The 88,720-nt window shown below is 54.5% G+C and carries 79 protein-coding genes and 1 other RNA gene (1 of these 80 only partly in view); 44 read left to right on the top strand and 36 right to left on the bottom strand.

Going from position 1 to position 88,720, the window contains the following annotated elements; translation table 11 throughout:
• The coding region (locus ABJT94_RS18045) for an IS3 family transposase (protein ID WP_348483176.1) at window positions 1-104 on the top strand (104 nt) is incomplete at its 5' end.
• A 702-nt stretch (window positions 105-806) separates the two neighbouring features.
• Here the strand turns inward: ABJT94_RS18045 and ABJT94_RS18040 are convergent.
• Window positions 807-1,289 carry a hypothetical protein gene (locus ABJT94_RS18040; protein ID WP_348483175.1) on the bottom strand — a complete coding sequence of 161 codons (483 nt, stop codon included), beginning with the start codon at window positions 1,287-1,289 and terminating at the stop codon, window positions 807-809.
• Between the two features lie 332 nt (window positions 1,290-1,621).
• On the opposite strand from ABJT94_RS18040, the gene ABJT94_RS18035 reads away from it, so the two are divergent.
• The 4 genes from ABJT94_RS18035 to ABJT94_RS18020 all read left to right on the top strand — a co-directional run bounded on the left by ABJT94_RS18035 (window position 1,622) and on the right by ABJT94_RS18020 (window position 4,218).
• Window positions 1,622-2,107, top strand: a complete 486-nt coding sequence (locus ABJT94_RS18035; RefSeq protein ID WP_348477823.1) for an Hcp family type VI secretion system effector — start codon at window positions 1,622-1,624, stop codon at window positions 2,105-2,107.
• A 51-nt stretch (window positions 2,108-2,158) separates the two neighbouring features.
• Complete coding sequence (locus ABJT94_RS18030) at window positions 2,159-2,590, top strand: hypothetical protein (protein ID WP_348477822.1); 432 nt, start codon at window positions 2,159-2,161, stop codon at window positions 2,588-2,590.
• A gap of 10 nt (window positions 2,591-2,600) precedes the next feature.
• On the top strand, window positions 2,601-3,053 hold the full coding sequence (locus ABJT94_RS18025) for a hypothetical protein (protein WP_348477821.1): 453 nt from the start codon (window positions 2,601-2,603) through the stop codon (window positions 3,051-3,053).
• A gap of 175 nt (window positions 3,054-3,228) precedes the next feature.
• Window positions 3,229-4,218, top strand: coding sequence for a transposase (locus ABJT94_RS18020; RefSeq protein WP_348477820.1), 990 nt, complete (start codon window positions 3,229-3,231; stop codon window positions 4,216-4,218).
• 743 nt (window positions 4,219-4,961) lie between these two features.
• On the opposite strand, the gene ltrA is transcribed toward ABJT94_RS18020, so the two are convergent.
• Window positions 4,962-6,299 (bottom strand): group II intron reverse transcriptase/maturase, encoded by a 1,338-nt coding sequence (ltrA, locus tag ABJT94_RS18015; RefSeq protein WP_348477819.1) that lies wholly within the window; start codon window positions 6,297-6,299, stop codon window positions 4,962-4,964.
• Window positions 6,300-7,293: 994 nt separating this feature from the next.
• Here ltrA and ABJT94_RS18010 point away from each other — a divergent pair.
• The 4 genes from ABJT94_RS18010 to ABJT94_RS17995 all read left to right on the top strand — a co-directional run bounded on the left by ABJT94_RS18010 (window position 7,294) and on the right by ABJT94_RS17995 (window position 13,328).
• Window positions 7,294-8,634 carry a hypothetical protein gene (locus ABJT94_RS18010; RefSeq protein WP_348477818.1) on the top strand — a complete coding sequence of 447 codons (1,341 nt, stop codon included), beginning with the start codon at window positions 7,294-7,296 and terminating at the stop codon, window positions 8,632-8,634.
• 713 nt (window positions 8,635-9,347) lie between these two features.
• Entirely contained in the window at window positions 9,348-10,367 is a 1,020-nt protein-coding gene (locus tag ABJT94_RS18005; RefSeq protein ID WP_348477817.1) for a CBASS cGAMP-activated phospholipase, read from the top strand.
• Between the two features lie 4 nt (window positions 10,368-10,371).
• The gene (locus ABJT94_RS18000) at window positions 10,372-11,577 is read left to right on the top strand and encodes a CBASS cGAMP synthase (protein ID WP_348483174.1); all 1,206 of its coding nucleotides are present in this window, start codon (window positions 10,372-10,374) and stop codon (window positions 11,575-11,577) included.
• On the top strand, window positions 11,577-13,328 hold the full coding sequence (locus ABJT94_RS17995; RefSeq protein WP_348483173.1) for a ThiF family adenylyltransferase: 1,752 nt from the start codon (window positions 11,577-11,579) through the stop codon (window positions 13,326-13,328). The genes ABJT94_RS18000 and ABJT94_RS17995 overlap by 1 nt, the downstream gene beginning before the upstream one ends.
• 810 nt (window positions 13,329-14,138) lie before the next feature.
• On the opposite strand, the gene ABJT94_RS17990 is transcribed toward ABJT94_RS17995, so the two are convergent.
• The 5 genes from ABJT94_RS17990 to fdhA form a co-directional block, all read right to left on the bottom strand.
• Entirely contained in the window at window positions 14,139-14,351 is a 213-nt protein-coding gene (locus tag ABJT94_RS17990; protein ID WP_348477333.1) for a formate dehydrogenase subunit delta, read from the bottom strand.
• A 10-nt stretch (window positions 14,352-14,361) separates the two neighbouring features.
• Window positions 14,362-17,241 carry a formate dehydrogenase subunit alpha gene (fdhF, locus tag ABJT94_RS17985; RefSeq protein ID WP_348477331.1) on the bottom strand — a complete coding sequence of 960 codons (2,880 nt, stop codon included), beginning with the start codon at window positions 17,239-17,241 and terminating at the stop codon, window positions 14,362-14,364.
• 1 nt (window position 17,242) lies between these two features.
• Window positions 17,243-18,829, bottom strand: coding sequence for an NADH-ubiquinone oxidoreductase-F iron-sulfur binding region domain-containing protein (locus tag ABJT94_RS17980; RefSeq protein WP_348477330.1), 1,587 nt, complete (start codon window positions 18,827-18,829; stop codon window positions 17,243-17,245).
• The gene (locus ABJT94_RS17975; protein ID WP_348477329.1) at window positions 18,826-19,341 is read right to left on the bottom strand and encodes a formate dehydrogenase subunit gamma; all 516 of its coding nucleotides are present in this window, start codon (window positions 19,339-19,341) and stop codon (window positions 18,826-18,828) included. The genes ABJT94_RS17980 and ABJT94_RS17975 overlap by 4 nt, the downstream gene beginning before the upstream one ends.
• A 144-nt stretch (window positions 19,342-19,485) precedes the next feature.
• The gene (gene fdhA / locus ABJT94_RS17970) at window positions 19,486-20,685 is read right to left on the bottom strand and encodes a formaldehyde dehydrogenase, glutathione-independent (RefSeq protein ID WP_348477328.1); all 1,200 of its coding nucleotides are present in this window, start codon (window positions 20,683-20,685) and stop codon (window positions 19,486-19,488) included.
• 277 nt (window positions 20,686-20,962) lie between these two features.
• On the opposite strand from fdhA, the gene ABJT94_RS17965 reads away from it, so the two are divergent.
• Together ABJT94_RS17965 and ABJT94_RS17960 are read left to right on the top strand one after the other, a co-directional pair.
• Complete coding sequence (locus ABJT94_RS17965) at window positions 20,963-21,337, top strand: hypothetical protein (RefSeq protein ID WP_348477326.1); 375 nt, start codon at window positions 20,963-20,965, stop codon at window positions 21,335-21,337.
• A 295-nt stretch (window positions 21,338-21,632) separates the two neighbouring features.
• The gene (locus ABJT94_RS17960; protein WP_348477324.1) at window positions 21,633-23,255 is read left to right on the top strand and encodes a methyl-accepting chemotaxis protein; all 1,623 of its coding nucleotides are present in this window, start codon (window positions 21,633-21,635) and stop codon (window positions 23,253-23,255) included.
• A gap of 180 nt (window positions 23,256-23,435) precedes the next feature.
• On the opposite strand, the gene ABJT94_RS17955 is transcribed toward ABJT94_RS17960, so the two are convergent.
• Both ABJT94_RS17955 and ABJT94_RS17950 read right to left on the bottom strand, forming a co-directional pair.
• The gene (locus ABJT94_RS17955) at window positions 23,436-26,516 is read right to left on the bottom strand and encodes an SMC family ATPase (RefSeq protein ID WP_348477323.1); all 3,081 of its coding nucleotides are present in this window, start codon (window positions 26,514-26,516) and stop codon (window positions 23,436-23,438) included.
• Window positions 26,513-27,658, bottom strand: coding sequence for an exonuclease SbcCD subunit D (locus ABJT94_RS17950; protein WP_348477322.1), 1,146 nt, complete (start codon window positions 27,656-27,658; stop codon window positions 26,513-26,515). The genes ABJT94_RS17955 and ABJT94_RS17950 overlap by 4 nt, the downstream gene beginning before the upstream one ends.
• Before the next feature lie 289 nt (window positions 27,659-27,947).
• Here ABJT94_RS17950 and ugpB point away from each other — a divergent pair, with 289 nt between their 5' ends.
• From ugpB to ABJT94_RS17905, 9 genes are all read left to right on the top strand, one after another.
• Window positions 27,948-29,249, top strand: a complete 1,302-nt coding sequence (ugpB, locus tag ABJT94_RS17945) for a sn-glycerol-3-phosphate ABC transporter substrate-binding protein UgpB (protein WP_348477320.1) — start codon at window positions 27,948-27,950, stop codon at window positions 29,247-29,249.
• Between the two features lie 295 nt (window positions 29,250-29,544).
• Complete coding sequence (ugpA, locus tag ABJT94_RS17940; protein WP_348477318.1) at window positions 29,545-30,426, top strand: sn-glycerol-3-phosphate ABC transporter permease UgpA; 882 nt, start codon at window positions 29,545-29,547, stop codon at window positions 30,424-30,426.
• Entirely contained in the window at window positions 30,426-31,277 is an 852-nt protein-coding gene (ugpE, locus tag ABJT94_RS17935) for a sn-glycerol-3-phosphate ABC transporter permease UgpE (RefSeq protein WP_348477317.1), read from the top strand. The genes ugpA and ugpE overlap by 1 nt, the downstream gene beginning before the upstream one ends.
• A gap of 12 nt (window positions 31,278-31,289) precedes the next feature.
• On the top strand, window positions 31,290-32,372 hold the full coding sequence (locus ABJT94_RS17930; protein ID WP_348477316.1) for a sn-glycerol-3-phosphate import ATP-binding protein UgpC: 1,083 nt from the start codon (window positions 31,290-31,292) through the stop codon (window positions 32,370-32,372).
• The gene (locus ABJT94_RS17925; RefSeq protein WP_348477315.1) at window positions 32,369-33,097 is read left to right on the top strand and encodes a glycerophosphodiester phosphodiesterase family protein; all 729 of its coding nucleotides are present in this window, start codon (window positions 32,369-32,371) and stop codon (window positions 33,095-33,097) included. The genes ABJT94_RS17930 and ABJT94_RS17925 overlap by 4 nt, the downstream gene beginning before the upstream one ends.
• A gap of 70 nt (window positions 33,098-33,167) precedes the next feature.
• A complete protein-coding gene (locus tag ABJT94_RS17920) occupies window positions 33,168-33,980 on the top strand; it encodes a DeoR/GlpR family DNA-binding transcription regulator (protein ID WP_348477314.1) in 813 nt (270 codons plus the stop codon).
• The gene (locus tag ABJT94_RS17915; protein ID WP_348477313.1) at window positions 33,977-34,768 is read left to right on the top strand and encodes an HAD-IIB family hydrolase; all 792 of its coding nucleotides are present in this window, start codon (window positions 33,977-33,979) and stop codon (window positions 34,766-34,768) included. The genes ABJT94_RS17920 and ABJT94_RS17915 overlap by 4 nt, the downstream gene beginning before the upstream one ends.
• 6 nt (window positions 34,769-34,774) lie before the next feature.
• A complete protein-coding gene (locus ABJT94_RS17910) occupies window positions 34,775-36,418 on the top strand; it encodes a Na/Pi cotransporter family protein (protein ID WP_348477312.1) in 1,644 nt (547 codons plus the stop codon).
• Window positions 36,419-36,562: 144 nt separating this feature from the next.
• Window positions 36,563-38,332, top strand: coding sequence for an SLC13 family permease (locus ABJT94_RS17905; RefSeq protein ID WP_348477311.1), 1,770 nt, complete (start codon window positions 36,563-36,565; stop codon window positions 38,330-38,332).
• Window positions 38,333-38,338: 6 nt separating this feature from the next.
• Here the strand turns inward: ABJT94_RS17905 and ABJT94_RS17900 are convergent, their stop codons facing one another.
• Window positions 38,339-39,253 (bottom strand): DMT family transporter, encoded by a 915-nt coding sequence (locus ABJT94_RS17900; RefSeq protein ID WP_348477309.1) that lies wholly within the window; start codon window positions 39,251-39,253, stop codon window positions 38,339-38,341.
• 221 nt (window positions 39,254-39,474) lie between these two features.
• Here ABJT94_RS17900 and ABJT94_RS17895 point away from each other — a divergent pair, with 221 nt between their 5' ends.
• The 3 genes from ABJT94_RS17895 to corA all read left to right on the top strand — a co-directional run bounded on the left by ABJT94_RS17895 (window position 39,475) and on the right by corA (window position 43,183).
• Window positions 39,475-40,617 carry a DUF917 family protein gene (locus ABJT94_RS17895; protein WP_348477308.1) on the top strand — a complete coding sequence of 381 codons (1,143 nt, stop codon included), beginning with the start codon at window positions 39,475-39,477 and terminating at the stop codon, window positions 40,615-40,617.
• A complete protein-coding gene (locus ABJT94_RS17890) occupies window positions 40,604-42,115 on the top strand; it encodes an ATP-binding protein (protein ID WP_348477307.1) in 1,512 nt (503 codons plus the stop codon). The genes ABJT94_RS17895 and ABJT94_RS17890 overlap by 14 nt, the downstream gene beginning before the upstream one ends.
• Before the next feature lie 117 nt (window positions 42,116-42,232).
• Window positions 42,233-43,183 (top strand): magnesium/cobalt transporter CorA, encoded by a 951-nt coding sequence (gene corA / locus ABJT94_RS17885; RefSeq protein ID WP_348477306.1) that lies wholly within the window; start codon window positions 42,233-42,235, stop codon window positions 43,181-43,183.
• 7 nt (window positions 43,184-43,190) lie between these two features.
• On the opposite strand, the gene ABJT94_RS17880 is transcribed toward corA, so the two are convergent.
• The 7 genes from ABJT94_RS17880 to ABJT94_RS17850 all read right to left on the bottom strand — a co-directional run bounded on the left by ABJT94_RS17880 (window position 43,191) and on the right by ABJT94_RS17850 (window position 49,963).
• Entirely contained in the window at window positions 43,191-44,159 is a 969-nt protein-coding gene (locus tag ABJT94_RS17880; protein WP_348477305.1) for a calcium/sodium antiporter, read from the bottom strand.
• Window positions 44,160-44,371: 212 nt separating this feature from the next.
• Window positions 44,372-45,781: an FAD-dependent oxidoreductase gene (locus tag ABJT94_RS17875; protein WP_348477304.1), complete on the bottom strand. Its 1,410-nt coding sequence runs from the start codon at window positions 45,779-45,781 to the stop codon at window positions 44,372-44,374.
• Complete coding sequence (locus ABJT94_RS17870) at window positions 45,778-46,725, bottom strand: polysaccharide deacetylase family protein (RefSeq protein WP_348477303.1); 948 nt, start codon at window positions 46,723-46,725, stop codon at window positions 45,778-45,780. Before ABJT94_RS17870 ends, ABJT94_RS17875 begins: the two co-directional genes overlap by 4 nt.
• A complete protein-coding gene (locus ABJT94_RS17865) occupies window positions 46,725-47,669 on the bottom strand; it encodes a polysaccharide deacetylase family protein (protein ID WP_348477302.1) in 945 nt (314 codons plus the stop codon). Before ABJT94_RS17865 ends, ABJT94_RS17870 begins: the two co-directional genes overlap by 1 nt.
• 12 nt (window positions 47,670-47,681) lie before the next feature.
• Complete coding sequence (locus tag ABJT94_RS17860; protein ID WP_127556687.1) at window positions 47,682-48,353, bottom strand: isochorismatase family protein; 672 nt, start codon at window positions 48,351-48,353, stop codon at window positions 47,682-47,684.
• Window positions 48,354-48,387: 34 nt separating this feature from the next.
• Complete coding sequence (locus ABJT94_RS17855; RefSeq protein WP_348477301.1) at window positions 48,388-49,284, bottom strand: oxaloacetate decarboxylase; 897 nt, start codon at window positions 49,282-49,284, stop codon at window positions 48,388-48,390.
• Between the two features lie 121 nt (window positions 49,285-49,405).
• A complete protein-coding gene (locus ABJT94_RS17850; RefSeq protein ID WP_348477300.1) occupies window positions 49,406-49,963 on the bottom strand; it encodes a tautomerase family protein in 558 nt (185 codons plus the stop codon).
• Between the two features lie 147 nt (window positions 49,964-50,110).
• Between ABJT94_RS17850 and ABJT94_RS17845 the strand changes: the two genes are divergently transcribed.
• The 11 genes from ABJT94_RS17845 (at window position 50,111) to ABJT94_RS17795 (ending at window position 62,908) form a co-directional block, all read left to right on the top strand.
• Window positions 50,111-50,902 carry a GntR family transcriptional regulator gene (locus ABJT94_RS17845; protein WP_348477299.1) on the top strand — a complete coding sequence of 264 codons (792 nt, stop codon included), beginning with the start codon at window positions 50,111-50,113 and terminating at the stop codon, window positions 50,900-50,902.
• 138 nt (window positions 50,903-51,040) lie between these two features.
• Window positions 51,041-52,453, top strand: coding sequence for a 3-isopropylmalate dehydratase large subunit (leuC, locus tag ABJT94_RS17840; RefSeq protein WP_348477298.1), 1,413 nt, complete (start codon window positions 51,041-51,043; stop codon window positions 52,451-52,453).
• Window positions 52,450-53,097 carry a 3-isopropylmalate dehydratase small subunit gene (gene leuD / locus ABJT94_RS17835; protein WP_348477297.1) on the top strand — a complete coding sequence of 216 codons (648 nt, stop codon included), beginning with the start codon at window positions 52,450-52,452 and terminating at the stop codon, window positions 53,095-53,097. Before leuC ends, leuD begins: the two co-directional genes overlap by 4 nt.
• Before the next feature lie 101 nt (window positions 53,098-53,198).
• Entirely contained in the window at window positions 53,199-54,215 is a 1,017-nt protein-coding gene (gene dctP, locus ABJT94_RS17830; RefSeq protein ID WP_348477296.1) for a TRAP transporter substrate-binding protein DctP, read from the top strand.
• A gap of 100 nt (window positions 54,216-54,315) precedes the next feature.
• Complete coding sequence (locus ABJT94_RS17825; protein ID WP_348477295.1) at window positions 54,316-54,822, top strand: TRAP transporter small permease subunit; 507 nt, start codon at window positions 54,316-54,318, stop codon at window positions 54,820-54,822.
• Complete coding sequence (locus tag ABJT94_RS17820; RefSeq protein WP_348477294.1) at window positions 54,819-56,135, top strand: TRAP transporter large permease subunit; 1,317 nt, start codon at window positions 54,819-54,821, stop codon at window positions 56,133-56,135. The genes ABJT94_RS17825 and ABJT94_RS17820 overlap by 4 nt, the downstream gene beginning before the upstream one ends.
• A gap of 206 nt (window positions 56,136-56,341) precedes the next feature.
• Complete coding sequence (locus tag ABJT94_RS17815) at window positions 56,342-57,445, top strand: LacI family DNA-binding transcriptional regulator (protein WP_348477293.1); 1,104 nt, start codon at window positions 56,342-56,344, stop codon at window positions 57,443-57,445.
• A 135-nt stretch (window positions 57,446-57,580) separates the two neighbouring features.
• Window positions 57,581-58,837 carry an extracellular solute-binding protein gene (locus ABJT94_RS17810; RefSeq protein WP_348477292.1) on the top strand — a complete coding sequence of 419 codons (1,257 nt, stop codon included), beginning with the start codon at window positions 57,581-57,583 and terminating at the stop codon, window positions 58,835-58,837.
• Between the two features lie 144 nt (window positions 58,838-58,981).
• Window positions 58,982-59,848 carry a sugar ABC transporter permease gene (locus ABJT94_RS17805; protein ID WP_348477291.1) on the top strand — a complete coding sequence of 289 codons (867 nt, stop codon included), beginning with the start codon at window positions 58,982-58,984 and terminating at the stop codon, window positions 59,846-59,848.
• Window positions 59,845-60,660, top strand: coding sequence for a carbohydrate ABC transporter permease (locus tag ABJT94_RS17800; RefSeq protein WP_348477290.1), 816 nt, complete (start codon window positions 59,845-59,847; stop codon window positions 60,658-60,660). Before ABJT94_RS17805 ends, ABJT94_RS17800 begins: the two co-directional genes overlap by 4 nt.
• A 7-nt stretch (window positions 60,661-60,667) precedes the next feature.
• Complete coding sequence (locus tag ABJT94_RS17795) at window positions 60,668-62,908, top strand: glycoside hydrolase family 2 TIM barrel-domain containing protein (RefSeq protein WP_348477289.1); 2,241 nt, start codon at window positions 60,668-60,670, stop codon at window positions 62,906-62,908.
• A gap of 157 nt (window positions 62,909-63,065) precedes the next feature.
• Here the strand turns inward: ABJT94_RS17795 and ABJT94_RS17790 are convergent, their stop codons facing one another.
• Both ABJT94_RS17790 and ABJT94_RS17785 read right to left on the bottom strand, forming a co-directional pair.
• Window positions 63,066-63,416 (bottom strand): DUF3703 domain-containing protein, encoded by a 351-nt coding sequence (locus ABJT94_RS17790; protein ID WP_348477288.1) that lies wholly within the window; start codon window positions 63,414-63,416, stop codon window positions 63,066-63,068.
• 213 nt (window positions 63,417-63,629) lie between these two features.
• Complete coding sequence (locus tag ABJT94_RS17785) at window positions 63,630-64,262, bottom strand: cation diffusion facilitator family transporter (protein WP_348477286.1); 633 nt, start codon at window positions 64,260-64,262, stop codon at window positions 63,630-63,632.
• Between the two features lie 69 nt (window positions 64,263-64,331).
• Between ABJT94_RS17785 and ABJT94_RS17780 the strand changes: the two genes are divergently transcribed.
• Window positions 64,332-64,739, top strand: a complete 408-nt coding sequence (locus ABJT94_RS17780; protein ID WP_348477284.1) for a helix-turn-helix domain-containing protein — start codon at window positions 64,332-64,334, stop codon at window positions 64,737-64,739.
• A 229-nt stretch (window positions 64,740-64,968) separates the two neighbouring features.
• Here the strand turns inward: ABJT94_RS17780 and ABJT94_RS17775 are convergent, their stop codons facing one another.
• A complete protein-coding gene (locus tag ABJT94_RS17775; protein WP_348477283.1) occupies window positions 64,969-66,342 on the bottom strand; it encodes an MFS transporter in 1,374 nt (457 codons plus the stop codon).
• Window positions 66,343-67,010: 668 nt separating this feature from the next.
• Here ABJT94_RS17775 and ABJT94_RS17770 point away from each other — a divergent pair.
• Both ABJT94_RS17770 and ABJT94_RS17765 read left to right on the top strand, forming a co-directional pair.
• Complete coding sequence (locus tag ABJT94_RS17770; RefSeq protein WP_348477282.1) at window positions 67,011-67,745, top strand: HupE/UreJ family protein; 735 nt, start codon at window positions 67,011-67,013, stop codon at window positions 67,743-67,745.
• A 15-nt stretch (window positions 67,746-67,760) separates the two neighbouring features.
• Window positions 67,761-68,438, top strand: coding sequence for a hypothetical protein (locus ABJT94_RS17765; RefSeq protein WP_348477281.1), 678 nt, complete (start codon window positions 67,761-67,763; stop codon window positions 68,436-68,438).
• Window positions 68,439-68,571: 133 nt separating this feature from the next.
• Here the strand turns inward: ABJT94_RS17765 and ABJT94_RS17760 are convergent, their stop codons facing one another.
• Window positions 68,572-69,321, bottom strand: coding sequence for a sterol desaturase family protein (locus ABJT94_RS17760; protein ID WP_348477279.1), 750 nt, complete (start codon window positions 69,319-69,321; stop codon window positions 68,572-68,574).
• Window positions 69,322-69,401: 80 nt separating this feature from the next.
• On the bottom strand, window positions 69,402-70,061 hold the full coding sequence (locus ABJT94_RS17755) for a metalloregulator ArsR/SmtB family transcription factor (RefSeq protein ID WP_348477278.1): 660 nt from the start codon (window positions 70,059-70,061) through the stop codon (window positions 69,402-69,404).
• Window positions 70,062-70,185: 124 nt separating this feature from the next.
• On the opposite strand from ABJT94_RS17755, the gene ABJT94_RS17750 reads away from it, so the two are divergent.
• On the top strand, window positions 70,186-71,499 hold the full coding sequence (locus ABJT94_RS17750) for an MFS transporter (RefSeq protein WP_348477277.1): 1,314 nt from the start codon (window positions 70,186-70,188) through the stop codon (window positions 71,497-71,499).
• Window positions 71,500-72,007: 508 nt separating this feature from the next.
• Here the strand turns inward: ABJT94_RS17750 and ABJT94_RS17745 are convergent.
• From ABJT94_RS17745 to ABJT94_RS17735, 3 genes are read right to left on the bottom strand one after another with little or no spacing between them, the layout of a single operon-like run.
• Window positions 72,008-72,835: a DUF2971 domain-containing protein gene (locus ABJT94_RS17745; RefSeq protein ID WP_348477276.1), complete on the bottom strand. Its 828-nt coding sequence runs from the start codon at window positions 72,833-72,835 to the stop codon at window positions 72,008-72,010.
• The gene (locus ABJT94_RS17740; RefSeq protein ID WP_348485150.1) at window positions 72,816-73,865 is read right to left on the bottom strand and encodes a tyrosine-type recombinase/integrase; all 1,050 of its coding nucleotides are present in this window, start codon (window positions 73,863-73,865) and stop codon (window positions 72,816-72,818) included. The genes ABJT94_RS17745 and ABJT94_RS17740 overlap by 20 nt, the downstream gene beginning before the upstream one ends.
• A gap of 2 nt (window positions 73,866-73,867) precedes the next feature.
• Window positions 73,868-74,053, bottom strand: a complete 186-nt coding sequence (locus tag ABJT94_RS17735) for a hypothetical protein (RefSeq protein WP_348477629.1) — start codon at window positions 74,051-74,053, stop codon at window positions 73,868-73,870.
• A gap of 120 nt (window positions 74,054-74,173) precedes the next feature.
• On the opposite strand from ABJT94_RS17735, the gene ABJT94_RS17730 reads away from it, so the two are divergent.
• Entirely contained in the window at window positions 74,174-75,157 is a 984-nt protein-coding gene (locus ABJT94_RS17730) for a hypothetical protein (RefSeq protein WP_348477335.1), read from the top strand.
• A 25-nt stretch (window positions 75,158-75,182) separates the two neighbouring features.
• Here the strand turns inward: ABJT94_RS17730 and ABJT94_RS17725 are convergent, their stop codons facing one another.
• From ABJT94_RS17725 to smpB, 5 genes are all read right to left on the bottom strand, one after another.
• Window positions 75,183-75,839: a hypothetical protein gene (locus ABJT94_RS17725; RefSeq protein WP_348477336.1), complete on the bottom strand. Its 657-nt coding sequence runs from the start codon at window positions 75,837-75,839 to the stop codon at window positions 75,183-75,185.
• A complete protein-coding gene (locus ABJT94_RS17720) occupies window positions 75,832-76,077 on the bottom strand; it encodes a hypothetical protein (RefSeq protein ID WP_348477338.1) in 246 nt (81 codons plus the stop codon). Before ABJT94_RS17720 ends, ABJT94_RS17725 begins: the two co-directional genes overlap by 8 nt.
• Before the next feature lie 18 nt (window positions 76,078-76,095).
• Window positions 76,096-77,514 carry a replication endonuclease gene (locus ABJT94_RS17715; protein ID WP_348477339.1) on the bottom strand — a complete coding sequence of 473 codons (1,419 nt, stop codon included), beginning with the start codon at window positions 77,512-77,514 and terminating at the stop codon, window positions 76,096-76,098.
• A gap of 125 nt (window positions 77,515-77,639) precedes the next feature.
• Window positions 77,640-78,025: a transfer-messenger RNA gene (gene ssrA, locus ABJT94_RS17710) on the bottom strand.
• 157 nt (window positions 78,026-78,182) lie between these two features.
• Window positions 78,183-78,668, bottom strand: coding sequence for an SsrA-binding protein SmpB (gene smpB / locus ABJT94_RS17705; protein ID WP_127557919.1), 486 nt, complete (start codon window positions 78,666-78,668; stop codon window positions 78,183-78,185).
• A gap of 151 nt (window positions 78,669-78,819) precedes the next feature.
• On the opposite strand from smpB, the gene ABJT94_RS17700 reads away from it, so the two are divergent.
• Both ABJT94_RS17700 and ABJT94_RS17695 read left to right on the top strand, forming a co-directional pair.
• The gene (locus ABJT94_RS17700; protein WP_348477340.1) at window positions 78,820-79,161 is read left to right on the top strand and encodes a CidA/LrgA family protein; all 342 of its coding nucleotides are present in this window, start codon (window positions 78,820-78,822) and stop codon (window positions 79,159-79,161) included.
• A complete protein-coding gene (locus ABJT94_RS17695) occupies window positions 79,158-79,859 on the top strand; it encodes an LrgB family protein (protein WP_348477341.1) in 702 nt (233 codons plus the stop codon). The genes ABJT94_RS17700 and ABJT94_RS17695 overlap by 4 nt, the downstream gene beginning before the upstream one ends.
• Here the strand turns inward: ABJT94_RS17695 and astE are convergent.
• The 6 genes from astE to ABJT94_RS17665 all read right to left on the bottom strand — a co-directional run bounded on the left by astE (window position 79,816) and on the right by ABJT94_RS17665 (window position 84,694).
• Window positions 79,816-80,847 (bottom strand): succinylglutamate desuccinylase, encoded by a 1,032-nt coding sequence (gene astE / locus ABJT94_RS17690; protein WP_348477342.1) that lies wholly within the window; start codon window positions 80,845-80,847, stop codon window positions 79,816-79,818. The genes ABJT94_RS17695 and astE overlap by 44 nt on opposite strands.
• A gap of 83 nt (window positions 80,848-80,930) precedes the next feature.
• Window positions 80,931-81,644 carry an ABC transporter permease gene (locus tag ABJT94_RS17685; RefSeq protein ID WP_348477343.1) on the bottom strand — a complete coding sequence of 238 codons (714 nt, stop codon included), beginning with the start codon at window positions 81,642-81,644 and terminating at the stop codon, window positions 80,931-80,933.
• A gap of 2 nt (window positions 81,645-81,646) precedes the next feature.
• Entirely contained in the window at window positions 81,647-82,357 is a 711-nt protein-coding gene (locus tag ABJT94_RS17680; protein WP_348477344.1) for an ABC transporter permease, read from the bottom strand.
• A 181-nt stretch (window positions 82,358-82,538) separates the two neighbouring features.
• Window positions 82,539-83,297, bottom strand: coding sequence for a transporter substrate-binding domain-containing protein (locus ABJT94_RS17675; protein WP_348477345.1), 759 nt, complete (start codon window positions 83,295-83,297; stop codon window positions 82,539-82,541).
• 256 nt (window positions 83,298-83,553) lie between these two features.
• Entirely contained in the window at window positions 83,554-84,327 is a 774-nt protein-coding gene (locus ABJT94_RS17670; RefSeq protein WP_348477346.1) for an ATP-binding cassette domain-containing protein, read from the bottom strand.
• A 241-nt stretch (window positions 84,328-84,568) separates the two neighbouring features.
• Window positions 84,569-84,694, bottom strand: a complete 126-nt coding sequence (locus ABJT94_RS17665; RefSeq protein WP_348477347.1) for a hypothetical protein — start codon at window positions 84,692-84,694, stop codon at window positions 84,569-84,571.
• 726 nt (window positions 84,695-85,420) lie between these two features.
• On the opposite strand from ABJT94_RS17665, the gene ABJT94_RS17660 reads away from it, so the two are divergent.
• The 3 genes from ABJT94_RS17660 to dppC form a co-directional block, all read left to right on the top strand.
• Window positions 85,421-87,016 carry an ABC transporter substrate-binding protein gene (locus tag ABJT94_RS17660; RefSeq protein WP_348477348.1) on the top strand — a complete coding sequence of 532 codons (1,596 nt, stop codon included), beginning with the start codon at window positions 85,421-85,423 and terminating at the stop codon, window positions 87,014-87,016.
• A gap of 245 nt (window positions 87,017-87,261) precedes the next feature.
• A complete protein-coding gene (locus tag ABJT94_RS17655; protein ID WP_348477349.1) occupies window positions 87,262-88,272 on the top strand; it encodes an ABC transporter permease subunit in 1,011 nt (336 codons plus the stop codon).
• A gap of 11 nt (window positions 88,273-88,283) precedes the next feature.
• Window positions 88,284-88,720, top strand: partial view of a dipeptide ABC transporter permease DppC gene (gene dppC, locus ABJT94_RS17650; protein ID WP_348477350.1) — the start only. It continues 463 nt past the right edge of the window; 437 of the gene's 900 nt are visible here — the first part of the coding sequence; the start codon lies at window positions 88,284-88,286; its stop codon lies off the right edge, out of view.

Genomic DNA, 88,720 nt, shown 5'->3' with positions numbered 1-88,720 from the left:
GTCGCGCTTTGGGACGGTATATAAACAAGTTCTACAATGCGGTGAGGTTACACTCCGGAATCGGGTATTGCTCACCAGTGGAATATGAGCGAATGGTCGCTTGAAATGACGAGGTGTCCATTTTATCGGGGGAAGATCACGGGCTGCCAAGACACCCAACCAAAACCAATTAATGGTAGCTATGAATGTCGTAATCTCGATAGTTTAGAGGCATGAGTATCTCAGCAGACCGATGATAGCCACTGAGGGTGTGTGTTTATTTTAACTATTTGTTCCTAGCCGTGTTTGCCAACCGGCCTGGCTCAGACCCCGTGAACCTATCATAAGTAGAATAATTGTTAAAAAAGGCATGACGAACGCCATTAAGAAACAAGGTGCAATAACAGAGAGGATGGGACGGTCTCTGCGCGACCTTAAGTAAATAAGATTGGCCAGCCCCGTTGCAGGTATTGCAAACATAGCAAGCAGCAATGCCGCTAAACCAGCCCAGGAACCATTTCCAGTGTTCATCGCTATCACAATCATCACGAATAGGGCTTGAGCTAAGACGGGAAGCAAAACTCCGATCACGTATCGCATTTCTTCACCAATAATAAGGGGTTATTACCGAATATACTCAACGTAAGCATTACGATAGAACTTCTGGGACCCCAAGCTAATTAACGTAAACTATCAAAATCCAGCTCCTGATAGTTGTATCCCGTAGGTGTCTCAGCAAGCTATTCAAGTGAGTAGCACGATCATGTCTGTGTTAAAAAATCGCCGATTCGATGACACACTCAAGTATTCGTTGTCCCTTATTTTATTTAGTGAACACCTGAACTTCTATACTCACCGGCCTCTGGACAGGTAGCCTCTCCATAGTACTCCTGAACACTCTCGTGAGCACTTGTCATAATGTAGTCAAACACCCAGACGCCCTTTTCTTGAACGTAATACAGCGACAGCGATTCAGGATCGCCTTCTTGGTTAAGACCATTGATGGTTAGGCACCCTTGGCTTCCGTCTATAGCTTCGAAATGGCTGTCCACCGTTTTAAACTGGTAGGCTAGATTCTCAAAGAAGGGGCTACGGAACTCTTCGGGCATTCTTGCATCGGCTTCTTCAATAACCTTCACATAGTCAGCGGCCACTTTGGTCTTCTTGGCAGTTGGCAGATCTGTCTCAACCAAATGCTGGAAGTCTCGAAATTCCTGATAAAGAGTACATGGCTGCTCCTCGTGTGAGGTATTAGCTGCGCAACCTCCCAATAACAGAGTTATTGAAGCGACTACGGATACTTCTTTCATACTTTCAATCCAAATCGGGTTAATGCTTCCTTTCTACTATAACATTACGCACACCTTACGCGGTGACCACTGCGAACCCTTAGAGAAGTGAAGGAATATGTGATCAAGTTTGCATATACTCACAATATTCATGGCAACTCAACGTTATTTCAGAACATGTAGCATAGTTATGCCCAAAAAAGAAACGGACACATGCGATTTTTCGTTGAAACACTATATGTGAAGTCACTCATAAATAATCCAACGTCATAATGGTCATCATTGCAACTGGCAATCAACCTCAATAGTCTCTCTTTTCGTACGAATTCAAACCATTGAAAGGGAATAGGGATATGGCGATACCAGCATATTTATGGTTGCAAGACGAACAAGGAAATGACATCAGAGGCTCTGTAAACGTCACGGGACGAGAGGGTTCTATCGAACTGATAGAGTTTGACCATTCCATTTATATTCCTACCGACAATGATACTGGCGAACTCACGGGCACACGAAAGCATGGTGCGATTCGGCTGGTAAAGGCATTCGATGAATCATCTCCATACCTGTTTAAAGCATGCTGTAACGGCCAGAAACTAAAGAATGCCGTTATCCGCTGGTATAAGATTGACGACTCAGGGCAGGAAGTTGAGTATTATCAGCATGAACTTGAAGGTGTGAAGATCAACTCATACTCACCAGGAATGGCCAATACCAAAGATGTAGCCCTGGAAAGAATACCGCACATCGAAAATATATCATTGCGGTATGAGAAAATCACACATACTTATCTTGATGGTAATATCAGTCACTTCGACTCATGGAATGAAGGACGATAAACTGAAAGGGCCGAATTGGTCCTTTCAGCCACATCAAAAGGAAATGTACTCATGGCTGCTACTGAGCTACAGGTAAAGATTACAATTGCAAAGATAATTCAGCTTGCCTACGACACCGATGGAGATGTGACTGCTGCGATCGTCTATTCAGGAAGCAATTATTCAATTATTGTAGATCAAACCGGTCAAGTTAGGCTCGTAGGAACTGTGGGTGATAGTCTTGTATTCACTGGCAGTCCGGCTTTGGAAGGGCTGGGCCTAAAGCTGAGACGAGCAACCGTCAGTTTTAGCGGCGGAAGTGATGGTGCATTCGACTACACAGGTTCATTCGACTTTGCTATCGGTACAAGGGTTTCTGTTAGCGGTAGCATCGATGTATTTGAACTAATCCAGAGCTGCAGCGGCTTAGTATGTAAAGCTGCCAGGTTCTTATCAGGAAGAAACGCACAAATTGAACATGAACTTCAACAATACATTCGATAAAGGAATGACAATGAGATTATGGCTTCTGATTTATGTGTTCTTCCTTTCCGCTTGCACGACTTCTTCTGAAGCCGAAACACACCGAGATAGTCTATATGAGACGTTCCAAGAGTTCAGATCGCTGGTAGTTGAAGACTATACTTTGGCTACTGAAGCGATGATTTCAGACGAGTATGTAGCACGGACTCGTCAGGCTCAGGAAAACATGCCACAAGAGTTGCGAAGTCCCTATTTTGAGAACCTGGCAAAAAAAATACAGACAGAGCACAGTCACTTTGAAAAAATGGGCACTTCTGAAGGGTGTCTGACGATTAATGGTTTGGATGATCAGAAGCGACCAAAGTCACTTTCACTGTATTATATTAAAGAGAATGGGAAATGGGTTTTCGACTCGATCATGGTTGCGGGTCACCAGACAGTGAACGATTATTATAACCAAGCGATGTGCCCTGATCTTGAGTGATAATAGACAAGCAACCAGAACATCCTTCTCAATGTTCTGGACGGGTGGCTTATCCTTACCTTCTTAGTGAACACCTACTTTCTTAACGAAGACACCCACACAAAGACTTGACCCTCAGAAATCAATACAGTACTTTATACAGCATTGATATACTGGGCCGTCAGGGTAAGACACAATGCCACGTGCAAGGAAAAGCCAGATCGCCCTGGAGGGGACACCCTACTATCATTGCACCTCCCGTTGCGTGCGCCGCGCCTTTCTGTGCGGCCGTGATGAACACTCCGGTAACGACTACGAACACCGCCGAGGCTGGATTGAACAGCGCATGCTGGCCTTGGCCGAGGTGTATGCGCTCGATATCTGCGCCTATGCCATCATGTCCAACCATTACCATGTCGTTCTTCACATTAACGCTGAGAAAGCCAACACCTGGTCGGATACCGAGGTCATTCAACGCTGGCACACCCTGTCTGCTGGCAATTTTCTAAGCCATGAGTATTTGGCCGGTAAAGACCTGTATGAAGAGCAATTTAAAGTCCTCTCAGAGCTCGTAACAGAATGGCGTGAGCGCCTTATGTCGATCAGTTGGTTCATGCGGGCCTTGAACGAAGACATCGCACGCCAGGCCAACGCTGAAGACAGCTGTACGGGGCGTTTCTGGGAAGGCAGATTCAAATCCCAGGCCTTGCTCGATGAAACGGCCCTCGCAACCTGCCTGGCCTATGTCGATTTAAACCCTATTCGCGCCCAGATGGCCGATACTCCTGAGACCTCTGACTTTACGTCCGTCAAAGAGCGCATCAATACGGCTCGAAGCGAACCTGAAAGCCATGAACCAAAGCAACCAAGATCCTTGTTTCCATTCGTAGGATACCCCCGCCAGGACATGCCTACAGGCCTGCCCTTTCGGTTACAGGATTACCTGGAACTGGTTGACTGGACCGGAAGGCAGATTCGTACAGACAAGCGAGGAAGCATCGATCAGAATATTCCACCTATTCTCGATCGACTCAACATCGATACCGACTACTGGATTTACAACACTCAGAATTTCGAGAGTCAATTCAAGGGTTTAGTGGGAACAGTAATATCTATCAAAGCCAAGTGTCAGCGGTTTGGATACCAGCGAACACCGGGGCTAGAGGCTGCTACACAGCTAGCCTAATTCACCCGCCCAGAATCAATTATCAGGGTTTCCTGAGGCTTTCCTATGCCTGAAATCCACGGTTTTTGGCCAAAAACTCCGATTTTCCTTGTACGGGCTGCCCCCACCCTTTTTTTGCTAGAAGACTTTTCACTTCAAAGTTCAAATTTCATTTAAAGTCCACTAGCTTGGGTGTCCTGTTTGCAGTCTTTAGAAGGCCCGAAGGGTTTTAAGTTTAGGTTTTCGGGACAGTCCATAGGTGTCATCCTCCTTATCGTCGTCTTTGCCTATTTTTTGGTGTATCTGGACCGAGTCTATAAGTTATCAGTGGTGAATCCGCAACAGGCTATCATCAATGCTGAATGGGAGGCGTATAAAGAGCACTATGGAAGACTGAGGGTCCCTAACCAATCGCAGGAATGATGGCATTAAATTGAAGAATCCCGCATTAACTCAGCTGAATGTCATCATCAGTCCGGCGCTAGTCGGCACAATTAAAGTGGAAATTTGCTAACGCCTCAGTGACGTAACTGAGACACCTTCCTAAAGGCTTAACTCATCAACATGCAACCAGTCTTTTATACAGTATTAGCTCATCCATACCGTCAGCGCAAGGCACTATGCCGCGTTCAAGGGACACCCTGCTGTCTACTATGATGGCTGTCCTATTAGTCCACTATGGTCGCGGTAGGAATGCCGGTCACCCGGCACCCCCCGCACAGATCTGTACGTGCGCTACTAACACATACGGCTCCTACGTCGAGTCAACCACCAAATCGGTAAACCGGATATGGATGGACCACGCGCACTGGGGGCATAAACAGCCTAACTAACTTCTGGAACTTGTACCACTGTAAGCAGCCAGCTTTTTGACTGCGTCGGCGCAGTGCCTTGTACCAGGCCTTGCACACTTCTGTGCGGAAGGCTTTCATGGCTACATGGTTTCCGGGTACGGCGTAATAGTTCAGATAACCGGTAACCACCTTCCTGAGCCACTGCCCGACCTCTACTACAGGACGGTGCAGATTTAGCTTCAACTGCTTTTTGATCGCAGCGATCTTCGCTCGTTGTCGCTTGGCCACAGTGATTCGCCTTAAGGCAAATTCGCCGGTGCTCCAACGCACTGAACAGAAGTGCGTGAAGCCCAGGAAGTCGAAGGTGTCCGGCTTCCCCATGCCGCGCTCGCGACGATTGCTCTTGGCAAAACGCCCGAACTCCACCAGCCGGGTTTTCTCCGGGTTGAGCGACAGGCCGAACTTATCCAGCCGTTGCTCAAGTGCCCGTTGGAACCGTTTACCGTCATCCAGACACTGAAAGCAGTAGAGGCTGTCATCCGCGTAGCGTACTGCGTACATCGCGCCTCGCGAGTGACGATAGCGCCACTGCCTTACCCATAGATCCAGTGCATAGTGCTGGTAGATATTCGCCAGCAGCGGTGACAAGACCGCGCCTTGCGGCGTACCTGCCTCTGTTTTGGTCTTCCTCCCCTCGTCCACTACGCCGCATTTTAGCGTACGCTCCACTATCCGTAGCAGCCGTGGATCGGCGATTCGATGCTCCAGGAACGTCATCATCCAGTCATGCTGGAGAGTGTCGAAGAAGCGTTTGATGTCTGCATCCAGCAACCAGTTTACTTTCCGAGAGGCGATGGCTACATAGACGGCATCCAGGGCGTGGTGTTGACTTCGCCCCGGTCTGAAGCCGTAGCTAAAGCCCAGAAAGTCGACCTCATAAATCGCCTCCAATACCCACACAACGGCTTGTTGAACGACCTTGTCCTCGATCGTGGTAATGCCGATCGGGCGTTGCTGTCCATCTGCCTTGGGTATCCAGATGCGTTTTACGGGCTGGGGTTTGAACCGGTTGGTGTGGACGCGTGTGCACAGGTCGGTGATATGGGCCTCAAGTTCTTGCCCATAGTCTTCCCAGCTCACATCGTCGACGCCTTTAGCCGCCTTGGCATTCAGCGCGTAATACGCCTGCCGCAGCAGCTCCGGTGTCAGGTGTTTCAGCAGATTGTTGAATCGCTGTTTAGGGTTCCGTTTTGCCGATTGGCGTACTCGAACCAGTCCTGTCAGCGTTTTTCCCACGCTCTGTGTCATGGTCACACTCGCTTTGGTTCCAGGTTCCTCTTTGTTAGCGCCCTTCGCTCCACCGGCTCCGCTGTTAACCACTGCATGCAGTGGCCTTCGTTGTTCGCTGGCTTCCTCACTACTATGGCGCTATCCGACTTCCTGCATTGCACCGGTTCGGGCGACGCTTTTTGGGCTTTCCCGACCTTGTGGTTGGCAGGCAACCACGCAACGCAGGACCTCCCGGGTTTCGTGTAAAAGACATCCGTACATGCAACAGGTCTAACGACTCCGGAGAATCGGCCGCATTACTCGCAATAGCGTTCTGCAGCCGTGTTGCCTTCCCCATCACCCAACAAGGTCGGCATTCTCGGGATGTGATCTCGGAGCTCAATACTGTGCCTGCACGTTCCTCTGTCAACGCTTAACCCCGACCCTTACGAGCAGTGGCCCATGACTCGAGGTCCTGGCGGGTTGCTAGCCCTTACCAGATAGAGGGCTTTCACCTCCAATCTTCTACCGGCTTTGCCCGGCGCACTGGGTGTCCCTATTAGCTCAGGTAAATTCCTGGGAACAAATCTGGCTCAAATCTGGCTGGACACCCATCACAATTACATACTGTAACGATGGGTGTCTACGTAGTCTGTTAGGTGACTGCGGTTTCGCATAACGAAAATAGCTGGACACCCCTCGCAATTACAAACTGTAACGGTGGGTGTCTTCATACCCTTCTTCAGAATAAGTACCCGTATAGCGTCGGAATTTGTGGACGATGGCCACTAATATGCTACATTCAGAGGCATGGTATAAAATCGAGAACATCCACTGACGGGCTGTCAGCGGATGGATAAAAAGCAGACACAAACGACACCCAAAGATTGTGATTCATTGATTATACTGCCTAAAATGGAATGATATCGCTTGAGTGATCACTGAAACTCAATTGCCACTTGATGTCGAACTCTCACTTTGTACCTGAGCGAGTCGGTACTCGAATGGACGGATAATAAGATGGAGACTCTTTGTGCAAAAGCTTCGCCTAGCGCCCCTGCTGTTAGTAATCGCCGCTATATCCAGCAGTTTTGTCCGTGCGGAATCCGACCCTCGGGTCGAAGGCGTCGCCAACTACCTTGCATCACTGTCCACGAAGAATTTCAACTACATCGTCGAGAAGCACTTATTGGATAACAGCTACCTTCAATGTTACTACCCGAATGTCTATTCCAGCATCGAAACCGTCGGCCTGATGAATGCCATCAACTTCAACCCCGAGACTTGGCAGACCCAATTCGAACGCGATCTGGAGCGCTACTTTGGCATTGCAATGCTCCAAGTGCTGGATGAAGACAAGATAGAAACCTTTGCAGCGACAACTCGGGACGCCTACATCGAAGACTTCCTTCAGAAGTTTCAGGCCAAATCCCCTCAAACAGGTGAACTGATCGATTTGGATTTTATCCCTTTTTCCGCCACCCCCGAAGAACGAATCCTCATCAATCGTTTCTCTGATTCCATCAATACCTACATCAATAATCTGTACGACCTGCAGACACTTGTCATGGAATCCAGAGGAGACGTCTGCTCCGTTGCTAATGACGGCTCTCTGGCCATCACGAATGTGATCGTAAAATTTGACGACACCCTTACAGCTTTCAAGAATAGTACCGCTGCATTAACTGACATCCCGATCTATTTTGAGGGCGTTGAAGTCAACACTCGGAATATCGCCCTAGCATTGACCGCCTACACCTTCATGCAGGCCACGGGGATCACAGAAAATCAACTGCAGGAACTGGCGGAGGTCGCTGATTCCGACAACTATGAAGTGAAACTGCTCTATATCTTCAGCAAGCTTGAAGATGCCAAGCCTGATCTGCGAACTGAAAAAGCCTATAATCGCTTCAAGGATTTCATCTTCCTAAGCGCCAAACTCGCCGACGCCGACAATGCCAACAGCGTGGAAACTGCACTCAATACCTACCTGGCGGACGAGGTGAGCTTCGGTACCAAACGACAATTTACCTTCAACCTAACAGCCCAGGCTTACTTCGGCATTGCCTACGATTCACAACTGGACGACACCATTGCCACCCTTCCCATTGGACTTGAAGGCAGCTACAACCTAAACGGCTATCCCGTAGGCATCATGATCGGTATTATCGACTTCGCCGGTCCGACCGTGGCTGCCCTGGAGGAGGATTCGACATCGAGCTTTCAGTGGGAGGAATTGATATCACCCTCTGTGGGCCTGTCGGTTGGGTGGAATGATTTGCCCTTGGCGCTAACAAGCAGTTATACGTTTAAGACTGAGGCCGTTCGCGTTGGGGTTAGTTTGGATATGCCATTGCTGGACCTATCGCGATAGCAATGTTGGAATTGAACATCATTAGAGTAACTCAGGTAACATTTCAATAGTGTCCGACAAAACTACAAGGCTTATCTAGACACCCACCACAATATTAGTTCTCCGCTTTTCCGTGCGCAGACCGTCATCACCATACATCGCCAAATGACTTTTCACTTAGAGAAACTGGACACCCATTACTAGAGATAGCTAAAGACTATAGAAATGATATCTGTGATAGCCACTTAGAGTGGGTGTCTAGGCTAGCTCTGTCTTAGGGTTACCTGCTTTTTCGGCTCGGCGGAGCCAGTCGATTCCAAACTAACTACGCAAAATAAACAGACATCCATCGTAATTACAAACTGTAACGGTGGATGTCTACATAGCCGTGTTTGCTCGCGGATCTACTTAAAAAATTTAAGGCATCCAAAGCCCTCTACATGGGCCCCGTGAGGAGAGTAAATACTTGCATCGCATTTTTGCAAACATCTATATATTGACAGCCCACCACCAAAACAACACCATATATGGACATTTAGTGATTTGCAGGCCCTGCACGATAAGTAGCTTTATGGTCACTGGTAACGGATGAGCGTCCATAAACCCTTGTGTTTTGTGAATAGAAAAAACTTCTAAAAGCAAGCTTCAATAGCGTATCACTAAAAGGTACATGGCATGTCAAATAGAGATCAAGAAACAAAAACACTACGCGTCGGTCAAAATGGGAGAACTCAGTGAGTAGGTTTCAAATTCTTTCATTGTCCGGAGGTGGTATTCGGGGGTTGTATAGTATTAAAGTATTAGCCCTTCTCGAAGAGCAGCTCGCAGAAAATAATAGTGACCCGACATACAACATAGCCAAACATTTTGACCTAATAACTGGCACTTCAGTTGGCGGCATACTTGCGCTAGGACTGGCGTCCGGCATGAACGCGCGGCAACTTCTGGAAGTAATTGATAAAAATCGAACAAAAATATTTGATAATCCCAGAAAATGGAGGTGGCCTGTTATAGGCAAAATTTTTCACACATGTCATCGTGCTTTTAAGTCTCTTCATGACCAGTCAGCGTTAAAGGAGGTTTTGAATGGGCAATTTGGAAATAAGGTTATACAAGATCTTGAGCGACCAGTTGTTATACCTTCAATAAATGGCAACACAGGCGAACCAAAGTTTTTCAAGACACCTCACCATATAAGTTTTACTTTTGATAAAAATGTAAGGCTAGTAGATGTTGCACTAGCCACCTCTGCGGCTCCTACATTCTTCGATCCAGTTAATGTAGTAGATTCGTTAATGATTGATGGAGGCTTGGTAGCTAATGCCCCAACTTTGGTTGGCATACACGAGGCGATACACTTTCTTAACGTGCCACAAGAATCTGTTTACCTGCTTAATATTGGCACATTAAGCGAGAAGATAACCTTGAATTCTGATCGAAATAAAAAAAGGTGGGGTTATCTCAAAGCATGGGGTTTTGGGAGTACTCTAATAGAACTTACTATGAGTGCTAACTCCACCATGCATAACCACATTGCCAAACACATGTTGAAAGATAGACTATTAACATTAGATGATCCAAATACAAAGAATCAAAGCACTTCCCTAACACTGGATAACTCTAGCGACGAAGCAGCCGCTATGTTAAGAGGAAAAGCGTACGAGAAAGTTAAAAGTGAAATAAATAGTAAACAGTTGAAAGGTTTTTTTACGCATACACCTTCGAAACTACATTACAGTGGATTAGAGGTATAATAGTATGAAATACAATATAGATAAATTATTAGAATCAGGTAATAAATCACTCTTAGATAACATCACGCCTGGAAAAGAAGTAGAGCAGTCTTTAAAAGAACGCAGGAAAGAGATACGAGAAGTAATTAGACAGGCTTTCAGAGAAGTAGCATCAGTCCTTGATCAAGACAACCGCGGGTGGAGCGTAGACGACAGTCTGATACCGACTGACGTAGCGGAGCGCATTCGTACATTGGATGCCAGTGGAAAAGCAGAGCTTAAGAAGCTTAAACCAAAATTCAAAACACAGGGCTCGTTTGTATACCAAACAATGAACCTTCCTTGTCATGATAAACAACAGTTAGATCTTGACGATGGTGTATATCTTCCCATTGAAGTGATGAGGCACCAACCAATTGTCAGCAAGCAGCTATTCTTTGAAATAGTTGATGCAGCCTTGGCAATTTATGCAAATAGAAAAGGGTACAAATTTATAGGCTCGAAGCCGACATGTGCACGTATTGAAATTAGTAACAGCATGCATATCGACATTCCTTTATATGCGATTCCAAAAGACCAGTATATGCGGTTCCTAGAGACATATGACCAAGCAGCATTGAAAGGTTTGAACAAAAGGGAAGCCTATCTGGAGTCAGATGAAGTATATCTTGCACGAAGAGACGAAGAGCATTGGGTTAAATCTGATCCAATGCAAATAAATGATTGGTTTGAGGCTGAGAAGTCTAAATACCCCAAAAGGCTGGTTAGAACATGCCGGTTCTTTAAGGCATGGAGAGACTACACTTGGACAGCAGGTGGCCCATCGTCAATCACACTTATGGCCAGTGTTGTTAACACGTTTAATGATCATGATGGATTTGATAGCCTCAGCGAAGCAATCTTGATATGTTCTAAAGAGCTAAAACAGCAACTTGCAGAGGGTGTGCCTAGCCCCATAGAAGGGGAGTCAAACCTTTTCCCTCGCAATGGTATGAAAGGAGAAGAAATAAATGGAACGATTGAGAAAGCCACCGAATTCGCGCGAACAGTGAAGAAGGCCCTTGAGTTTTCTCATACTAAGGGGGAGTGCAACAGTGAAGCGAGAACAGTTTTTGGATCTAGACTCCCGTATACTCCTGACGACATTGAACAAGTTCTTAGCCAGAAAATCAGGGAAACACCTGCAAAAGTTGTACCGCAAGAAGATACACCAAATATGGATGCAGGTTAGTGCAGAATACAGAAGAGACTGAAATCGTTAAGCAAGTATTTAGACAATACAGGTACCGCCTGCAGGTTGTCGTAGGCGGAGGTTTCCGATTCAATAAAGTCATTTCAACTGCCGAGGGTCCATTCAAAGTTCAATTCTCACGCATCGACATAGGTAGTGGCAATCTGCCATTAGCAAAAGTTTTAGACATGCCAGAACTATTCAAGGACCAGTTGATACCACACTTAATGCCCGGTGGTTACATATGTTTCCTAGATGAGCAGACAACAAACCTGAACCCCCTTGATATAGGTGGCTTACTCGCTACTTGTATAGAGCGAGTCGAGACTGTAATTAGTGATTGGGTGAGTAGAAATTCTCAAGATGACATTCCTGAAGAGTTCGTGAACTACTGGAGCATGTCAGATTGCATACAAACAAATATCATTAGCTCCACCCCTAGTGTCGGCATATTTTTCAGACGACAGATGTTAAATGGTAATATTATTGAAGAGCCGGTCTTTGGAAGCACCGAAGCATCGATTAAAGATTGGACTGAAAAGTCATTTGACATTAAGTCACAGGTCGGTCGCGAATCGCCAGTATACACCATTGAACTAAGTCAGAAGCTATTTGTACCGTTTTCAATTGATTGGCCCATAGATTCTACGAAGAAATTTTTTGATTGGTTGAAGGCAATTGATAGCCAGGCGTTTGGGGTATTGATTAATAAGATTTCAGATGGTGGCACACAGTCACTGATATTTATTCAGCTCAACTACTCTAATGACGTGGTTGGTGCGTACATATTATTAAATAGGGAAGGATATTTAGATTTTCAAAATGTAATCAAAAAAATACAACGACACAAGAAGGCTTCCTCCAGGAAAAGAAAGAAGAAGTCAAACCTTTTGTCTCCCAAAGATATATTGCCGACCTTAATCGATCCAAAAAATGTGGCAGCCTTTACTAGGTTGATTGGAGTGAAACACACAGAGAGCTTCATTACTAGTCGAAATACGCCTAACGAATCGATACAGGATCTCCGAATAGCCCTTATTGGTGCAGGTACTATAGGTGGGTACCTCGCTCAAAGTCTCGTTCAAGTAGGGGCTGGCTCGGGTAGCGGCCGACTCTCTATTTATGACCCAGATGAACTCCATAGTGAAAACTTAGGTAGACACATCCTTTCTGACAACTTTTACTTGGGAGAGAATAAGAGTAAAGCAATTGCGCATCAACTTTCAAAAGTTTTTTCTGGTGCTAGAATCGATACAAAACATAGTAGATTCTCGTCAGGTGACCTCAATAAGCGATGGGATATCATTATTGATGCAACTGGAGATTCTAGATTTTCCTTGCTTTTGTCAAAGTGGTACCGTGGATCAGACCTAAAATCGATGTTAGTACATGGGTGGGTCACTGCTTTTGGAAAAGCAGTACGAGTCTTAGTTGATGATAGAAAGTACTCATGCTACTCGTGTGTAGCACTATATAATAGTAAGATAGGAAGTGAGCGATTCCCCTTATTCTCTAAAAAAGCAGACCTTAGTGAGCTTAGTTCCTTTCATCGCCAATGTGGGAAAAGCTACCAAGCATTTACTTCTCAACCAGGTATGACTGCTGCTGGACTGATAGTTCGATCTGTTCTGGACAGGCATAAGCCAGGGTTTGTTCGATTTCGACAACTCAACCTAGATGATTGCGTCCTAGAGACAAAAGACCAAAATCCTAAACCAGCAAAGGCATGCCCAGTTTGTTCGAAGAGTTAATAGTATCGTTTACGCCCGAACACCATGTACTTATTGAGCCTAGAGTATTAGAAACCATATATAGTTATAAGCAAATGCGTCTTACGTCGCCTGAATCAGGTGGAGTACTTATTGGTAACTATAGGGGTAGCAGTATACATCTAGTTGCAGTTACCACCCCTAAAGACGGAGACATAAGTGCTAGGCACAAATTCTTACGTCGAAGTAAGTGTCACGGGATGGAAGTCAATGATCACTGGAAGAAGAGTGGTGGAACTAATTGCTGGATGGGTGATTGGCATACACACCCAGAACCAAGTCCAACACCATCATCTATAGACACAAAATCTTGGTTGAAAAACTACTACAATAGACCAATGGTTTCTTTAATCGTAGGAACATCCAGCATATGGATTGGGCTGCATATAGATATACAATGCAGGTCTGAGTTAATTGATATACACCGGTTAGAAAAAAGCAGGTCAACAACCTCCTAACAAGCTAACTTGTACTTCAACCGCAAGATATGGTTTCACTTAAAATCTCTTTTTGCTTTTCTCTAGCCCCAACAAAACCAACCAAAAACCAAAGCCCCCATCCGGTACCGTCTTTCGCAGCAGGCATGGATGCCTGCGGTAGGGCTTGGGTGGCAGGATGCCCCTGCAAGCCCGGGCGAAAGACGGTACCGGTTGGGAGCGGATTCTGGCTGGGATGGGGTTCGAAGGGGTTTTGGTCTGTGGTTTGTCTGAAGAAGCAAGGTCAAGGGCCCCTCTCCCCAGCCCTCTCCCGCATGGCGGGAGAGGGAGCATTTAGTTTTGGTGGTCTGTTGGCCTACAACCGCCTAACAGCTTCAACAGCCACCTCATTCAACCCAACCCCACCGGCCCTCACATACTCCTTCACCTCCACCTTCATCGGCTTAGCCCAAAACTTCCGCACATGCCCCGCCACCGCCTCGGCAGTGGCTTCTGGGGTTTCCTGCCGGGGCGCATTATCAGCAATCTGATTAATCATCTTAACCAAAGTATCGATCTGGCTACTCATCGCATGGGTCTCACTTCATCACCGGTTCAGTAGCTTCAGGTGTTTTCAACAACCCCCACTGCTTCTTATGCTGCACCCGGTGCCGTTCCTGCCAGGCACTCGGCTGCGCAACTTTCTCACACTGCACAGCAGTCACCTTGTACTCAGGGCAATTGGTGGCCCAGTCCGAGTTGTCGGTAGTAATCACGTTGGCGCCGCTCACCGGGTGGTGGAAGGTGGTGTACACCACGCCCGGTTGCATGCGGGTGCTGATTTTGGCTTGCAGCACGGTGTCGCCGGCGCGGCTGGTCAGGCCGACCCAGTCGCCCTCGTTGATGCCGCGTTCTTCGGCGTCGTGCGGGTGCAGTTCCAGCCAGTCCTGGTTGTGCCAGCTTTGGTTGTCGGTGCGTCGGGTTTGGGCGCCTACGTTGTATTGGCTGAGGATGCGGCCGGTGGTGAGCAGCAGCGGGAACTTGCGGTTGGCGCGTTCGGTGGTGGCAACGTAATCGGTCACCACGAAGCGACCTTTGCCAATTGGGAAGGTCTGCTCGTGCATAATCGGCATGCCGTTCGGGTACTCGTCGTTGCAGGGCCACTGAATGCTGCCCAGCTCGTCGAGCTTCTGGTAGGTCACGCCCTTGAAGCTTGGGGTCAGGCTGGCAATCTCGGCCATGATCTGTTCCGGGTGGTCGTAGTGCATGTCGTAACCCAAGGCATTGGCGAGGTCTTGGGTGATTTGCCAGTCTTCTTTGCCGGCCAGCGCGGGCATCACTTTGCGCACGCGGTTGATGCGGCGTTCGGCGTTGGTGAAGGTGCCGTCTTTTTCCAGGAAGGAAGAGCCCGGCAGCAATACGTGCGCGAACTTGGCGGTCTCGTTCAGGAAGAGGTCTTGTACGATCAGGCATTCCAGTGAGCCGAGCGCCCGTTCTACGTGCTGGGTGTTCGGGTCGGACTGGGCGATGTCTTCGCCCTGTACGTACAGGCCTTTGAAGCTGCCATCAATTGCGGCATCGAACATGTTCGGAATGCGCAGGCCCGGTTCGTTATCGATGGTCACGCCCCAGGCGTCTTCGAAGGCTTTGCGCGGGGCATCTTGGGATACGTGCTGGTAGCCCGGCAGTTCGTGCGGGAAGCTGCCCATGTCGCAACTGCCCTGCACGTTGTTCTGGCCGCGCAGCGGGTTCACGCCCACGCCTTCGCGGCCAATGTTGCCGGTGGCGAGTGCCAGGTTGGCAATGCCCATCACCATGGTGGAACCCTGGCTGTGTTCGGTCACACCCAGGCCGTAATAAATGGCGCCGTTGCGGGCGTTGGCATACTGGCGGGCGGCGGCGCGCACGCTTTCGGCCGGTACGCCGGTGGTGCTTTCGGTCGCTTCCGGGGCGTGGCGTTCGTCGCTGATGAACGCATGCCAGGCAGCATATTCGCCCGGGTCGCAGCGTTCGGCGATGAACAGCCGGTCTTCGAGCCCTTCGCTCACCACTACGTGTGCCAGGGCGTTAATCAGCGCGACGTTGGTGCCGGGGCGCAGTGGTAAATGCAGGGCGTCGCCGCCATGCGGGGTGGTCATTAAATCGATGTGGCGCGGGTCGGCCACAATGAGTTGAGCGCCCTGGCGCAGGCGGCGGCGCAGTTGGGAGGCAAACACCGGGTGGGCGTCGGTCGGGTTGGCGCCTATCACCACAATCACGTCGGATTGCATTACCGAATCAAAGGTCTGGGTGCCGGCGCTTTCGCCCAGGGTCTGTTTCAGGCCATAGCCGGTGGGCGAATGGCACACCCGGGCGCAGGTGTCGGTGTTGTTGTTGCCAAAGGCGGTGCGCACCAGCTTTTGCACCAGGTAGGCTTCTTCGTTGGTGCAGCGGGAGGAGGTAATGCCGCCCACGCTGTCTTGCCCGTATTTGGCCTGAATGGCTTTAATGCGGTCGGCGGCGAATTGCAGGGCTTCGTCCCAACTGGCTTCCTGCCAGGGCTCGTCGATGTGGTTGCGAATCATCGGCGTGGTCAGGCGGTCCGGGTGGGTGGCGTAGCCGAAGGCGAAGCGGCCTTTCACGCAGGAATGGCCGTGGTTGGCGTGGCCATCCTTGAACGGCACCATGCGAATGAGTTCGTTGCCTTTCATTTCGGCTTTGAACGAACAGCCAACGCCGCAATAGGCGCAGGTGGTCACTACCGAGTGTTCCGGCTGGCCCTGTTCGATCACGGAGTTTTCCATCAGCGTGGCGGTTGGGCAGGCTTGCACGCAGGCACCGCAGGAGACGCATTCGGAATCCATAAAGTCGTCGTCTTGCCCGGCGGAGACTGTAGAGTCGAAGCCCCGGCCGTCGATGGTCAGCGCGAAAGTGCCCTGCACTTCTTCACAGGCGCGCACGCAGCGCGAACAGACGATGCATTTGCTCGGGTCGAAGGTGAAATAGGGGTTGCTGGTGTCTTTTTCGGCGACCAGGTGGTTCTCGCCTTCATAGCCGTAACGCACGTCGCGCAGGCCGACGGCGCCAGCCATGTCCTGCAGTTCGCAGTCGCCATTGGCCGGGCAGGTCAGGCAATCGAGTGGGTGGTCGGAGATGTACAGTTCCATGACGTTGCGGCGCAGTTTGGCGACGCGGTCGGTCTGGGTGTTTACGCTCATGCCTTCGGCTACCGGCGTGGTGCAGGAAGCCGGCAGGCCGCGCCGCCCTTCAATCTCGACCGCGCACAGGCGGCAGGAACCGAAGGCGTCGAGGTTATCGGAGGCGCAGAGCTTGGGAATCTGAATGCCGGCCAGGGCGGCTGCGCGCAATACCGAGGTGCCCTCGGGCACCGCAATGGCGTTGCCGTCGATGCTCAGGCGCACGGTTTTTTCCGTGACCGGGGGCGGGGGTGTACCCAGGTCGCGGTCGGTGCGGGCGTTGGGGTCGAAGATGTGCAGCATGTTAGTGCTCCTCCGTCGTCGGTGACGCGGTGGTTCGGGCAAAGTCGTCCGGGTAGTAGTGTAGTGCACTGCGCACCGGGTTGGGGGTCATGCCGCCCATGGCGCACAGGGAACCGAATTCCAGGGTGTCGCACAGGTCGTGCAGCAGTACCAGGTTGGCATCGCGGTTTTCGTTGTTGCGAATGCGGTCTATCACTTCAACGCCGCGGGTAGAGCCAATGCGGCAGGGCGTGCATTTACCGCAGGATTCAACCGCGCAGAACTCCATGGCGAAGCGGGCCTGTTCGAGCATGTCGACGGTATCGTCGAACACGACGATGCCACCGTGGCCCACCACGGCGCCTATTTCGGCAAAGGCTTCGTAATCGAGCGGGGTGTCCCACTGGCTTTCGGGCATGTAAGCGCCGAGCGGCCCGCCGACCTGAACGGCATGCATAGGCCGGCCCGACGCGGTGCCACCGCCGTAATCTTCCAGCAATTCGCGCAGGGTGATGCCAAAGGCCAGTTCAACCACCCCACCCCGTTCGATGTTGCCGGCCAGTTGGAACGGCAAGGTACCCAGTGAACGGCCCTGGCCGTAATTGGCGTAGGCCTGGCCGCCTTCGGCCAGAATAAAGGGGATGGCCGCGAGTGTGAGTACGTTGTTCACGACGGTCGGCTGACCAAAGGCGCCTTTCAAGGCCGGCAGCGGCGGCTTCACCCGCACCTGGCCGCGTTTGCCTTCCAGGCTGTCGAGCAGGGAAGTTTCTTCGCCGCAAATGTAGGCACCGGCGCCGAGGCGCACTTCCAGATGAAACGCCTTGCCGGATGCCAGGATGTTATCGCCCAGGTAGCCCGCCGCTTTGGCGCGCGCAATGGCGTCGTTCATCACAAGGTGCGCCAGCGGGTATTCGGAGCGCAGGTAGATGTAGCCGGTCTCGGCACCGACGGCGAGGCCGGCGATGGCCATGCCTTCAATCAGCATGTAGGGGTCGGCTTCCATCACCAGGCGGTCGGCGAAGGTGCCGGAATCGCCTTCGTCGGCGTTGCAGACGATGAATTTCTGGCCGGAATAGCGGCTGTGTTCCGTATATGGGTTCGCATCTAGCACGGTTTGCCATTTGATGCCCGCCGGGAAGGCGGCCCCGCCCCGGCCACGCAGGCCGGAGGTTTTGACTTCATTCACAATCTGCTGGGATGTAGATGCCAAGGCCGCAACCAGGCCTTCGAAGCCGCCGTGGGCGCGGTAATCGTCTATTGAAACCGGGTCGGTAATGCCAGCGCGGGCGAAGGTGAGCCGCTGCTGGTTTTTCAAATAGGGGATGTCTTCAGTGAGGCCAAGGTACAAGGCATGGCCTGCGCCGCCTTCGAGTAGACCGGCTTCGATCAGTGACGGCACGTCTTCCGGCATTACCGGGCCGTAGGCGACTCGCCCGGCGTCGGTCTCGACTTCGACCAGGGTTTCCAGCCAGAACAGGCCACGCGAGCCATTGCGCACCAGCGTTATCTCGGCACCCTGTGCATCGGCCGCTGTTGATAGAGCCCGGGCCACTTCGTCGGCACCGAGAGAGACGGCGGTGGTATCGCGCGGCACGTAAATGCGAGTCATGCGTCGCCCTCCGTCAGCGGTTCCGGGTCTAGCGGTACGGTGATGGCGTCGTCAATAATGGCATCGAACCGTTCGGCGCTGACGCGGCCGTGAATGTGGTTACCAATACGCACTGAGGGGCCCGTCGCGCAATTGCCCAGGCAGTACACCGGTTCCAGCGTGAACTCGCCGTCGCGGGTGGTCTGGTGGTAATCGATGCCCAGGCGTTCCCGGGCGTAGTGTTCCAGCTCGCGGCTGCCGCGTGCCTGGCACGCTTCGGCCCGGCAGATTTGCAGGCGGTGGTTGCCTATCGGCTGGGTGTTGAAATCGTGGTAGAAGCTGATCACCCCGTGCACTTCTGCGCGGGTAATCTGTAAGCCCTCGGCAATCACCGGAACGGTGTGCTCGGGAATGTGGCCCAGGGTATCGCGCACCTTGTGCAGAATGGGTAGCAAAGCGCCGGGCTTGTGTTTCAGGTCGGCCACAATGGCCTTTACCCGGGAAAGCGTATCTGAGGGTGTTGCTTGGAGCATTTAGGGTCACCTGTGGTTTTATTTGAATCAGGGACATGAAACTGGGTGCACACGGGCACTGAAAGCCAGTGTACACCCGGTTCAGGGGCGCTTGTAGCGTGTCTGTTGCAACGCTGCGCCCACATTCACGGGTAACCCTGATTCTCAGGCCGCGAATGACCCGTGCGGGTCGATCACGAATTTCTTCGCGGCGCCGCCGTCGAAATCGGCATAGCCTTTGGGGGCCTGATCCAGGTTGATCATCTGCACATTGACCGCTTTGGCAATGTGCACCCGGTCGAACAGAATCGCTTGCATCAGGGAGCGGTGGTATTTCATCACCGGGCATTGCCCGGTGTGGAAGGAGTGGGATTTCGCCCAGCCCAATCCGAAACGCATGCTCAGCGCCCCTTTCTGAGCCGCCTCTTCGGCAGCACCCGGGTCATCGGTCACGTACAGGCCGGGAATCCCAATCTGGCCACCGGCGCGGGTGACACTCATCGCGGAGTTCAGCACTGTCGCTGGCTGCTCATGAGCGTGGTTGTGACCACAGGCATGCGCTTCAAAACCCACGCAATCGACAAAGCAGTCGACTTCCGGTTCACCCAGAATTTGCTCAAGCATGTCGGGCAGCTCGGCATCCTGTTTCAGGTCGATGACTTCGCAGCCAAAGCTGCGCGCCTGGTCGAGGCGTTCATCGATCATGTCGCCGACGATCACACAGGCGGCGCCCAGCAAGCGAGCACTCGCTGCGGCTGCCAGCCCCACAGGGCCAGCACCGGCGATGTAAACCGTAGAACCCGGGCCGACGCCCGCCGTCACACAACCGTGGAAACCGGTGGGGAATATGTCTGACAGCAGGGTCAGGTCCTGGATTTTCTCTTTGGCCTGGTCGCGGTCCGGGAACTTGAGCAGGTTGAAGTCGGCGTAAGGCACCATGACGTATTCCGCCTGGCCACCGACCCAGCCACCCATATCAACATAGCCGTAAGCGGCGCCGGGACGAGCCGGGTTCACGTTCAGGCAGATGCCGGTGCGGCCTTCCTTGCAATTGCGGCAACGGCCGCAGGCAATGTTGAATGGCACCGAGACGATGTCGCCCGCTTTCAGGAACTCGACATCCCGGCCACATTCGATGATCTCACCGGTGATTTCATGGCCGAGCACCAGGCCTGGCTGAGCGGTGGTGCGGCCGCGCACCATGTGCTGGTCGGAGCCGCAAATGTTGGTGGTCAGCACCTTCAGAATCACGCCATGGTCGCAACGGCGACTGCCCAGGGCAAGTTCGGGAAAGGCGATGGATTCGATGGAAACTTTACCGGGGCCCTGATAAATCACCCCGCGGTTGCCTGCGTTACTGGTCATGGCGTGTTCCTTTTTGTTGTGAGGGATTGGGAACGTCTGGAGCCTCTGAATAACTCTCCGGAGGGAAACTATTCAGAGGCTCCCAACCAACTTTACCCCCTGGCCGGTCTTTCAATTGTCCAGTTGCGACACTTTACGGTGTCTGAGCGCAACGGGGATACACGCATTGCTACTGGCCAACTACTGTATTAATATCCAGTCATTGATTTGACAAACCCGCCTGCAACGACCGGTGCCGATCGCGGCCCGGCGGGCGGCGACTCATGGGAGCAGTACCTTGGATTATCAACTGATAGGAAAAACCTTGGAAAACACCGGCAAAGACATCCAGAAGCTGAACAACAAACTCGATAAAGTGCTGGAAAAGCTGCTTGAGGTGGAGTCTCTGGAAGAACGCAAGGCCGATGCCATTGCCCGCATTGAAGCCGGTGACATCACCGAAGCCATCAACATTCTGAAAACGGTCGAGAAAGACCAGTCCAAAGCAGAAGACCTGAAACTGGAAGAAGCCAAGCTGCGTGAAGAGCTGGAAGCCTTGCGGATAACCGCCGAGAAAGCGGCCAAAGGCGAGGTTGAAACCAGCTCAACACCTGATACCCCGGAACAGACTGAAACCGACGCCGCCCCCGCTCGCGATATCGACGCTGCCTGATTTGTAACAAAGAGAAGAGAACCCTCTCCCCGGCCCTCTCCCGTGGGACGGGAGAGGGAGCTGTTCGCTGGTTGAAAACGACCTGTGTCTATCGCTAACGACACCTCACTTTCCAGTCCTCTCGCCCCGCCGGGGAGTGAGTTAGAGAGAGGGGACGGCGTAGCCGTTTGTTCTCCCTGCACCACTGAACCATAAAGAAACTGGAACGGTGGCCGCTAACGTCCAATACTATCAATAATGATTCGGGGCCTCACTCCCGATTCCCTCCGCTTCGCTGCGCAACTGGAGCCCGACCATGATTCGACGCCTGTCTATTGGCCTTCGACTTACGCTGACTTTTGTGTTGGCTGCTGTGTTGTTCGTTATTCTGGGTGCCTTCAGTCTGTTGCAATTAAATAGCCTGAACCAGCAAATCGAAGAAATCGATGAAGTGCTGGTGCCCAAGCAAATATTGCTGGGTGATATGAACAGTGAGTTATTGCGGCTTAGAGTGAACCTGGGCAACGTTGTCACCAACTTGATGGGATCACGTCAGCAGGAGTTTAGAGACGCGGCAACATCGGCGCTTGAAGCAATGGCCGTCGCCAAACAGCGTTACCTGGAACTGATCGATAACCCAGCCGACAGGGCCGCCTTTGAGGAATACGAAGCCGCCGAGGCCGAGTACCTGGCAATGGCGGCTCAGCTTTACGAACACATCGATGACCGCCAGTTCGCCATGGTGGCCGACCTGCGTAACGACGAAATGGCACCCGCCGGGTCTGCGCTCAGCGGCATTATTCGGGGGCTGATTACAGTCGAAGAAGGCCGGGTTGAAGCCGCCTCCGTTGAAGCCGACCGGGTTTACAACCAAGCGCTGATCACCATTGGTTCAGCCGTAGTCATTCTGGTGGTACTGCTCGGGCTTTCAGCACTGGTGCTGACGCGCAGCATCACAGGCCCGCTTCGTTCAGCGGTCGATCTGGCCGATGCCATTGCCGACAACGACCTGACTACAGCGGTCAGCAACAGCGGGAAAGATGAAGTCAGCCAGCTGGTCACGGCGATGTCGCGCATGCAAGGCGCGCTGCGCGAAACATTGGCCCAAATCAGTTCCAGTTCAGAACAGCTGGCCTCCTCTTCCGAGGAGCTCAGTGCCGTTACCGACGACAGCACGAAGAACCTGCGTCGCCAGAATGAAGAAATTGAACAGGCAGCCACAGCGGTGAACGAACTGACGGCGGCTATTGAAGAAGTGGCCAGCAACGCAACCGGCACCGCCGAGGAATCTCACGAGGCTGAGAGCCAGACGCGGCTTGGCCTGGAAAAAGTCAGCGGCACCGTCGCGGCTATTGAGCGGTTGGCCAAAGCCATTGGCGATACCGCCAGTAACATGGAAGCCCTGGCGTCGAAGGTGTCAGACGTCGGTTCGGTGCTGGACGTGATTCGCGGTATTGCCGAACAAACCAATTTGCTGGCGCTGAACGCGGCCATTGAAGCGGCCCGGGCCGGCGAAGCCGGTCGTGGTTTTGCGGTGGTGGCCGATGAAGTGCGGGCGCTGGCGAGTCGCACAGCCGATTCCACCAAGGAAATTGAAACCATCATCGATGCGGTTGAAACCGGTACCGACCAGGCGGTGACCGCCATGCGCGACAGCAACACCAGCGCTACCAATACGCTGGAAGCCGGGCGCGATGCGGGCGATGCCCTGCAAGCCATTGCCGCGCTGATCGAGAAGATCAACGAGCGCAACACGGCCTCAGCCAGTGCCGCTGAAGAGCAGGCTCAGGTGGCGCGTGAGGTCGACCGGAATCTGGTCTCCATCCGCGACATCGCTGTGCAGAACGCGACCGGTGCAGATGAAACCCTAACCTCCAGCAAAGAGCTGGCGCGGTTGGCCGAAGGCCTGAACCAGGTGGTGTCGCGGTTTAAGGTCTAACCACTGTTGAATTTGGATTTGTGCCAATGGTCCGCGGCGGCCACCGGGTAAGCCCCTGTGGGGTCGGCGTGAACCCATCCATGGGGCCTAGGCCACAACATCCCTGTTGTGGACTACCCCACAGGGGCTCACCCGGAAGCCGCCGCTCGTCTTCTCAGCAGACACCATTTAATTCGAAAGTCAGTTCGAAATAATCTCTATCCGACTGCCAGCCTGAGAAGGCCGCACATCTATACGCTGCGGTATCTGCTCCTTCAGTTCCGATACATGCGAAATTATGCCCACACTGCGGCCGTTAGCGCGCAGCTCCATCAGGGTTTCGATGGCCAGATCCAATGAATCGGGGTCCAATGAGCCAAAGCCTTCATCGATGAACAAAGCATCCAGCCGAATCCCGCCCGCATAGGCCTGTACTACGTCCGACAGCCCCAGCGCCAGTGCCAACGCAGCCATAAAACTTTCCCCGCCCGACAGGGTACTCACCGGACGGGATTTCCCGGTATAGGCGTCTTCGACATCCAGATCCAGCCCGGAGGCCACGTTGCCCTTGGTTCTGTCTTGACGGCGCAGCAGCTGGTAGCGGCCCTTGCTCATGGTGGTCAGCCGGTGGCTGGCTTCGATCAGTACGTCATCGAGCAATACGCTGAGTACAAACCGCTGCAAACTGATGCGCTGGCCATTTTTGCCGCTGGCAACTTCGGCCAGAGTGCCGGTTACGCCGTAGTCGGCTTCCAGCTGTTTGATTTTCTGCAGGGTTTCGGCCATGCGTTTTTTAACGTCGGTGGCGGCTTTTAGCAGGGCTTGCTGTTCATCGTAATGGCGGCTGGCGGTTTCCAGGGCGGCCTGGGTCTGTTTCCAGTCGGTTTCCAGCTGCGCCAGGTCTGGTCTGGTTTTATCGGCCAGTGCCGTTTCCTGCTGCTGAATGGACCATTTGAGCTTTTCACCGGCCTGGCGATGCTCGTCGATCTGGCGTTGCCATTGCTCAAGTTCGGCTTCGTCGTGGCGTGCCCGGGTGAAGTCGGCTTCCGTGTCGAAAGGGCTGTCTTCCAGTGCGGACTGCCAGCGCTTGGCAGCCTCTTCCAGGCCCTGCCTGGCCTCTGCCAACCGATTGGTCTGGTCCGCAACCCGTGCCTTGGCTGCGGTGAGTGTCTCACTGAAACGGTTTTGCTGTTGCTGAGCCTGCTCCCAACGCTGGCTGATCTGTTCGATGTGCCGGACAACGTCGCCCAGCCGGGCTTCCAGTGCGCCCGCTTCGCGGTAGGCTTCGGGAATGGCTTGTTCGAGGCTGTCGACCGCCTGCTCTGCGGCGGCTTTTTCGCTCACGGCTTGCTCGCGCAATGGCCTGGCTTCGGCGTCTTGCTGGTCGATCTGGCTGATATTCTGGCGGGTACTGTCCAGTTGGGTTTTGGCGCTTGCCAGTGCCTCGGCCTGTTGTTGCAGTGTTTGACGGGTACGCTGGTTGGTTTTGTAGTCCTGCTCCAGGTCTTCCATCGACCGGTCGGCGTACTCTTCCAGATCTTCCCGCAACCGCTGTGCTTGCTGGCTTGCCTCTTCAGCGCTGTGGCGGGCCCGGTCTCGGGCTTGCTGGGCCTTGCTGACGGCGGCCAACTGAGTTTCCAGTGCAGTGCGCGCCTGGGCAACCTGTTCCCGGCTAACCGGTTCGGCATCGGCTTGCGCCGGGTGTGGGTGGGCTTCGCTGCCGCACACCGGGCACGGTTCCCCTTCGTTTAACTGAGCCGCCAACTGAGCCGCCTGGCCCAAATGCCAGGCCTGCTCCTGCTTCAGCGCCTCGGTTCTCAGGGCGTCGGCGCTGGCTTCGGCGCGGGTCAGTTCCTGTTGGCAGCGGTCGGCCTCGGCGTGCTGTTTGGTCGCCGTTACATCCAGCTCGACCCAGCGGCGTTTCAGCTTACCCAGTCGGGTCAGCCGCTCCAGCAGATGCTGCAAACGCAACTGCTCGGCAGAAAGATCACCGGATTCCGCGATCTGGCGCTCCAGGCTTTGTAGCTGAGCGTTCAGGCCGGTTTTCTGTTCGCTGCGGGCCCGGGCGTCTTTGTCGAACTGTTCAACGGTTGAACGGGAGCGAGCAAGGCGTGCTTGGCCCTCCCGCAATTGCTCGCTCTGGCTGCGCAGCCGGGTCAGGGTATCCTGTTCCGATTTCAGTGCATCGACCCCGGCGTGGGCGTCTCTGGCGGCGGCGAGTTCGGCGTCGATGGCCGGTTTTTGCTGTTCCAGGTCGGTGACTGACTGCGTCAGTTGCACCAGCGTTTGCTGCTCTTTGGCCTCGTTACGCTGGCTCTGCTGCTGACGCTCCCAGACCGGACCCAGTTTTTCCGCCTGTCGGGCTGCGCTGATCAGGGCTTCTTTCTCTGTGATCGCCTTGGCCTGGGTTTCCCAGTCGCGTCGGGCCGCCTGGTCTTTGGCCAGTTGCTCAAACTGCTGTTGCAATGCCTGGCTGTCTTCGTGCGCGCGCCGGGCGTTGGCTTCCGCCTTGAGCGCCTCGGCCTGTTTGGTGCGTGCGGCGTCCACTGCCGGCGCAAGTTCTGCCAGGCGTTCATCCAGCGCTTCGGCCGTCTCCACGCCTGCCGAATCGAGATGCCCGGCCAGGCGTTCGGTCAGCTTATCGCGCTGGTTGCGGATCTCGGCCGCCTGCTCTTTCAGCCGGTCTTCAATGGCTTTGAAGGTGTGCGTCTGAAACAGCTGACTGAAAATGGCTTCGCGGTCGTTCGACGAGGCTAACAGCAGTTCGCGGAACTTACCCTGGGGCAGCACCATCACCTGGCGAAACTGGTCGGCGTTCAGGCCGGTCAGGGTTTGAATCTCGTCGTTGATCTCGCGAATGCCTTTTAACGGCAACAAGTCGGCTTGTTGCTCTTCAAACGATGTCGGTAGCAAAGCCGGGGGCATGCGCCACAGTTTGGCATCGGCCTGGCGAGTAGTGACGCCTTCGCCGCGTTTCTTGGCGACTTGCTGGATGGGCGTGCGCTCGATCCGGTAGAGGGTATCCCCGAGTTGAAAGTCAAACACTATGCAGGTGTCCAGGTCATCCGGTGCCTGGTCGGAGCGCATGCTGGCGGCTTCGCGTTCGCCGCCGGTGGTCACGCCATAGAGGGCGAAGCAAATGGCATCGAGCAGGCTGCTTTTACCGGCACCGGTTGGGCCGTTGATCAGAAAAAGGGCCGATTCGCCAAAGCGGGTGAAGTCGACCACTTCCTCGCCGGCGAAGGGGCCAAAGGCGCTGATGCTGAGACGCTGCGGCTTCATGCCTGGCCCTCGCTCTGGTGCACCGATTGAATGACGGTTTTTAGCGCCTCACGCTGGGCGTCGTTCAGGGCTTCGCCCTGGGTTTGTTCAAAGAAATCGGCGAACAGTTCCAATTCGGTGCGCTTCAGTTGCTCGCGGGAGGCCAGCTGCGCCGGGCGGTCGGGCGCCAGGCCCGGTTTTTCCAAATGCAGCACATGGGGATAAACCTGGCGCAACTGGCTCAGGGTATCGAGTATGGCGCGAGTATCAGTGAGGCGCACCAGCAGGTAGTCGTCGTTGCGAGGGTCATCTTTGCCCCCGGCCATCAGGGTATCGAACTCGCCTTCTACGATACGCAGGTCCCGCTCTGGTGTGAGTGGCAGGGCCGTGACGGTTGCCTGACCCTGTGCTGGCAGCTCTACCCGGGTGACGCCTTTCTTCTGCGTCACTTCCGAAAAGCTGTACTTCATCAGTGAGCCGGAATACCGAATGTGAGCTTCGCCCCGGAACTGGGGCGCGTGCAGATGGCCGAGCGCAACGTAGTCGAACTCGCGCATCGGTTGCCAGCGAACGGTATCGGCACCGCCCAGTGACAGCGGCCGCTCCGAATCACTTTCCTCGGCGCCGCTAACAAAACAGTGCGATAGCAGCACCCGTCGCTGGCCCGGCTGAAACGCCGCTTTGATGCGCTCAACCAGAAACGTATGGGCCTCGTCGAAGCTGCGTACATTTTCGTCGAAGACAGACCGAACATGCTCCGGCTGGCAATAGGGAATGCCATAAAACGCCACGTCGCCCTCGGCGTGGGGAATGATGACGGGCGTATCCACCTGCGCCAGGTCGCTGAGAATGTGCAGGCCGGCACCTTGCATCAGCCCGGCGCCGAAGCCCAGGCGCTCGGGGCTGTCGTGATTGCCACTGATCATGATCACCGGCACCGCCAGGTCGACGCAGAGCCTACGCAAGGTCTGATTGAGCAGGGTGACGGCTTCGGCCGGGGGGACTGACCGGTCGTAAATGTCGCCGGAAATCAGCACGACGTCGATCTGTTCCGCTTCTACATAATCGATGACCTGATCGAGCACCCCGGCCTGATCGGCCAGCAGTGACTGGTTGTGAAATTGTCGGCCCAGGTGCCAGTCGGAGGTGTGCAGCAGCTTCATTGCGTCGGTTCCGGATTCGGGTCGCCAACCTTAGCCGGTCTCGTGAGCGGATTAAACCCGTCCCTGCACGAAGTTCAAACGGAACAGGGCATTTTCGTTGGTATGTTCGTTCGAACCACAAGATGTATAAAGCGATGAAAATAAATCTCAAACGATCATAAAACTGTCATTTTTTGTCTGTATTGTCGATTTCGCTTGTCAATTATTTTCGTTCGATGCTATTTTCCATGCTCGTTCGAAAAACCGAAACAACAAACTCAAGTCACACTAAAAAGAGTGAGAACGTCAGATGAACAAGAAACTGCTAGTCCTCGCGGTCAGCGCTCTGGGCGCCAGCCAGGCTTTTGCCGAAACTGAAATCGAACTCTGGCACGCCATGGGCGGCGCTCTGGGTGAGAAAGTCGATGAGATCGTTGCTGAGTTCAACGGCTCCCAGTCCAATTACGTGGTCAATGCCACCTACCGTGGCAACTACAACGACACCATGACCGGCGCCATTGCGGCCTTCCGTTCCGGTGAACAGCCAGAAATCGTCCAGGTTTATGAAGTCGGCACCGCCACCATGATGGCCGCTGAAGGCGCTATCTACCCGATGTACCAAATGATGGATGAGCTGAGCGACGGCTTTAATCAGGAAGACTATCTGAGCAGTGTTACCGGCTACTACGCTGATGAAAATGGCAACATGCTGTCCATGCCGTTCAACAGCTCGACGCCGGTGCTGTACTACAACAAAGCCATGTTCGCAGAAGCAGGCCTGCCCGATCGCGGCCCGCGCACCTGGGAAGAAATGGATGAGTTCGGCAACAAGCTGCTGGAAGCCGGTTACGACTGTGGCTTCACCACGGCCTGGCAATCCTGGATCCACCTGGAAAACCTGTCGGCTCGCCACAACGTGCCTTTTGCCACTAAAGCCAATGGCTTCGGCGGCCTGAACACCGAGCTGGTGTTCAACTCCGATGTTCAGATTGCCCACATCGAGCAAATGGGCGAATGGCAACAGGAAGGCATTTTCAGCTACTCGGGCCGCACCAACGAAGGCTCCGCCAAGTTCTACAGTGAAGAATGCGGCATGTTCACAGAGTCTTCCGCGGGTTATGCCGGTATCAACCGTAATGCCCAGTTTGAATTCGGCGTGAGCCAGTTGCCGTACTGGGAATCGGTCATCGACACTCCGCAGAACACCATCATCGGTGGCGCCACCCTGTGGACTCTGCGCGGCCATGACGATGCCAACTACGAGGCGGTTGCAGCCTTCTTCGACTATCTGTCATTGCCGGAAGTTCAGGCCGACTGGCACCAGTTCTCCGGTTATCTGCCGGTTACCTACGAAGCCATTGAGCTGACGAAAGAACAGGGTTTCTACCGTGAAAACCCGGGCACCGATACGTCAATCAACCAGATGACCGCTGTTGAGCCAACGGCCAATTCACGTGGCCTGCGCCTCGGCAACTTCCCGCAGATTCGCGGCATCATCGATGAAGCGCTCGAATCCGTCTGGAACGGCGAAGCAACGGCTGAAGAAGCGCTGAACACAGCGACTTCGCGTGGCAACGACCAGCTGCGTCGTTTCGAGCGTGCCAATCGCTAAAGATAGTATTGGAGTTCGGGACGGCTGGGAGTCCCTGGGCCGCACCGGCTACCGGGTATGCTCCTGCGGGGTCGGCGTAAATCCATCCGTGGAGCCTAGGCCGAAACATCCATGTTTCGGACTACCCCGCAGGAGCATACCCGGCACCCGCCGCTGGCATCTTCGGCGAACTCCGAAACTTTACATTGCATGACATTACTAAGGAGCCTCCCAGCTCTTTTTAACGCCGGCACCTCAGAGCAATCCTCTCGTAGTTGCCGGCGTCCTTTTTCACTTTTGCGCAACGAGCCAAACCATGCACGACAATGCGGTTTTCAGCCATAAAGTGCTGCCCTTTTTTTTGCTTGCCCCCCAGCTGATTATCACGCTGGTGTTTTTTATCTGGCCTGCGGGTCAGGCGCTCTATCAATCTTTTCTGATTGAAGATGCCTTTGGTTTCTCGGTGGAGTTTGTCTGGTTCGAGAACTTCATCTATTTGCTGGAAGACCCGGAATACTGGAACAGTGTCCGCGTTACCTTTGTGTTCAGCGCCATGGTCGCACTGGTCGGTATGATTCTCGCGCTGTTGCTAGCGGCGATGGCCGACCGGGTGGTGAAAGGCGCTTCCGCCTATAAAACGCTGTTGATCTGGCCCTATGCGGTGGCACCGGTTGTTGCTGCCGTGTTGTGGTGGCTGATGTTTAACCCTTCCATGGGTGTGTTGCCGTTCTGGATGGGCGCCTTCGGTTATGACTGGAACCACTACGTCAATTCCGGTGAAGCGATGACGGTGGTGGTGATTGCCTCGGCCTGGAAACAGATCAGCTATAACTTTTTGTTTTTCCTGGCAGGTCTGCAGGCCATTCCCCGCTCGCTGATTGAAGCGGCGGCCATCGATGGCGCCAGTCCGTTCAAACGGTTCTGGCAAATTGTGTTTCCGTTGCTCTCTCCCACTGCTTTCTTCTTGCTGGTGGTGAACATTGTGTATGCCTTCTTTGAAACCTTCGGTGTGATTCACGCCACCACCCTAGGCGGGCCTGGCAGCTCAACCAAGACGCTGGTGTACAAGGTGTACGAAGACGGTTTTGTCGGGCTTGATCTGGGCGGCTCGGCGGCCCAGTCGGTCATCCTGATGATTATTGTGATTACGCTGACGGTCGTTCAGTTCCGTTACGTTGAGAAGAAGGTGCAATACTGATGGTTGAGAATCGCCCCTGGCTTACCGTAACCCGGCACCTGGTTCTGATTCTGGGTGTGTTTATTATTGGCTTCCCGATCTGGATTGCTCTGGTGGCTTCTACCAATTCGTCGAGCGAATTTGTCTCGGGTCTGATGCCGTTGTGGTTCGGCGAGGAAGGCTTTGGCAACTTCCGGCGTGTGCTGTCTAACGAAGAGCGCGTGCTCGGTGTCAGTGTGTCGGCCTCCTGGATGATGTGGAACAGTTTCATCATGGCCATGGTGATCGCCGTCGGTAAGATTGTGATTTCCATTCTATCGGCCTATGCCATCGTCTATTTCCGGTTTCCGTTTCGCAAAACCTGCTTCTGGCTGATTTTCCTGACGCTGATGCTGCCGGTGGAAGTGCGCATTCTGCCCACTTATGAAGTCGTCGCCAGCCTTGGCATGTTGAACTCTTATGCCGGCCTGACTATTCCGCTGATCGCCAGTGCTACGGCAACCTTTCTGTTCCGGCAGTTTTTCATGTCAGTGCCAAGCTCGCTGATGGAAGCTGCACGCATAGACGGCGCGGGCCCGTTCAAGTTCTTCAAGGATATTTTGTTGCCCTTGTCGGTCAACAACATTGCTGCCCTGTTTGTCATCTTGTTTATCTACGGCTGGAACCAGTACCTCTGGCCGCTGCTGATTACCACCGATGAGGATTACTACACCATCGTCATGGTGATCAAACGCCTGATGTCGGCCGGTGAAGGCAACATTCCGTGGAACATCATCATGACCACCACCATTCTGGCCATGCTGCCACCGGTTATTGTGGTGCTGGGCATGCAAAAACTATTCGTCAAAGGCCTGATTGAGCAGGAAAAATAAAGGGGATTGAACGTGGCCACAGTGTCATTGAAAAACATCAAAAAAACCTACGCCAACGGTCATCAGGCGATTGAGAATTTGAACCTCGACATTACCGATGGCGAAATGCTGGTGCTGGTTGGGCCTTCCGGTTGCGGTAAGTCCACCTCGTTGCGCATGGTCGCCGGGCTGGAAACCATTACCGGTGGCGACCTTTACATCGACGAGGTGCGCGTGAATGATCTGGAACCCTCCGAGCGCGATATCGCCATGGTGTTCCAGAACTACGCACTCTACCCGCACATGACGGTGTTTCAGAACATGGCCTATGGCCTGAAAAACCGTAAGGTGCCCAAAGACGAGATTCAGAAAAAGGTCGAGAAAGCCGCCGAGATTCTGGAAATCACCAATTTGCTGCATAACAAACCCGGCCAGCTTTCCGGCGGGCAGCGCCAGCGCGTTGCCATGGGCCGCGCCATTGTGCGCAACCCCAAGGTGTTTCTGTTTGACGAACCGCTGTCGAACCTCGATGCCAAACTGCGGGTACAGATGCGCATCGAGATCAAACGCCTGCAGCAGGAATTTGCGACCACCGCAATTTATGTAACGCACGATCAGGTTGAAGCCATGACTCTGGCTGACCGGTTGGTGGTGATGAACGAAGGCAACGTCGAACAGGTTGGCCCGCCGATCGAACTCTACGAAAAGCCGGCCACGCAATTCGTGGCAGGCTTTCTCGGTTCACCGGCGATGAACTTTCTCGACGCCAGTCTGAACGGCAACCGGCTGATTCTGTCGCCTGATGTGGTGCTGGAACTGAACGACCCGAACCTGCCTGACGATGCGCACGACCTCGACGTGGTGCTGGGTATTCGCCCGGAACACATGGAAGCCTGCGAGGAAACCGAAGCCGACTTCACGCTCAGCGTCGACATGATTGAACCGCTGGGTGCGGATACCCTGTTGTACGGCTATTTTCCAGGCACGGAAGCGCTGATCACCTCGGAGCAGCCTGGCAAACAGCAATTCAAGCGCGGCCACCGGCTGCCCTTGCGCGTCGACCGGGAGCGGTGCCACCTGTTTGATAAGGCCACCGGCAAGAGACTGGGTTCATGATTGCCAGCCGCCTGATCGCTCATCGCGGTGCGTCGTTACTGGCACCGGAAAATACCCTGGGGGCGATGACCAAAACCCACGAGATCGGCACACCCTGGGTGGAAATCGACGTCAACCGCCTGGGTGATGGTACTCTGGTGATGTTTCACGACGACCAGCTCGGCCGACTGACCTCGGCCCGGGGCCGGCTGTGCGACCAGCGCTGGGAAGATGTGGCATCACTGGATATCGGCAGCCATTTTTCGACGGACTACAGCGGTGAACGCATGGCGACCCTGAGCCAGGCGCTGGATCATATACAGACACTGGGGCTCGGCCTGAACCTGGAGATCAAGGTCTACCCGGAGTTTACACCCGAGCAGATTGTGTTCGATACCATTAAGGTGCTGGACACTCAGTGGCGCGATACTGACAAACTGCTGATCTCGAGTTTCAACTCCGAGGTGCTGAATTTGTTGCACCATTGGCGGCCTGACTGGCAATGCGGCCACCTGTGGGAGCGTATTCCCAACGACTGGGCAGAGATCGCGGAAGAGCTGAACCTGGTGAGTGTGCACTGCGACCATCGGTATCTTTCGGTGGAGCAGGTAAGCCAGATTCGCGCCAGCGGTCTCGACCTGTATTGCTACACCGTGAACGAGCCTGAGCGGGCAGCGCACCTTCTGCAGCTGGGTGTTGATGGTATTATCACCGACGACCCACTGTTGCTCGGCGCTAGCCGGTAACACCACAAGGGGTCACTGGCGCCCGTTGTGGCCAGCCTGAACCCTGTTTTTGCACCGGAACCGTGAGCCGATGAAAATCACAGAACGCCAACAAGCCATTCTCGACTGGGCACAGCTGCAGGAGCATCTTGAAGTGGATGCCCTGGTCGACCGGTTTGGGGTAACGCCGCAAACCATTCGACGCGACATCAACCAGCTGTGCGAAAGCGGGCTGTTGCGACGGCGCTATGGTGGCGTCAGCCTGCCCTCTTCGGTATCCAATTTGTCGTTCACCTCTCGCCAGGTGCTGAACCAGTTCGCCAAACAATCCATTGCCCGCAAAGTCGCGGCGATGATTCCGGACAACTCCTCGGTGTTTCTGGGCATCGGCACCACTCTGGAGTTTGTGGCGCGGGAACTGTCGCAACATCAGGGGCTGAAGGTGCTGACCAACAACCTCAACATTGCCTCGCTGTTGTGCAGCTGTCCCAACATCGATGTCATCGTCTCCGGTGGTCAGTTGCGCCACAACGACCACGATGTGGTCGGCCAGGAAACCACCCGCTTCTTTTCCGATTACTACGCCGATTATGGCCTGATCGGCACCGGCAGCCTCGATCCGGAGCGCGGCCTGATGGACTTCGACATGCGCGAGGCCCAGATCAGCCGCGCCATTCTGGATAACAGCCGGCACCGGGTACTGGTCGCCGATGCCAGTAAATGGGAGCGCCAGGCGCTGGCCCGGGTTGCGCCCTTTACCGCTCTGGACTGGTTCGTAACCGATCAACTCCCCGACGGCCGGGCCGACTGGCGACCCACCGCACTGACCGTTTTTGAAACCGGCAACCCGGCCGATGATTCGCACGCAGCACCTACTGACACAGAGGTCACCCCCAACGAATGAACACTCTGGATTTTAGCCAGGCGCGGTTCCTGTTAACCGACGTCGACGACACCCTGACCACCCACGGCCGACTGCTGCCGCAAACCTACCAGGCACTCTGGGCACTGGCCGATGCCGGTATTCATATCATTCCGGTGACCGGTGGCTGCGCCGGCTGGTGCGATCAGATCATCCGTACCTGGCCGGTGGCCGGTGTGATTGGCGAAAGCGGTGGTTTCTATATTGTCAAAGACCCGGAACAACGCACACGCTGGCACTACTGGCAGGATCGGGTGACCCACCGGGCGGACCAGGCCGCCATTGTGCAGACGGTCGATAATTTGGCGCTGCCATTTGAGGTGAAATACGCCAAAGACCAGTCGTTCCGGCACGTCGATGTCGCGATCGATTACAATCAGGACGCTCGTCTGACTCCGGTGCAGGCCGACACCGTGGTACACTCACTGCGACAGGCTGGGTTCAGCGTGAAAAAGAGCTCAATCCACATCAATGTCTGGCGCGGTGCCTTCGATAAAGGTGCCATGGCTCGCCGCATGCTGGCCGAGCAATGGCAACTGGCCGATACCCAGATGCAACAACAGGTCGTCTTCGTCGGCGATGCCCCCAACGATGAAAGCATGTTCGAGTTTTTCCCGAACTCGGTGGGTGTTGCCAATATTGGCCGACACCTTGAGCACATGACGCACCACCCGAAAGCCATAACGCCCTCTGCCTCGGGCGATGGGGTTACTGAACTGATACAGACCTGGCTGGCAACCAAAGGCCAGGCAACAACACTGGGACAATAACGGAACATGGGAGTTCTGATTCAACTGGCCGGCGCCATTGCCCTGCTGCTGTGGGGCATACGCATGGTCCAAACCGGTTTCAGCCGGCTGCTGGGCAGCAGGATGGAGCGTCTGCTGCGTAAAACCACCCGCAATCGCCCACTCGCGTTCAGCAGCGGTGTCAGCGCGGCGTTTCTGTTGCAATCGTCGACGGCGGTTGTGTTGATGGTCGGCGGGTTTACCGCCTCCAACATGATGACGCTTACGGCGGCACTGGCCACCGTACTCGGCGCTGAATTCGGCGCAAGCCTAGCGGCGTTTCTGCTCAACCTCGATGTTCAGGCGCTGGCATTACCGCTGGTACTGCTCGGTTTTGTCTTTTTCAAAAACAGCACAAGCCGGGCCTGGAAACACGCCGGGCGCATTACCATTGGTGTGGGCCTGGTGCTGCTATCGCTCGATCTGATTGGCCAGTCCACCTCGATGCTGAGCCACAGTGATATCACCACGCTGATCATCAACCGGGTAGAATCTGACTCGGCGCTGGCCATTACCATGCTGGCCATTCTGACCTGGCTGATTCATTCCACCCTGGCCAGCGTGTTGCTGATTGCCCAATTCGTCAGCGACGATGCGATCAGCATGAATGCGGGGCTGTTTATGTTGCTGGGTGCGAACCTCGGTGGCGCCATGCCCGCGCTGGTCGCCGGCTGGTCACTGAACCGCAAGGGCCGACAGGTGGTGATTGGCAATCTGATCTTCCGCGGTATCGCCATGGTACTTGGCTTGCTGATTTTGACCCTGACGGCCGGGCATCTGAGCGATTTCCTGCCCGGCGGCTCTGTTGGCATCGTCGTCGCGCACAGTCTGTTGAATCTGATCAACGGCCTGCTGCTGCTCCTGTTCCTACCCTGGTTGTTGCCGCTGATCAGCCGCACAGCCCCCGGCGAGGAAGAAGGCACCGATTTGTCGCAGGAAGACGAGATGCCCATTTATCTCGCCATCGACGATATTCACAATCCGCGCCGGGCAATCGCCAACGTGCGCAACGAGGCGATGCACATTGCCGATGTTGTATTTCGCATGCTGAACAACAGCATGGATGCGTTTGACGACAAGGATCTGGCCCGCCAGATCAGTGAACTCGACGACGACATCGACCGGCTGCATCGCGAGGCACTGAATTACATTCTGTCGATCGATAAGTCGGATCACTCCCATTCGACGCAACCGCTGCGCCGTGAAATCATCATCTACATGACCAACCTGGAACACATTGGCGACATCATCGATGCCAGCCTAATGCACCAGGCGCGCACCAAAGTGCGCAACAATGTGGAGTTCGATGCGGAAGAAAAAGCCGTGCTCAACCGATTGCACGATGAGTTGGTCGACGCGTTCCGCCTGTCGCAGGCGGTTTTTACCAGCGATAGCCTGACCCTCGCCCAGGACCTGCTCTCGGTAAAACGCAACTACCGCACCGAGATCATGGCGGCACGCCATGCCCACCTCGACCAGTTGGGTGGTCACCACTCAGAGAACTTGTTGTCGACGCAGATATTCATCGACGTACTGCGCGATATGCAGCGCATCTGCTCCCACCTGACCGCCGTGGCCTACCCGGTGATCAAGCGCAAGAAAGCGGAAGTGGCTTCTGCCTCGGGCGATTGACTGTGGAGATAACCCGTACCAGCGACCGGGTTTCCAGTTTGAGCCTTCTTATATCAATTAGTTACCTATAGATTCTTTTTAATTCATTTATAGAATCATCGCCCTTGGTTACTCTTGGGGTTTTCCAATCGGGAGCACCCCTGAATGACCTGGCAAGGCTGCGCCACCATTGCACTGGCACTGATCGCCCTGGCGACGATGGCCAGCGGCCGCTATGCACCGCACTGGGTGATGCTGGCGGTGATGATTGTGCTCAGCGCCAGCGGCATCATCAGCCCCGAAGCCGCCCTGGCGGGGTTCAGCAACACGGGTCTGATGACCGTAGCAGCCCTGTTTGTGGTCGCCGCCGGCATTCATAATTCCGGTGGCGTCGATGTGCTGGTAAACCGGTTTCTGGGCCGGCCAACCTCTCCGCGCCGCGCCCAGGCACGCATCATCTTCCCGGTCGCCCTGCTCAGTGGTTTTCTGAACAACACTCCGGTCGTTGCGACGCTGATACCCGCCATTCACGCCTGGTGCCGCCGCATTGGCATTGCACCCTCCAAACTGATGATTCCTCTAAGCTATGCGGCCATTCTGGGGGGCACCCTCACGCTGATGGGCACCAGCACCAACCTGGTGGTTAACGGACTGTACCGGGATCTGACCGGTGATACCTCGCTGTCGCTGTTTTCCATTACCGCCATTGGCTTACCTGTGGCGCTGATTGGCCTGGTCGCCATCATCTGGGTCTTTCCCCGGGTTTTGCCGGAGCGGCAGGATGCCCAGAAATTTGGTTCACTGCGGGAATTTACGCTGGAAGTGCGGGTGAACCCGACCGGGCCTCTGGTGGGAAAAACCGTTGATTCGGCTGGCTTGCGTAACCTCGACCGCTTATATCTGGTTGAGATTGAACGCCAGGGCAGCGTGGTGACGGCGGTGCCCTCTGAAGAACGACTGATGGGTGGCGACCGCCTGGTGTTTGCCGGCGAAACCCAGGCTATTTCCGATTTGTTGCGGATTCAGGGCATTGTGCCCTCCACCCACGACGACGAGCCCAGCCTCGACCAGCACCGGGCCGAACGCCGCCTGGTCGAAGCCGCCCTGTCGCCCCGCTCCGATGTTATCGGCCAAACCATTCGCGACGCCCGCTTTCGGGACCGCTTTGGCGCCGTGGTGTTGGCCGTGGCCCGACATGGCAAACGGGTTCAGGGCAACCTCGGCAATATTCGCCTGCAAGCCGGTGATGTGTTGTTGCTGGAAGCCCGGCCCGCTTTTGTAAGCCGCCAGCACTACGCGCAGGACTTCCTGTTGATCAACGATCTGGAAACCGAACGGCCGCGCCACGATAAAGCGGGCCTCGCCTGGGTGATACTGGCTGTCGTGGTGTTGAGCGCCACCGTCGGCTTGCTCAGCATTCTCAACGCCGCCCTGCTCGGCGCATCGGCGATGATTGCCACCGGCTGCCTGCGGGTCAGCCAGATTCAGAAAAGCCTCGATGCACCGGTATTGCTGACCATTGCCGCCTCGTTCGCGCTCGGCAACGCGCTGCAGATTACCGGTGCGGCCGGAGTCATCGCCCAGTGGCTGGTGTCGCTGAGCGGCGGCGACACCTTGCTGATGCTGATTATGGTGTATTTTACCGTCTCGGTACTGACCGAAATCATCACCAACAACGCCGCAGCTGTGGTTATGGTGCCGATTGTATTGTCGATCACCACTGCCGCGAACGTGGCCGCCGAACCCTTCATCATCGGCGTGATGATGGCCGCCTCGGCCAGCTTCGCCACCCCACTTGGCTACCAGACCAACCTGATGGTGATGGGCCCGGGCGGCTACCGGTTCAGTGATTACCTGAAGGTCGGTTTGCCAATGAATATCCTCATAGGCGCTTCGACTCTCGTGGTGATCAGCCTGCGATATGGGTTGTTCTAGGGAGTCTCATGCCTTACGCATCAGGCTCAGCCAAACGATGCCACCCAGTACTACCGCACCGCCCACCAACTGAACCGGGGCCAGCACCTGCCCCAGAATCACAAAGCCAAACAACAGCGATGCTACCGGCTCCAGATTCATTACCGGGGCATTTCGAGTCATGTTGAGTCTGGGCACCAGAACAAACAACACCGTTGAGGCGGTGCCATAGAGGGCGGCCAGGCTGGCCAGGGCGACCCAGCCGGACTGGCTTTGAGGCAGATCCAGACCACCGGGCAAAATGCCCAACAAGCCACCTGTCGCCATGAGTGCCAGCACAGTCATCATGGTAAAAACGCTGCGAACGGCTCCCGGTAGCCGGGAAAGCCGGTTCTCGGTGACCCAGATGGCCACTGCGAAGAACAAGGCAGCTGCTTCCGCCAACACAACACCCGGCAACCAGTCTGGCCCCATGGCTGTGGGGTCGGATAGCCAGGTGCCCAGGTCGAGTACCATGATCAGGCCAATCAGAATCACCACCATTATCGCAGTAAGCCGAACGGTAGGCCGTCGACCGCCCAGCACCCAGGTCAGCAAAGCGTAGAGAATAGGCCAGGTGTTCACCAGCAACAGCGCCACCGCAACGGGAATGCGCGCCACGGCTGAATAAAGACACAGGCTTTGCCCGGCGATCATCACGCCCAGCATCAGTTGCCAGCGGCGCTTTCCAGGCGGTATTGCGAGCCGGTGTCGTTGCGCGATCACCAGACTGACCATCATCAGAAAAGCGATACTGCCACGCGTCAGAATGGCCAGTAACACGCCTGTGCCATCATCGAACGCCACTCGGGCCGCGACGTGATTGGCGGCGAACAAACAGGCGGCTGACACCAGAATGGTTATAGCCAGCGGCCGGGATAGATGTTGTGTAACGTCAGACATGGGCTGATGTTAACTCATTTACTGTCTGGCTCAGGCTTTCATTGTTAACTTTAAATGGTTCTCCGCTGTTTTCTGGCGTTTTTCCACTAGTACCGGACGCCACATCCCCCTAAACTGAATTGAGCACCCATTAATGCGCTGTCCGTAGCGAGGCCAAAACCGGGCATTTGCTTGTGGCAGTCACGACCAGCGTAACCACAATAATGACCCGGAGGATGGGGATGCCAACCGTTCTGAATTTTGACGATCTGGACAACCTGATCGAAGGCGCCGCCTTTATGGGCAGTGGCGGCGGAGGCCCTTTGCCACTGGCACGCACCCTACTGGCCACCATGAAACAGCAAGGCATGACCCCCACTCTGGTTGAATGGGGTGAGCTGCCTGCCAATTACAGGGTAGCCACGACGGCTGGCATTGGTTCACCGAATGCGGCTGAATCGGTCAAATCCCCCTTTACCATCGCGCCCAAACGCATGATCGAAGCGCTGGAAGCCGCCCTGGGGTACTCGATAGAGTGCCTGATCCCTGGCGAAACCGGCCCGATGAACAGCCTGATTCCAATGATGGCCGCCGCTCAACTCGGCAAACCGGTACTGAACGGAGACGGTGCGGGAAGGGCCATGTCAACGCTGGCGATGAGCACCTTCAATGCAGTCGCACCAATACAGCCCTACCTGCTGGGCAATGAAACCACGACTCAGAACGACCAGGTTACGGCCAATTTAACCGTTCATACCCCGCAACAGGCCGACGCCCTGACCCGGGGCATCGTCAGTGAAGCCAGCTTCGGCTCCAGCGGTGCTTTTGCCACCTGGCCTTCGACCGTCGGCGCGCTTGAGAAAGTGGCGGTGCAAGGCTCGGTTGGCCAGGCGATGGATGTCGGCCGCTTACTGAAACAGGTACGCGCACTGGGAGCAGACCCGGTACCCGCCTTACAACAGTACTTTGGCAGCCGTATGCGTTGCCTCTATTCCGGCAAGCTGACCCAGGTCGACAGCCATACTGCCCAGGGCTTTGACATTACCCAGGTACGAATGGCCAGCGATGGCCAGCCGGGGCTGACGCTCTATGCTTTGAACGAATCGATGATGGCCTGGCGCGACGATCTGGCTCACCCCCTGGCCGTCGGGCCAGATAGCCTGTGCTGGGTTACGGAAGACGGCGTGCCCTTCTCCAATGCCTCCCTGAATGACTACCTGAGCCCAACAGCACCTACCCTGCACCTGATTGGGCTTAGTGCCGTTCCCCAGTTGCTGACGCCCAGTATTCTGGCGGCCTATCGGGCTGCGCTACTGCCTATGGGGTACCCGGGGCCCTACCAGCCGTTGTCTTACTGGGAAGAAGCTGAACATGGACGTCATTGAGCAGCTGTTTTTCCGGGGAATGTGGCAAAACACCCGGGACACCATGTTCCTGATTCTGGTGAAAGACGATGACTTTTTCATCCACAACATCAACCCGGTGCTCGAAGCCGCCGTTGGTGTAACCAGTGATCAGTTGAAGGGCACCCGGGTTGCCGATTTCCTGCCGGATCACAAGGTGCAGATTGAACGGTACCGTAGCTGTCAGCGTGAAGACAAAGCCATTTATTATGAAGAGGCCGGAGTCGCCCCCGATGGCTCGGTTCACTACTTCCACACCATGCTGGTGCCTGTGTGGCACGAGGGTAACCAGTACCTATTTGGTTCCTCGCGCAACATCGATGACATAAAGGAAGCCGAAACCATTCTGGCCCACGCCAAAGAGGAGGCGGAATCAGCCAACCGGGCAAAGAACCTGTTTTTAGCCAACATGAGCCACGAATTGCGCACGCCGCTGAACGGTATTGTTGGTACTGTGTCGTTGCTCCGTGCACGCAGCCAGGACCCGGAATTGCTCGAAAACCTCGACCTGGTGGAGCGCTCAGCCGCCGCTATGGAACGGTTGACCGCCGATATTCTGGATCTGTCGAAGATCGAGAATAACCGGCTCGATATCGATCTGGCCCCCTGCAACCTGCGGGAACCCATTCGTGATTCCTTTGTACTGGTGCAACAGCAGGCGGAAGACAAGCACCTCGAGTATTGCTGTGTGGTCGACGACAATCTGCCCGGTCTGGTTCTGGCCGATGCCGCACGCGTTCGTCAGATACTGTCTAACCTGTTGACCAATGCCATTAAATTCACCGACAGCGGCAAAGTGGAGCTGGCGGTTCATTACGAGCAAAAAACGCCTGAGACTGGCATCGTCAACTTCAGGGTGAGCGACAACGGCATAGGTATTCCCCAAGAAAAACTGGCCAGTGTCGGCATTCCGTTTTACCAGATCAGCCCGGAGCGCAATCGAGGGCATGAAGGCTCGGGCATTGGGTTGTCGGTGTGCAAATCGCTGGCGGAACTGATGGACGGCCGCTTTCACATCGAAAGCCAGGCGGGCCAGGGCACCGAGGTCAGCGTTCACCTGCCGGTGAGTATGGTGCAAAACAGCGCAGATTCAGATCAGACACCGCAGCTGGGCATCCCTGGCGGGCTGAGCATTCTGGTGGCGGAAGACAACCCGGCCAACCAGATCATCATACGGCGCATGGTTCAATTCCTGGAGGCCGATGTCGAGGTGGTGAATACCGGCCTGGCCGCAATCAATCGCATTCAGGAAAAAGCCTTCGATCTGGTGTTAATGGACATCAACATGCCAGAGATGGATGGCATCACCGCTACCCAAAAACTTCGCGCACTGGGCTACACTCTGCCCATTGTTGCGCTCACGGCAGCGGTTATTGATGAAGAGCGCCGGGCCTGTTCTGATGCCGGCATGAACGGCTTCATTCCGAAACCCGTTCGTATCGAAACCCTCAGGGCAGCGATTCGTAACGCGCTGCCCTGACCAAACCGGTATGGCACCAAGACCACATGGTCATGCATTAGCCGCTCGCCAGGGGTGAGTTTGAACGGGGTTCCCGGTACAGTAGAGATACCCGTATGACGCTCAGGATTCTGCATCATGTTGCGACTGTTTAAGCTCGACCAGAACACCATTCACCAGTTACCTACCGATGAACTCACGGAAAAGACCATCGCCGGTGCTGACTGGCTGGACGCCCACGAACCCGACTCTGGCGAGCGCGACCTGATCAATGCGCTGTTGCGCTCAGACTTGCCACAAAGCAGCGATGTGTCACAAATTGAATCCTCCGCCCGCTACTTTGTTGACGACGAAGGCGTTCACGTTCACTCCCTGTTTTTAAGCCACTCGGAAGGCCGGCATAAAACCGCGACGGTTGCGTTTATTCTGCAACCCAAACGCCTGATCACGGTGCGCGAAGGCAAACTCGCCGACTTTCGCCTGCTGCGTCTGCGCGCACGGCGCGGTCAGGTAGAAGCCGCTTCTCCATCCGACCTGATGATGACCATTTTCGAACAGAAGGTGGAGAATCTGGCTGACTTTATTGAAGACATTCACCGGGATCTGGAAGGCGTCAGCAAGGTCGTTCTTGAAGAAGAAGATTCCGACCTGGAATGGGCCATTGACCAACTGGCCAAACTGGAAGACAGCAACGGCAAGATCCGACTGTGTTTGATGGATACACAACGCTCACTGACGTTTCTGCAACGCCAGGTGCGCAGCCGCCTCTCCAGCTCAGAGTTGTGCAATGAAGTACTGCATGACATTGAAACCCTGCTCACCCACACCAGCTTTCTGTTCGATAAAATCAACTTTCTGATGGATTCAACGCAGGGGTTCATCAACATCAATCAGAATAAAATCATTAAAACCTTTTCCATCGCAGCGGTGGTGTTTCTGCCGCCTACTCTGGTGGCAAGCGCCTACGGCATGAACTTCAGGGTCATGCCGGAACTTGACTGGATGCTGGGCTATCCGATGGCGCTGGTGTTGATGTTTGCCTCCGGCATAGCCCCCTATTTATTTTTCAAACACAAAGGTTGGCTATGATCACTGATCAAACGAACAGGGTACTGATCAGATAGCCGGTATAGGCCAGATACGCGACCAACAGAGCCCCCCCTTCGACCCGGTTAATTCGGCCCGGGCCGCGAAAGCCGTACCCGAACACAAAGAGCATCAGGGTCAGACCGGCCATCACCATGATGTCGCGGTAAAACACCTCCGGACCAACAGCCAACGGGCTGATCATGCCGGCAATACCTACTACGGCCAGTGTATTAAACAGGTTGGAACCGATGATGTTGCCCAAAGCAATGTCATGCTCCCCTTTCCGTGCAGCAATAATCGACGAGGCAAACTCGGGCAGGGAAGTTCCGACGGCCACGATAGTCAGGCCAATGATCAGATCACTGACCCCCAGGCTCTGGGCAATGGCTACAGCGCCCCAAACCAGTATGCGCGAACTGATGATCAGTAACACGAGGCCAACGCCCAGCCACATAAGAGCCCGCTTCAGCGGCATGGGTTCTGCCGACAACTCCTCGACCATCTCGGTAGCCAGGGCATCACCCTGCTGCTTCATGCTCTGGCGAATGGTCCAGCCCATAAGGCCGGCAAACACCACCAGTAACACCAGAGCGTCCAGCCGGGTTAGCTCGCCGTCCCATATCTGCCAGCCTGCCAGCACTGTCACCGCCATTAAAATAGGCAGCTCTTTGCGCAGTACCTGAGAGTGCACGGCAATCGGGCTGATCAGCGCGGTAACGCCCAGAATCAACGCGATGTTGGTAATGTTCGAGCCATACGCATTACCCAGCGCAATGCCCGGATTTCCCTGGCTTGCCGCCAGCGCTGAGACCACCATCTCCGGGGCGGAGGTGCCAAAGCCGACCACGACCATACCGATCAATAACGGCGGCATGCCGAAATGACGCGCCGTTGAGGACGCGCCACCGACAAAACGGTCAGCACTCCAGACGAGCAGAATCAGGCCGAAGACGATGGCAAGAATGGGTAGAAACATGTTGATTCCCTGGTGTGCGTTTGCAGAGGCAGGCTCGAATGAGCGCTACGTGGCCGGGCAACCCGACAAAGGGCAGTGTAGTCAGAAAAACGGCGTTTCACAGGTGGATTTATCTGAATAGAATCGCCAGCGTCGGTTAAAAAAAGAGCCGGCGTAGTCAGCGCTGGCCCTGTTTGCTGGTTTCCATTGAATTCGCCTTTATGGCGACACTGTCAAGGCGGGTCAGCCAGCATTGCGGCTGCCGTCCGACCGGCAATGCCCCCCATCACAATGGCATGCAACAACCCGTTCCCTGACAAATACCCGGTATCGTTACTGCCCGACACACCCCGTGCGGCACCTCCGGCTGCTAACAGATTCGGTAAAACGCCACCGGTGTCATCAAGCACCCGGCCGCCGGGGGTAATCTCAAGCCCCCCCTGGGTATGGAACAAGGCTCCGGTTACCCGAATGGCGCAGTAAGGCGGCTTTAACAGATCCTGCGCCGCAAAGGTGCGCCCGAATCGATCGCTCTGGCCACTCTCAGCCAGACTCGCCATCTCGGAAAACGTGGACTCCAGAACGGCCAGGTCCATGGTCAATGCATGAGCCATGTCTTCAAGGGAGTCGAAGGTCTTGACCGACCGCGTCGCCATCGCATTCTGATAATCCTCAAAGCGAGTCAGATAGTCGTGAATGCGATGATCGTAGAGGTTCCAGGCATACTGGGTCGGCTGCGCCAGGACCTTGGCGGCTTGTTCGGAGTACCCGCCGTGCTCGTTGGAAAAACGCTCGCCGTGAATGTTGACCTGAATACCGCCTTGCATCATCACCGCCCAGGAAATGAGGGTTTGCGGTGGGTCGGCCAGAGAGCCGTGCCCCTGAAAAGCCCCCAGATCTTTCAAGCTGGCTCCCAGTTGTTCGCCCCACCGAATGGCATCGCCCTGGTTCCCCTCATGCCCGTAATACAAGGCGCGCTCCATCTGTGGCAGGTACTGTTTGACTAGAGACTGATTACCGCCATAGCCGTTACATGCGAGCAACAGCGTATCGCAGCCCAACGTTTCACGGGAGCCATCCGGCTGTTCATAGGTCAGGCCGGTAATCCGGCCTTCGGTATTCGCATAAAGATCCGTCACCAGCGCATCGGTAATGATGTCGATCCCCGCGTTTTCGGCGGCCGTGAGCAAGGCACCCATCAACTCTTCGCCGGTTCGGCGAGGTGTACAGTGCATGCGTTCGGCGCTGTGACCCGGATACAAAAACCCTTGCACCAGTTCGAACGGAATGTTGTGACGGTCTGCCAGCCATTCGATGATGCCCGCAGACTGTTCGGCGAGGGTGTTCACAATCGCCGGGTCGGCTTCGTGGCCATTCTTCTTTTGAATGTCGGTGGCCATCAACTCGGCGGAATCGACGACACCGACGGCTGTTTGAAAGCGGGTACCGGCCGCGGGCACAAATCCGGAGGACATGGAGGTACTGCCCCGCGGGAAGGCATCGCGTTCAAGCACCACCAGCTCAATGCCAGCTTCCTTGGCCGCCAGTGCCGCCACCAGACCACAGGCACCAGCGCCGACAATGACCAGCGGCATGCTGAAGTCGAAGCCTCCCGATTCAACCCCGGTATGCACTGTACTCATGACGATGCCTCGCGACCTGAATCCTGTTGTGTCTGAAAGGCCCTCAGTATCTCTCCTGAACCGGCCTGCCATACAGCCTCATGTCCGGAGATGTACTCCAGAATCGCTTCAAGGCTTGCGATGCGATGCGGTTGCCCCATCATCCAGGGGTGGATGTTCAGACCCAGCATCCGACCACCCTGAGTAGCCGACTCTTCCATCAGAAAATCAAAGGCGTCTTTTACCTGTTGCACCCACGAATCTTCCGAATGCAGGTTATTGCCAATGACGAACTGATCTTCAAGCTCAGTGGGCAGCGGCATCATCATCAGGTCGCCCTGTTCGGAGCGGAACGGATACGGCATGTCGTCGTTGACCCAATCGCAGCAGTACCGAACGCCTTCAGCAGTCAACAAATCCGGCGTGTTCTCACTCTGGTTCTTGGCCGGACTCAGCCACCCTTCAATGGACTGACCGCTGTGCTTGCGAAGCGTGTCGAGCGTGCGTTTGATCTGCTCGGCTTCTTCGGTTTTATCCTGCCCCCCGTAGTGCAAATGGTCCATGTTCCAGCCATGGGCCAGCAATTCTGCACCGGTATCGGCAAGCCGACTTAACAGGCTTGGGTACCGTTCTGCAATTTGTCCGTTCAGCGCGAAGGTGGGCGTGATGTTGTACCGGTCAAAGGCTTTCAGAAAGCGGTAAATCCCTACACGGTTGCCGTAATCGCGCAATGAATAGTGTCGCAGATCCGGATAAGGCATGGTCATACCGTTGGGCACCTTAAACGGAATGCCGCGCTGGTTGAGCGGATAGAACTCAACCGATACGTTCACCCACACCGCCAGTCGTTTGCCATTGGGCCACTGAACCGGAGGGCGATCGGTCAACATCGACCAGTCGTAGCGGTTGTGGTCATTGCCGTACTGGCGCCAGGGGTAGGCGAGGTAATCGTCTGGCAAGCTCATCAGCGCTGCCCTCCGTTTTGCCGGGCGATCGCAGTGCGGGCGTCATCATAACCGTTGGCCAGATAATGCTCGGCAATCTCCCGCCCGGTTGCCACCCACACGTCCGAATGACCGGTGATGTACTCCAGCGCTTCTTCAAACGCCTTGATCCGGTGCGGGCAGCTTATCTGGTAATTGTGCGTTGGAATACACATCACCGTGCCCGATTCGGCCCCTTCTTCATACAAACGATCAAAGTGCCGCTTAAGCATGTTGAGGTAATGACGCGGCTCTACCTTATTCACCGCGTAGACAATGGTGTCATTCATCTCAAGCGAATAGGGCATGGATATAAAGCGTTTTCCCGATCGCACATGCACCGGCGTGGGCTGGTCGTCATGAAACAGATCACAGGTATAAAAACCGGCGTCATCACCGAACAGTTCAGTGCCCACTTCGGCAAAGAGATCCAGGGTGTGCTCCGAATGCGACAACGCCGGCGCCAGATAACCCGCACACTTTTGCCCGGTGTGGCGATGAATGGTCTCGATACTGTCGCGGATCATCGCCCGCTCCTGATCCTCGCTCATGTTGTAGGTGTAGCGCGTGTTGTAAATGCCATGACTGAAAAATTCCCAGTCTCGCTCCATACAGGCGGCAATGATTTCAGGGTGGTGGTCGCACAGCGCAACCGATAAGGATACCGAACCGCGAATGCCGTATTTTTCCAGCAGATCCATCTGGCGTTTATGGCCGACCCGATTACCCCAGTCACGAATGCTGTACCCGGGCACCGCCGGGTTCGGTTGCGGCCAGGCTTTTCTGGATGGATTGGGTGGTGGATTCAACTCGTAGAATTCAATATTGGGGGCCACCCAAAACGCCACCCGGGCACCGTTGGGCCAACGTATCTTGGGCCGGTTCTCGTAGGCGTAATAGTCGTAGGCGTTCAGTGATTCCATCATACGGAGCCTCTCTTACTTGGCGATTTCCTGATCCAGCCAGGTTTTTACATCCGCGACGGTCATCACGTCGGCGTACTTCAGATGCAGATCCGTTAAGTTTGCGTAGTGGTAGCTTTCGTGTTTATCCGCCACGCATTCTTCCGGAACGATGGTTCTGTACCCTCGTGACAGGCTCTCGACCGCCGTGGCGCGAATGCACCCGGAAGTGGAGCCACCGGTAATGATCACGGTGTCCACCTGGTGCCAGACCAGCAATGACTGCAACGGCGTTTCAAAAAAGGCGGAGGGCATGCGCTTGGTGTAGATCGGCTCTGTTGTCGGGTCGATGTCGAGCCGGTCATCAAACTCGGCCCGCTCTGACCCGTGCTTGATGTTCTGCAGCGAATCCGGTGTGTCGGTTCGGGTTCCCCAGACACCGGCGTCGTCGGCGTTGTCCATAAAGGCGACATGCGTCCAGACGACCGGCCAGCCGAGTGTCCGAAAGCGTTTTACCAAATCCATGACGTACGTCATCTGATTGGGGTCGTGTTCATACGCGGTTTTAAACAAATCGGTGCGGGTATAGGCTTTTTGCGGATCCACATTAACCAGCACCGCTTTCTTGCCAAACCCGAAGGGTACGCGCTGCGGATTGGCCATCACTTCGTGAAAAATTTCTTTTGCCGTCTTGTCGGTGGTAATCATACGTCGCCTCCTGATCGATTCATTGCCTCTGCTCCTAGCGCGAGATGTCTTCGTACTGCTGACCCAGTTCCAGCATGGACTGAGTGCCGAGGTAATCGTTCAACTCGGTAAAGTTCAACATCTGGTCCCGAAAGTTATCGGTGGTGCCATCCCGCTTGAGCGTGTCAAAAAAACGGCTCGCCATAAACGTAAACGCACGGACCAGTGCCCCCGGGAAAATCACCATGGAAAACCCCAGCTTCTGCAGCGATTGGGCATCCTGCAACGGTGTATCACCGCCTTCGACCATATTGGCCATGATCGGCACCTTACCCTGGAAGGCCTTCATCACCTGGGCAATTTGCTTCGACGAACGAATGCCTTCCACGAAAACCATATCGGCACCGGCTTCATAATAGGCGTGTGCCCGTTCCAGCGCGACCTCAATACCGTCTGTCGCAATGGCATCGGTTCGGCCGATGATCAGCGTCTGATCACTGTCACGAGCATCAACAGCCGCCTTGATCTTGCCCGCCATTTCACTGGCACTGACCAGGCTTTTTCCTTTCAGGTGCCCACAACGTTTGGGGTACGTCTGATCTTCCAGCTGTATCGCGTTGGCTCCCGAACGTTCCAGCAGGCGCACGCTGCGCATGACGTTCAGGGCGTTACCAAAACCTGTGTCACAATCCACCACGATGGACACGTCATTGCGTTCACGAATGTGGCCCAGGGTGTCGTTCACCTCTGACAAGCTCATCAGGCCAATGTCTGGCCGCCCCAGCTTGGTATAGGCCAGGCTGGCGCCGGACAGATAAACGGTGTCGAACCCGGCCTGTTGCGCCAGAGAAGCACTCAACGCGTCGTAGACACCCGGCGCTACGACGATATCAGAATGGTGTAACCGAGCTTTCAGGCTCGAAGCGTGCGAAGTGCTCTGGTCTGCTGTCATAAGTCATTTCATCCAGATATAAGTTCAATGTAATGTGCGAACAGGCGCGACAGGCCAACGGGGTTTGTCGTTGTATGTGCCCGTCGGCGCCTGCTACACCGGGAGCGAATACGCGAAGGCCTTATTCATTCGCATTGGCCAGGTCGTTCCAGACGTCCTGCCGAACCAGCAGACCTGCCCGTAGCTCAAAGCGATCAATAAACCGAATACCGTTAAACGCGCGACCGTCCGGCCATTCGCCGGCCAGGGTGCCATGCGTGGTAACAACGGTAGTGTCCATGCCGTAGGCAACATCGGTCGCGATGATGGTTTTTTTGACATACCGGTAACGCCCCCTGGCCCAGTCGACCAGTTGCGCCAGTGACCGGAGTTCACCGCTGCCGGGAAACGACATAACGAAGTCGGCCGCCAGATAGGTTTCCGCCTTTTCCAGATCCCGCGCCTCCATAGCAGCCAGAAAATCGCCCACCATGGCGGCCGAATCGGGAGCACCGACACCCGGCTGACGCGGTTCCCCTCCCCGGCTGTATTGATCGGACCCGACTTCATGAATCCAAACCGTAATGGCGTCGGGTTTGGCCTGGGTGATGCCTCTGACTGCGCCCGTAAGCGCGCGCATTAGCCGGTGCTTGATCTCCGGGCTATAGCCTTTAAGCAGGTTGACCTGAAGCATTGGCATAGGGGATTCTCTCCACAGCGGCCGTGTTGATGCAGCGAGCATCCACAGCCTTTGTCTTATTCTAATGTACTATACTTAATACATTTATATGTGCTATACCTGTGACCTGTCAAGTAAAGACAGTCTCAGCGTCAACGAGGAACTTCCATGGATGCACCCCTTCACTCAGGCGGGCCTGGCGGCACCAAGTCGCATCAGTTGTTTTTACTGCTTAAAGACGCGATCGTGAACGGCCGCATGGCACCGGGCACCAAATTACCGGGCGAATTAAAGCTGGCGGAAGAACATCGGGTGTCGCGCGTTACCGTTCGCCGGGCCATGGAAGCCCTGACCGAAGAAGGCCTGATTTATCGAAAACCGGGCATTGGTACTCGTGTGTGCGAGCGCCCTGTCGGCGCTACGGTAATGACGGCGAGTGTTTCCAATTTACTGCCGAACATGGTCAAACTGGGTGAAAACTCGCGGGTTCGCCTGCTTGAATTCGTGTACGAGCAACCGTCTGAAACGATTCGCGAACGGCTTGGGCTCGGCGACAATGATCGAACCCAGCGGTCCATCCGGGTACGTCTGTCGGAAGACAAACCCTTTTCCTATCTGGTCACCAATGTGCCTGAACGCATAGCGCTGAACTACAGCGAAAGTGACCTGGCCAGTACCCCTTTGTTCGTTTTGCTTGAACGCAGCGGCGTCCACGTGGACCACGCCTCCCAAAGTATTTCAGCCACGCTGGCCACCAAAGAAGTGGCCCGGGCACTGGATGTTTCCGTGGGTTCACCGTTGATATCACTCACCCGGGTTGTGTTCGATAAAGCCGGCAATGGGGTTGAGCACCTGCAAGCACTCTACCGTCCCGATCGCTATCGCATTCAGATCGACCTCAACCGGGCCGGCTCAGAGGACGACCGCTACTGGCAGACCATTGACCCTCTGAACGGGTAGATCACTCCCCCGTCACCCCGATTGCACTGAGAGAGTTGACAGACCTGAAATTCTTGGTATACCTTTAATTGTACTATTTCTAATACATTTAAATGATCATCTTAATGATCTCAGCCTTTCGGGCAGCGTGGAATCGACATGAGCAGACAGACCTTGTTCGACAAAATCTGGCAAAGCCATGAGATCTGCCAGAATGATGAAGGCCAGAGCCTACTGTGGGTCGACCGGCATCTGGCTCACGAGGGGTCGTTTCACGCCTTTAACAAGTTGGCCGAACGCGGTCTTTCCGTGCGTCACCCGGAGCTGACGCTGGGCATTGCCGACCATTATGTGCCCACCCGGTCGCGCTCCCTGAAGACGGTGAATGACAAGACACGCAGCGTGATCGAACAACTGATCACAAACACCCGTGCCCACGGAGTACCCCTGATCGGACTGGACGATTCGCGCCAGGGTATTGTTCATGTCGTTGGCCCCGAGCTTGGGCTAACGCAGCCTGGCCTGGTGATGGTGTGTGGCGACAGCCACACCTCCACACATGGTGCACTGGGCGCTCTGGCGTTTGGCATTGGCGCCTCGGAAGTGGCGCACGTCCTGGCGACTCAGACCCTGTGGCAAAACAAACCCAAACAACTGCGCATTCGCATCAATGGGACTTTGTCGCCGGCCGTAACCGCCAAAGACATTGCCCTGGCCTGGATAGCACAATTGGGTGCGGACGGCGCCCGGGGCTACGCCATTGAGTACGCCGGATCGGCCATCGATGACCTCAGTGTTGAAGCCCGACTCACCCTGTGCAACCTGTCCATTGAAGGGGGCGCCCGTTGCGGCATGATCGCACCGGACGACAAAACCCTCGCTTACCTCAAAGACCGCCCACTGGCGCCAAAAGACGATGAATTTGAGCAGGCTGCGGCCTGGTGGCGAACCCTGGTGACCGATGAAGACGCAGTCTTTGACCTTGAGGTCGAACTCGACGCCACCAGCATCGCCCCTCAGGTCACCTGGGGAACGTCGCCGGAAGAAGCGCTGCCAATTACAGCTTGTGTACCCAGCCCGGATGACGAGCACTCTCCTGACAAAGCCCGGCAACATCGCGACAGCATTGATTACATGGGCCTGACCCCTGGCCAGGCGTTAACCGACATTGTCATAGACCGGGTATTCATTGGTTCCTGCACCAACGCTCGCATTGAGGACCTTCGCGCGGCGGCGGCTGTGCTCAAAGGTCGTAAAAGCAAGGTACCCGGTTTGATTTCGGCAGGCTCTACGCAGGTAAAGGCACAGGCAGAGGCCGAAGGGCTGGACCAAATATTCATTGATGCCGGGCTGGAGTGGCGCGAATCAGGTTGCTCCATGTGCGTTGGCATGAACGGCGATCAGTTGGCATCGGGTGAACGTTGCGCCTCGTCCACTAACCGGAATTTCAAAGGGCGCCAGGGTCTGGGTTCCCGCACGCACCTCATGTCGCCCGCCATGGTCGCAGCAGCAGCCGTAGCCGGACACCTCGCCGATGTGCGCCCCTTGCTTCAGGAGGCCCCCCAGTCATGACGCCCTTTACCCAATTGACGGCCCCCGCTTGCCCGCTGGTAAGAAGCAACGTGGACACCGACCAACTGATACCCGCCCGATTCATGAAAGAACCGCGCAGTGTGGGGTACGGCCAGTTCCTGCTGTACGACCTTCGCCATGATGACACCGGCAAGCCAGTGGACGATTTCATATTAAACCAGCCCGGCGCCGCCCACTTTGAAATCATGGTCACGCGCCGCAATTTTGGCGCGGGCTCATCGCGTGAAGCGGCCGTATACGCCCTGGTCGATTTTGGTTTTCGATGTGTTATTGCCCCAAGCTTTGGCGATATTTTCTCATCAAACGCGGTTAACAATGGGCTGTTACCGGCGCTCGTGAGCGAAGCAGACGCCGACCGACTGCTGAGCGCACTCGGGGCTGAACCAACCTCCATCAGCGTGGACCTGGCAAGCCAACAGATTCACTGTGCTGACCAGATTATCCCATTCGACATCAACGCGGTTTGGAAAACCAAATTGCTGAATGGCTGGGATGATATTGATCTGACCGAAGGATACAGATCGAAGATAGACGACTTTCTGTTGACGTATCAAACACGGTATCCCTGGACTCAGGGCCAGCCGGAAGGAGCACTCGGGCTGATCGCCCGCGACAATCGATGACGCAAACCCCAAAAAAGACCGGACCATGCCAGCCTAGCCAGTATTGCGGCTAACAGAACAACAGGCAGCCCCCGGAGTCATAACAACGAGAGGTAATAATAATGAAGCAGTCATTCCTGAAAAAAACGGCCCTGGCCATTGGCCTCGTGTCGTCCCTGTCGGTCACGAGCATCGCTTCGGCGGAAGAGCGCATTACCGCTGTTCATGCCTTCAACACCTCGCTGATTTATACCCGCAGCTTTCTCGAGTTTGTCGACAAGGTGAACGAGCGTGGCGAAGGCGTCATTGAAATCGACGTGCGTGGCGGCCCGGAAGTGATTGGCCTGAGTGAGCAACCCGATGCAGTGCGCAATGGCATTGTCGATATGGCTTATACAGCAGCCAGCTTCTACGGTGGCACGGTACCGGAGCGGGACATCATGGTCGCCTCCAACGCCAACGCCATTTATGCCCGCGAAAGCGGTGGTATTGACCTGTTAAACCAAATTCACCAGGAAAAGATGGGTGTCTATTACCTGGGCTGGTTCGACAGCGGTGTGAGCTACAACCTCTATACGGTTGACGAGCCGACCATTGGTGATGACGGCCGCCTGAGTGTCGACGGTCTGAAGTTGCGCTCCAACCCGGTGTACGATGCATTCTTCCGGGACTACCTGGGTGCCGAACCGATCAGTCTGCCAACCACTGACGTCTATTCAGCACTGGAACGAAACGTGGTCAATGCCACGGGCTGGACTGAGATTGGCCTGGCCGATTTGAACTGGGACCGGTTCCTGAACTACCGCATCGAGCCGTCGTTTTTCTCAACTGATATGGGTGTAATCATCAACCTCGATAGCTGGAATGCGTTGAGCGATGACGCGAAAGCCATCCTTCAGGAAGTCGCCATTGAGCACGAGCGCGACAGCGCCCTGACATTGGCAGAAGACGCAAAGACACAGCGTGAAGAGATGATTGAAAATGGCATGCAGATTGTCGACCTGCAAGGCGAGGTTCGGGATCAGTTCTCCGAATCGGCCCGTGAAGCAACCTGGAACCGCATGCGTGGTCTGATGGAGCGTCACCCCATGGGGTTGGAGCACTACGACTCGCTGGTCGAGATGTTCAACGAACTCTAATAGGTTGTTAAAAAAGGCTTCCTGCCTTTTCAAACCAAGCCATGACAGGAACATCCTACCCTGATGTTCCTGTCGTTTCGGTTGCCAACAGGTGAACACCATGCGAATTGCCAGCAAGGCCTACAAGGCCCTGATTGATCTACTAGCCATCATCGCCGGCGCCATGCTGGTATGGCTGATGGTCGCCATTGTACTGACCGTCGTGTTACGCAACCTGGGTTTACAACCTTCGGCCTGGTTCTTCTTGTCGACTGAATACGCCATGTTCTACCTCACACTGCTGGGTGCGCCCTGGCTAGTTAGAGAGAAAGGACATGTTTATATCGAACTGCTCACGGCAGCACTGCCAAAATCCTTTTTGAACATTCACAGTCGGGCCGTTTCCCTGTTTTGCGTTGTGGTCTGTCTGGTATTGGCCTGGAAAGGCTATGACCTTGTGGTGCAGAACATCAGCCGGAACGATTACGATGTACGTGCCTATTTTGTACCCAAGTGGATACTCACCATCGTCTTCCCCTTTTGTTTTTTTCTGATGGCGACCGAGTTCTTAAAGTTTGTGATCGGCAAAGACATCTTGCACAGCGGTGAAGCGGGGATAAAAGAATGATGGAATGGTATTTTGCATTGGGTTTCCTGCTGTCACTCATTGTCCTTTTTATGGGCATCGGCACACCCATCGCGCTGGCTTTTCTTGCGGCCAACGTCATTGGCTCCTGGTATTTCATGGGTGGCCAGAACGGAATTATCCAGCTGCTGAACAATGGCTTCGGATCACTGTCAAAATTCAGCCTGGTCCCTATTCCACTTTTCCTGTTGATGGGCGAACTGTTTTTCCGCTCCGGGCTTGGCATGAAAATGTTCAACGCCATCGATCAACTCATGGGTAAGGTGCCGGGTCGACTCTCCTATGTCACGGTCGTAGGTGGTACCGCATTCAGTACCCTGAGCGGCTCATCGATGGGCTCAACCGCCCTAATGGGTTCTCTACTGGTTCCGGAAATGAACAAACGGGGCTACAAGAAACACATGTCGATCGGGCCCATTCTGGGAACCGGCGGGTTAGCCATTATTATTCCACCTTCGGCCCTTGCCGTTTTGCTGGGGACACTGGCGAAAATCGACATCGCCCAACTGCTGATCGCCGGCATCATACCGGGCCTGATTCTGGCTTTGTTCTACATCGTCACCATCTGGGTGCGTACACGCCTCGACCCCGACGCTGCGCCCGTCTACGAGCTGGAACCGGTACCTTTGCTGGCAAAACTCAAGTTAGTGCTGACCGACATCATTCCCATGGTGGGTGTCATGGTCATGATCGTGATGATGATGCTGACCGGTCTGGCCACACCGTCAGAGTCAGCTGCCTTTGGTGCTCTGGGTGTGATCATTCTCGGGTTCATCTACCGCAAAATGAGCTGGGGGGTGTTTACCCAGTCGGTCAGTGGTGCGTTGAAAGTCACGCTGATGGCTTACCTGATCGTCTTCGGCTCTGCCACATTCAGTCAGCTGCTGGCGTTTTCGGGAGCCTCCAGCGGGCTGATCGAATGGGCTACCTCTTATGACCTGGCCCCCATTTATATGCTGCTCGCGATGTTCGGTGTGCTGTTGCTGCTCGGTACCTTCATGGAACAAATCTCCATCATGATGCTCACGGTTCCCTTCTTCTTCCCGCTGGCTGAGACACTGGGCTTCGACCTGATCTGGTTCGGCATCATCATCTTACTCGCGCTCGAAATCAGCTTTACTACCCCACCCTTTGGTTTGTTGTTGTTTGTGATGAAAGGCGTAGCACCGGCCGGTACCAGCATGAGGGAAATCTACACAGCCGCCATTCCCTATATACTGTGTTCCATGTTGTTGGTCGCACTGATGATCATTTATCCACCGATCGCGACCTGGCTGCCTGGGATGATCAACTGAGGGCTGACCCTGGCTGGGCAGGGTCTGCTACCGGAATGATTACCCGAACAATGCCTGCAGCATAGGACAGCTTTTTTCTCTACCCCGTTCGCTATGGCGTTGCGCATCGGTCTTCCCAGAGCCATGATCTGGAGAAGAAATAATTTACTAAATATTAGTGTGCCGTATACTGACCCTTGGTTTGAGTAGAATCAGGTTAGCTAACCATGGCAACCATCAAAGACATTGCACGCGAGGCAGGGGTTTCTTCCGCCACGGTATCCAGGGTGCTGAACTACGACAGCACCCTGTCCATTTCAGACGCCAAGAAAAAGCGCGTCTTTGAGGTCGCCGAGCGGATGGAATATGCCTCTCCGCGCATGCGGGCTGCCCGGCGCAACGCCAAAACCTCCAATCTGAACGTGGCGTTGGTGCATTTTCAGTCCCCGACTCAGGAGCTGGAAGACCCCTATTACATCGCCATTCGCATGGGCATTGAAGACCGGTGTCAGCAACTGGGCATCAACCTTAGCAAGAGCTACCGGGTCGACCCCGACGTCGAACCGCCGTCCTTGCGCGGCGTCAGCGGCATCATCGCCATCGGCAAATTTTCTCTGGAATACTGCGCCTGGCTGAAGGCGCAGTGCCCGAACATCGTGTTTGTTGACTCTTCACCGACGGAAGCACTCTATGATAGCGTCGTGATTGACGTTGAACAGGCCGTGAGCCAGGCCATCGACGGGCTCTGGGCCTGCGGTTACCGGGATATCGCCTATTTTGGCGGCCAGGAGATCGTGCGCGATTTCGACACGCCACTGGGCGAGAAACGCAAGAAAGCCTTTATTGAATGCATGAAAGCGAAAGGGGTTGAGCTCGGAGAGCGCGTCTACATTGGTGGCAATGGCCATGCGGACCCGACTGAGCCGGATCCGGCAACCCGCGACTGGAACACCTATGGGTTCTCACCACAAACCGGCCACCTGCTGGCGCGACGGCTGATTGCCGGGGGGCAGACCCTGCCCGAAGTCATTCTCTGTGGCAACGACAGTATCGCCATTGGTGCGCTGCGCGGCCTTCAGGAAGCTGGCATCAAAGTACCTGAGGATGTGGCGATTATCGGCATTAATGACATTCCCACCGCCCAGCACGTATACCCGACGCTTTCGACCGTTAAGGTGCATACTGAGATGATGGGGGAAACGGCGGTAGACCTGCTGATGGAGCGGGTTAACGGCCGTTCCATACCGAAAAAAGTGGTCATACCAACGCACATTGTCTGGCGTAACAGTTGCCGCAGCCCCGATGTTGAAACACCGGGAGTTAATATTTAGTTAATTATTAGTAAATATTTATTGAAAGGTTTCTCAGTTTGCTGAATACTTCCGTCAGTCCCGTCACGGACTGGTCGGTCCTCCCCATCAGTGAAGGGGGCGGTGAAGCAAACAACAACACAAAGAGAAACCGTCATGCGCTCAAAACTCACAACACTGGCCAGCCTGTCGCTGGCAATGACCCCTCTTGTCTCACAGGCTGAGGCGGAAGAAATCACCATCTGGGCCTGGGATCCGAACTTCAACATCGCGATCATGGAAGAGGCGAAAGCCCGCTACCTGCAGCAGAACCCAGATGTCACCTTCAACATCATCGTTTATTCCAAAGACGATGTAGAGCAGAAGCTGCTCACCAACCTGGCCTCCGGTGTAACGCGCTCGTTGCCAGACATCGTGCTGATTGAAGACTACAAGGCCCAGAATTACCTGCAGTCATTCCCCGGTTCGTTTGAACGGTTGGATGACGACATCGATATGTCCGACTTCGCGCCTTATAAAGTCTCACTGGCGACGGTTGACGGCGCATCCTACTCAGTGCCTTTCGATACCGGCGTGACCGGCATGTTTTACCGCTCTGACGTATTGGCTGAAGCCGGCTTTGGCGCACAGGACCTGGAAGACATCACCTGGGATGAGTTCATCGAGATCGGCAAAGTCGTCAAAGAAAAAACCGGCATGGACATCATTTCTGTCAACACGGCTGAATCCGGTTTTATGCGCATGCTGATGCATTCGGCCAACACCTGGTTCTTTAACGAAGCCGGTGAGTTGAATCTGCGCGACAATGCAGGCCTGGAAGCCACGCTTAACCTCTACCGGGATCTGCATGCCAGCGGCGTGGCACGCTCCTCCACCGGCTGGTCTGAATGGGTATCGGGGGTCAGTCAGGGCGATGTCGCCACCGCCATCACCGGTGTCTGGTTTATGGGAACGATCAAATCACTGGACCAGCCCGGTCAGTGGGCTGTTGCTCCTACCCCCCGCCTGAGTGGTGTTGATGGCGCCGCCAATGCATCCAACTGGGGTGGCTCCAGCTGGTATGTCATGAGCAGTTCAGATACCAAGGAAGAAGCCATCGATTTCCTGAGAAGCACCTTTGCCAGTGACGTCGATTTCTACCAGAAGATTCTGGTCGAACGTGGCGCCGTGGGCAGCTACCTGCCCTCTCAAGCAGGCACCGCCTACGTCGAGGGTGATGCCTACTTCGGTGGCCAGCCAGTCTTCGAAGACTTCGCTGCCTGGTCAGCCATGATTCCGGCCATCGACTTTGGTACCTACACCTACGAAGTCTCCGATGCGCTGGTAGCTCAGGTTCCCGGACTGCTGCGTGGTATGAGCGTTGATGAGGCCATTACCAATGCGGAAGCCCAGGTAGCCGGCCAGATCCAGTAAGCGGATCAATTCCCACCATCACCACCAAGCCGGTCGCGTGGAACGCCTCGTTCGTGACCGGCTTCTTTTCAGCCTGCCGGGTGCAGATCCGGCAGGCTCTTTTTACCGAGGAATGCTTCGATGTACCGGACGCATAGGAATTCGATGAATCGGTTCGTCAACATCAACGGCTGGGGGTTTGTTTCCCTGTCCCTGGCTTTGATACTGGCGTTTGCTGTTTACCCGATTATTCAGTCACTGTGGTTATCTACGCAGGTCGGCAAGGGCGTGGTCACTGAGTTCGGCGGCCTGACCAACGTGTACCGGCTGTTTCGTGACCCGCTGTTTAAAACCGCGCTGTTCAACACCTTCATTTTTTTGCTGGTACAAGTGCCCATCATGCTGACGCTGGCACTTGTATTGGCCAACACGCTGAACAACCCGGATCTGAAATATAAGAACCTGTTCAGAATCGCGATCTTTCTACCCTGTGTGACCTCCCTGGTCGCTTACTCACTGCTGTTCAAAGGTATGTTCAGTCAGGATGGGGTGATCAACAGCTTCCTGCTGAACCTGCACCTGATTAACGAACCCATCGGCTGGCTGACCGATCCATTCTGGGCAAAGATCACCATCATTACCGCCATCACCTGGCGCTGGACTGGTTACAACATGATCTTCTATATTGCTGCCCTACAGAATGTCGATCGCTCTATTTATGAAGCGGCCGACCTTGAAGGCGCGAACGCCTTTCAGAAGTTCACCCGAATCACCGTACCCATGTTAAAACCGGTAATCCTGTTTACCACGGTTATTTCTACCATTGGCACCCTGCAGCTGTTCGATGAAATCATGAACATCACCAACGGAGGCCCGGCCAACTCTACAATTACGCTGTCGGTCTACATTTACAAACTGTCGTTTCAATATGTTCCGAACTTCGGCTACGCCGCTACAGTCTCCTACGTGATCGTGTTGATTGTCGCGTTGCTATCGATTCTTCAGTTTAAAGTCGCGGGGAAAGATGCATGATCAGTCGCACTCAAAAGAACCTGCTGCCCTCCTATGCGCTACTTGTCGTGTTCTCTCTGGTATCAGTCTTCCCTTTTATCTGGCTGATCATTGGGGCCACCAACGCCAATATTGATATTTTGCGCGGCAGTATGACATTCGGTACAGAACTGGCCGCTAACTGGCAGAAACTGAACGACCTGGTCAATCTGCCTCTGGTTCTCTGGAACACAATCAAGGTCACGATGCTGGGCACCTTGCTGACCTTACTTGTTGCATCGATGGCCGGCTATGGCTTCGAGATATTCAAGTCCAGAGCCCGGGAAAGAGTGTATCAACTCGTGCTGCTGACACTGATGATTCCCTTTGCCGCCCTGATGATTCCACTGTTCAAAATTTTTGCGACCATCGGTCTGCTCGACACCCATGCCGCTGTCATCATCCCCACCATCGCCTCGGTGTTTATCATTTTCTATTTCCGACAAGCGAGCAAAGCGTTCCCTTCCGAATTACGCGAGGCCGCGCGGGTCGATGGCATGAAGGAGTGGCAAATCTTCTTTTACATCTACATGCCGGTGATGAAATCAACCTATGCGGCCGCTTTCATCATCATGTTTATGACCAACTGGAACAACTATCTGTGGCCGTTGATTGTCCTCCAGTCGGAAGACACCAAAACCATCACCCTGGTCATTTCTTCACTGGCTTCAGCCTACAGCCCTGACTACGGCGTGGTTCTGACCGGCACGCTGGTCGCGACTATTCCCACCCTTATTGTTTTTCTGATCATGCAGCGACATTTCGTTCATGGCATGACTGGCTCGGTTAAATAGGATTACCATGCGACATCAACATTTGCTCAATACCGGCTGGTATTTCAAAGAAGGCTTCAGCGACGCGGACATTCAACCAGCGTCGTTTGCCGAATGCACCGCCGTGGTACTGCCACACACCGTGCAGGAGGTGCCCTACAACCATTTTAGCGAAGCAGTATTCCACAAGGACTTCAGCTACTACCGGACCCTGACGGCACAAGAACTTTCAGAATTGTCTACCGGAAGGCGTGCCATTTTGACCTTTGAGGGTGTCATGACCGCCTGCCAGGTTTATCTGGATGGCAAAAAACTGGCAGAACACCGGGGTGGCTACACAGAATTTGACGTCGACATTACCGATGCACTGAAGCCGGAATCCGACAACCTGCTCACCGTCGCTGTCGATGCTCGTGAGCGCCCTGATACGCCCCCCTTTGGTGGACAGCTGGATTACCAGACTTACGGTGGTATTTACCGGGATGTGCACCTGAGCATCGTGGAGCCGGTATCGATTCAGCGGGTTAAAGTTGAAACAACAAACACTCTGGCACCCGAAAAGGGCGTTAATATTCAGTGCTGGTTTCGCAACCCGACGCTGTTGACCGAGCCCGTCACGGTAACAGCAGACATCACCACGCCGGAAGGCGAAATTATTGCAACCAAGGTCATTGAAACCGCCCCGGATGCTCCTGCGGAGTTCCAATTCGAGCACCTCACTGACCTTGAGCTCTGGTCGGTTGAGAGTCCGTCCTTGTACCTGGTGACAATTCGCACCACCACACCGGCAGGAACGGATCTTTATTCAACTCGTTTTGGTTTCCGGACCGCCGAGTTCCGGGTAGATGGGTTTTATCTGAACAACAAGCGCCTAACCCTGTGTGGCGCGAACCGGCATCAGTCCTGGCCCTACCTGGGGTATGCCGTTGGCCCGCGGGCACAACGCAAAGACGCTGACCTGATGCGCTTTACACTTGGCTTCAACCTGGTTAGAACCTCGCACTACCCTCAAAGCAAGGCATTTATTGACCACTGCGATAGCATCGGCTTGCTGGTCTTCGAGGAGATTCCCGGCTGGCAGCATCTTGGAGGTGAAGACTGGCAGGAGCAAGTTTGCGCAGACGTTAAAGACATGATCCAGCGCGACTGGAACAGTCCATCGATCATTCTATGGGGCGTACGCATTAATGAAAGCCCCGATCACACAGAACTCTATACCCGCACCAACAGGATTGCCCGATCACTGGACCGCACCCGGCAAACCGGAGGCGTTCGCTGTATCGAAAACAGCGAATTTCTGGAAGACGTGTTCACCATGAACGACTTCATTCATTCCGGCGAAGAGATCATCCTGCGCGATCAGGAAACCGTGACCGGCCTAAACCACAAAGTCCCTTATCTGGTAACGGAATACAACGGTCACATGTATCCGACCAAACGGTTTGATCAGGAACAGCGCCAGCATGAGCACACTCTGCGTCACCTGAAAATTCTGGATCAAATTTACGGTACTGAGACCACCAGCGGCGGCATTGCCTGGTCGCTGTTCGACTACAACACCCACAAAGACTTTGGCTCGGGCGATCGTATCTGCTACCACGGCGTCACCGATATGTTTCGCATTGAGAAACACGCGGCCTTTGCCTACGCCAGCCAAAAACCGGCCAGCGACGACCCGGTAATGCATCCGGTTACGGCCTGGGCACGCGGGGAGCGCGACATCAGCGGTGCCATGCCACTGATGATTCTAACCAACTGCGACTACCTGGAATTTCAATACGGAAGCCAGCCCGTGCGCCGTGTCTACCCCGACCGTGATACCTTCCCAAATTTGCCCAATGCACCAGTGATACTGGATGAACGAACGCTGGACCCAAGCGAACTGGGCGAGTGGGGCCTGGCCTGGAGCGACGTGAAACTCACCGGTTTCGTCAACGATGAGGCCGTGATCCAAAAAACGCTTGCAGCCGACTCTCAACCCACCAGGCTCAGCATTGAGGCGGATGACACCACCTTGTCGTCTACTCAAAAAGAACTCACCCGGGTGGTTATTCGCGGGCTGGATCAAAACAACAACCAAATGCCCTACTGGAGCCCCGTCGTGCAATTGAGCATCAGCGGGCCTGGCAGAATCGTTGGGCCTTCATTGCTGACGCTCACTGGTGGCGCTATCGGCACGTATGTGGAGACCACCATGGCGGCAGGTCAAATAGAACTGAAAGTCACAGCAGGTGATCTGGTGGGCGCTATCAACATCGAGGTGACCTGATTGAGGGGCAGTATGCGCAGTCGGCTGTTGTTCTTGGCCAACCCGCAATGCTCCGCATGGATTGTGTCTCGTACAAAGCACCTTGCAGTCCGGGTCGCTCAAGTTATGGAACAACTGCACGCAATGGACACTATCAGGAGTGACTACACAAAGAAAATCACTTGCCGCCAGCGTCTTTCAAGACACGAACCAAGTCGTCCGGCACCGGCATTGGTTCAAACGCACTGACGTTCGCACGCCCCGTATTGCCAACAGGAACCCAGATTCGTGAGAACAGCAACGCTGCGATGGCCCGTACCAACTGCCCGAGGGCTTCGCGGGCATCACGTGTGCGCCAGCCGAGCCGGAACATACGCAAATGCGTGGCCGCATGTGCGAACGCGAACTTCTGGCTCAAGATATGTGCCCGTTCAAGGTGTCTGAACGCCGCATGCAAATCACCCCGGTCTTCAGCATCAGTGGCTGCTACCCGCTCTGCCAGATAAAACGACTTTAATTGATTATTCATTATTCAATTCACATCCTGTTTCGACATCAACGTTCTTAACAAAGTTTCGCCAGAAATCTTCCCGGTTTCATGAAGACCTTCTGCGTTCAACAGATGATCGAAGGTGCAAAGTCGATCCCGATTAGGCTGAGTGACTGTTATCTAGTAGCTCATTGTCGGGCAGTGATTCATGAACAAGTCGATTCAGCGGTTCAGCACCGAGCGCTGTCACTTTCAGTTGACGGACTCGGGGATACCAACTCGCCATTCTTCTATACCCTCACGGATAACCTGCCAGGCGGAGTGCAGAAAGAGCGCGGCAATAGCGAGGCCCACCACGATATCGGGCCACAGGGAATTGGTGACGGCCACCAATCCAGCTGCGATGATCACACTGCTGTTGGAAAACAGATCGTTCCTGGAACACAGCCAGGTGGAACGCATATTGAGATCGTCCGCGCGGTGACGGTAGAGCAAGGCGAAACAAATGCCATTTGCAAACAGGGCAAGGGCGCCGATAGCTCCCATCCAGTCAGCAGAGGGGACCTCCTGAATCAACAGCTTACGTATCGCATCGGCCACGACAACGACACCGAACAACAGCATAAAACCGCCTTTGAGCAGGGCTGCACCAGCACGCGCACGACGGCTTCTGTCCAGCACAAAGAGCGTCAGCGCATAGACAGAGGCGTCGCCAAACATATCCAGTGAATCACCCAGCAGCGCCGTAGAGCTGGCAATCCAGCCGGCGCTGAACTCCACCACAAACATCACAGCGTTGATGGCAAGCGCTGTGTAAAGCACCCGGCTCTGGTTCGCTCTCAATTGTGCCAGCTCGCCTGCCTTGTTTTCACAGCAACTGTCCACGACATACCCTCCTATAAGTAGCAATATAGCGATACACTAGGGGTTATAGTAACTATAAGGTCAATGGCAATGAGCGAAAAAAGTTACACGGTGGGTCGGCTGGCTGAACATACCGGCATCAAACCTGTGACCATACGCTACTATGAGAAAATTGGGCTGTTACCGAGAGCAACCCGCTCGGAATCCGGCTATCGCCTTTACTCCAAAGCGGATTATTCGCGGCTGGTGTTCGTCCGGCGAAGCCGGGGGCTCGGATTCAGCCTTGACGATATCCGTGAACTGCTCTCGCTAGCCGATCGGCAGGAAGAGTCCTGCGCCGGTGTGGATGCCAAAGTTGAACAGCAGTTGGCGCAGGTCCGCTCCCGACTGAAAGACTTGCGTGCGATGGAACAGGAGCTGGAAAGATTAAGCGCCTGCTGTGAAGGCGGGGTTATCATGGACTGCCGTATCATTGAGACGCTATCTGGCGAGGCATAAACGCGTAATTTCGGGGCGACCTCACAAAGGCGTTGGTGATCGGAATGTTGATCTCGAAATAGCACAGCACCTCCTCCGCTAGCCGCTGACCTGGATGAATAGACCCTTCCAGGCCTACTTCTGCCCATGCTGATTGTCGCCGATCCAGCGAGCTAGCGCCTACTCACCTTAACGCCGGTTGGTGCAGTCACAAATGTGGAAGAACCGTTTCTTGTCCAACTTTGTCATGTCACGATGGCCAACTCATGTGATGGCCGTCGATCACAAAGATGTGCCGATGCCGGCCTCCCGGATGATAGTGGGGATGGTGATGTGGTTCTGGCCCTTCCCACCCCTCATGCTCATGTTGGTGTTGGTCGTCGTGGTAGTGCAGGTGGGTATGCTCCAAGGGGGTATGTTCATGCTCGAAGACTTTCGGGTCATGGGAGGGCCAGATACGCGCCGCGATTACCGTCGAGACTAGCGCGATCGTACCCAGCAGGGTGAAAGTCTCGCTCAACCCCACCTCGGCCCCTACCCAGCCGGCCAGCGGATAGGCCACCAGCCAGCAGCCATGCGACAGCGAGAACTGCGCCGCGAACAGCGCCGGACGATCCTCGGGGTGACAGGACTGCTTTAGCAGGCGACCAGAGGGCGTCATGACCATTGAGGCACCGACGCCCAGCAGGAACCATAGCCCTATCAGGCCGACGAACCCGGGAGCGAGCAGACCGAAAAACAGACTCACGGTCATCAGCACGCCGCCCGCGAGCATGATCCTGCGTTCACGCACGCGCTCCAGCACCTTCGGCAGCAGCAGGGCCACCAGCATCGACCCACCCCCGACCGCCGCGAATGCCATGGCGACCGCCTGCTCGCCCAAGCCCAGGGCAGTGCGAACGTAGACCACGGTATTGACAATCTGCATCGCCCCGGCGGCTGACACCACCATGCTCAGGGCGAGCAGCCCGCGCAGACGAGGCGTTTTCAGGTAAATTCTCATGCCGTGAGAGACCTTACGCCAGACACTCGGTGCCTCGTCATGCACGGCCAGGGGCGACGGCAGGACCACCGAGACGACCAGGCCTGCCGAGACCAGGAAGGCCAGGCCATTGAGCAGGAACAGCACATCGAAGCTCATCACCATCAGCAGTGCTGCGGCGGCTATGGGGCTGAGCAGGTTCTCGAGGTCATAGGCGAGCCGCGACATTGACAGCGCCCGGCTGTATTGCCCTTCGTCCTCAAAGATATCCGGTATCGTCGCCTGGAAGACTGGGGTGAAGCCGGCCGAGGCGGCATTGAGCAGAAAAATCAGTACATAGATCTGCCATACCTCAGTGACGAAGGGCAGCGCGCAGACCACGGATGCTCGCAACAGGTCAAGCCCGACCAGCAGAGTGCGGCGAGGCAGACGCGAGGCGTAGGCCCCGACCAGTGGCGCGATGCCCACATAGGCCACCATCTTGATCGCGAGTGCCGTGCCGAGCACGATCCCCGCTTGCCCGGCCGCCAGGTCATGGGCCAGCAGCGCCAGGGCGACCGTCGTCAGTCCGGTGCCGACGAGAGCGATGACCTGAGCCAAGAATAAATGGCGGTAACAACGATGACTCAGCACTTGGAGCATTGGCCCTCCTAGAGGCGTTATTTTCGGTTACCGACGGCATGCTGGTAACTGAAGACAGGCACCGTTTTTCAGGACCCGGATTCTAAACCGGGTAATTCATCGGTTAAACAAAAGGGACTATAACATTGAACGGGTTTGATGATGTTCGGATGCGATTGGACCCTATATCCATTTACCAATTACTGTTCCTATTCCCAAAGTGGGGATGTTATGCTTTTAAAATCATCAAACCAATAGTCGGGCCAGCAAACTGATTCGTATGATTATGGCTATCCCTCGTAAAAAGTGGTTACCCGTTCTTGTCATGTTGTTCGCGTTGGCAGGCATGTCGTTTTCCACCATCGGAGAAGCGTACTCACATGGTATCGCTGAGGTCGTTGAATCTCATAAGGCACTCCACGATAGCCACTCACATAATCACGAAGCGATGGACGACAAACCAAAACATCACCCGCATCACGATACAGGTAATCATTCACACGAATCAGCTGATCACCCTCCGGTACGTCCGCTATCGGATTCTGCGACCACACTCCGGCGACCCATTCCATATGCCGGAGACTCTCCCAACAGCTTTCATTATCGGCTCGAACGGCCGCCAAAACTCTCTCTGACTGTTTGAATCTCGCTGCCTAGCAGCTTTTTTAACCAAACTTGTTGGAGTTATTATGCTCTCTACATTGCTTCACGGTCGCTGGCGTGCGCGAACGGCTGCCTGCAGTTACCGTCTATTTTATATTTTCATTACCATCGGCTTGCTCGGAATGAGTGCCGATGTGCTGGCTCATGCCGTTGCCGAGGGCGACAAGGGCTACATCCAGGAAATTACCGGGATAAAACTCGTTGCCTTTATGTATCTGGGCGCAAAGCATATGGTCACCGGGTATGACCATCTTCTGTTCCTACTGGGTGTGATTTTCTTCCTATATCGCATGCAACACATCGCGATATATGTGAGCTTGTTTGCGCTAGGGCATTCTACCACCATGCTGTTAGGCGTGTACTTCGATGTAGGCATCAACAGCTACCTCATTGATGCCGTCATCGGCCTCTCTGTGGTGTACAAAGCGCTGGACAACATTGGCGCGTATCAACGCTGGTTCGGCTTTCAGCCCAATACCAAAGCCGCCACCCTCATCTTCGGGTTTTTCCATGGCTTTGGCTTATCGACGAAAATAATTGAGTACGACATCTCTTCCGATGGGCTGATACCGAATTTACTCGCATTTAACGTGGGCGTAGAAATCGGGCAGCTCATCGCACTGGCCATGATTCTGATTGCCATGAGCTTCTGGCGTAAAACGGACGGATTCTTTCGTCATGCCTATACCGCCAATGTGGCCATGATGGGCGCAGGGTTTCTGCTCATCGGCTATCAGCTCACTGGTTATTTTGTCACTTAATTTCGGAGACCTTTTATGTATAACACTGACTTACCCTCACGTAACGAATTGCCCAGCTCCGCCCAGCTAGTTCGTTCCACCGCAATAGCGGCGATCGTAGCACTCGTGCTGCTGGTAACCGTGGTGATGCCTGCCGAATACGCCCTGGACCCCACCGGAGCAGGCCGGATACTTGGCTTGACGGAGATGGGCGAGATCAAAGTTCAACTCGCAGAGGAAGCTGCCGCTGACGCCGCTGCACAACTGGTAACGGTACAGTCCACCAGTGAGCTGAGCGTACCAGAGCCCACAGGCTCGCTTTCTGAACCAGCAGAAGCGCCTGAAGTGTTGATCGAACAGGGAGCAGAAGAGTCCGCATCTTCCGGTACTAATCAGACTCAATGGCAGGATGAAGTTCGAGTTATCCTGACGCCCGGTGAAGGCACAGAATTTAAGTTGACCATGGAGGAAGGCGCAGTAGCTCGATATTCCTGGGTGTCTGATGGCGGTCCAATTAACTACGATACTCACGGTGACGGCAATGGCCAATCAATCTCGTACGAGAAAGGCCGCGGAGTTCCAGAAGATGAGGGCGAACTGGAAGCAGCGTTCACTGGCAATCATGGCTGGTTTTTCCGCAATCGTAATGACAATGACATAACACTAGTACTTCGTACTTCTGGGGATTATGGTGAATTGAGAAGAGCGATGTAATAACACTCAACCAACAAGTCACTAGGCTAACCCGGCCTGCCTTTCAACCTGCAGGCCTGTTTTGGTATCGGAAATAAGGAAGGATCACTGACAACCGACATGAGATATTGAAACCAACAAGCGGCGGCAAGGTTCATCGTTTTACATCAGAAGAATCCTTAAAGGGCTGAACAAGCATTCGACCCAACCGAAGATCGCTCGGATTTCTGAACTGCTCTATCCCAATCACCATATCATCGTGCCCGCCGGTCGGTTGGTCGATGTAGGTACCAAACAACCGATCCCACCAGGGTACGCTGAAGCCAAAGTTGCTGTCGGTTTCCCGGCGGACGACGGAGTGGTGAACTCGATGCATATCGGGTGTTACCAGCAGAAGGCGAAGCCATCGATCAAGGCGGTCTGGCATACGCACATTGCCATGGTTGAACATCGAGGTTGCATTGAGGATTACCTCGAACAGAACAACGGACGCCGCCGGCGCTCCGAGCAACGTCACGACCACGAGTTTGATCCCCATGGATATCACAATTTCCAGGGGGTGAAATCGAAGCCCCGTCGTGACATCAAAATCCAAATCTGCATGGTGCATCCGGTGCAAGCGCCACAACCAGGAAGTGGCGTGAAAGAGCCGGTGCTGACAATAGATGGCCAGATCCAGAATTAGAACTGACGCGGTGATGGCCAGCCAAAAGGGTATGTCGACGACGTTGAACAAGCCCCACCCTTGTTCCGATGCCACCAGTGCTGCACCGACTGCAGCCAGTGGGAACACAAGCCGCACCGCCAGAGTGTCGAGGACCACAATCGCCAGATTGGCGGGCCATCTCTGACGACGAACAATGCTCTGGTGGCGACGCTGGGCCAGGGTCTCCCAAACAGCCATTGTCAGTAACACGGTACCGAAAACGGCCCCACGTAAAAGTGGCTCATAAGACATCAGCAGCTCAGACAAGGCTAAACCCTCTAACTGGCAATTGGGAGGCCTGCCGCCTTCCACTCAGGATACCCTTCTTCGAACCGCCGCACCCGGTAACCAAGTTGATGAAGTCGCTGAACGGCCTGATGTGACATGACGCAATAGGGCCCACGGCAATAGGCGACAATTTCCTTGTCTTTAGGCAGCACAGTCAACATTTCCTCCAGTTGGTCCAGAGGAATGTTAATCGCCTCGGGCAAGTGCCCTGCCTTAAATTCAACGTTGGGTCGCACATCGAGCAGCGCTATTTTACCGCTGGCCATTGCCGACAGCAGTTCATCACGACCGACCGTCTCCAGCCCGCCCTGTGCATCGTCATCGGCAAATAAACGACCGACCAGTCGTTCCATCTCCGCCAGATTGGTTTCGGCCACCTGGCGCAGCAAGGTCACTAGAGTGACAACTCGTTCATCCGTCAGCCGATAAAACATCTGTTTGCCATCACGCCTGGCGGTGACTAGCCCTCCCTTGCGCAACTGCTGCAAATGCTGGGAGGCGTTGCCAACCGTGAGTCCGGTCGTTTCCGCGAGGGTGTCTACCGAGGCTTCGGTTTGAGCCAGACGCTCCACCAATGCCAATCGGTGCCCGTTACCCAGTGCGCGGGCAACCGAGGCGAGCGTATCCAACAGATCCAGTTTTGACGTCATAAGCGTGTCTCCGGGTGAAATCTGTAATACAAGCAGATCGCTTGACAGCTCAATCACAATGAAACTATCATTCTATTGATTTATTGAATGATGACAAGAATTTTCCCACAACCGGAGTTTGCACTTGGCAATCAGACCGCTCTCCAGTAACCCGGCCCCTTTGGAAATGGGCTTAAGGCACAACCAGGCGCAGGTTATTCATCAGTTACTGCAGGTACTCTTTGTCGGCCTGACCATCGGCATGCTGCGAACTGTAGTACCGGCCTTGGCGGAAACGGAATTCGGGCTCGCCCAGGGCTCGTTCCTGATGCTGACATCCTTTGTCGTCGCCTTCGGGTTTGTGAAAGGTACGCTGAATTTCGTGGCGGGGCGTTTATCGGAACGCATTGGGCGCAAAAAGGTGCTTATTTTAGGTTGGCTGGCCGCTCTGCCCATTCCCTTTCTGATTTGGTGGGCACCCAGCTGGAACTGGGTTGTCATCGCCACTATTTTACTTGGCATCAATCAGGGGCTGGCCTGGTCGATGACACAAACCTCGAAAATGGATCTGACCCGGGCCAATGAACGTGGCCTGACCATGGGACTCAATGAATTTGCTGGTTATGTTGGCGTCGCCGTCGCCGGCATTGTGACCGGTTATCTAGCAAGCTGGTACGGCCCGCGACTGGGCCTTCTGATGTTCGGTGTCGCCGTCATTCTGGTTGCATTGATGCTGGCCATTCTGGCCGTTCGGGAAACGCTCGACTGGGCACATGCAGAGAGCGCGCGTCACGCGACCGGTAAGGCGACGGGTCCGCAAGCCCGGCTCTCCACAGAGATTTCCGACAACCCCAGTACATGGGAAGTCTTTACCCTGGTTTCCTGGCGCGACAAACGGCTGTTTGCCTTCAGCCAGGCCGGCTTGGTGGAAAAATTCGTTGATGCACTGGTATGGGTATTCTATCCGGTGTTCCTGTTCGATCGAGGCGTGAGTCTGGCCAGCATTGGCTGGATCGTCGGGATCTACGGATTCGTCTGGGGAGGCTCCCAGTTCCTCACCGGCAAGTGGTCTGACCATGTTGGCCGTAAGAAACTGATTGTCTGGGGTATGTGGCTCTGTGGTTTGGGTGTCGGCATGACGGTGTTGGGCAACGGTGTCTGGTGGTGGTCTCTGTCGGCTGCCATCTCAGGGTTCGGCATGGCTATGCTCTACCCCACGTTAAGTGCCGCCGTAGCAGACATCTCACACCCCAACTGGCGCGGTTCGGCCATTGGCATTTACCGGTTTTGGCGGGATCTGGGCTATGGAATTGGCGCGCTTGGTTTGGGACTGGCAGCGCATTGGGCCGGAGCAGTCACCGCTGGTTTCTGGTTTGTATTCATTGCGATGATGGTCTCAGGTACTCTGGTTTGGGTGTTTGGGGAGGAGACGCATCCGAGGTTGAATCCGGCGCTTTAGTGAACGGTTCCCGCCACCACATCCAAAAAAGCCACGCCTTGGGGTGTGAGTTTAGATTCTTGGCAGGGCACGGCGGCGGGAATGATTCGGCCCATCCATGGGCCTCACCCCTACGGGGCGCCCTTCGGGCGTCCAAATCGGCTTTCCTGCCGATTTGTCGAACCCGGCGCCTTAGCGAACTATTCCCGCCGCCACCAACTCCAAAAAAAAAGCCACCCTTTTGGGTGTGAGTTTGGATTATTGGCTGGGCACGGCGGCGGGAATGCCTCGGGGCCATCCATGGCCCCGACCCTTCGGGCGCCTTCGGCGGGCCCATTCGCTCCTGGCGAATGGTCGAACCCGACGCTGTTAGCGAGCAATTCCCGCCGCCTCCACCACATCCAAAAAAAAAGCCACCCTCTTGGGTGGCCTTTTGGATGTGGTGGAGGCGGCGGGAATCGAACCTTGCATTTTTATCACCAAATCAATAGGTTACCAATGAGTGTACCAGAAATGCGTCAATCGCCAATCAGGTTGACCTGAATGGGATCTTTGAACAACCAAGTTTAAAACTATAATACGTGTACCTCTTTTTAAACAGCCCGAACACCTGTTTATTTGTTTCAAAATTCATACTTGGACCGGTATTAACGCTAGAGGCTATAAAATTTCCAGTCCCACCATCTACCAATGATACTTTAATATATGGAATAGGCGCCTCTGCTCCTTCTCTCAGGTAAAGTTCATCTGAATTTGTGATATTGGAGTACTTAACTAACCTCCACTCTTGCTCTGAAGCAAAAGAGGGATCCTTAAACAAACAAGCATCTCTAAATACTTCAGATATAAAGTCACTAAAGTAACTCTCTCTTTCACCTGCCTGACAGGCTCTTATCAAATTCGAAATACTTAAAGACGCAGCTTTTTTTGCTTCAGCAAGACTGTAGTTGACCTTTTTAAAATGCACGACACTATCGCTCATTGTGGACTGCAGCTCGTCAGCATGGAACCCAATATTGAAGCCTCCTTCAGAACCATACCCTCTCCACTGGGGAAGTGAGTCACCATTTTCTGAGAATGAAGCAACGTAAATCCTAAGATCATTTTGTATGTTTTCAATGGAATACAAAGACGACTCACACTCTTCACGTAGTCTATTGTCTAGATCGCCTGACCTATCTTTGAAACAGTCCATTAGTATTTCAATATAATAATGAAATTCCATTGCATCATTTAGGAACCTGATATCTGTCAGCCAGATTTCTTTGCTTTGCAGTATTCCGATTAGCCCAGACATATTCGTGTAGTGAAAGTAGTCACCAAGCAATTCAATAGCTTCATCTGATCCAGCGTCCATATACACTCCTAATCATTCCCCAGTCTTTATGCCCCATCTGATAAGCCACCTTAAGCGGGTTTTCCCCTTTTGACAACAGAGTGGAGGCATAAGTATGTCTAGTCTGGTATGGGTTTCTATATGCAACACCTGACGCCTTGATAGCCTTTTTCCAAACTCTTTTTCGAATTATCTGGTCGCTGTCCCACCTCTTCATATACTTCGGGTCGTAAAATACAAAACAATCCTCATTTGAGCTCTGTTCTTGTTGACTTAGTAGAACCTCTATTGCGGTACTCGATAGCGGTACTGATCTCCAACCTGAACTCGACTTAGTGTCTTTAATGCGCCCCCTAACGCATGCCCTACGAATATGAATCTGCCTATTATCCAAGTCTACATCGTCCCACATTAAGGCTATTAGCTCTGAAGTACGTAAACCGGTCTCGAATGCAAAACAAATGAGATTACGCTCAACACCTGTTAGTACCGACAAAATCTTATCTACTTCTACCTGGTTGAATGGGCTTGGTTCTGAACGGTCATGTTTTGGATTTCTCACACGAATCATAGGATTCTGCTCAATGAGACCGTCGAAAATGGCGTCTTCATATGCTTGGCGCAGAGGAATCAGTATGTTTCTCTTTCGTTTCCCTGATATTTCAAGGCTACTGAGCCACTCTTCAACTTTGATCGCTTTTAGCTCACCTATTTTCAGTGTTCCAAACTGAGGGATCAAGTGAAAGGTGACGGCAGAAGCATAGTCTCTCAAAGTACTATATGCCGTCCTGTCTTTCACTCTCTTCAACCATTCGTTTAATATTTGATCAACTGTAATTGATTGCTGCAAGCTTTGGCTCAGTCGCATTGCATGCTTGCTTCTCGGAAAGTGACGACCATAGTCAAACTTCCCCATAGCAATATCGTGCTGAATGGCGGCTAGCTTCAGCTCAGCAGCCTTAATATTAGGCTTAGTATCAGGCATTCGCAGTGACTCTCTGAACCGCTCTTCCTGGTAAGAAAAGCTCAGTTGCAGGCTGTTGCCTCGCACTGTTACGCCTCTGGGTAGCTTTCGATCCACTTTTCAATCTCCTCTACATTGATCATTAAACGACCATCTGGTGCCTTGCGAACGTGTTGAGTCAGCCTCCACACTCCCTTTTTGATCTTTTGCCGTATGGCCTCTTCTGAGTACCCTGAAAGCTCTGCGTAGCGTTTAACCGTGACAAACCGTCCCATATGTTGCTCCTGTGTGGGTTCGGTTATAGTCTCCACTGGTCTGAGCCGGTTTAGACCGGTAAGTACCGGTAATATACCGGTCACATATCAGTAACCATGCGGGTTTCAAGGAAATGAGGAATGGATAAGTCAGCCACTGTTGAAGCTCTGTCTGTAGCAGAAGCGACCCTTAGCACACTGGAAAACATTGAAGACTTGGACCCAGAATCAAGACCGATCGAGGTTTTGCGGGCCCTAATCGAAATGACCCGATCAATGATTGAACAAGGTGTCCCAGAAGAGAAAATCATATTCACGGTCAAGGACGTTGCAGATCGAATAAAGCAAACTGACAGCACCGAAGACGCCAGGAGGTTCGTAAACCGGCACCTTAAGAGGTTGACAGAAATCCTAGAGGATCTCCGGCCTTCCCTAGATAGCTCCTTAATCAAAGCAGATAAGCGACAGCGGTTGAGGATCAAGTCGAGCAAACAGGACAAACGAAAGTACCTCTGTCTGGACACTGAACCGCTAGATCCGGTACCAACACCTCTGATAACTGATGGAACCCTCGAAACGACAAATATTAGATACGAACTGTTCTCAATGCCTAAGATGCGCGGCCTATCAAAGCTACTCGGTGAGCTGGCAATGACTAGCACAGTGAGGTGGTCATTTGGTTTAGCCCCTTTCGTGATCATCTTTTTGACTGTGATTATGACTTCAGTTGCGGTCGCTCTTGATATGCCGCAATTGGCGGCTGCGGTGATAGTCACTGGGGTAGCGGTCTTTGCCATAGTGTTGAGTGCTATTTGGCCATTCATCCAGGCCAGTGATCAGGGGATCGTTGAATCGCCGTTCTGGCTTACGCCCCAATTCATAGATAGATCCTATCTGGTGGTAGAACCGAATAGCTTTTCTAAAAGCAGCTCCAAGGCAAAAAGCGTTATCCGAATAAAATCCTATACCGCGGTATGCCCTATATGCGAGGGAACGGTATACGTCGAACCAGGTACAAAGCGCCACGGAATGAAAGGCCGGTTTGTTGGTGCATGCCGATACAGCCCTGAGCATATATTCACATTTGATCATATGACGTTATCAGGGCAGTACGCTTTGTCTTAAGCTGGTTGTTAAAGAGCGAGCACGGTTAGTCGTGCAGTGAGTCAACTTGCCATACGGGAGCTGACTGCATGTCGAGCAATTGCTCCTCAAACGCCAACTTTCCATTTTTGTCGTATACCCGGCCTTTAAGGAAAGGTTTGAACTGTTGCCCCATATCCAGCTTCCCAGCCCGCTCTTGCTCAATGAGATCCATCATGCGAACTCCCTGGCCTTGATCTGGTGATCGATAGGAAATCCCGGTAATTTCAAATACCGGTGTTTCTAGTAACCAGTTGCTGGTCAAACACTGGAGCGATACCAATCTATCACCGTGAAGGTTCATCAATTCCTCTGGTGTTTTTCCGTCTCTCAGTTTTTTCGCCATCTCATTAATTCCTTGGTGAGTGGGTGACAGCCACCCTTTGGTTGTAATGTCGTGAATCGCCAAGACCGTATCGGGCTGATCTTCTCTCTCGCAGGCAAATGCAGAAGTTTCCATCAGATTCTGTTTACTTGAACGCTGAATCCATCTGCCTTTAGAGTCTTTTTCAATAAAGAGCCACCCCGTTACACGGACTTTCGAAGGGCCGTGATATTCAGCGTATGCCCAAGAGGCGATCCAGAAAGGAAACTGTGCTCCCCCTGCCAAAAACAGCTCCAGGGGAGTAAAGGTGTCTTCCCAATCGGCAATTGGCTCAATCATTGACGACCTCAAATCTAGCCGTGAACTCAGACCGGGTTAGCTGCTCTACTCCGTCTGCTATTTTGATGATGAGTTCCACTTCATCGTTCATCGTCAATACACCCACGATGATTCCCAGCTCTGAGATTTTGTAACGTTGAGTCGCAGTCTTTGCTTTATCAGCAACTGGAAAATTCAGGTAAGTCACAGCCTCTTTAAGAGAGAAACCGTCTATGGGTAATTCTATGATCTGCGCCATACTGGCTGCCCCGTACAGTTATTTACACAAGTCCAAGTTACCGCTGAAAGTGACAGGGTTGCCGGCTACGCCGGCAAGCCCTATCACTTTCAGCGGTTCGAATTGTTGACCCAACCAATGCCGTGTCCGCGTCGGAAGTCGCAAGATGCCACTGCATACGCCAATGACTTTCCCGCGCAGGGGCTCGCCAAAACGGTTCGTATAAGAAGTCACCACTTCACCCGTTACCCGGTTGACGGTTTCCGTATGCGCTCGCATCAACTCAACACCACGGCCTTCACCACATAGTTGCTTGTGCTGCATGGCCTCCATGAAGCCAAACCAGTCACCGGTGTCAGCCGCTTCATAGGCGGCACCCATGGCATAACCCCGACCTTCCCGAAGACGCCTCAGCTCTCGCCAGACACCCACAGGCGGGCCGCCAATCGTTTGAAACTGACGAATACGCCAAGTACTGGCCCAGGCGCGTATGCGGGTTGGTGTATCAAGGAGGGGGCGACCGGCTTGATCGGTTTTTAAATTGGCGCCGTCGATGTTCTTTGAGACGTATTTGGCCACGTACCCAGCGGCACTACCCCGGGCGGGGTCGATATGGACAATCTTAAGGCGACGCTTTAGCAGATCCGGCCGTTCTGAGTCCTTGAGCACGTACTCGCGGAAGATGCTCACCAGTGACTGTTCTGACCCTTTTGGCGTAAACAACATCAAGTGCCAGTGGGGGGTGCCATCGTGGTGTGGTTCAACCACACGTAGACCAAATGGAGTGATGTCATTGCGATGGACTTTGGCCCGAATCAGCGACCACAGCTTGCCCAGGTGATCGTTTCCGGCCCTGGGGTCGCTGCCATCGTGTCGGGGATTCACAAAGCCTTTCTTTAGGGAGGCATGAAATTCAGACGGCAACGTAAGCGTGATGAATAAACCGGCACAATCATGGGCCTGGGCATACTCTTCCATGCCGCGGACACGGGTCATCAGTTCCGCCCGCCGAACCGCCGGGTTAGACACCGTGTGTTCACTGACTTCTGCCAATGACAGACGTTCACCATCCTCACTCTCGATGAAAGTGCGCGCCAAATAGGCTTGGCTCAATTCCTGGGCGTGGAGGTACTCGTTAAAAATGGGTTTGGCCAGGTAGGGGCTCGTTCCATGCCTTACCTGACCTAGCGCCCGGTGGCTATTGTCGATGGCTTGCCGATAGTGTCGTTCTAAGTGTCGACGCCACCAGGCTGACTCGGACAGGCGTGATGCGCAGCCGACGGCCGTACGTCCCTGGTTGGGGGTGGGTGCGGTAAGGTTTAGATAATCTGCAAGCCGTGTGGCTTGTTGGAGTACTTCGGTGGGGGTATCGGCCTGTTTCAGACGCCTCGTCACGAGCCGGGCAAAGAAGACCGCCATCAGCTTGATGGACGTGACACCAATCAGGCTTGTGCCCAAATTGTGCCATTCTGGAGACCTTTGGAGACTTTCCGAGACCAATTGGCAAAACTGCGCTCTGGTCTGGAACCCGCATTCTAGCCGGGTTTGAAGGGGTTGGGGCTGGTTATTACCAGCCCCGGTATTGGTGGAGGCGGCGGGAATCGAACCCGCGTCCGCAAGCCCTCTACTCTCGGTCCTACATGCTTAGTCACTTCTTTAATTTACCCTTGCCGTTACCGAAGGACAGGTGCGACTCGGGGAGCCTGGAATTAGGTTTTAGCAGCTCCGGCCCAGACAACCTTACACTGCGATCCTGAATTATTGACAGTCAGCAGCCCCGTTCAGGCACAGGACAGTGACCGCCGGACCGGTTAATGGGTCCAGTTTGAAGGATTATGCGGCTAGCGCGTAACCTTCGTAGTTGTCATCGTTTGCAACTATGAGTTTGCAGCTTTGGTTTTACGAGATTGGCTACCATCTCGGCATGCACCTTGAGCTTTGTAACCCGCGTCGAAGCCATGTCGCCCCCGAAACTGGTGTGTCATTCATCCGTGATGACCAAACTCTGGTGGTTCTTCCTGTTCTTCTAAAACGCTTAATACTACTTTCTGTACAACCCATTAAATGGTGCCAAACCATTACAGTTCAAGCCCCTTTCAACGGCCGAGCAGTTTAACACGAAGGCGTCAGGTATTATACGCCTTCAGCACCCGCTGTTTCTGGCGGCCCCACTCGCGTTCTTTGATGGTGGCCCGCTTGTCGTGCAGTTTCTTGCCTTTTACCAGGGCAATGTCGGCTTTGACCTTGTTTTTCTTCCAAAACAGGGACAAACAGACAGCGGTATAGCCATCCTGCTCGGACTGGCGGGAGATTTTGTCGATCTCCTTGCGGTTGAGCAGCAGCTTGCGAGTGCGCGTCGGGTCGGCAATCACGTGGGTTGAGGCGGCTTCCAGCGGTGAAAAATGGGCACCGATCAGCCAGGCCTCGTTGTCCTTGAAGATGACGTAGCTGTCGACCAGCTGCGCCTTGCCCGCGCGCAGGCTTTTGACTTCCCAGCCCAACAGAACCAACCCGGCCTCATACTTTTCTTCGATATGATATTCGTGGCGGGCTCGTTTATTCTGGGCGATGGTACCGCCTGTGTGGACGGTGCTTTTCTTGGATTTGCTCATGGCGCGCATTATACCGCCCTTCCCCCCGGCGGGCGCAAGCGCTTGATGAGAGGAATTCATTCTGTGAATCAATCAGTTGCGGCATTTGCGCTGATCCGGTACCGGGTTTCAGGCACACTGCACCCGGGTCGACTGTTTAAAGGGTAAGACGATGGTTCTGGGTTTTCTGGTATTACTGGCCTATTGGCTCGCGGGCGAGGCAGTGTCGCAGTGGATCGGCTGGCCAATTCCGGGCAACGTGGTCGGGCTGGTGCTGCTGTGGGTCACCCTGACCATCATCCGCAAGGTGCCCAAACCGGTGGCCGAAGCCAGCAAAATGCTGATCCGCTACCTGACCCTGCTGTTTGTACCTGCTGGCGTGGGCCTGATTGAACACTGGGACCGGCTGATGACCAACGGTCACTGGATGCTGCTGATCATCGCCGCCAGCACCGCCCTCTCGGCCCTGGCCATGGTCGGCATCTTTCGTCTGTTTCGGGTTAAAAACACATGAGTGTCTCCATTGATCTGTTGCTGGCCATCAGCATGACACTGGGTATCTACCTGTTGGCGGAGCAACTGTACCGTCGGGCCGGTCGGTCGGCTCTGGTGCACCCGGTGATCGTCAGCATTTTCTCCATCATGGGGTTGATTACCCTGCTCGGCTGGGATTACCCGCAGTATCAGCGCGACACGCAGATGATCCACTTCCTGCTCGGCCCTGCTACCGTGGCCCTGGCAGTACCACTGCACGAGAACATGGCGCTGATCCGCAAAATGGCCATGCCCCTGCTGGTCGCCTGTTTCACCGGTGCTCTGGTAGCCGCCGGCAGCGCGGTAATCCTCTCAGACCTGATTACCGGCGATGATGTGCTGTCGCTGAGCATGAGCGGCAAATCGATTACCACGCCCATCGCGATTGGCATGGTGGCGAACCTGGGCGGCAGCAGTTCACTCGCCGCAGGCCTGGTATTACTGACGGGGGCTGTCGGAACCTTGATGCTGCCCACGCTCATGCGTCTGTGCCGCCTGGATGACCATGCGCTGTATGGTTATGTACTGGGGTTAACGGCTCACGGTTTCGGTACCGCCCAGGCGTTTGAAAAGTCCGCAACTTGTGGTGCTTTTGCGGGACTTTCCATGAGCCTGACCGGGGTTGTGACTGCCTTTATCGTTCCGCCTTTGGTGCCTTACTGGATGATCGGGCTTTAAGCATTAACCCTGCACGCTGGCCTACTGGTACTTTGGGGTTGGGGAAGACGATGTATTCGGGTTCGTTGCCCACCCGGTATTCCTGGTCGCCGTCGCGCCAGATCAGGGTGCCGGGGGCGTAGTCGGTAAAGTTGAGGGCATCGTCCGGGATGAAGAACTCCCAGGTGTCGCTGGTAACGTCTATGGAATGGCACACTTCGAATTCGGTGACCGGTCGCTTGGGCTCGGCTGGCAGAGGTTCGCCGGCAACCAGTTCACGCAATGCATAGTCGATGCCGCTGTAGCGGCTAAGGTCGTTTTCGCCAAAAGGTTTAACCGACCCCAGTTCCAGCGTGAAACTCTCGGCGCCGTAACGCAGCGATGAAAAAGAAGAGAAGGTGTTGGCTTCTTTCTGCTGCAGCAGAACGGTATCTATGTCAGACCGCGCCAGAAACGCTTTTTGGCTGGCAGGCAGCTCACGCCCTTCAACAAAAGGGTAAATACCGAAACGTTCGCGCTTGCTGCCCCGAATGGCGGTGTGCAGATCGTAGTGGAATCGTTTGGTGACGGTTACCGGCTCTTCCGCAAAAAAATTGGCAACGTAGGCCTCCAGTTTGGCGGCACGTTTTACTTCTTTCAATGTGGTGTCGTACTGCTGCCAGTCACCGGCGAAGAGACGGTTCATGTTGACCTCAACAAAGCGCCGGGCAATGTTCATTGACCAGGGGTTGCCCATAATGAACAGCACCCGTTGCCCGGCTTTTTGCTCTTCTTCCAGAACGTCACGCACGATGTCACGCACCAGCTCGATCGGGGCGGTTTCGTTGCCGTGCACGGCACAGGAGATTACGACCGAGGTATCGCAGGCGGTGTTCGGTTCAACCCGCAACACGCCACAGTCCAACAGGGTAACTTCGGTACCCGCGGACAATATCGAAAATTCGGGGCTGACGGTGTCGTCGGCCGTTGCCAGTGTGTGTTGCAGAAAATCGGAATGAGCCCCGAACATGAAATGGTTGCCTCCGCTCAATTGCAAAAAAGGCCGCATAGGGCGGCCTGGATTCAGATTTCAGACGGCACGTTCTATAACCGTCAGCGTGGGCGCAAATGCCCCAGCAAACGTTTCTCCAGTTGCTTGAACACACCCAGAATACCGAAGGTCAGTATCAGGTAGATGCAGGCGACAAAGATAAAGGCTGGAAATGGCGCATAGTATTGCGCGTAAATATTACGAGCAGCGCCCAGCAAATCGATAATGGTAACAACCGATGCAATGGCACTGGCGTGCAGCATGAAAATGACTTCGTTGCTGTATGCCGGAATAGCACGGCGAAAGGCACTGGGCAGTACAATGCGGCGCATTCTTTTGGCCCAGCTCATGCCATAAGCCTTGGCGGCTTCAATTTCACCCCGCGGTGTCGCTTCAATGGCGCCGCGAAATATCTCGGTGGTGTAAGCCGCTGTGTTCAGTACAAAGGCAATCAGCGCCGGGTAGAAAGCACCCCGGAAGATTTCCCACCAGAAAGTATCCTGAATACCGTCGATCAGCGTGACCCCGTAGTAGATCATGTACAGCTGTACCAGTAGGGGTGTACCGCGAAATACATAGGTATAGACCCAAACCGGACGGCTGATCCAGGGGTTATCGGACGCCCGCATAATGGCCAGCGGCACGGCGATGACCAGACCAATAATGAGTGACAGGAAAACCAGCTGGACTGTCGTCACCAAGCCACCCCAATACTGCATCAGGGTGTTCGGTGTGAAAATATCGTTGCTTTCGAGCAAGGCAATGAGTGCATCCATGATCAGTTGCCTCCCTTAACAACGCCAGCGCTGTACTTGTTGTTGAGCATCTTGAAAATAATGTCGGACAAGGCGGCGATGGTTAGGTAAACAATGGCAACCGGTATGAAGAACTTGAAAGGTGAACCGGTCGATTTTGCGGCTTCGCTGGCCAGCCTTACCATGTCAGCCAAACCGATCACACTCACCAGGGCGGTGGTTTTGAGCAGCACCTGCCAGTTGTTGGCAATGCCGGGGATCGCATGGCGCATCATCTGTGGAAACATGATGCGGGAAAATACTTTCCAGCCGCTCATGCCGTAAGCTTTGCCCGCTTCAATCTGGCCATTTTCAACCGCCATAAAGGCACCGCGAAACGTCTCGGACATATAGGCACCAAAAATAAAGCCAATGGTCAGTACGCCCGCCGCAAATTCATTGAACTGGGGGTATGGCAAGTCAAACCCCAGATCGTAATTCAGATAATCAAGTATGGTGTTCAGGGCTATCTGGCCGCCGAAGAACAGCAACATCATCCAGACGAGGTCGGGTACGCCACGAATCAGCGTGGTATAAAAGGTTGCGACTCCTTTCGCCAGCCGGTTGCGGGACATTTTGCCCCAGGCACCCATCAAACCGAGAAACACGGCCAGAACCAGCGAGAAGACAGCCAGCTCCAACGTAATGATGGCGCCACCAAATATGGAAGGGCCATAGCCTTCGAAATCAAACACAGGCGTTACTCTTCGTTGGTTGTTGTTTTACTGAGTTGCTTGGTCTGCCTACGCAACAGCATCATTCAATCCTGTTAACGGACTGACACCCTGTGAAGCAGGCCGAGCAACACATGAAGGGCCGGCTGACACCGGCCCTTCGCACAAACACAAAATGAAAACGTCTTGTCAGACGGGTTCGTTACAGTTTGATGTCGATGTCAAAATACTTCTGCATGATGGTGTCGTAGGTACCATCGTTCTTCAGTTGCTCAAGTGCAGCACTGACTTGCTCTTCCAGAGCGGTATCGCGCTTGCGGAATGCAGCGCCTACGCCTTCACCAAAGATGCGTGTCGGCTCCTTGATGAATTCGCCAACCTGGGATACTTCATCGTTGCCTTCCAGCATTTCGATGCCAACCGGGGCATCGATGAACATGGCGTCCAGACGGCCGCCTTGCAGGTCGACAATCATGTCGTCAGCTGTGGTGTAACGAACCACTTCAGCACCGGTCAGGAATTCAGTGACATAGGTGTCCTGAATGGTAGCCCGCTGAACACCAACGCGCTTGCCGTCGCTGCTGTCGGGGTTAAAGCCGTTGCCATCCGGTGCAAAAAACGCAGAGGGAGTTGTGTAGTAAGGGTCTGAAAACAGAACGCGCTTCTGGCGCTCTTCGTTGATCGACATGGATGAGAAAATCATGTCGTATTTGCGAGCCAGCAGACCCGGGATAATACCGTCCCATGCCTGAACAACCCACTCACAGTCGTTGCCGGATACGATCTGGCACACTTCATTGCCCAGTTCAATTTCGAAACCGGTCAGTTCGCCATCGGGGGCGCGGTATTCAAACGGTGGGTAAGGTGCGTCCACGCCCACACGAATGGTGTCCCAGCTTTCGGCCGATACGGCAGAGGTCATTGCGAGCATACCCGCAACAGCAATTAACGTTTTTTTCATTATGGTTGACTCCAGTGTTGTCATTCGATCAGGTGGTTCCTGATTCCTAGTATAGGATGGCTTACGCCGCCCCTCTTTCATCATCCCATTGTCCGTAATATTGGGCACAACCTGGCAGGTTGCGTTGGTATCCGGCGCGATCGGATACCGGACACCTCCTGTGTCCACACCAGCTTACGCTGATCATACTGGTTAACCGCCCCCAAATACGGCGCGGTCAATGCATTCCAAATGCCGCAAAGTGCAGCTTCCGGAATCAGTAATTGGGTGCAATAAACTGCTTGAAGCGTTCCGATTTCGGGTTATTGAACACTTCTTTCGGGTCGCCATATTCTTCAATCTTGCCCTGGTGCAGGTACATCACCTTGTTCGAGACATCCTGGGCGAACGCCATTTCATGGGTAACGACCACCATGGTGCGCCCTTCTTCTGCCAGTGCCCGCATCACCTTGAGTACTTCACCCACCAGCTCAGGGTCGAGTGCCGAGGTCGGCTCGTCAAAGAGCATCACCTCAGGGTTCATCGCCAGCGCCCGGGCAATGGCAGCACGCTGCTGCTGACCGCCCGACATGTGGGCCGGGTAGTAGTTGCGACGGTCGTACAGGCCAACCCGGTTCAAATGCTCTTCGGCCCGCTCGATGGCTTCTTTCTTACTGATGCCAAGCACATGGACCGGAGCTTCTATGATGTTTTCCATCACCGTCATGTGGGCCCAGAGGTTGAACCCCTGGAACACCATGGACAGCTGGGCACGCATCTTTTCAACCTGTCGTATGTCGGCAGGTTCACGCTCACCTCGACGGTTGGTCTTGAACGCCACTTTCTCACCATGCACCTGAATGTCACCTGAAGTAGGGATCTCAAGCATGTTGATGCAGCGCAAAAAGGTACTTTTACCCGACCCGGAAGACCCAATGACGGAGATAACATCGCCTTTGTGCGCTTCCAGTGAAATGCCCTTGAGGACTTCAAGCTCACCAAAACACTTGTGTATGTCGGTGGCTATCAGCGGGGCTACTTGCTGACCCATTGTGGTCTCCTGATCCGTTCCTGCCTGCGGTACCTGCCGAATGTCTGTGCTTTGGTGGCACTGGACATCTGAGGCCGGCAGAACTGATTACTTTTTATGCGTTTTTGTTGCTGGCATTTTGAATAAGCCCGGGGGCCAATGCAAAACATAATCGCACCCGGGGTTGTGGTTGTGCGACATGCGCTTGACTTCGGGGGATTCACCGGCCTGTTTCGCGACAGCCAGACCAGCGTGAGCAAGGCTACTCGTTAAACCATTCGCTCAGCGCGTGCCGGGAGGCAGCATAGAAACCGCGCTGGCTGGTCCAGGCATCGGCCATGGCGACACCCGCAAAAGGATGGCGGGACGGGGCCGATACTTGATGCAATGTTTGATTCCGCAATGGATTCGCCTCTTGAACGCTGTGCGCCCTATTCAAAACACCACTAACAGAGCGCTGCTACTGCAAAGTCACCAAAGCGTCGTTACCGACTGAGGGGTGACAATGGTCCCAATCACTGCAACGTTTCGCAATGTTGGTTCCGTATCCGGGGAGCCAGTACCCTGTAAACCCGCCCTAATTGGCATGAATCTTCGCCATTTTGGCCAAAAATTCAATGCTGCCAGTATACTCCTGCCTCGTTCCGCCTCAGAGAAAGCAAAGTGCGGACCACATCCCGGACCTTTTAACCTTAGTCGAAAAAGAGCCGCTAAAACACTCCAGAGCCCCTTAACTTTTACAGCTTTGAGACATAAAGGCGGCAATCTGACGTGACGGCACCCGGAAAAATTTAGCATTTCCTGACTGGTTGCCCTATTTTAAACCCTGCTTTATGCTCAAGCACCACAGTTGACCATAAGTACGGTTATATCGACCACTGGGGTCGGTTCTGATTTGACGTGTCAGGTACACGCCAAAGCCTGACCCGCGCGGGTTGCGGGAACCCGTACGGTGGCTGCAACACCAACTGTCAGCCTGTGCCTCGGCGTGGTCTCATTCTTGCTGAAGCGATGGTTCCCCGGCGCTCTTCCTCACAGAGCGACGGGTCAAAGGCCGCTGATGAACAGAGTCATGATCAGCAGCGGCTTACATAATAAAAGGAGAGAAATAACAATGAAGAAAAGTCTGTCACTCTTTGCCGGCGCCGCACTGGCCACGGCAATGGCGTCTACCGCTGCTGCGGACACCTTTGTGTATTGCTCGGAAGCGAGCCCTGAAGGCTTTAACCCGGCTTTTTACACTTCTGGCACCACCTTTGACGCGTCTTCGCGCACCATGTTCAACCGCCTGGTGGAATTTGAGCGTGGCGGCACGGCAGTCGTACCGGGTCTGGCTGAGACCTGGGAAATTTCAGACGACGGCCTGACCTACACCTTTAACCTGCGTGAAAACGTCAAGTTCCACGCTCGTTCAGATTTCCGTCCGAGCCGTGACTTCAACGCAGAAGACGTTCTGTTCAGTTTCGAGCGCCAGATGGATGAAGATCATCCGTTCCACGGCATCAGCAACCAGGATTACGCCTACTTTGGTTACATGGGTATGGCCGATGCAATCGAGTCGATCACCGCACCCGATGACAGCACCATTGTCTTTCAGCTAAGTGCCCCTAATGCCACCTTCCTGGCTAACCTGGCCATGGACTTCGCCTCCATTCACTCGGCCGAATACGCCGATGCGATGATGGATGCGGGCACCCCGAACCAGGTCGACATTACGCCGATCGGTACCGGCCCATTCATTCTGGCTCAGTATCGTAAAGACTCAGTGATTCGCTATGTGCGTCACAATGCCTATTGGGAAGGTGCGGCTGATATCGAGCGTCTGGTGTTCTCCATTACTCCTGATGCCAGTGTTCGTTACGCCAAGCTGCGTGCCGGCGAATGTCACCACATGGTGTACCCGAACCCGTCTGATGTTCAGGCTATGCAAGATGACCCGAACATTAACGTACTGTCCCAGCCTGGCCTGAACGTCGGCTATCTGGCATTCAACACCCAGAAAGCCCCGTTCGACAATGACCTCGTTCGTCAGGCTTTGAACATCGCAACCAACAAAGAAGCGATTCTGGATGCGGTCTATCAGGGCGCTGGCCAGGTTGCCAAGAACCCGATCCCACCAACCATGTGGTCGTACAACGAAAACGTCGTCGATTATGACTACGATCCGGAATACGCCCGTCAGTTGCTGGCCGAAGCTGGCTTCCCGGACGGTTTCGAAACCGACATCTGGGCAATGCCTGTACAGCGTCCCTACAACCCGAACGCACGCCGTATGGCCGAGCTGATTCAGGCAGACTGGGCTGCTGTTGGTGTAGACGCTGAAATCGTATCCTTCGAGTGGGGCGAGTACCTGCAGCGCACCCAGGATGGCGAACATGAAACCATGATGCTTGGCTGGACCGGCGACAACGGTGACCCGGATAACTTCCTGAACACCCTGCTGGGCTGTCAGGCGGCTGAAACCGGTGGTAACCGTGCGTTCTGGTGTGACGAAGAGTTCAACTCACTGGTTGACCAGGCTCTGCGTACACCCGTCACAGAAGAGCGGACCGCTCTGTACGAAGAAGCTCAGGTTGTATTCAAGGCAGCAGCGCCCTGGATCACCATTGCTCACTCGGTGGTCTTCGAGCCGGTTCGTCCTGAAGTTCAGGGCTACGTCATGAGCCCGTTCGGTTCGCACTCGTTCTACGGGGTTAGCCTCGCAGACTGAGTCAACACCTGACAGTTAAGACGTCTCTATCAGGGCGGCAGACCATCTGCCGCCCTTTCTTGTTTAATAACCGCTGCCGTCACCGCTGGGTGATGCAGGCACCGGCACCTACCCGGTACCGGCTCAAGCACTGTTCCGGGCCGTGATCCCCGGTTCATTGCATAAAGCAGAAACCAGCTCGCCTGACCCTCTGGTTTCATTCCCGAAATGGCCAAGCACCCATTTCAGGTTGGAGAATAGACTCAATGCTACAATTTTTACTACGCCGTCTGGGCATGGTGATACCCACCTTCATCGGTGTATCGCTTTTCACCTTCGCGCTTATTTATCTGATCCCCGGTGATCCGATCACCATCATGGGGGGCGAACGCGGGTTCGGGCCCGAACAACGGGCGGAACTCGAGGCCATGCTGGGCCTGGACAAGCCGATCTGGCAACAATATTTCATCTATCTGGGCAACGTTCTGCAGGGTGACCTGGGCACCTCCTATGTGACGCGCCAGCCGGTTATGTCAGAGTTTATGTCACTGTTTCCGGCGACCATTGAACTGACGGTATGCGCCGCCATTTTTGCGGTCATCACCGGACTTACCCTGGGTATCCTCGCTGCCATCAAACGTGGCGGGCTGCTCGACCATACCGTTATGACCATCTCGCTCACGGGCTATTCAATGCCGATTTTCTGGTGGGCCCTGCTGTTGATGCTATTGTTCTCCGTCAACCTCGGCTGGACACCGGTTTCTGGCAGGCTGGACGTTATGTTCTGGGTCGACGAAGTAACCGGGTTCATGCTGATCGATACGTTGCTATCGGACGAAGACGGCGCCTTTATCTCGGCGTTGAGCCATCTGGTGCTGCCATCCATTGTACTCGGCACCATCCCTATGGCGGTTATCGCGCGGATGACTCGTTCATCCATGCTCGAGGTACTGGGTGAAGACTATATTCGGACCGCTCGGGCCAAAGGCTTGTCGAAGCGGCGCATCATCGTCAAACACGCGCTGCGCAATGCGTTGATTCCGGTCATCACCGTTATGGGACTGCAAGTCGGCCTGTTGCTCAGCGGTGCCATTCTGACGGAGACCATCTTTGCCTGGCCGGGCATCGGCAAGTGGCTGATTGAGTCGATCGGGCGACGCGATTACCCGGTGGTTCAGGGCGGCCTGCTGCTGATTGCCACCATCATCATTCTGGTCAACCTGCTGGTCGACCTCATGTACGGCGTGGTTAACCCGCGCGTACGTCACAGCAAGTAAGGAGCCAGCACATGACAATGACTTCCGAAACCCAAACGACGGTGCGCGTGCCACAAACACCGTTTGCCGAATTCTGGTCGTACTTTATACAGAACCGGGGCGCCTTGATTGGCCTCTGTTTTATCGTCTTTATCGTTTTTCTGGCGGTTTTTGCCGATTTTGTCGCACCGCATCATCCGCATGAACAGTTCCGGGACTTCATTCTGGTGCCTCCGGCCTGGGCCGAGGGCGGCAACGCCCAGTTCTGGCTGGGTACCGACGGTGTAGGCCGGGACATTCTGTCGCGGCTGATTCACGGCGCACGCCTCTCGCTGCTGATCGGTCTGGTGATTGTGACGGTCTCGCTCGTACTGGGTATTTGCCTGGGGCTGATTGCCGGTTATTTTGGCGGCTTTGTCGATGTCGCCATCATGCGCTTTGCCGACATCCTGCTGTCGATGCCTGCTCT

The sequence above is a fragment of the Saccharospirillum sp. genome (genome assembly GCF_039982735.1).
Classification (GTDB): domain Bacteria; phylum Pseudomonadota; class Gammaproteobacteria; order Pseudomonadales; family Natronospirillaceae; genus Saccharospirillum.
This window is presented reverse-complemented; position numbering and strand designations above follow the sequence as displayed.

Coding starts and splice junctions, on each gene's coding strand:
- dctP (WP_348477296.1), top strand. CDS start 53,199: ATGAAGCAGTCATTCCTGAAAAAAACGGCCCTGGCCATTGGCCTCGTG.
- ABJT94_RS17825 (WP_348477295.1), top strand. CDS start 54,316: ATGCGAATTGCCAGCAAGGCCTACAAGGCCCTGATTGATCTACTAGCC.
- ABJT94_RS17660 (WP_348477348.1), top strand. CDS start 85,421: ATGAAGAAAAGTCTGTCACTCTTTGCCGGCGCCGCACTGGCCACGGCA.
- ABJT94_RS17815 (WP_348477293.1), top strand. CDS start 56,342: ATGGCAACCATCAAAGACATTGCACGCGAGGCAGGGGTTTCTTCCGCC.
- leuD (WP_348477297.1), top strand. CDS start 52,450: ATGACGCCCTTTACCCAATTGACGGCCCCCGCTTGCCCGCTGGTAAGA.
- ABJT94_RS17915 (WP_348477313.1), top strand. CDS start 33,977: ATGAACACTCTGGATTTTAGCCAGGCGCGGTTCCTGTTAACCGACGTC.
- ABJT94_RS17735 (WP_348477629.1), bottom strand. CDS start 74,053: ATGGGACGGTTTGTCACGGTTAAACGCTACGCAGAGCTTTCAGGGTAC.
- ABJT94_RS17880 (WP_348477305.1), bottom strand. CDS start 44,159: ATGTTTCTACCCATTCTTGCCATCGTCTTCGGCCTGATTCTGCTCGTC.
- ABJT94_RS17865 (WP_348477302.1), bottom strand. CDS start 47,669: ATGATGGAATCACTGAACGCCTACGACTATTACGCCTACGAGAACCGG.
- ugpA (WP_348477318.1), top strand. CDS start 29,545: ATGCACGACAATGCGGTTTTCAGCCATAAAGTGCTGCCCTTTTTTTTG.
- ABJT94_RS17795 (WP_348477289.1), top strand. CDS start 60,668: ATGCGACATCAACATTTGCTCAATACCGGCTGGTATTTCAAAGAAGGC.
- ABJT94_RS17700 (WP_348477340.1), top strand. CDS start 78,820: ATGGTTCTGGGTTTTCTGGTATTACTGGCCTATTGGCTCGCGGGCGAG.
- ABJT94_RS17920 (WP_348477314.1), top strand. CDS start 33,168: ATGAAAATCACAGAACGCCAACAAGCCATTCTCGACTGGGCACAGCTG.
- ABJT94_RS17810 (WP_348477292.1), top strand. CDS start 57,581: ATGCGCTCAAAACTCACAACACTGGCCAGCCTGTCGCTGGCAATGACC.
- ltrA (WP_348477819.1), bottom strand. CDS start 6,299: ATGACACAGAGCGTGGGAAAAACGCTGACAGGACTGGTTCGAGTACGC.
- ABJT94_RS17675 (WP_348477345.1), bottom strand. CDS start 83,297: ATGAAAAAAACGTTAATTGCTGTTGCGGGTATGCTCGCAATGACCTCT.
- ABJT94_RS17725 (WP_348477336.1), bottom strand. CDS start 75,839: ATGATTGAGCCAATTGCCGATTGGGAAGACACCTTTACTCCCCTGGAG.
- ABJT94_RS17770 (WP_348477282.1), top strand. CDS start 67,011: ATGCTCTCTACATTGCTTCACGGTCGCTGGCGTGCGCGAACGGCTGCC.
- ABJT94_RS17765 (WP_348477281.1), top strand. CDS start 67,761: ATGTATAACACTGACTTACCCTCACGTAACGAATTGCCCAGCTCCGCC.
- ABJT94_RS17755 (WP_348477278.1), bottom strand. CDS start 70,061: ATGACGTCAAAACTGGATCTGTTGGATACGCTCGCCTCGGTTGCCCGC.
- ABJT94_RS17990 (WP_348477333.1), bottom strand. CDS start 14,351: ATGAGTAGCCAGATCGATACTTTGGTTAAGATGATTAATCAGATTGCT.
- ABJT94_RS17890 (WP_348477307.1), top strand. CDS start 40,604: ATGGACGTCATTGAGCAGCTGTTTTTCCGGGGAATGTGGCAAAACACC.
- ABJT94_RS17685 (WP_348477343.1), bottom strand. CDS start 81,644: ATGGATGCACTCATTGCCTTGCTCGAAAGCAACGATATTTTCACACCG.
- ABJT94_RS18000 (WP_348483174.1), top strand. CDS start 10,372: ATGAAATACAATATAGATAAATTATTAGAATCAGGTAATAAATCACTC.
- smpB (WP_127557919.1), bottom strand. CDS start 78,668: ATGAGCAAATCCAAGAAAAGCACCGTCCACACAGGCGGTACCATCGCC.
- ABJT94_RS17695 (WP_348477341.1), top strand. CDS start 79,158: ATGAGTGTCTCCATTGATCTGTTGCTGGCCATCAGCATGACACTGGGT.
- ABJT94_RS17855 (WP_348477301.1), bottom strand. CDS start 49,284: ATGACAGCAGACCAGAGCACTTCGCACGCTTCGAGCCTGAAAGCTCGG.
- ABJT94_RS18040 (WP_348483175.1), bottom strand. CDS start 1,289: ATGAAAGAAGTATCCGTAGTCGCTTCAATAACTCTGTTATTGGGAGGT.
- ABJT94_RS17980 (WP_348477330.1), bottom strand. CDS start 18,829: ATGACTCGCATTTACGTGCCGCGCGATACCACCGCCGTCTCTCTCGGT.
- ABJT94_RS17845 (WP_348477299.1), top strand. CDS start 50,111: ATGGATGCACCCCTTCACTCAGGCGGGCCTGGCGGCACCAAGTCGCAT.
- corA (WP_348477306.1), top strand. CDS start 42,233: ATGTTGCGACTGTTTAAGCTCGACCAGAACACCATTCACCAGTTACCT.
- ABJT94_RS17875 (WP_348477304.1), bottom strand. CDS start 45,781: ATGAGTACAGTGCATACCGGGGTTGAATCGGGAGGCTTCGACTTCAGC.
- ABJT94_RS17955 (WP_348477323.1), bottom strand. CDS start 26,516: ATGAAGCCGCAGCGTCTCAGCATCAGCGCCTTTGGCCCCTTCGCCGGC.
- ABJT94_RS17895 (WP_348477308.1), top strand. CDS start 39,475: ATGCCAACCGTTCTGAATTTTGACGATCTGGACAACCTGATCGAAGGC.
- ABJT94_RS17655 (WP_348477349.1), top strand. CDS start 87,262: ATGCTACAATTTTTACTACGCCGTCTGGGCATGGTGATACCCACCTTC.
- ABJT94_RS17870 (WP_348477303.1), bottom strand. CDS start 46,725: ATGAGCTTGCCAGACGATTACCTCGCCTACCCCTGGCGCCAGTACGGC.
- ABJT94_RS18020 (WP_348477820.1), top strand. CDS start 3,229: ATGCCACGTGCAAGGAAAAGCCAGATCGCCCTGGAGGGGACACCCTAC.
- ABJT94_RS17780 (WP_348477284.1), top strand. CDS start 64,332: ATGAGCGAAAAAAGTTACACGGTGGGTCGGCTGGCTGAACATACCGGC.
- ABJT94_RS17790 (WP_348477288.1), bottom strand. CDS start 63,416: ATGAATAATCAATTAAAGTCGTTTTATCTGGCAGAGCGGGTAGCAGCC.
- ABJT94_RS17720 (WP_348477338.1), bottom strand. CDS start 76,077: ATGGCGCAGATCATAGAATTACCCATAGACGGTTTCTCTCTTAAAGAG.
- ABJT94_RS17975 (WP_348477329.1), bottom strand. CDS start 19,341: ATGCTCCAAGCAACACCCTCAGATACGCTTTCCCGGGTAAAGGCCATT.
- ABJT94_RS17950 (WP_348477322.1), bottom strand. CDS start 27,658: ATGAAGCTGCTGCACACCTCCGACTGGCACCTGGGCCGACAATTTCAC.
- ABJT94_RS17745 (WP_348477276.1), bottom strand. CDS start 72,835: ATGGACGCTGGATCAGATGAAGCTATTGAATTGCTTGGTGACTACTTT.
- ABJT94_RS17910 (WP_348477312.1), top strand. CDS start 34,775: ATGGGAGTTCTGATTCAACTGGCCGGCGCCATTGCCCTGCTGCTGTGG.
- ABJT94_RS17960 (WP_348477324.1), top strand. CDS start 21,633: ATGATTCGACGCCTGTCTATTGGCCTTCGACTTACGCTGACTTTTGTG.
- fdhF (WP_348477331.1), bottom strand. CDS start 17,241: ATGCTGCACATCTTCGACCCCAACGCCCGCACCGACCGCGACCTGGGT.
- ABJT94_RS18035 (WP_348477823.1), top strand. CDS start 1,622: ATGGCGATACCAGCATATTTATGGTTGCAAGACGAACAAGGAAATGAC.
- ABJT94_RS17925 (WP_348477315.1), top strand. CDS start 32,369: ATGATTGCCAGCCGCCTGATCGCTCATCGCGGTGCGTCGTTACTGGCA.
- ABJT94_RS18030 (WP_348477822.1), top strand. CDS start 2,159: ATGGCTGCTACTGAGCTACAGGTAAAGATTACAATTGCAAAGATAATT.
- ABJT94_RS17900 (WP_348477309.1), bottom strand. CDS start 39,253: ATGTCTGACGTTACACAACATCTATCCCGGCCGCTGGCTATAACCATT.
- ABJT94_RS17805 (WP_348477291.1), top strand. CDS start 58,982: ATGAATCGGTTCGTCAACATCAACGGCTGGGGGTTTGTTTCCCTGTCC.
- astE (WP_348477342.1), bottom strand. CDS start 80,847: ATGTTCGGGGCTCATTCCGATTTTCTGCAACACACACTGGCAACGGCC.
- ABJT94_RS17905 (WP_348477311.1), top strand. CDS start 36,563: ATGACCTGGCAAGGCTGCGCCACCATTGCACTGGCACTGATCGCCCTG.
- ugpB (WP_348477320.1), top strand. CDS start 27,948: ATGAACAAGAAACTGCTAGTCCTCGCGGTCAGCGCTCTGGGCGCCAGC.
- ABJT94_RS17800 (WP_348477290.1), top strand. CDS start 59,845: ATGATCAGTCGCACTCAAAAGAACCTGCTGCCCTCCTATGCGCTACTT.
- ABJT94_RS17760 (WP_348477279.1), bottom strand. CDS start 69,321: ATGGCTGTTTGGGAGACCCTGGCCCAGCGTCGCCACCAGAGCATTGTT.
- ABJT94_RS18025 (WP_348477821.1), top strand. CDS start 2,601: ATGAGATTATGGCTTCTGATTTATGTGTTCTTCCTTTCCGCTTGCACG.
- fdhA (WP_348477328.1), bottom strand. CDS start 20,685: ATGACCAGTAACGCAGGCAACCGCGGGGTGATTTATCAGGGCCCCGGT.
- ABJT94_RS17670 (WP_348477346.1), bottom strand. CDS start 84,327: ATGGGTCAGCAAGTAGCCCCGCTGATAGCCACCGACATACACAAGTGT.
- leuC (WP_348477298.1), top strand. CDS start 51,041: ATGAGCAGACAGACCTTGTTCGACAAAATCTGGCAAAGCCATGAGATC.
- ABJT94_RS17820 (WP_348477294.1), top strand. CDS start 54,819: ATGATGGAATGGTATTTTGCATTGGGTTTCCTGCTGTCACTCATTGTC.
- ABJT94_RS17850 (WP_348477300.1), bottom strand. CDS start 49,963: ATGCCAATGCTTCAGGTCAACCTGCTTAAAGGCTATAGCCCGGAGATC.
- ABJT94_RS17730 (WP_348477335.1), top strand. CDS start 74,174: ATGGATAAGTCAGCCACTGTTGAAGCTCTGTCTGTAGCAGAAGCGACC.
- ABJT94_RS17860 (WP_127556687.1), bottom strand. CDS start 48,353: ATGATTACCACCGACAAGACGGCAAAAGAAATTTTTCACGAAGTGATG.
- ABJT94_RS17775 (WP_348477283.1), bottom strand. CDS start 66,342: ATGCTCCAAGTGCTGAGTCATCGTTGTTACCGCCATTTATTCTTGGCT.
- ugpE (WP_348477317.1), top strand. CDS start 30,426: ATGGTTGAGAATCGCCCCTGGCTTACCGTAACCCGGCACCTGGTTCTG.